Raw genomic sequence first — 115,343 nt, 5'->3', positions numbered from 1 at the left:
TATTAAACTGCGGCTGAGGCATTAAAAGCGCGCCATTTGCGGTTACTAAATACTTTGCGTTGGCGGTTTGATGATCGTCTACCGCATGTGGAAACGGCACAAACACAGCCATTTTACCCGCGGCGGCAATTTCACTAACAGTCAGTGCACCAGCACGGCAAATCACAATATCGGCCCACGCATAGGCGGCGTCCATATCATCTATAAATTCAGCAACTTTTAGGTCTTCATCTGTAATGTTGTTTTTCGCATACGCGCTTTTCACACCCTCAATATGGCCTTTACCTGTTTGGTGCCACACTTTAATTGGCGCTGTTTTAGCAAGTAAATTAAACGCCCCTGGCAGTGTTTGGTTAAGCACTTGTGCGCCTAACGAGCCACCTACCACTAAAATATTAATAGGGCTTGAAACATCACGTTTAGCTACATTAGCAACGCTTGCACGTACTGGGTTACCGACTAATTCGGCTTGCCCTGGTGCAAAGGCGCTTGGAAACGCAGCAAGTACTCTGTTAGCAAATTTTGCCAACCACTTGTTGCTCATTCCTGCTACTGCATTTTGCTCATGAATCACCAGTGGAATGCCTAAACTTTTAGCGGCAATGCCGGTTGGCCCGGTTACATAGCCGCCCATAGCAAGCACTACATCAGGTTGCTGAGATTTCAATACCTTACGCGCCTGTAATATTGCATTAAGTACCATGAATGGGGCTTTAATAAGACGCTTTAAGCCATTACCGCGTACGCCCTTTACATTTATAAAATCAATCTCAATGTTATGCTTTGGTACAACATCTGCTTCCATTCTGTCTGGCGTGCCTATCCAGCTTACTTGCCAGCCTTGCTCTTTTAAATAATCGGCTACAGCAATACCTGGGAATATATGTCCGCCTGTACCACCGGCCACAACTACTAATTTTTTACTCATCGCTTACCTCCGCGTGAGGTGGCTTGTTTGGTTGCCATTTTAGTTTCAAAATCAACACGCAATAAAATACCGGTGGCAATCGTCATTATTAATAAACTTGAACCACCATACGAAATAAACGGCAAGGTTAACCCTTTAGTCGGTAATAACCCTGCACTGGCGCCTACATTAACCATGGTTTGAAACGCAAACCAAATGCCAATAGCAAACGCAAAATAGCCTTCGTATTCTTTGCCACATTTTAAAGCTTGTTGGCCTATTAAAAGCGCCCTAAATACAAACACAGCCAACACACATAAAATACTTGCTACACCTACAAGGCCTAGCTCTTCACCTATAACGGCAAAAATAAAATCGTTATGCGCCTCGGGTAAATACTGTAACTTTTGCACGCTGTTACCTAACCCTTGGCCAAACCAGCCGCCTTGGCTGTAGGCCATAAGCGACTGCACTAACTGATACCCTTTACCAAATGGGTCTTCCCAAGGGTCTAAAAAGCCCACCACTCGCGCCATTCTGTATGGCTCTACAATAATCAGTAATACAACAAGCCCTACGCCCGTTAAAATAAGTACAAAAAACTGCCATAACTTTGCGCCGGCCAAAAATAATAGCCCCACAGTTGTTACAAACATAACCACCACGGTTCCTAAATCGGGCTGCAGTAAAATAAGTAAGGCATATACCGCAAATACAGCGATAGGCTTAGCAAAGCCTTTAATATTTTCTTGTACTTCTTCGCGCTTTCTTACCAAGTAGCCGGCTATATAACTGAAAAAGTATAATTTAGCGGCCTCGGCTACCTGAAAACCAACAGGTCCAATGGGTATCCAACGCTTAGCGCCGTTGACTTCGCGGCCTATTATTAACACGGCAATAAGTAGCACCATACCAAGCAGCAACAAATACGGGTTTGAGCGTTTCCACCAATCCATAGGCACGCTGGCGGCAATCCAAAATAAAACAAATGCCATCGCTAAAAACATGCTGTGGCGAATGGTAATATGGTATGAGTTATCAAACAGCCTTTCGGCTGTGGGCATTGAGGCGCTGGTCACCATTATAAAACCCACCCCTATAAGCATTAACATGCAATAAAGCAGTGGCACATCGTAAAGCTGTGCTGAGGGTTTTGGGGTGAGTGTTTCTTTTAAATCGGCAAAGGCAATCATAATTGCCCTTCCATTACACATTGCACAAAGTCATCACCGCGTTGCATGTAGTTGTTATACATATCAATGCTGGCACAGGCAGGGGCAAGTAGTACAATGTCACCGCGCTTGCTAAGTACTTTAGCGAGCGATACCGCCTCTTGCATTGTGTTTACTAAGTGCGATTTACTCGTTAAAGCAGCAAGCTCTGCTGCATCTTTACCAAAGCATACAAGCGCTTTTACATGACTTTTTATATATGGCTTTAACGCACTTAAATCAGCGCCTTTAGCATCACCACCGGCTATAACAATCAGGTTTTCGTGATCTGAGGCCAAACTATCTATTGCCGCTATAGTGGCGCCAACATTGGTGGCTTTAGAGTCGTTAAAGTATTGAACACCATGTTGCTCATCAACAAACTGGCAACGGTGCGCTAAACCATTGAATTGAGAAAGCGCCGCTGCGTACTGTTCTTTACTAATATCAAACGGGCTTAATAACGCCATAACCGCAAGTGTATTTAAGTAATTGTGCTTACCAACGACCGCAAGCGTGCTAACAGGTAAGTACGCCTCGCCTTTTACTATAAAGTGCAGCTCATTATTGCGCTCAGCTAAGTGGTAATCACCTTGGTCGGTGCCAAAGCTCATTTGCGGCGCTAAAGCGCGACTAATAGGCTTAGTTTGAATATCATCTGCGTTGGTTACTAAAAGCTCAGCATTGTTATAAATACTTAATTTAGAGTCGATATAGGCTTGGTAGCTGTCGTAACGATCTAAATGATCTTCAGATATATTTAATACCGCTGCGCTTATTGGTTTTAAGCTTGAGCAGGTATCCAGCTGAAAACTCGAAAGCTCAAGCACATACACATCAAAATCATCACTTAGTAAATCCAATACCGCAGTGCCAATATTGCCACCTAATGCCACCTTATAACCTGCTGCTTTTAATACCTCGTAGGCTAAGGTAACAACGGTTGATTTACCATTAGATCCTGTAACAGCAACAACCGGTTTTGTATTTATACGAGCAAACAGCTCTACATCACCAATTACTTCAATGCCTGACTCTATTGCTTGAGCAATTGCGGGAATTTTTAAGCTAAGCCCGGGGCTTATGATGATCATGTCGGTTTTACAAAGCGCGGCGCTAGCTAAATCACCAAAATGCGTATTAAGCTCAGGAGCATGCTCGCTTAGCCAATCCATACCTGGTGGCGCAACACGGCTATCAACGACCTTGGGTGCAAAACCATGAGATAATAAAAAACGCACAATGCCCAGACCGGTTACACCGAGTCCGAGCACTGTTATATGTTTGTTTTTTATCTCGTTTAAATACTGCATTTATCGAATCTTTAATGTCGCAAGGCCAGCAAGTACTAGCACAATTGAAATTATCCAAAAGCGCACAATAACACGTGGCTCTGGCCAACCTTTTAGCTCGTAATGATGATGAATCGGCGCCATTCTAAAAATGCGCTGTCCGCGTAATTTGTATGAGCCCACTTGTAAAATTACCGATAAAGCTTCCATCACAAACACGCCACCCATAATAATAAGCAGTAGCTCTTGGCGTACTAAAATAGCAATAATGCCCAGCGCGCCGCCAAGTGCCAGCGACCCTACATCACCCATAAACACTTGTGCTGGGTATGTGTTAAACCATAAAAAGCCTAACCCAGCGCCAACAATAGCGGTACACACAACCACCAGCTCACTAGCAAGCGGTAAATGCGGGATATGTAAGTAAGCCGAAAAGTTAATATTACCGGTTAAATAAGCAATTATCGCCAGTGCAGCAGCCACTAAAATAGTAGGCACTATCGCCAGGCCATCTAAGCCATCAGTCAGATTTACCGCGTTTGAAGTGCCTACTAATGCAAAGTAAGTAATTACAATGTAAAACAAGCCTAGTTGTGGCAATACATCTTTAAAAAATGGCACAACAAGTGAGGTTTCTGACGCTTGTGTACTCGTTGCATACAGTGCAGTTGCCACCACTAGAGCAATAACCGATTGCCAAAAATACTTCCATTTAGCAATTAGCCCTTTAGGGTCTTTACGTATTACTTTGCGGTAGTCATCTATAAAGCCCACTAAACCTAATGAGCCAATTACAAATAAGGTTGCCCATACGTATTTGTTTGATAAATCAGCCCATAATAAGGTGCTGGTAAATATGGCGCCTAAAATAAGTAAGCCTCCCATAGTAGGAGTACCTTTTTTAGATAAGTGAGATTCTGGGCCATCATCTCGCACTACTTGGCCAATTTGCATTTTTTGTAACGAACGAATGAGCTTAGGGCCAAAATAAAGCGACATCATTAACGCTGTTAATATGCCTAAAATGGCACGTAGGGTTAAATACGAAAAAACATTAAAGCCACTGTAATATTGGGTTAAATACTCTGCCAGCCAAACTAACATTATGATACTCCATTGATGGCTTGTTGCTGGCCATTTACTAAATCGGTTACTAATAATTCCATGCGAGAACTGCGCGATCCTTTCACCACAAGCGTGGTTTTGTTGTTTGTGTTATTAAGACTGGTTTGAATTTGCTTGAGCATCTCTTCGCGGTTAGAAAAATGACGGTTTGGCTTATCAAATACATCGCTTGCGTATTTACTTAACACACCCAGCGTATACAGCTCATCAATGCCTTGTTGTTTGGCGTATTCGCCTACTTCTTGATGATAAGTTCTGGCTTGCTCACCAAGCTCTCCCATATCGCCCAGAGCTAAAATACGGTGCCCTTGAATATCACTTAATAAATCAATTGCTGCTTTTACCGACTTAACATTTGCATTGTAGGTATCATCAATAACGGTCAGTGAATCAGTTACTTTTATTAAATTTACCCGCCCCTTAACATCGCCCATGGTGGCAAGTGCGGTGGCTATCTCTTCAAGTGATACATCAAACTCGCTGGTTAAAGCCGCGGCAATAAGGGCATTGCTCACGTTGTGCTTACCAGGAAGAGCAAGCGTTACAGGTACTTTTTGCTCTTGTGTACACAATAAAAAGCTCGCGCGAGCGTTTTCATCTAGGCTGATATTTTCAGCCCAAATATCAAGTTTTTCAGTACTTGAAAAACACTTAACAGTGCGCCCTTTTAATTTATCAAGCCAGTATTGGCTAAATTCGCTATCGCAGTTAACAATGGCAACGCCATCGTCTTTTAGGCCATCAAAAATCTCACCTTTTGCCTTAGCAACCCCCATTAGGCTACCAAAGCCTTCTAAATGCGCAGCGGCCACATTACACACCACAGCTACATCGGGTTTTGCCATGGCGGTAGTGTAAGCAATTTCGCCTAAATGATTAGCGCCAAGCTCTATAACAGCAAAACGGTGCTGCGGCTCTAAACGTAATAGCGTAAGCGGTACGCCAATATCGTTATTAAAATTACCTTTTGTAGCAAGCACATCTCCGTGCACCGATAAAATAGCGGCGCACATTTCTTTTACCGTTGTTTTACCCACGCTGCCCGTAATAGCAATGGTTTTAGGGTTAACCTGCGCCATAACTGCCGCACCTATATTGCCTAATGCAATACGGGTATCGCTAACAACAAACTGCACAATATCTACATCTACTTTATGCTGAACAATAACGCCAATAGCGCCTTTTTGTTTAGCGTCAGCAATAAATTTATGGCCATCAAAATTAGGCCCTTTTAAAGCTAAAAACACCTCACCGTCGCAAATACTGCGGGTATCGGTATTAATATTTACTACATTGAGATTATCACCTAGATAATCGGTTGCTAGCACATTTGCCAGCCAATCAAAGTCCATTGGGATCATTGAGTTATCCCTCTTACTGCTTTTTTTAGTTGTTCTTTTACATAACTGCGATCGCAAAAGTCGATACGTTGATCGCCAATAATTTGGTAATCCTCGTGGCCTTTGCCGGCAATTAAAATTACGTCATCCGCATTTGCATTTTCTATTGCATAGCGAATGGCTTTTGCTCTATCAGCCTCTAAATGGGCTTTTTCAGGCTGCGATAAACCCGCTGCCACATCTGCCAAAATAGCATCTGGGTTTTCTGAACGCGGATTGTCGCTGGTAACAATAACCTTATCTGCATTTTGCTCTGCCGCTTGCGCCATTAAGGCACGCTTACCTTTATCTCTGTCGCCGCCACAACCGAAAACACAACTAACCCCACCAGGCACATGCTTTTGCAATGCTTGTAAAGCCAGAGCAAGCGCATCAGGCGTATGGGCGTAATCAACAACGCACGTAGGTAAATTAACTTCGCTAAACGCTTGCATACGCCCAGCAACGGGGTGCAAATGCGCGCATCCGGCGGCTAACTGCTCAAGCGGATAACCTAGCCCCAACAATGTTGCCAGTGCCGCAGTTAAATTATATAAGTTAAACTCACCAAATAGAGGCGATGTTACGCTAATATCACCCCAACTGGTGCTCAATTGCGCCGAAATACCATTTTTAGAATACTCAACATCAGAAAAATACACATACTGTGCATTTTTCGGCGCTAAATTTTTACGACCATAACAAATAAGGTTATTAAAACTGTATTTTTCAAGCCATTGCTCTGCTTGCCCATCGTCTTGATTAAGCACCACTAGCTGTGGGTCAAAATCGCGAAACAGCATAAGCTTAGCGTCGCCATAACTTGCCATATCGCCGTGATAGTCAAGGTGATCGCGCGATAAATTAGTAAATACCGCCGCTTTAAATTGGCATTGAGCCACACGTTGTTGCACTAACCCGTGCGATGAAACCTCCATCGCCACAAGCTTTTTATGCTGCTGTTTTAAGTCATGCAATATGTGCTGCAAGTCAACAGCCGAAGGCGTGGTATTAATAAGTGGCGTAAGTGTATCGGGATGGCCATAACCTAATGTGCCTATAATGGCCGAAGGGGTACTACAAAACTGCGCTAAATGCGCCATCATGGCCGTTGTTGTAGATTTGCCATTAGTGCCCGTTACACCAATTAAATCGAGAGATTGGCTTGGGTTTTCATAAAATTGACTCGCCAGTTCTGGGAGTTTTTTATCAAGCTCAGTTACTAAATACAGTGGCTCAAAAGTGACATCAAATTCACACAGTCTATCGGCAATAATGGCTGTAGCGCCGTTTTCAATTGCTTTGGCAATAAACTGTCCGCCATCAAGCGCATGGCCTTTTATGGCCACAAATACATCGCCAGGGGTTACATCACGGCTATCAAGGCGTAAATCTTTAACTAGCTGCGAAGGTGCATCTATGTCGATGTATTTTAAAATAGCCTTTAAATCACGCATCGTTATCTTTACCTTTTACGTAAGCCACTTCTTCCTTATCAGGGGCTACGTTTAATATTCTTAATGCGTTAGAGACGATTTCTGCAAATGCAGGGCCTGCGGTGGCACCTCCATAGTACACATCGCCACCGGGCTCATTTATCATCACTACCACAGCCAAGCGTGGATTACTTGCCGGTGCTACACCTGCAAAATAACCTACGTATTCATCACCGTAACCACCAGCAACCGCCTTTTTAGAAGTACCGGTTTTGCCTGCCGCGCGGTAGCCATCTACTTTTATGTTTCGGGCTGTACCGTCTTTTTCAAACACGCTTTCCATCATGTGAACAACGGCTTCTACGTCTTTTTGTTTAAAAATACGCTCGCCTTCTGGCACACCGTCTTGCTTTAAAATCGTTAACGGACGATTAATCCCACCGGCGCCTAACATGGTGTAAAAACGGGCCATTTGCGCCGTACTTACCGAAATAGCATAACCAAACGATAACGTAGCAATTTCAAAGTCAGACCAGCGGCGGTTTGGATAAAATAAACCACTACTTTCGCCGACCATGCCTGTGCCGGTATCGCTACCAAAGCCCACTTTTTGATATAAGCCAACTAAGTAATCTTTAGGTACTTGCTGCGTTACCTTCGCCACGCCCATGTTTGATGAATACTTTAAAATTTCGCGAAGCGTCATTTCACCGTGGTTACGGGTATCTTTTACTAAACTGCCGCCTAAACGCATCCAACCTGGGTAGGTATCAATGGTGTCGTCGGCTTTAATTGCGCCGTAGTCTAGCCCAGCTAAAATGGCTAGTGGCTTAACGGTTGAGCCTGGTTCAAACAAATCGGTAATTGCGCGGTTACGGCGTTTATGTGGTTGTGCATCGTTCAAATTATTTGGATTAAATGATGGGCTATTTACCATGGCCAAAACTTCACCGGTTTTAACATCAACCACCATGGCCGACCCCGATGTCGCTTTATACGTAAGTACAGCGGATTTTACTGCTTTATAAGCAATTGCTTGAATACGTTGATCAATACTCAGCTGAATATTTTCAGGCTCTACACGCTCACGCTCATCTAATACTTCAACTTCGCGGCCTTGAGCATCTTTACGAATAGTGCGGCGGCCTTCTTCGCCTGTTAAGGCATTTTCGTAGAGTTTTTCAATGCCTTCTATGCCTTTTCCATCAATGTTAGTAAAACCAATAATGTGGGCCGTTACCTCTCCCGCGGGGTAATAACGTTTAGACTCATCTAACAAATGAATACCAGGTAAGCGTAATTGGCTAATGTAGTTGGCAACAGCCGGTGTAACTTGGCGCTTTAAATACACAAAACGACGGGTGGGATCATTTAACAAACGCGAATTTATTTTTTTAGGATCGATACGTAATACATCTGCCAGCTCACGCCAACGCAGATCATTTTCATAATAAACAGAGGTACGCTTATCAAGCTCAGCGGCATTTTCTGCAAGCGTTTTATAATCTTCACCGTTTTTACGTGCTTGTTTTATAACTTTAGCAACAAGTGACTTATGCAATGCTTTAGGATCGGCATACACACTGACTACCGGCACACTTACAGCAAGCTCTTTGCCTTGACGATCGAAGATCATACCGCGTTGTACATGTAGTTTTTCTACACGCACGGTGCGTTTATCGCTTTCTGAACGGGCTTTATCTGGCTCAATAACTTGTAAATAGGCAGCACGCGACACCAGTGTTACAAACACTAAAAACACCACAGTGCACACCAACATAAAGCGCCATGTGATTAAGTTATTGACCTGTTTTTTGCCGCGATTTCTCATTGTATTATTATTACCTGTTCATCCTGACTGGTAGGGCGCTTCATTTGAAGCTGCGTGGTAGCAACTTCTTCAATGCGCGCATGCTGCGAATAGAACTCTTCTTCTACAAGTAAATAACGCCATTCAAGGTCGAGCTCATCTCGCTCTTGTAGCAGCGTATCTTGCTTAATTAGCTGCGCGCGAGCCGAGTGCGTAACCTGCACTACTGCAAAGCTTGAAGCGAATATCACAACCAACAAGGCCGAGGTTAGCTTGTTAGCTCCTAGGCCTTTTAATATTTCTAAAAATAAATTGGGTTGGCGATGATTCGCTTTAGTGTTCATCCAAGCCTCTGTGCAATCCTAAGTACTGAGCTGCGAGAACGTGGATTACGCTCTATTTCTTCAGCACTTGGTTTAATAGCTTTACCCACTGCTTTTAACGTCAGGTTTTTATTTATTTGTGCGTCGGTTAAAGGCAGACCTCTGGGTATCGCTTCTCCCTTACTCTGTTTTCTAATAAATTGCTTCACTATTCTGTCTTCAAGTGAATGAAACGAAATAACCACTAAACGCCCACCTGGCTTTAATACTTTTACAGCGGCTTGCAGTGCGGTTTGAATTTCTTCCAGCTCACTGTTTATGTAAATTCTGATTGCCTGAAATGTACGTGTGGCTGGGTGTTTAAATTTATCTTTAACGGGCACCGCTTCATCGACTAAATCGGCAAGTTGCTTAGTTGTGGTAATTGGCATGTGCTCTCTTACCTCAAGTACTTTGTGGGCAATACGCTTACCAAATTTTTCTTCACCGTAGGTTTTAATTACATGGGTAATGTCTTCAAGCTCAGCTTCGGCTAGCCACTGCGCTGCACTGCGCCCACTTGTTGGGTCCATGCGCATATCAAGAGGGCCGTCTTTCATAAAGCTAAAGCCACGCTCTGCGTCATCAAGCTGGGGTGAGGACACGCCAATATCTAATAAAATGCCATCAACTTTACCTAACAGATCGTTTTGCTCTGCAACATCGTATAAGTTAGAAAAGCGGGTGTGAGCTATAGCAAAGCGTGCGTCATCGGCAAATTTTTCAGCCGACTTTATTGCTTGTGGGTCTTGATCAATGGCCTGTAAACGCCCTTGCTCACCAAGTCGAGCAAGTATTTGACCTGAGTGTCCGCCACGTCCAAAAGTACCATCCATGTATATGCCGTCTGGCTTAATTGCAAGAGCATCGATGGTTTCGTCCATTAATACGGATACGTGTTCAAATTGCGCAGTCATTAGCTTGTGTTTGCCTTTTTTAGTGCCGTTAGAGTGTGAAATTATCTAAATCTTGGTTTGCTTCAAAATCGCCGAGCCTTTCCAGCTCAGTGTCTTGGCGCATTTGTTCGTGCCAACGCGCTTCATCCCAAATTTCAAATTTATTCATTAAACCAACTAGCATGATCTTTTTGCCAAGTTCTGCGTGGCTACGCAATGAAGGCGCCAGCAAAATTCGACCATTTTTATCAAGTTGATACTCTGTGGCATTACCTAACAACATACGTTGCATTCGGCGAGCGCGTGGATTCATATTAGAGATTTTAGATAAGCGGCTTTCTATTTCTTGCCACTGTGCAAGAGGATACAACCATAAACACGGTTCGTTTAGCGCAATGGTACATATTACCGTTCCTTGATCTTCAGACAGCAAAGCGTCTCGGTACTTAGTCGGTACCGCAAAACGTCCTTTATCATCCAAGCTCAGTGAACTAGCGCCACGAAACATAAAAAGCCTACTTTTAAATTGTGTAATCGAGTTTCGATTAATTTGATCCAGTTAGATCCACTAAAAACCACTTTTTACCACAGTGCTCCAGTTTAGGGCTTGACAAGCCTTTTTGTCAAGTAAGCTGACCAGCTTTAACGTCTCGCTAAGCTAGAAAAAATAAGGCTTTACGCAAAGCGATTGAATTACGTGGGAAAAAGTGGAGGTAGTAGATAAAATTTTTTTTAAGCGATACTAATAACGTTTGGTTTACATAATTTGCTTACTGAATAATCAATGAATAATTACAAAAAAATGAATCTAGGGCCTGTTGACCTTTAAGGATTATAATTTGTTCAATCTAGGGGGTATTTAATCGCGGCGTGAGGTTTGTAACCTAGTGGGCTAAGTAAAAACCGAGTAACAAAGAGTAAATGCCCCCTAGGCAGAACCCTTCGGGCAGCGCCTGTTTGACATTTATACGTCGTTATCGCCTATTTATGGGGAATAACCACACTACATAGGCTCTACCTTGCCTAAATCCCAAACAGACTGCTGCAAATTAAATCTCGAAAGGTAAACAGGCCCTAGGTTTATAGCCATGTAAAATTTACTTAGCACAGCAGCAATACTTACTTCATGCTGCTTTTTATTTAATCTACCGCACCCTACCTTAAATATATAAAAACAATAAAATCAAGTGGTTAAATTATTTTTAATGGTTGGTTTAATCGTTGCATCTGCTATAGCACCAGTTAAATTTTTTTACTTTATTTATTAAGGATTGATTATGGCTACTGCAACAAATACAAAACCGAATACTGAAACAAACATGAAACCTGATCTTAAACAAAAAGAGAGTGAGGCACCGTTGACTGAAAAAGCAACGTCTGTAGCACACGATGCAGTAGATGCACTTTCAAGCAAGGCATCAGTTGCTGAGTCAAGCGTACGTAAAGGCGCTTCAAGCTCTGCAGAAGCACTAAGCGAAAAACAACTTATTGCTCGTGAAAAACTAACTGAGTGCAGCGCAAAAACGCGTGCTTTTGCCTCAGAAAATCCGCTAGCAACAGCGGGTATTGCTTTTGCGGCGGGTATGCTTGTAACGTCACTATTTCGTCGTAAGTAATAAATAATGAGTAGCTCACAAACAACAGCAACCACGGACGGTAATGCTCAAAATCAAACAACAGATGACCCTAGCCAAAAGGATGATTGGCAGGATCATATAGCAAAGATCATTGAATACTCTAACCAGCTCAAGGAGGATTATAAAACGCAAGGAAAGCTTACCCACCAACTTGCAAAAGCTGAGTGGAAGCTGTCGTTACGATCAATGGCGTTGATCACTATATTTTTAGGATGTTTTGCCAGTGGTTTGATTTTGTTGTGGGCCGGCTTACTAGGTGCAATTGGCTACGGTGTATATGATTTATTTGGCTCGGTTTGGCTTAGCTTTGCTACTGCTGCACTCGCGCAAATAATTTGTTTAATTTGGCTTTGGCGAAATACCGTATACCTAAGCAATAAAATTGGCTTTAGTAAAACGATTAAAAGTGTGAAGCAACTTTTAAATCTATAAGGAAATAACCATGCTCGTTAATTTTCTAATTAAAGAACCCAATGAGAACGTTGACACGTTAAATAAGCAAATGGATTTACAGCATGCATTAAAGCGCCAGCACCATGCAGCAATAAAGTACCGCTTTAAGCGCTTTGCAGCCACCAAGGTAGGATTGGCATCAGCCTTTTTAGCCGGAGCAACGGTTCAAGCTGGCAAAAGCGAAACGAGCTTTGTGCGAAAATACGGCTGGCTGGTAAAGTTATTTGCATAGCAGCAATTGCATTTATAAAAGCTTTTTTAAAAGTGCAATTGCCGCTTACTTTAATGCCTTCTAATACCTCTTAGCCCAACTCGTCTCTATTATGATTTTGGCTAAAGTTTAACGCCGGCCCTTTTGGTATAATTTGCGTTGGGTTGATCATCGTGTGGCTAAAATAGTAATGTCGCTTAATATGCTCAAGGTTAACCGTATTGGCTACTCCCTCTATTTGGTATAACTCACGTACATAGTTACTCAGCGCTGGGTAGCTTTCAATAGTGCGTAAATTACACTTAAAATGCCCTACATACACGCTATCGAACCGAATGAGTGTGGTAAATAAACGCCAATCCGCTTCAGTTAATGTGCTCCCCATCAGGTAACGATTTTTACTTAGTATGCCCTCTACTTTATCAAGTGCTTTAAATAACGCAGTAAATGCATCTTCGTATGCTGTTTGTGTGGTTGCAAAACCCGCCTTATATACCCCATTATTAATATTGGTATAAACAAGGTCGTTAATTTCGTCAATATCAGCTTGTAGTGATTGTGGGTAATAGTCATCCGTATTATTCGTAATTTCATTAAATGCGGTATTAAACATACGAATAATATCTGCAGATTCATTACTAACAATTTTATTTTGCTGCTTATCCCAAAGCACAGGCACAGTTACTCGCCCACTGTAATTTTCATCGTGCTTAGTATAAATTTGATGTAAGTATTCACTATTAAATAAATCATCGCCGCTACTGAGGTTATCTTTATCAAAGCTCCACCCCTTATCTAACATATCTGGGCTGACTACCGATACGCTAATAATATCGCTTAGGCCTTTTAGCTGTCTGAATATAAGTGTGCGATGCGCCCACGGGCACGCTAAGGCAACATATAAGTGATAGCGATTTGCTTGCGCTTTAAATCCGCCGTTTCCTGTAGGTCCAGGGCTGCCATCTTTTGTGATCCAATTACGAAGCTGCGCTGCTTCGCGTTTAAATTTACCATTATTCGAGTCGGTGTCGTACCATTTGTCATGCCATTGACCATCAACTAATAAACCCATAATAACCTCCTCAATTAACTATTAAATGTTGCCAAATTCGCCGTTTTGATAATCACGCACCGCTTGTTTAATTTCCTCTTGCGTGGTCATTACAAATGGGCCCATATGTGCAATAGGTTGCTCAAGTGGGTTACCCGCTAAAATAAGTATCCCCGCCCCCTTTTGTGAAGATATATCAATGTCACTGTTTTCACTTAATATAAGCAACTTGCCAGCATTAAATGTTTGCTCGTCACCTGTAATAAGCTCACCTGTATGAACATAAATCATCACTTTACGTTGTTTAAGCCCTGCTAACTGCATGCGTGTATTAACAGGGAGAGTAACATTGGCCAGTGCAGCATTGGCCGCTAAGCTTTGCAAACTCGACGTTAACGTACAATCTTCAAACTGCCAATTACCCGCAAGTGCGCTAAAGCTCACGCCGTGCTTGTTAGTGACTTCAGGCGCTGGATTTTGTGTAGTATCTTGATAACGTGGCGCACGCATTTTTTCGCCACTGGGCATATTGATCCAAATTTGAAAGCCATGCAGCCCCTCTTTTGCATCTGTCAGTGGCATTTCACTGTGCATTACGCCTCTACCTGTACTCATCCATTGTACATCACCAGATCGGATCGCTTTTTTGTTACCCATTTGATCTTGGTGTTCAAAGCCACCTTTAATAATGTACGTAAAGGTTTCAATGCCGCGATGAGGGTGCGGTGGAAAGCCACCAATATAGTCACTTTCATTGTTAGACTTTAGCTCATCAATCATTAAAAAAGGGTCGAGATATTTGCCATCAAAACCAGGTATTCGACTTATGTTTACACCATCACCATCTTGGGTGGCGTAAGCAGTTAACACTTTTGCTATGTTCATATTTAAAATACTGTAGTAGATTAATTAATGAGCTTATTAAAGCATTCATAAAACAATACGACTATGTCTTTAAATCGAGCAAAACATTCTATTTTTTAGAAAGTTGAGTGCTTATTTTGATAATTCGTTTATTTGGCATAATAAGCTTCATGATTAAAAACACAGACTTAAGCTGATTTCTAATAACTTTTTAGTGCAACCCTATATTTTGTATGGTTATTTTTGGCTTTTATGTCTACAATCACTTTTTAGGGACGCAGAGCTTAAGGAAAACTTATTTTTACTTCATCGCTTAAAAGTCAGCTGTATAGGCTACTCATCCTACTTAGCATTCCCGGCGCCGCTGTGACGGTATTTACGCTATGGTATGAGCGTGATGCTGCCATTGAAAAAAGTGAAGAAAGAATAGTAAATATAGCTAAGCAATTGACACAACATCAAAAAACAATGGTTGATGATGTTAAACGTATTACTATTTATTTAGCCGATAAAACAGCAAAAAATGAAACACTCCCCACAACCTGCCCTAATTACTTTTACGAAATAAAAGCCCTTTATAAGAATATTGCAAATATAGGTATTGTTGATAAAAATGGCGACCTACAGTGCGTGACAAATGGTCGTAGTAAAAATATTAATATTAGCGATCGTACTTATTTTCAAAATGCCATTAGTAATAAAAGTTTTTCGGTGGGGTATTTTCAATACGACCGAAGTATTCAAGCGCAAAGTGTCAATTTTGCCTACCCAATTATAGATAGTAATAACCAACTAAAAGGCACACTGGTTACCGTTATTGCATTGAATTGGTGGAATATCGCCTTAAGCGAAGCAAAATTACCTAACAATGCCAAGGCCGTTATTGCCGACTCTAACGGCTTAATACTGGCCAACTACCCTAATCAACCACGTAATTTAGGCCAAAAAATTACCGACATAGATTTACTTCACGATAAAAGCTCGTTAACCGTGTTTAAAAATGCAGAAGGCGAAAATCAGGTTTTTCATCGCTCAGTTATATACAAAGACGGCCATGATAATAATTTAGATATTTATATAGCCGTTTCGGTTGAAGATTTTATTAATAAAGTGAATGAAAGCTTTGCTAAAACCATTTTTGCGTTTTTATCGGCTATTGCCCTGTTGGTGTTGCTAGCTAGGCGCTTAATTAAACAAAGTATATTTAAGCCTATCGCTAATTTAACCAAAGCCACAGATGAACTGGCAAATGGCACTATGCCCAAACATATTAAAAAGCCTAACAGCCCAGAGCTGCGTGCGCTTTATGACCGTTTTGCTGTTATGGCACAAACCCGGTTATCTGCAGAGGCTAAATTAAAAAATAAGCACAACGAGTTAATGAGCTTATTAAATGCTTTACCCGATACCTACATACGTATAAATGCCCAAGGCAAAATCCTTTATATTGGCGGCTATATTAGCCCTGTGCTAAACGTTGAGACAGGCAAAGTTTTAAAATTAGTTGATGTACTCTCTGAGGCCAACGCAGAGTTACTGCTTTCTCATTTAGGTACTTTAGAGGGTTCACAAACCATTGAGTTTACATTGTTTAAAAAATCTAAAGAGCACTTTTTTGAGGCAAGAATCAATGCACTCACTAATAATGAATACATTATTGTTCTTAGAGATATAAGCCAAAAAAAGGTCAACGAAAAAGCACTTCATTTAGCGTCGCTTGTTTACAGTAATAGTAGTGAAGGGATGATGATTACAGACCCCGACGGCATTATTTATGACGTAAACCCTGCGTTTTGCGAAACAACCCAATACAGCAAAGAAGAAGCGATAGGTAAAACCAGTCGGATTTTAGCATCTGGCAAACACTCAAAAGCATTTTATGAAAAAATGTGGGCAGAGCTCAGAGAAACTGGCCGTTGGCAGGGTGAGATAATTAATCGTAAAAAAAATGGCGACACCTATACCGAATTTCTGATCATAGATACCGTTTACGATGATAAAAACATGCCTACTCGCCGGGTGGCCATTTTTACCGACCTAACAGAAAAAAAACAAGCCGATGAAACCATATGGCGAAAAACTCACTTCGACCACTTAACTGATTTACCAAATAGGCTAGAGCTTAAAGAGCGTTTAAATAAGCGTTTTGATGAAGTAACAGGCGACAAATGCGAACTTGTTGTGATGCTGCTCGATATTGATCACTTTAAAGATATTAACGACACGTTAGGCCATCATTATGGTGATAATCTACTTAAGTTAGTTTCTCAACGGATAATTCAAGCTGCAATAAACGCCAGTTTTGTCGCGCGTATTGGCGGTGATGAGTTTGTGATTGTATATGACCATGTTAAAAGCAGTCGCCATATAAACCAAATTGCCAGCAATATATTGCAAAGCCTTTCATCAAGTATACAACTTGAAGACGAGGAGCTATTTATTAGCGCTAGTATGGGCATTGCATGCGCACCTAGCGATGGCCAAAGTACAGAGCTGCTATTAAAAGCTGCCGACCAAGCCATGTATAAAGCTAAAAATAACGGCCGTAATGGGTTTGAGTTTTTTTCAAAAGATATGCGTATTCATGCGCAAGCGCGTATGCAGCTATTAAAAGATTTACGCACCGCCATAGAGCTTGAACAATTTGAGCTATTTTATCAGCCTATTGTGGCATTAAACGATTTGCACATTCATAAAGCCGAAGGGCTTATTCGCTGGCATCACCCTAAAAAGGGGTTAGTCTCGCCGGCGACGTTTATACCTCTTGCAGAGGAAACTAGGCAAATAAATGCGCTGGGTCAATTTGTATTTACACAAGCAATACACACCCTAAAAGAAATAAACACCACCATGGGGGAGCAATTTCAAATTAGTATAAATGTCTCTCCTGTGCAGTTATCAACAATCGATAGCGGAATTGACGATTGGTGTGAGATTTTAAAAGCAGCCAAGCTACCTGCCTCCTCTATTGTGGCCGAGATCACAGAAGGCCTTATGGTTAACCCAGAGCCACTAACTCAAAGTCGCTTAAAAACATTAGTCCAGTCAGGTGTGCAATTAGCGCTAGATGACTTTGGCACCGGCTATTCATCGCTCGCGTACCTGCAAGAAATGGATACCGATTACCTAAAAATAGATAAACGCTTTATTGATAATATTAAGGCAGGGAGCCAGGAGCTTGCTTTATGTGAAGCCATTATTGTAATGGCCCACCAGCTTGGCCTAAAAGTTATTGCCGAAGGAATTGAAACGCAGCAACAAATGCAGCTACTACTAAAAGCAGGATGCGACTACGGGCAAGGTTATTTGTTTTCAAGGCCAGTCCCTAAAAAAGAGTTTATGACGCTGCTGAGCAGCAAAAAAATGGTTATTGCCAATAATAAATAAGTAGTTACGCAATAAATAGAATGCCTACACGGTCAGGTAGTTTAATCAATAGTAAGTAGTAACAAGGTTTAAAATGGCAAAGGCAACACTCGAGCAATGGAGAATGTTTAAAGCTGTTGTAGAACATGGTGGATTTGCCGGTGCTAGCAGCGCGGTATTTAAAAGCCAATCAACCGTGCACCATGCAGTGCAAAAGTTAGAGTCGGCACTGCAAGTAAAATTGCTTGAAGTAAAAGGCCGTAAAGCGTATTTAACCGAAAACGGTAAGCTTATATTGCGCCGCGCTGAATTTTTAATAGATGAAGCCAGCAAAATAGAATCGGTTGCTAATACGTTAAGCGAAGGTATTGAAAGCACATTAAAAATAGCAGTAGATGAAGTGTTTCCGCAGCATTTATTGTACCAAGCGCTAAGCCATATTAATGAGCAATACCCACTGGTAAAAATAGAACTGATAGAAAGCGTACTTAACGGCGCAAACGAATTACTTACCAATGCAGTGGTCGACTTAGCAATTACCTCTATTGCGCTTTATGGCATTAATTGCCATAGTTTGTGCGATATAGAATTTATTGCCGTTGCGCACACTGATCACCCCTTACACCAGCGCACTGAACCACTGACCTACAGAGAGCTTAAATTACACAGGCAAATAGTTGTTCGCGATTCGGCCACCCACACTAGCCACGACGACGGCTGGCTTGGGGCTGATATGCGCTGGACAGTGAGTCACTTACGTAACTCTATTGATATGGTTAGCCAAAACTTTGGTTATGCATGGCTGCCTAGTGCACAAATTAAACCTTATCTTAAAAACAACACACTTAAGCACCTTAATTTAGAGCAAGGTACAACCCGCTCCTTAAAGCTTTATTTAATGTGCACCGACAATGACCGTTTAGGCCCCGTTGGCCAAGCATTTACTCAGCATCTCATAAGCTTGTGCAATAATGAGCCCGGCTAAGAGTTTGTCGGCTCATCTACATCAAGGTGATCAGCAACATAGGCGCCGCGTTTACCGCGTTCTTTAGCGGGGCCTTTGGTACTATCTTTTGCTGTTTGTTGTTCGGTTGCCGCATTTATTACCGCCCCAAGCGTAATAATATAGGCACTTATATAGAGCCACATTAGCATAATCACTACCCCGCCTAACGAACCATACGTTTCGTTGTAGCTTGCAAAGTGAGACACATAAAACGAAAAACCAATTGAGGCTAAAATCCATAATACAGTCGCAATACACGAGCCAAGTGTGATCCAGCGCCATTTAGCGGGTTTTCGGTGTGGTGCATAGCGATACAAAAGCACCAATGCAAAATTAAACATAAAGGCGAGTAATGGCCACGATATTAACTTTATTAGTAAGTCTATACTTTCTTTTAAGCCCACTAAATTAAGTACTATGGGTAAAATACCTATAATTAGCAAAGCAAAAATAGCCACTAAAATAGCCCCTACCGAAAATAAAAAACGTACTAACTGAGCATGAAAAAATGAGCGTTTTTCGTATTCATGATAACTAATATTACAGGCAGTAATAAGCGCTTGGCTGCCTTTAGAGCTACTCCAAATAGTAAGAATAAGTGTACCAATTGCACTTAAGCTTAAACTGGCGTTAGAGGTTTGAGCCAAGCTCGAGACCTGAGATAAAATTAAATCGCTCGTGCTTTGCGGTAATAAGGTAACTATTTTACTTAAGTGTTCACTAATATCGGTGGGCGATGAAAAGTACGCATACACAGAAACCATTGCCGCAATAGCAGGAAAAATAGCAAGTAAGGCATAAAACGCAACGCCCGCTGCAACCAGCGATAAGTTATCTTGGCTCATTTGCTTAAAAATACGTTTGGCTATGTCCCACCAACCAATAACCGGAATGTGCACTGGCTGCTCGGCATGTTGTCCCCGTTTAGGTTTGCTCATTGTTTGCTCCTTTTTAGCCTATTATCGAGCAAAAAGTTTGCCAAGCTGTGCTTGTGGCATTGGTATTAAACTTGCTGCTTGCTAGATTATTTAAAATACCAAGGTAATACGCCATGAACAGCCTTATAACTATGCTAATTGCAGTGAACACCACGGCTGTGAATGCCTTAAACACCCCAGAAAGCGTGCTCAGTTGGCAGTATTTATACGCCCAAAGTTTGCAATTACTTCACGCAACAGCGCAAATATTACCCACTCTTTTATTAGGTTTTATACTTTTAACTATTAGCTACTTTGTCGCCAGTCCTTTGTCTAAGCTGTTAGTAAAACCGCTCATTTATATGACCGACAGTAAACTTGTGCACTTAGTGGCCAAACGCGGGATTAGCATTTTAATTTTATTGCTGGGCGTGTATTTATTTTTACGTTTAGCAGGACTTACCGAATTTGCTATTGCTATTATGAGCGGAACCGGATTAATAGGCTTAATATTGGGCTTTGCCTTTAGAGACATAGCAGAGAACTTTATTGCTAGTTTGCTGTTGAGCGTTCAACGGCCATTTAAAATAGACGATGTAATAGAAGTCGATGGCCGCTTAGGTGTGGTTAAAAAGGTCACCGCTCGCGCAACCACCTTAGTTGATTACGATGGCAACCATATACAAATACCTAACGCCACGGTTTATAAAAATACCATTAAAAACCTAACTGCAAATCCAAAAATGCGTGCCAAGGTGGTGATTGGCATAGGTTACGATAACGATATTCGTTACTGCCAAACACTCGCCCTTGAAATTGCAAACAAGCAAACGGGTGTGATTACTGAGCCACCAGCACAAGTGCTGATCAATAATTTAGGCAGCTCAACAATTAACTTTAATCTGTTTTTTTGGGTTAACAGCGAGCAACATAGCCCGTTAAAAGTGGCCTCGCAGTTAATGCGTGAGCTAGTAACCGAATTTACAGCGCAAAACATCAGTATGCCAGATGATGCCCGCGAGCGTATTTTACTCAGTGCACCTGATGAGAGTGATACACAAAAGCCCACCAACAAAGCTGAGCAACCTTTAACTGCTCAGCAAAGCTCTAAGCAGCTGCAGCAGCAAAATGAAACGGTTGATGATGTAAGTAGTGATACCGACGAAATTCGTGATCAAGCCGAAAAATCACGAGATCCTGAACAGGGTAAAAATATTATCTAAGTTAAACGTATAAGAAAAAATAAAACCACATACAGCCAATTTACAACTTAATAATGTTTTAAACCCTAAAAAATCAAAAAAATATGATTAATTAATGCATTAAATATAACTTTTGTTATATCAATAATAAAAGTTATACACCTATCAACTCATTGATTTTAAATCAGTTATTTATAAATCATCATTTAAGCCGCCTTTAACCCGCCTTTCATTATTAATAATTATTCAAAAAGTTATATTAACAAACCACCAACCAAAAACAATAAAACCAATAACATTCAATACGTTATTAACAAAACCGTGCTTGGCATTATTAATGCAATAACAATAATCTAACAACTTTAGAGCTTAATTATGCACGTGTACAAACAACCCCTATCTAAAAAGGCTAACGAAAGCTTGTCCATATCATTGCAAGCCCCTTGTGTGGCCTGTGCACGTGCCAGTGCAATATGCGCGTTAACGCCCTAAGCAAAAGTTAAATAGCTCCCACTAAATATTATAAATAATTGGAATAACACTATGACCAGTACAACAAGTATTAATAACAACGAGCCTAAAAAAATGGCGCTCTGGCTAAAAATACTCATAGGTATGATAGCGGGTATTATTGCCGGCATGCTGTTAGGCAATAATGCTGAATATATAAAACCAATTGGCCAGCTATTTATTAGCGCCATAAAAATGTTAATTGTACCGCTTATATTTTGCTCATTAATTGTTGGTGTTACCTCAATGAAAGACACCACTAAAATGGGGCGTATTGGTGTTAAGTCAATCGTATTTTATTTAGCCACCACCGCAGTAGCTATTTCTATTGGTTTGGGTCTTGGGTTGTTGTTTGAACCTGGCGCAGGCTTAAATATGGTTGCAACCACAGTAGCCGATGCTAAACCAAGCCCTACCTTAGTAGACACCATTGTAGGTTTAGTACCAAAAAACCCAGTGGGCTCATTAGCCTCAGGTAATATTTTACAAATTATTGTGTTTGCGTTGAGCTTAGGCATTGCTTTAAACCTAATTGGTGAAAAAGGCGAACCCGCTAGCAAAATGTTTGAAAGCCTAGCCGATGCAATGTACAAGTTAACTGAGCTTGTAATGAAGCTGGCACCATACGGTGTATTTGCATTAATGGCTTGGGTATCTGGCAAGTACGGACTGGATGTTTTACTGCCACTTATAAAAGTAATTGGCTTAGTGTACCTAGGCTGCATTATTCACGTTTTAGTGTTAGGTGGCGGCTTTGTAGGCTTACTAGGCAAGCTTAATCCACAACGTTTTTATAAAGGTATTATTGAAGCGCAAATTATTGCTTTTACCACCACAAGTAGCTCAGGTACTTTACCTGCCAGCATTAAATGCGCCACCCAAAACTTAGGTGTATCGCGTACTGTATCAAGCTTTGTACTGCCTGTAGGCGCCACTATTAACATGGATGGCACCGCTTTATACCAAGGCGTATTAGCACTGTTTATTGCCCAAGCCTTTGGTATTGACCTCACCACAACAGATTACTTAACCATTATAGCTACAGCTACTTTAGCCTCTGTAGGCACCGCTGGTGTACCCGGTGCAGGCCTTATTATGCTTTCGCTAGTACTGACCACCGTTGGCTTACCCCTTGAAGGCATTGCAATAGTTGCCGGTATTGACCGAATTTTAGATATGGCGCGCACTACCATAAATGTAACAGGCGATTTAATGGTTACTTTATTAATTGGTAAAAGCGAAGGCGAGCTTGACGAAACCCTTTACAACCAAGACAACACAGCGGCTCAACCCGCTAAGCAATAACCCTCGATTTAGTAATTTTATAGAGAACAAACCATGACTAGTAAACTTATCTATTTACCCGTTGCATTAGGTGTTATTGCCTTAGCTAAGCCAGCCCACGCAGATATTACAATTAAAGGTTTAAATGGCCTTGAAGCCGTTAAGCTATTTGGCGATATGCGTATGCGCTTTGAGCACACCGAAGGCGATACAATTGACTCAACAAGCCGCGCCCGTTTGCGTGCCCGATTTGGTATTAAATACGCGGCTACCGATAACTGGTCAGCGCAAATGCGCTTTAGAACAACCTCAAGCCAACACGATTCAACCCATCAAACCTTTGGTATCACCGATACCAGCGATAACGATGACTTTGGTTTAGACCGCGCCTTTATGAAGTACACAGGGCTTAGTAACACCCAAGTATATATTGGTAAGGCGGCACCCGTTTATATGCATTCATCAGAGCTGCTTTTTCGTGACGATATAGCGCTAGAAGGTGTACAAGCTAACTGGAGTAACAATACGTTTAGCGTTAATGCGGGGCATATTATTCTTGAAGAAAACGTCGATAATGGCGAAGGCAAGCGCGATGCCAGCTGGCAACAGCTACAAGGTGTATATGCTACAAGTTTTAATAACGTTAACGTTAAAGCCGGTATTGGCGGAATTTTTGTTAGCGCCTCAGATACGGCCTATGCCAGTGCTGAGTCGGGCCTTGATGATGACCAAGCAGGCAACGTAATGACCTACAACCTTGATGTACGTTATGGCGCAGTGCGCTTTGCAGCCGATTACTACACAAGTGAAGCCGACAGCGAAAATACAGCGTTTACTGTACATGCTCGTTATCAAATTAATAAGCAGTTTGGCCTGCGTTTTTACGTGCTACGTACCGAAGCCTATGCATTGCCTATGAACGGCGCGTTTACGCAAACTAATACTCCGGGTTCTTATACCAATATTAAAGGCACACACGTACAGCTAGATTACAAAATTGCAGAGAACCTAAATGCCGATTTAAGGTGGTTTAGCGTGGATAATATTAATAACGATATACCCACTAACAACAATGGCCGCGATCGCATTCAAGTAAACCTAAACATGAAGTTTTAGTACTAAGGCATGTTGACCAATCGTGATTAAAATTACAGTAGTGAGTTTAGTATTTAGCAAAAGCGATTATTAAGCCTACTCGCTTAAAAGCCAGCGCCTTGCTTAAACTGCCCTAGCTTGAAAAACGTTAATCTACACAGGTCAACATTCTCTAAATAGGCCCAACCAATAAAAGCGATTTAATAGCCGATATTAAATCGCTTTTATTTTATTAAACAGCCTTAAAAAGACATAACTGCCTTACAAAAAACCTTAATTAACAATTAATTTATTCTTATTTAGTTTAAAGTATAAATAGATAAGACTTAAAACCATGATAAATTCGTTAGTACCTAATTTATATAAAATTAAAATACAGACTATAGTCCCCTGCTGCCAACTAAAAACAACCTTTTTGCGGCTGTAAAAGGAACTTAAACGCCATTTTATTTGTACTGTTTAGACAATTTACTAACGCACTACCACAACTAAAAAATGCAGAGGTTTACTCACTTGTTTATTAAACAAAACGCTTGGTTTTATGTATTAAAAATAGCGCTACTAAGCCTACTGGGTATTAATAGCCTAAACTGCATTGCACAAGCTAATTTATCGCAGCCTAAACAAATTATAGTGGGCGGAGATTTTAACTACCCCCCTTATGAGTTTATTAACGAAGATGGCGAGCTTACAGGTTACAACGTAGAACTTAGCCAAGAAATAGCCGCTGTAATGGGGCTTAATATAAAAATAAAGCTAATGCCCTGGGCCGAAATAAGAGCCGAGTTTGACCGTGGAAATGTGGATATTTTACAAGGCATGGCCGCCACACCCGAGCGCACCGATCTGTATAACTTTAGCCCGCACACGTTTGTTAACCACTCTATATTTGCGCGCGACAATAGCCCTAAAATAGCGCACTACAGCGAGCTTGAAAACTACCGTGTTATTGTACAAAGCAATGGCTCAGCATTTGATATGCTTAACCACTCAGGCTTAAACATTACCCTTATACCGGTTGAAACCCATGCCGATGCCCTGCGCTTGCTTGCCTCTGGCCGCTATGACTTTGCAGTAGTTTCAAACTTACCCGGCTTGTATTTAAGTAAAAAATTGGGGCTATCAAACATCACTGCTATTTCTAGCCTAGAAAGAAACCGGCTTTATGGCTATGCCACTAAAACCGCAGATGAAGCGCTGTTATCGCAATTTACTCAAGGCTTAGCTATTTTAAAAAATACCGGACGCCAGCAAGAAATTTACGACAAATGGTTTGGCCCGTTAAACGTATCACCTTGGTCAAAAGCTGGCGTAATAGCGGGTATATGTGTAGTGGTGCTGCTACTAATTAGTACCGTGGTGATAATTTGGAACAAAGCCCTGCGCAAAAAAGTAGAAAGCCGCACCAAAGAGCTACAAGCCCAGCAGTTACAGCTACTTCATGCAGATAAAATGGCCTCACTGGGGGTGTTGGTTTCGGGAGTAGCTCACGAAATAAATAACCCATGTAGCATTTTAACGTTAAATTTTCCGTTTATAAAAGAAGCCTTTGAAGATGCAACAGACATACTTGATGAGCATCAAGCACGCCAAGGCGACTTTCTTGTTGCCGGTGTAAGCTATCAGCGCTTTAAACATATGCTGCCAGAAATTTTAGACGATATGCACATCGCCAGTAACAAGGTAAAAGGCATAGTAGAGGATTTAAAAAGCTTTGCCGTAAAAGGTGAAGCATCGCATGAGAAAACTGAGCAGCTAGATTTAAACCTACTAACAAACCGCTCTATTCGCTTAGTCACAAATCAAATTAAAAACTCGACAAACCACTTAGAGGTTAACTTAGCCAACTCACTGCCTGCGTTTAAAGGCAGCGGCAGCCGCATTGAGCAGGTAATCGTAAATTTAATTTTAAATGCCTGCCAAGCGCTTGAAGACAAATCGCAAAAAATTATTATCACCAGCTATTTCCATACTAAACACAATCAGGTTGTGCTGAGCATTGAAGATCAAGGGGTAGGCATTGATCAACAGCACTTAATTAAGCTCACCGACCCCTTTTATACCACCAAACGACAATCTGGCGGCACCGGCTTAGGGCTTTCTGTATCAGCGGGGATCGTGGCAGATCACCAAGGCCAACTCACCTTTAAATCAACCCTCGGTAAAGGCACAAAAGTAAAGCTATCACTACCCTTATTACAACACGAGAGTGAACTATGAATACTAATTTATATCCTAGTTTTGAGGTCCTCATTTGTGATGACGACAACAGCTTTTTACGAAGCATATCGTTTGCAATAGAGCGCTACTGCGGCATTAACAACATTGTACAATGTAATGATAGCCGCGATGTAATTGCCAAACTAAACCAAGGGAATGTTCGCGTTGTATTGCTTGATTTAAACATGCCACATATCAGCGGCGATGAGCTTATAGCGCAAATTACAGAGCTTTTTCCGCACATTTCGGTGGTGATCATCAGCGGCATTAACCAAGTAGAAGCCGCTGTAAAATGCATAAAGTTAGGTGCTTATGGTTATCATGTAAAAACAGAAGATCCCGAACGCCTAAGTAATAGCATAATGCAGGTGGTGCGTTTTCAAGAGCTAAACCTAGAAAACCAAGCCATGCGCGGCTATCTGCTAGAAAACCAAACAAGCCTGCACCCTGCGTTTTCTAAAATTATTAGTGTGGATCATCAAATGCATTCGGTGTTTAATTACATTGAGTCTATATCAAATAGCCAACAACCTATTCTTATTACCGGAGAAAGCGGCGTAGGAAAGGAGCTTATAGCCAGAGCCATTCACGAAACCAGTAGCTGCAGTGGCGAGCTTGTGTGTGTAAACGTAGCCGGCCTTGACGATAACTTATTTTCAGATACCTTATTTGGTCATAAAAAAGGCGCTTTTACAGGCGCTGAGCAAGCCCGCAAAGGCATGATAGAACGCGCATCAGGCGGAATACTATTTCTTGATGAAATTGGCGATTTAAACCTGGCCTCGCAAGTAAAGTTATTAAGGCTTTTGCAAGAAGGCGAATATTACCCAGTAGGCAGCGATACCCCAAAGCGCATCAACGCGCGCATTATTGCAGCCACCCACCAAAATTTACTCACTAAAAAAGAAAATGGCGAATTTAGAAACGATTTATACTACCGTTTAAAAATTCATCATGTGAATATTCCACCACTTAGAGAGCGAAAACAAGACATCCCTTTACTGCTAGAGCACTTTTTAACGCTTGCCGCACAAGAATTTAATAAACCGGTGGCAAGTATTCCAAAAGAATTATTAGTTTTACTCGAAAACTACGCTTTCCCAGGCAATATAAGAGAGCTGCGCGCCATGGCCTTTGATGCAATGAGCACCCACCAAAGTGGCGCCCTGTCTATGAAAGCGTTTGAAAGCGTACGCAGCGCCGTGCCCAAATTAGATATGCAAGCCCAGCTTGCCAAGCCGTTATTTGAGTCAACATCAACGCTACCCACTTTAAAACAAGCCGCAGAATTACTGGTGGCAGAAGCGATGAAACGTAGCAACTCAAATCAATCAATGGCAGCGCAACTACTCGGTATATCGCAGCCAGCACTCAGTAAGCGACTTAAAAAAGGACAGCCTGAGCCTTAAAAAACAACAAAGTACTTAATCAAATTTTAGGCACAAAAAAGCCCGCAGCGTTAACTGCGGGCCTTTTTGTTGAATGAGTGAGTTAGCCTATAAGCCGGGTTCTGTCCTTTCCGAAGAAAGTGATAATCATTCGTCTAGGCCATAAATCGCTCTATGGCTCAAGCAACCTACCCGGTTCCAACGTGGGCCACGCCATAAGGAACCCTATTTGGTCTTGCTCCGAGTGGAGTTTACCTTGCAACCAACTGTTACCAGTGGCCCGGTGCGCTCTTACCGCACCCTTTCACCCTTACCAACCCGAGGGTTGGCGGTCTCCTCTCTGCTGCACTTGTCGTGGGCTCACGCCCCCCAGCCGTTAGCTGGCACTCTGCCCTGTGGAGCCCGGACTTTCCTCCCCCTGATCATTTTCGTCACAGGCAGCGATTATCTTGGCTAACTCGGCGCGCAGTATACATGAGCTGTGCCTTGTACGCAGTAAAGATTTACTCTTTTTCGTCAATAATTGTTTTATACAGGGCGTTTTTCTTCATTCCAAAGTATTCAGCAACAATACCACAGGCTTTTTTCATCGGCATTTCGCTTTCAAGTAGCGCCAGCATTTTACGCGCCTCTGGCGGTATATCATCTACTTGCTTGGGTTTACCTGGCAACATGAGCACTATTTCGCCGCGTTGCTTGGTTGGGTCATCAGTTAAAAACTGCTTTAACTCACTTACGCTACCATTAAAAAAGGTTTCAAAGGTTTTGGTTAGCTCTTTTGCAAATACCACTTGTTGATCACTACCTAGGGCGGCTTCTAAATCATCTAGGCTTGCCATAATACGGTGGGTGCTTTCGTACATTATGCTGGTAATGCTTGAGTTTACAGCTTCTATGAAAAAATCTTGACGGGCTTTACTTTTAGCCGGTGTAAAGCCAATAAACTGAAAGCGATCTGTTGGCAGGCCTGAACAACACACTGCAGTAATAGCAGCACACGCACCGGGCACGGGTGTTACATGCGCGCCTTGCTCGCGGCACAGGTTTACCACGGCATAACCTGGGTCGCTTATAAGCGGCGTGCCGGCATCTGAGACTAGCGCGATATTTTTGCCTTCGTTTAGCCAATCAATAATCTGCTGCGCTTTTTGTTTTTCGTTATGGTCATGTAGTGCAAAGGTTTTAGCCTTTATACCAAAGTGGCTTAGTAGCTTACCGGTGTGGCGCGTGTCTTCAGCAGCGATTAAGTCAACTTGCGATAATGTCGCGATGGCACGCTGGCTTAAGTCGTCAAAATTGCCAATTGGGGTGGCAACAATGTAAAGAGTGCCAATTTTCTGTGAATTCTCCTCATTTAACATTGAGGTCTCCTGCGTCAGTCAGTAATATAAGCAAATCGCGTTAACGTATTGGGAAATCATTGTGCGACTTAAACTTGTTAGTCTATTAATTATATTGTCAGGGTTATCGGCCTGTAGCACAACCGAAAAACCAACTAAAAATAGCGATAGCATTAACACCAGTGCGAATGCGCTGCAAAATCAAGCAACCAGTGCCGATGCTATTTATAAATTAGCGCTTAATCGTACCGGTGCCGACAAAATTCAATTGCTTTATAGTGCGCGTGATGCGGCTATTTCGGAGCAAAGCTGGCCGTTACTTGAAAACATTTGTAATGAGCTTGAGCAAACCCCAAGTGTAGATAAAATTCAAAACCGCTTATACATTGCTTATGCACAAAAGCAGCAAAATAAAAACGACCAAGCGCTCGTTATTTTGCAATCGCTCGATGGCCAACTTAAACAGCCTGAACACTTTGCTTGGCATCAATATTTAACTGCTAGCATATATGCATCGCAAAACTTTCCTAAGCGCGCCGCACCTTATTTTTTTAGAGCCTCAGAAACTGCGAATAAAAATAATATTGAGATCCCTGCTCTGCAAAGTGCGCTGTGGGATAACTTAACAAAGCTGTCTTCTTATGCGCTGGAGCGCTTTAATCGTGGCTCTGTTATACAACAAGGTTGGACTAACTTAGCTTTATACCACCAGGTATATGCAAATAGCGGTGTAGAGCTTGACCAAGCCATTAATAATTGGCGCCGTCGCTACCCTGGGCACCCTGCCGTAGCTATTTTACCCGAGCAAGATGAAGCCCTAGCCGACCTAGCACCAGTTAATATAGAGCGTTTAGCTGTACTTTTACCGCAATCAGGCGCAAATGAGCGTTTAGGTGACGCCCTAAAGGCCGGCATTTTGGCAGGGCTTGATAAGCAAACTATTAGCGACACTGTTTTTATAGATGAAAACCTTGCAACCCAAGTGCTAAGCGAGCAGCTAAGCCAATTTAATCCAGACTTTGTGATTGGGCCATTATTAAAAGCGAATATAGATAAACTTGCGCAAGCTAAAACACTTATTGATACCCCAACATTACACTTAAATACATTTGATGGTGAGCGACTCTCGCTGCAACATTACTTTTTTGCTTTAAACCCTGAGCATGAAGTGCAGCAAGCGCTGGAGCACTTTTTAGCTAAAGGTTATCAAAAGCCTATGTTATTAGCGCCTAATAATGCCAATGGTCAGCGTTTGGTTGATTACTTTAATATTCAGTGGCAGCGCTATAGCGAAACAAAACCGCAAATTGGGTTTTATAACGATAACAAAGACATGCCAAACACAATTACAAGCTTGTTAGAGGTTGATAAATCTAAGCAGCGTATTAAAACGGTGAAGTCTTTATTTAAACAAGAAGTAGAAAGTGAAACCCGCTCTCGTAGCGATATTGATGCGATTTACATTTTAGGCGACGCTATAGAAACACGCCTGATAAAACCTTATTTAGATGTAAATGTAAGTACTTTTGCACAGCGGATCCCGCTTTATGCCAGCTCTAAAAGCCATAGTAAACAAATAGATCGCACCGATAAAGGCGATTTAGAAGGGCTTTACTTTACAGAGCTTCCGTGGATGCTTAATGCGACAGTTAAACAACATAATTTACGCAACCAATACAACACGCTGTGGCCTGAAAATGCCGATATAAGCCAACGCCTATTTGCCATGGCTTACGATGCCGTATCGGTGCTCAGCGACATTAGGCAACTGAGTGTAATGCCCGGTAATAAGTTTACAGGTTTAAGTGGAAAGCTTTCGGTCAATACAAGCGGACACATAGAACGTACGCTTGATTGGGCACAATACACAAATAGACGCATAAAAGCCGTACAGCTAGAAACAAAGCAGCCCGTGCCTTTATTTATGCAATCAGCCAACGAAAGCAATACGCTTACGTTTGATTAACCTGGAGCGGCTATGTCGTGGTTTAAAGAGCTGTGGCAAAATAGCCGAGAAAAAGGCCAGTACTATGAACGCCAAGCAGAGAAATACTTAACCCGTGAAGGGCTTACGCCTATTGAGCGTAATTATTACTGCCCCTTTGGTGAGCTTGATGTAATTATGAAACACGGCGATACGCTTGTATTTGTAGAAGTTAAGTTTCGTAAAAACAATGCGAGAGGCGGTGCAAATTATGCCCTTGGCGCACAAAAACAAGCACGACTAAAACGCACTATTTATCACTACTTGGCAGCAAAAAACTTAACTAATCAGCCTATAAGAGTCGACTACGTTGCCATTACAGGTGAAGGCTCTGGCAATATAAATTGGATCAAAAGCGTACTTTAACACCACGCAAACAGATTAGTAAAACGCCCAGCAACAAACAAAAATGACGAATAAATTATTGGTAGTCTATGCAAGATACAATTAAAGAAATTTTTACAGAAAGCATTCAAGTACAAATAGCAGCAGGCGAAGTACTGCCAAGCGCACTAGAGTCTGCGGCATTTACCATTGCACAAAGTTTAATTAATGGTAACAAACTCCTTTGCTGTGGCACGGCAAACTGCCATATGCTAGCGCAACACATGGCCGGCGTATTAGTTAATCACTACGAAACAGAGCGCCCCTGTTTACCTGCTATTGCGCTATCTCAAGAAAGCATCAATTTAGGGCAAAGTAGCCAAGTAGATGAGCATGATACCTTTGCTCGCCAAGTACGTGCCTTTGCACAACAAGGCGACTTACTGCTTGCGTTAGCAATTAATGGTAACGAAAAACATATTATTTCTGCTGTAGAAGCGGCACTTACTAAAGATATGAAGGTCATAGTGATGGTAGGTGACGATGGTGGAGAACTCGTTGGCTTATTAGGCCCTAATGATGTAGAAATTCGTACGCCATCTAAGCGCCCTAGCCGCATTATTGAATCTCACTTAGTTAACTTACATTGCTTAAGTGAACTGGTTGATTTAACTCTTTTCCCGCAGGATGAAAATTATGTTTAAACGCTCTCTTATTGTTTTAGGTACTGTTGTTTTACTGCAAGGCTGTGCAGCCGCAGTGGTTGCAGGAACAGCTGGTGCAGTAACAGCAGCAAATGATCGCCGCACCATTGGCTCGCAAATAGACGACAATAATATAGAAATTAAAGCCAGTATTGCGCTTAGTGAAGTTGAACGACTAGAAAAGTTCGCTAATGTAGACGCTATAAGCGTTAATGGCATTGTTTTATTGGTAGGTCAGGTTGCCAATCAAGAAATGAAAAACCAAGCTCAGCAGAGCATTGAGGGGCTCTCAGGTATACGTAAAATTCATAACCAAATTAGAATTGGCTCAAATATTGGAATTACCACACAAACGCATGACTCGTGGCTAACCTCTAAAGTAAAAGCGCAGCTTTTAACAGCTAAAGATATACCGAGTAATAATATTAAAGTAGTGACCGAAAACGCTGAAGTATTTTTAATGGGATTAGTATCTGAATCTGAGTCTAACCAAGCGGTTAACATTGCACGCAATGTATCGGGTGTAGAGCGCGTTATTAAAGTGTTTGAATATTTATAAAATACATAAAAAGCCTTTTAAAAGGCACATAAAAAAACCGCTTAATTAGCGGTTTTTTTGTATTTAAGCGTTACTTGATAACGCGTAAATGTGAGCCTTTTTTCTTTTCTGGCTTTTCTGGCGGGGTCTCATCAATAATCTCATCTGATGTTTCCACACTTTCAAGGTCAGGTGCAAAATCGTCTTCGTCCTCTAAAAACTCATCTGCAGTAAAGACTGTTCCTTCGCCATTTTCACGCGCATAAATAGCAAGCACCGCACCTAAAGGCACATATACTTGCATTGGCTGTCCGCCAAAGCGCGCATTAAAGCTTAGTTGTTCCATATCTAACGAAAACCCAGTAACGGCAGAAGGGCTAATATTAAGCACTATTTGGCCATCTTGTACAAACTGCGTAGGCACTTGTACTGCTGGGTACTGCGCATCAACCACTAAATGTGGTGTGCAGTCGTTATCTACGATCCAATCAAAAAAAGCACGTAGTAAATAAGGACGATTAGGCGTCATTATAAACGGATCTCACGCTCTGCTTCAGTTAAAGAAGCTTGGAATGACTCACGCTCAAATAAGCGGATCATGTACTCTTTTAGCTCTTTAGCGCCAGAGCCATTAAGCTCAATACCAAACTCTGGTAAACGCCATAATAGTGGTGCTAAATAACAATCTACTAAGCTAAACTCTTCACTCATAAAGTATGGAGCTTCGTTAAAGATTGGTGCAATTGCAAGTAACGCTTCAGTTAACTCTTTACGAGCTTGTGCAGCATCTGCTGTATTGTTAATGATTTTTTCAGCAAGGCTGTACCAATCAGTATCAATACGGTGCATCATTAAACGGCTACGACCACGCATTACCGGATACACAGGCATTAGTGGAGGATGAGGGAAACGTTCATCAAGGTATTCCATGATGATGTTTGCCTGATATAAGCCAAGCTCACGGTCAATCAGTGTGGGTACTGTACCGTAAGGGTTAATTTCGTGAAGTGCCTCTGGCAAGTTATCCTTTTCAGCCAAATGAATATCTACACTTACACCTTTTTCTGCAAGTACAATACGTACTTGGTGGCTATACATACAGTTAGCACCAGAAAAAAGGGTCATTACAGGGCGCTTATTGGCAGCTACGGCCATGCCTATACCTCCATTAAATAACTAAAACAGCAATAGGGGCTTAAGCCCCTATTGCAAAATTACCTTGTAAAATGCTCAAATTAATGAACATCTCTCCAGTATTCTTTCTTAAGCATAAATGCCAAGATAAACAGGATAACTAAAAATCCAATTACCTTAATACCTAACGCTTCTGACTCAAGGCGTGTAGGTTCACCTACATACTCTAAGAAATTCGTTAAATCACGAACCGCTTGATCGTATTCATCAACGCTTAATTCGCCCTTACCATCTGTTTCAGTACCAACAACTTTAGTCACTGTTTGACCATGTTGTTCAACTTCTTCAATGATAGGTGTTGGTAGCCCTTGTAGTTCTTGAAGAACATGTGGCATACCCACCGATGGGAATAACGTATTATTTACGCCAAACGGGCGAGATTCATCTTTGTAAAACGATTTTAAGTAAGTGTAAATCCAATCACTGCCACGCACACGCGCCACATTGGTTAAATCCGGCGGAGCCGCACCAAACCATTTAGCAGCATCTTCTTTTGCAATAGCGTTAAGAATATGGCCACCTACTTTTGAACCATCAAAAATCAATTGCTCTTTGCCAAGCTCGGTTGGAATACCAATATCACGGAAAGTACGTTCATAACGTTGATACTGCATTTGGTGACAACCAAGACAGTAGTTCATGAACAACTTTGCGCCGCGCTGCAAAGAAGGCTGATCAGATATATCGTTACCCGCTTCCATAAGAGGAACCGAAGGACCCGCAGCCATAACCATGTTAGGCAGCAAGTTTACTGATAAAGCAAATACACCAATAAGTAGCTTTTTCATCATTTCGTTAACCTCTCAGGCAATGGCTTAGTTTTTTCATTCTTACTGTATATAAATAACAGTACGAAGAACATAAAGTAAGTCACAGTACAGATTTGAGAAATTATCGTTTTCATATCAGTTTGTGGCGTTGCACCCACCCAACCTAAAAGAACGAAAGTTACAACAAAACCTGCAATGTTCCATTTGTGGAAACCACAACGGTAACGAACCGATTTAACACGACCACGGTCAATCCACGGTAACAATGCGAGTACCACAATTGACGCACCCATTGCCGCAACACCGATAAGCTTATCAGGGATTGCACGTAAGATTGCATAGAATGGCGTAAAGTACCAAACTGGGAAAATGTGCTCTGGCGTTTTAAGTGGGTTTGCTGCTTCAAAGTTTGGCGCTTCTAGGAAGAAACCATTCATCGCAGGCATAAAGAATACAACCCAACAGAACAAGATTAAGAAACCAACCACGCCCACAATATCTTTTACTGTGTAGTACGGGTGGAACGGTATCGCATCAACAATGTCTTTTTTGTCAGTGTAATACTCATGGAATTTAAATTTAGACTTATCTTCTTCAGCCACAGTGCCTTTTTTGCGTTTTATTTCAACACCGTCAGGGTTGTTAGAGCCCACTTCGTGCAGCGCAACAATGTGTAAGAACACTAAAATTACAATAACCAATGGTAGTGCAATAACGTGTAATGCAAAGAAGCGATTAAGCGTTGCACCCGATATTACGTAGTCACCACGGATCCAAAGTGTTAAGTCATCACCAATTACCGGAATAGCCCCGAATAACGAAATGATTACCTGCGCACCCCAGAACGACATTTGACCCCATGGTAGTAAGTAACCCATGAAGGCTTCAGCCATTAATGCTAAGAAAATAAACATACCGAACAACCACAGTAATTCACGTGGTTTTTGGTAAGAGCCGTAGATCATGCCACGGAACATATGCATATAAACAACGATGAAAAACGCAGATGCACCCGTTGAGTGTAAATAACGTAATAACCAACCGTATTCAACATCACGCATGATGTACTCTACTGATGCGAAAGCGCCTTCAGAAGAGGGAACAAAGTTCATCGTTAACCAAATACCAGTAAGTATTTGGTTTACTAGTACTAACATGGCTAGTGAGCCAAAAAAGTACCAGAAGTTAAAGTTTTTAGGTGCTGGATACTGTGCAATGTGCATGTTCCAAACACGTGTCATTGGGATACGGTCGTCAATCCAACTAACAATTTTACCAAACATTAGGCTACCCCTTTTTCTTCGCCCACTAAAATAGTGGTTTCATCAAGAAAAGTATAAGGTGGTACTTCTAAGTTCAACGGTGCAGGAACTGATTGAAATACTCGCCCAGCCATATCAAATTTAGAACCGTGACATGGACAGTAAAAACCATCATCTGTCCCTTCAACTTTTTCACTAAAGTTACCTTGGAAAAAGCCTGGAGAACACCCTAAATGCGTACAAATACCAACAGCGACAAAAATCTCTGGGCGTAATGAACGGTAATCATTTGTTGATGATTCTAGTTGTTGTGGCTCTTGCGATTGCGGATCACGAAGTTGACCTTCATGTTCTTTCATCTGCTCAAGCATTTTAGGGGTACGTGATACAACCCATACAGGTTTACCACGCCACTCGACACGTATTAATTGTCCTGGCTCAAGTTTGCTGATATCTACTTCTACAGGCGCACCCGCAGATTTAGCTCGCTCACTTGGATTCCAAGACGCAATAAAAGGAACAGCAGCCCCAGCCGCACCAACACCACCTACAACAGAGGTAGCTATGGTTAAAAAGCGACGTCGGCCATTGTCTACAGGCGCATTGCTCATCCACTTATCTCCACTATGATTCTCAACACTTGCTATATTGAGAACATCAGTTACAGCAGGTTAATTTTTCGAAATTTTTAAAATAGAAGCGATCATAATTAAAACCCTTGATTAAAACAAGGTTATTCACAGCCTCACGCTCGAATAACCCGACTTGATCAATAGTTTGATAAAGTAAGCTCGAGAATAAAGCCGAATGACTATAATAGCGCTTCTGTAAAAACAATATACTGACCAAGATCAACCCCACTACGAGGAAACAGATAAACTGTACATGGTGATGTTGAACTTGCTCATACTACTTGCCAGCCAATTGTAGCAAAAAATTCCACCAATTAACTGATGGATTTACACTAATTGCGATAATTATTTAACTTTTTTGCAGCGAAATGGGTATTTTAAAGCTTTCGTACATTAAATACGCAGTATTTATAAAATATGATCAGCGCCTAACCTTAAAAAAGCGAGCTTGAGGTAGGTAAGTACTTAAATTTTAATGCCAAAAACAAAAAACCCAGCATAAGCTGGGTTTTTGAATTCTTGATAACGTAAAAATTAACGTTTTGAGAACTGTGGACGCTTACGCGCTTTCTTAAGACCCACTTTCTTACGTTCAACTTTACGTGCATCACGTGTAACAAAACCTGCTTTACGAAGTTGTGGACGTAATGACTCGTCAAACTCCATAAGTGCACGAGTGATACCGTGACGGATAGCACCAGCTTGACCAGTTGTACCACCACCGGCAACGGTGATGTGAAGGTCAAATTTTTCAGTCATGTCAACAAGCTCAAGAGCTTGACGAACAACCATGCGTGCTGTTTCGCGACCAAAGTACTCTTCTAAAGAGCGCTTGTTGATTACGATGTTACCAGTGCCTGGGCGTAAGAATACGCGAGCACTTGAACTTTTACGACGACCTGTACCGTAGTATTGATTTGCCATGATAGTGCTCCTTAAATGTCTAGAACCTGAGGCTGTTGTGCAGCATGGTTGTGCTCAGTACCTGCGTAAACTTTAAGTTTACGGTACATAGCGCGGCCTAAAGGACCACGTGGCAACATGCCTTTAACAGCTTTTTCGATGATCATTTCAGGCTTTGCAGCTTGAAGTTTATCAAAAGTAGTAGACTTAAGACCACCTGGGAAACCAGTATGAGCGTAGTACACTTTATCTTTGAATTTGTTACCAGTTACAGTAACTTTCTCAGCGTTGATAACGATGATGTAATCACCAGTATCTACGTGTGGAGTGTATTCAGCTTTGTGCTTACCGCGTAGGCGATGAGCGATTTCAGTAGCGATGCGACCTAAAGTTTTACCTTCAGCGTCAACTACGTACCAGTCACGTTTTACTGTTTCTGGTTTAGCAACAAACGTTTTCATTTATAAAAATCCAATGTTTTTCAATTAAAACCACAGGCAGTTATTATTAACTACCGCTCTAAGTATGCTATAACCCCTTCGAGTTTTAGACTTTAGCGCCGCTCACAAGTGGCTAAACTATATGAGGACATAGAACGCAACGTGGCAGACGCGGGAGTATACCAGCACTTAAAACACATTGCTACCGAGCGGTTGTTTTTTCCACAAGAAAATTACAAAAATTTATGCATTTATATAAAAACAACAATAAGGCCACTTTAAAGAGTCGATACAGTCGTATTAGCGCTATGCTAAATGCTCTTTTGCTAAATACTCTAAAGACTGCATTTCTTGCAGGCGGCTAATGCAGCGCTTAAATTCAAAGTTAAGATTGCCTTGGGTATAAAGTTGCGTGATCGGTTTTTCAGCCGAAATAATTAATGTTACATGTCGCTCGTAAAACTCATCCACTAAAGCGATAAAGCGCCTAGCTGCATCATCATTATTTTGTCCAAGCTGTTTAACATTAGAAATAATAACAGTGTTATATAAACGGCTAATTTCCATGTAGTCGACTTGGCTACGTGCGGTTTCGCACAATTCGCTAAATTCAAACATCACTACACACTTAGCCACTTTGCGTGTGTTGATTAAGCGCCCTTCTATTTCTATGGGTTGATCAAGCTCCCCCGCCTCTGGCGAGAGCTTATCAAAATATTCAAATAAGTTTTTATCGGCTTGCTCATCTAACGGGCTGTGAAATATTTCGGCTTGCTCAAGTGTACGCAAGCGATAATCAATACCAGAGTCTACATTTACTATTTCTGTGTTCGCTTTTACCAGTTCAATGGCCGGAACAAAACGCGCACGCTGTAAGCCGTTTTTATATAAATCATCAGGTACTATATTAGAGGTAGCGACTAATACTATATTGCGTGCAAATAATGCCTGCATTAAGCCGCCGAGTAACATGGCATCTGTAATATCTTGAACAAAGAATTCATCAAAACAGATGATATCGGTTTCGGCTTTAAATATGTCGGCAACAATTTCCAGTGGATTGCTTTTATTATTTAGCTTTTTTAGTTCATCGTGAACTCGGTGCATAAAGCGATGAAAATGCACGCGCATTTTACGCTCACCTGGCAGCGCTTCGTAAAAGGTATCTACTAAATAGGTTTTACCACGCCCTACACCACCCCAAAAATAAAGCCCTTTAATTGGCTCAGGTTCGCTTTTATTAAACAACTTTGCAAAAAAGCCTTGTTGCTGTGGTTTTTTACTTGTGAGGTCATCGTATAAACGTTGTAAATGGCGCACTGCATTTTCTTGTGCTTGGTCATGTACAAAGTCATCGCGCTTAAGATCTTGCTGGTAAGTTTGCCAAGGAGTCATATCTAATTACATTTTAAACACAGTTTAATTTGCACAACATATTAACACGCATCTTAACTCGGGGTATATTACCCACAGGATGATTTATATTTGAATCAGGCATTATTAGATATTTTTTCCCAAAGGGGTGAAGTTATGGGCACAGTTACGTGGGTAGGTTTAATTATTATTACTGCTGTAGTGGCATTTTTTGTTGGTGCATTCGTTACTAAAAAGCAATTTAAGCAAGATGAATTAAAAGAGCAAGCCGAGCAAGCACAAAACGCGCTTGAGCAGTATCGCCAAGATGTGGCCGATCATTTAGCAAGCACAGGTAAGCTTGTGAATAAAATGAAAGAAAACTACGACCAACTACTCAGCCATGTTGAAGAAACCAATCAACTCTTACTTGATGATAAAAACAAAGCGCCTAGCGAGCCGTTTTTCTCTAAAGAAACAACAGAGCAATTACAAGCGTCTTTAAAAGAGCGCGAGGTTGACCGTTCATCTGCACAAGCACAACCTGCCGATTACGTCTCGGGTGAGTCTGGTTTATTTGCAGGGCAAAATGGCGATACAAAACCTGCAAAAGCCTCTTAACATACTGAGCACACTAAAATGTTAGTGCTATCTTGAGGAACTTTTTTTTGACCCCATAGTCTTTAAATGTAACAGCTTTATATTTAAATTCGAAAAGGCTGCTTATGCAGTCTTTTTGCTTTTCCTGTGATGTGGAGTACACCCTGACTATGAAAATGAAATTATCACTTATTAGTGCTGCAATCTTATCTACAAGCTTATTACTAAGCCCAATGGCCTCTTATGCAAAACTGCCTATTGCAGTTAACGGCCAACAATTACCCACACTTGCGCCTATGCTTGAGCAAATTACCCCTGGCGTTGTGAGCATTCAGGTTTCTGGCTCAAAAGAAGTGCGCCGCCGTGCAGACCCGCTTGAATACTTTTTTGGAAACCCTCAGCCACGTAGTCAAAAGCGCCAATTTAGTGGTTTAGGCTCAGGGGTTATTATTGATGCCGACGAAGGCTATGTAGTAACAAATAACCACGTAATTCAAGATGCCGAAAAAATGGTGGTAACGCTAGAAGACGGCCGTGAATTTGAAGCCACCAAAATTGGTACCGATAAAGAGTCTGATATTGCACTATTACAAATAGATGCAGATGACTTAACCGAAGTTAAACTAGCAAATTCAGATAAATTGCGTGTCGGCGACTTTGCAGTAGCAATTGGTAATCCATTTGGTTTAAGCCATACAGTAACCTCGGGCATTGTAAGTGCATTAGGGCGTAGTGGTTTAAATATTGAAGGCTACGAAGACTTTATTCAAACCGATGCAGCTATTAACCAAGGTAATTCAGGAGGCGCTTTAGTTAACCTAAATGGTGAGCTCATTGGTATTAATACTGCTATTTTAGGTGCCTCGGGTGGAAATGTTGGTATTGGCTTTGCCATTCCATCAAATATGATGAAAAACTTAGTCGACCAAATTATTGAACATGGCGAAGTACGCCGTGGCTCACTGGGTATTTCTGGCCGTCCACTTGATGCAGGCCTTGCAAAAGCACAGCAACTTGACGTTAAACAAGGTGCTTATGTTATGCAAGTAATGGATGATACCGCAGCAAGCAAAGCAGGTATCAAAGCTGGCGATGTTATTATTAGTATTAATGGCAGCGATATTAGTGGCTTCCACGAGCTGCGTAGTAAAATAGCAACGTTAGGTGAAGGACGCGAAGTTAAATTAGGTATTTACCGCGATGGCAAAGTAAAAACCATTAAAGTAACGCTTGATGGTGCTTCGGGTGTAACCGCCGCAGGCGATGAACTGCATCCTGCATTCCAAGGTGCAACGCTTGAAAACGTGCAAAAAAATGGCACTAAAGGTATTGAAGTCGCCACAGTAGATCCGCGCTCTCCTTCTGCACGTGTTGGTCTTGAAGAAGGTGATGTGATTGTACAAGTTAACCGCCAACGTGTAGAAAACATTCGTCAAATGAATAAAATTATCGAAGATACCCAAGGTAATATTGTACTTGGCGTTAAACGTGGCAGAGAGTCTATCTTTGTACTTATCCAATAACTAACACGTTATAAATAAGCAATAAAAATAACAGCAGCACTTGCCGCTGTTATTTTTTTTGTGCCATCATAAAGAATTGCTCACTAACAATAAGAATCTCGTGCTGAAATTACTAAAATTTGTACTTCCCCCTTTGTTTGTCGGTTTAGGTATCGCTTTTTTAGTGGTTTTTTTCAGCCCTAATATGCGCGCCTCTTTACTCCCTAATGTTCCCTTGCCCAGTGCTATGAGCTCAAATCACCTTAGTTTTGCTGACGCGGTTAAGCGTGCTGCACCATCGGTAGTAACTATTTTTTCAGAAAGCATTTCTAAAGAGCCTCGCTATAAGCAACAAAACACCGTTCAAGAGCTTGGCTCTGGCGTAATTATGGCGCAAGACGGCTACATATTAACTAACTACCACGTTATAAATAATGCAGATCAAATCTTGGTTATTTTAACCGATGGCCGACGCTTTTTTGATGTGCAGTTAATTGGCTTTGACACCATTACCGATTTAGCCTTATTAAAAATTAACGCCGACCACCTGCCGGTGATCCCCGTAAACGATAATTACACCACCAGTGTAGGTGATGTAGTGCTGGCCATTGGTAACCCACTCAATTTAGGGCAAACCATCACCCAGGGTATAATTAGTGCCACCGGTAAACAAAAAATTACCGATAGCCCTTATAACAACTTACTGCAAATGGATGCAGCTATAAATGTAGGTAACTCTGGCGGGGCTTTAGTTAATTCAAATGGGGATTTAGTGGGGATCACGTCTGCGCAGTTTAAAACTCGTGAAAATCTTAATATCCAAGGAATATTTTTTGCTGTTCCCTATTCGCTCGCCAAAGAAGTAATGGCAAAGCTAATACGCCATGGCCGTGTAGTACGTGGCTATTTAGGCTTTGAAGGCACCGCTGTAGATAGCACGGGCAAAGAGGTAAACGACAGCCTTACTGAGGTTGCTGGTATGCGCATCACCAATTTAGACCCATTAGGTCCTGCATGGCAAGCTGGCATTGAAGAGCAAGACATCGTTATTAAAATTGCAGGGTTAAGTGTCGCCAACCCGCAAAAAGTACTCGAAAAAATAGGCAATACACAGCCCGGTAAAGAAATAGAATTTGAGCTGTACCGAAACGGTAAAGTAGAAAAAATAATGGTTAGAGTTGCAGAGCTCGAAACTAAACTCTAACCAAAATGGCAATAAAAAGGTCGGATAGCAATACGCGTATCCGACCTTTTTTTATGTCTAAAGTAAACTGTGTTTAACTCAGCGCGCTTAATTTAGGAGCAAGTGTGCTCTCACCTCAAAGCGAATAAATATTATTGCGAATGGGTATTAGCTACTTCTGCGCTTAATATTGGCACCTAAGCCACTGAGTTTATCTTCAATGCGTTGATAGCCTCGGTCTACGTGGTAAATACGATCGACTACCGTTTCACCTTGCGCCACAATACCGGTCAAAATTAAGCTTGCAGAAGCGCGTAAATCGGTTGCCATTACTTGTGCGCCACTTAAACTTTGCGTTTCACCACAAATAGCGGTGTGCCCTTCTAAACGAATATTAGCGCCCATGCGTTGTAACTCTGGTACGTGCATAAAGCGGTTTTCAAAAATGGTTTCGGTAATTGTTGCACTACCATTAGCCACTACATTTAACGCGGTGAACTGCGCTTGCATGTCGGTTGGAAAGCCAGGGTGTGGCATGGTTTTAATATTAACGGCTTTGAGCTCACGATTACGCATATCTAAATAAATGCTGTCATCGTTTACTTCAACTAATGCATTTGCGGCACGTAATTTTTCAATAACAGGCTCAAGTGAATGAAAATCTGTTTTTTTACAAAGTACTTCGCCTGCAGCCATCGCTGCTGCAACTAAAAAAGTGCCCGTTTCAATGCGATCAGGTAAAATGCTGTGCTCACAGCCGCCTAAACGCTCTACGCCATCAATTTCTATACGGCTTGTACCTGCACCAGTAATTTTTGCACCCATAGCAATTAGGCAATTGGCCAGGTCAATAATTTCCGGCTCGCGTGCTGCATTTTCAAGCACCGTTTTACCATCGGCAAGTGCTGCGGCCATTAGTAAGTTTTCGGTTGCGCCAACACTGACCATTTCCATGAAAATTTCAGCGCCTTTAAGGCGACCTTCTACCTTTGCATTGATATAACCGTTTTCAACGTTTATTTGTGCGCCCATGCGCTCTAAACCTTGAATATGTATATCAACCGGACGTGCGCCTATAGCACAGCCACCAGGTAGCGATACCTGCGCCTCTCCAAAACGCGCTACTAAAGGCCCAAGTGCCAAAACAGAGGCACGCATTTGCTTAACTAAATCATAAGGAGCAAGCGTTTTATTAACGGTTGCGCCATCGATATACAGTGTATCGCCTTGCCAATTTACAGTTGCGCCTAAGGTGCTTAAAAGCGCCTCAGTGGTCACAATATCGCGAAGGCGAGGAACATTCGTAAATGTACTTTTACCATCGGCAAGCAGTGCGGCAAACAAAATTGGTAATGCGGCATTTTTAGCGCCAGAAATAGTTACTTCACCCGCAAGTGAAGTGCCACCTTGAATTACAAACTGATCCATTAAGAGGCCTTAACTATTGAGGTAAAATAAATTTTTGTTCACGCTTCCACTCAGTTGGCGTAAATGCACGAATTGATACAGCGTGAATTGTACCGTCTGAAATAGTATTCATTAATGGGCCATAAACTAGCTGTTGCTTTTTAACGCGGCTTAAACCGTCAAAGCACTCACCTACTGCAATTACTTCATAATGGCTACCATTGGCTTTTACTTTTACTTCAGATAATTGAAGTTCGTCGCGTAATAATGTTTCGACTTGGCTAGTTTCCATAACTCTCACTCAAATAAAGTTGTTACCTGACCCAACTGCATTAAATTTTGCAATTGCTCAGGTGGATTTTGCAATTCAAGGCGTGTGCCCTGTTGCTTAAATTCAGCAAAAGAGTGAATTAACCAAGCTAAGCCCGCTGTGTCAACCCTCATTACCTCACAAAGGTCAAAATAGATGGTTTTATGCTTACTTAATGACTTGGCGTTCAGAAGCTGTTCATTGCCAATTGAGCTGTGGGTAAGTTCACCACTTACCCTATAGTGCTGCTCATCTACTTGGCTAATTGCCAATTTAGTCATTGCTGTTGTTGCCTCTAAATTGCACAGGTAACTGGCTCTTTTGCTCTAGTAATTTGCTTACGTGTGCAATACCTTGCTGGCGTAAAATACCTTGTAGCTCACTTTGTTTTGCATCGAGTAAGCTAATTCCTTCTGCAATCATATCGTATGCGCGCCACTCGCCGCTGCGATCTTCACGCACTTTAAAATCAATTTTTATGTCAGGCTTGCCATCTTCTGTAATTTTAGTTTTTACTACAACTACATCTTTGCCTTTAAATGGTTGCTCTGCGCCAAATTCTACATGTTGGTCAGTGTATTGAGTAAATACCCCCGCGTAAGTAGCAACTAAATAGCCTCTAAACGCGCCAATAAATTCTTGGATGTCTTTAATTGCTTCGGCTTTTTCGGCTTCATCGGTAATTGCACGCACTTTAGACACTTCACTACCCAACACACGAAGTGCTGCATATTTGTAGTCTATGTAAGGCATCAGCTCTTCTTCTACAATAACACGAAGGTGCTCTTTATCTTTAGTGATAAGCAGTTGATCTTTTTTAATGCGCTCAAATGTATGCTCTGCTACCTGACGCACCATTTTGTTAGGATCTGTCAGTTTAACTTCGGCTGCGCTAACACTTTGCACAGCTAGGGTTGCACCAAGTGCAATAACGGCTAAAAACTGTTTCAACATAATAATTACTCACTACCTTGGTTGAATAAAAACTGCCCAATTAACTCTTCTAAAACAAGTGCAGACTTAGTATCTGTGATTGAATCACCATCACCTAACGCTTTGCTCTCTACGCCAAATAACTCATCGATTGCTTGATCTTGTGCGTTTTCGGTTACTGTTTCACCTAAACAGCGCTGCTCTGCTGCATTAGGAGAAATAACAGGGTGAATACCTAAGTACTGCTCCCCTAAAATACCCGATGTTAAAATTGAGATTGAGCTAGTGTCTGAAAAACGACATAAATACTGTGCATCTATCGTCATATTTACCACAGGCAAAAACTCCTGTGGGTGTACATAAATAGATTCAACACGGCCTATCACTACACCGCCTACTTTTACCGGTGCACGCGCTTTAAGTGAGCCGATATTTTCAAACTTTGCATTTAGCGTGTAGGTTTCGCCCGACCCGCTAATACCCGAATTAGCCACTTTAAGTGCTAACATTGCAAACGCTAAAATGCCTAATGCGACAAAAAAGCCAACTAAAATCTCTAATTTCCGTGAATTCATTATCTATACCCTATTAGCTGGTAAACATTACCGCTGTCAAAATAAAGTCAAACCCTAATACTGCCAGTGATGAGTGTACGACTGTTTCTGTTGTTGCTTTACTGATCCCTTCTGAGGTTGGGATACAGTCGTAGCCCTTATAAAGCGCAATCCAGGTCACTACCATGGCAAATACAAAACTTTTGATCATGCCGTTTAATACATCTTCTTGAAACGATACTTGCGATTGCATTATCGACCAAAAGCTGCCGGTATCTACGCCTAACCAATCAACCCCAACTAAATGAGCACCGATAATAGCAACCGCAGAAAAAATAAGTGCAAGCAATGGCATACTAATAAAACCTGCCCAAAAGCGCGGTGCAATAATGCGCTTGAGAGGATCAATGGCCATCATTTCTAGTGAAGAGAGTTGCTCGGTGGCTTTCATTAAACCTATTTCTGCCGTTAGCGCACTTCCAGCGCGCCCAGCAAATAATAGCGCTGTAACCACAGGGCCTAGTTCGCGTAATAAACTAAGCGCAACTAATGGGCCTAGGCTGTCTTCGGCGCCATAGCCAACCAATACAGTGTAACCTTGCAGCGCAAGCACCATACCAATAAACAAACCCGACACCATAATAATTAATAATGATTGCGAACCAACCATATAAAGTTGGCGCACTAACAGCGGTGTGCCTTTTTTAAAGTTAGGTACATTCCACAATGCATTAAAAAGCATGTTGGCAGAGCGCCCTAATGCAGCAAAACGCCCCAGCGTTTTATGACCTAACTTTTGAAATAAATCCAACATTAAGCGTTTTCTCCTAACAGCTCATCAGCATACGTTTGTGCAGGATAATGAAATGGCACAGGTCCATCCGATAACCCTTTTAAAAACTGCTGTACTAATGGAGATTCATGATTACGCATTTCATCCGGTGTCCCAGCCCCTATTACGCCTTGATCGGCAATAATAATAACGTGATCGGCAATACTCATTACCTCCGTCACATCGTGGGTTACAATAAGGGATGATAAACCTAGCACTTCATTTAACGACTTAATAAGCTTTACCAATACGCCCATAGATATTGGGTCTTGGCCGGCAAAAGGCTCATCATACATAATAAGTTCTGGGTCCAGTGCAATAGCACGTGCAAGTGCTGCTCGTCTGGCCATACCGCCAGAAAGCTCAGAAGGCATTAAATCTTTAGCACCGCGTAAACCCACCGCTTGCAGTTTCATTAATACGACTAGTTTAATTAACGCTTCACTTAACTTGGTGTGCTCTCGCAGAGGAAATGCAATGTTGTCAAATACCGACATATCAGTAAATAACGCACCGCTTTGAAACAGCATGCTCATTTTGGTTCGTGCCGCATATAACTCTTTGCGCGACATACTAGGAATACTGCCACCTTCGAATAAAATATCGCCGGCGTCAGGCTTAAGCTGCCCACCAATTAAGCGTAGCATTGTGGTTTTGCCAATTCCGCTTGGCCCCATAATCGCTGTTATCTTACCTTTAGGAACACTAAAACTCATATTTTTATATATGGTTCTATCGCCTCGCGAAAAGCTAACATCCTTGACTTCTACTATTGATTGCGACAAGTCGCTCTCCGTAACAATGTTCACTCGTGCTCCTATTTTAAGGGTTTTTTAGCCAAGATGGAAAAAACAATTCGTAAGATTTTGTAATACGCCTACAAAAAGCGCTCTAAGGCTGAAGTAAATTGCCTTAACCTTTGCTTAAGCGCATAAAATTCACGCACTGCAATAGTAGACCCTGCTCTTTTGCTTATACTTTCATGTTGGCTTTTGTTACTATTCGCGCCATCTGTATTTTGAACATCTGGCTTAACATAATGGTTACCTCGTTTGTTATTTTAATTCTTGGTTTTGCTGCACTTGTGTGGAGCGCCGACCGATTTGTATACGGTGCGGCAGCGCTTGCTAAAAACTTTGGAGTCCCTACTTTAATTGTTGGCTTAACGGTTGTTGCTATGGGTTCTTCGGCCCCTGAAATGATGGTATCGGCCTCGGCTGCTTTGGCAAATAAAACCGACACAGCGGTCGGTAACGCGGTAGGTTCAAATATAACAAACATCTTACTTGTGTTAGGTATTACTGCGCTGCTACGCCCTTTGAGTGTGTCATCAAGCACTTTAAAACGCGAAATGCCGCTTGTTATGCTGGTATCCTTGGCTACGTGGTATGTATTTTCAGACAACTACTTCTCACTCACCGAAGGGGTGGCATTGCTAGTTGCATTTGCTGTGTTTATTGGCGGCTTGATTGTGGTTTCTTTGCGCGCCAAAAATCAAGATGACCCTTTTGTTTCAGAAGCCTGCGATGAGGTTCCTAACGATGTACCAACTAAAAAAGCCGTTTTATGGCTAATTGTCGGCATGGTTTTATTGCCTGTTAGCTCACACTTTTTAGTTGGTTCAGCAGTCGATATTGCTAAATACTTTGGTTTAAGCGACTTAGTTATTGGCTTAACCATTATCGCCATTGGCACAAGTTTACCTGAACTTGCAGCTTCTGTAGCGGGTGTACTTAAAAACGAAGATGATTTAGCCCTAGGTAATATTGTGGGCTCAAATATATTTAATATTTTAGCGGTATTACCACTTGCAGGTATTATTAACCCATCAGTGGTTGACCCGTCACTTGCAAACCGCGACATACTTATTATGTTAGGTGCTACGCTTGCGCTTATTATTATGTCATTGAACTTTAGAGGTTCTCAGCGTATCAATAGAGTAGAAGGTGGCCTATTACTCATCGCATTTTTGGCGTACCAGGGTTATATTTTTAGTCAAGTAGGGTAACAATGGCACAACTAAATTTTATAGAGCAAGGTTTACGCGTATTAAACATTGAACGCCAAGCGCTTGCTGATATTACACAATACGTTGACGAAAACTTTCATAGTGCGTGTCAGCTCATGTTTGATTGCCAAGGCCGCATTATTGTTATTGGCATGGGTAAATCAGGCCATATTGGTAATAAAATTGCAGCTACCCTTGCAAGTACAGGCAGCCCTGCTTTTTTTGTTCACCCAGGCGAAGCAAGCCATGGTGATTTAGGCATGATAACCAAAAATGACGTGGTTATGCTTATATCAAACTCGGGCGAAACCAGCGAAGTACTTAATATTATTCCGGTGCTTAAACGCCTTGGTGCAAAAATAATATCGATGACAGGCAACCCGCTCTCTACTATGGCTACACTTGCCGATGTGCACGTATGCATAAAAGTAGAACAAGAAGCGTGTTTATTAGGTTTAGCGCCTACAGCAAGCACCACTGCCACTTTAGCGATGGGTGATGCAATGGCAGTTGCGCTTTTAGAAGCACGCGGCTTTACCGCCGATGACTTTGCACTCTCTCACCCTGGTGGCAGTTTAGGTAAGCGATTGTTGCTCACTTTAAAAGATGTAATGCACAGCGGCACAAACACCCCTATTATAGGTGTAACGCAAACAATTAAAGACGCGTTAATAGAAATGTCAGCCAAAGGGCTGGGCATGACCGCTATTGTAGATAACAATCAACAGCTTGCAGGCCTTTTTACCGACGGTGACTTACGCCGTATTTTAGAGCAAAGAGTTGATATACATAGCACCACTATTAGCCAGGTTATGACTAAGTCATGCACAACCGCCACGGCCGATATACTTGCAGCTGAGGCCCTAAACATAATGGAAAACAAACGTATTAATGGTTTAATTGTGGTCAATGATAAAAACCAGCCAATAGGCGCCTTAAATATGCAAGACCTCTTAAAAGCAGGAGTATTATAAATGCAATTTGAAGATCTCTATCAACCGCTAAGCGATGATGCCAAAGCACGCGCCAAAAAAGTAAAACTACTCATATGCGACATTGATGGTGTATTTTCTGATGGCCGAATTTACCTCGGTAACCAAGGCGAAGAATTAAAAGCATTTAATACAAAAGATGGTTTTGGCATTAAAGCGCTGATCAATAGTGGTTTTGAAGTTGCGGTCATTACGGGACGTCACTCAGAAATAGTGCAAACTCGCATGAGCAGCTTAACCGTGCAGCACATTTATCAAGGCCAAGAAGACAAGCTTATTGCTTATCAAGAACTCAAAAACATTTTAAAGTTAACTGACGAACAAATAGCCTATATTGGCGACGATGGCCCTGACATGCCAGTAATGGAGCGCGTTGGCTTTGCCGTTGCAGTTAACGATGCGCACCCGCTTATTAAGCGCTTATCGCATTACACTACGCAAATGCCTGGCGGCTTTGGCGCCGTTAGAGAGCTCACAGACTTACTTATGCTAGAGAATGGCATAGCGCTTACAACACAAGGCACCAGTTCATGAATGCAGCACGCGTTATACTCAGTGCGTTATTCATCGGCTGTATGGTTTGGCTTTGGTACCCTTATTTTACCCAAACCAATGTAGCGCCAGAGCAAGAACCTGAAGTAATTGCAAAGCCCGATTACACCGCTATAGAGCTTAAGCAAACAGCCTATGACGAGCAAGGCAAAATAAGCCATAAAGTCACAGCGGCTAAAATGGAGCTGTACCAACAGCTTGGTTTTACGTTTTTTGAAAAACCTATTTTCACCTTGTATAACGAAAAGCAAACATGGCGAATAAATGCAGACGAAGCAACGCTTTACGAAGATAAACAACTTATTTTAGAAGGCAATGTAGTTGCTAAAAATTTAGTTGATAACGCCATGATAGATAACATCGATGCCGATAACATCGAAGTCGACATTAAAGCGCTAACAATGCGCTCTGAGCAGCCAGTGGTTGTCACTGGGCCTAATTTAAAAATTGTCGGTAAAGGCCTTGAAGCCGATTTAAAAACCGAAGTAATAAAACTAATTAACCATACGCGAACAATATATTATGACCAATAAACTCACTAAAATACTTATTATCCCATCGCTAATGCTTGCATTTAGCGCCTCTGCTGCTGAGCCTGCTGCTCAACCGCCAGCAAATCAAATTTCTATTAGTGCAGACCGTCAAGAAGGCCAACTTAAAGAAAACGTAGGTATTTTTGAAAAGAACGTCGAAATTGTGCATGGTAATCGCAAAATTACAGCCGACCGACTTGAAGTACATAAACGTGAAGACTTAGGGGATAACAAACAACTCCTTATTGCCACTGGCAGCCCAGCCTACTTCGAAGAAAAACAAGACGATGGTACCGTAATGAGCGCCAGTGCAAACGAAGTACGTTACGACGTAGCAAAGCGCTTTTTAACGCTTGTTGGCGATGCTGAAGTCGCACAAGCCGGTCAAAAAATTAATGCTAAAAGTATTACCTACGATATGCAGCAGCAGCTTATTAGCGCAGAAAAAGACGAAAACTCTACGGATCGTGTCCACACAATTTTAGTGCCTGTTGAAGCAAAAATTAAAGAAAAAACAGGTAACGAAGGTCAACCATGAGCACCTTAAAAGCAGAACTATTAGCAAAAAGCTATAAAGGCCGCCAAGTTGTAAAAAATGTAGGCCTTGAGGTAGAAGCCGGCAGCATTGTTGGCTTATTGGGCCCTAATGGCGCAGGTAAAACCACCACCTTTTACATGATTGTAGGATTAGTACCTAGCGACAAAGGTAAAATTTCTATTGATGATAACGACATTACGTTATTACCTATGCACAGCCGCGCCCGCTTAGGCATTGGCTATTTGCCGCAAGAGTCATCAATATTTAGAAAGCTGACAGTTTATCAAAACTTAATGGCTATTTTAGAAACGCGTAAAGAGCTCAATAAAGCCGCGCGAGAAGAAACGCTCAACAACTTACTTGATGAATTTAGTATTCAGCATATTCGCGATAGCCAAGGTATGGCACTTTCTGGTGGTGAACGCCGCCGTGTAGAAATTGCCAGAGCACTGGCAGCAAACCCTAAATTTATTTTATTGGATGAGCCTTTTGCTGGTGTTGATCCGATTTCAGTGTTAGATATAAAGAAAATAATAGAACATCTTAAAAACCGTGGCATTGGCGTATTAATTACCGATCACAATGTAAGAGAAACCCTTGATGTTTGTGAAAAAGCCTACATTGTTTCTCATGGGGAGCTAATTGCATCTGGCACCCCAGAACACGTATTAAATGACAAAACTGTACGCGATGTTTATTTAGGCGAGCAATTTAGGCTGTAACATTTAAGCCACACCTACAAGCATCTGCTAATATTAATTATAACAACATAAAAGGATTGTTAGAGATACATGAGGCAATCATTACAGCTGCGCATGGGCCAGCAACTTACAATGACTCCACAATTGCAACAAGCGATTCGCTTGCTGCAGCTCAGTACATTGGATCTCCAGCAAGAAATACAAGAAGCACTTGATAGCAACCCGCTATTAGAAGTAGAAGAGCAAGATTACACGGAAGAGTCGGCTGGAAAAAATGAGCAAAAAGCAGATACGGATGATGTAACCGTAAGCGCATCGGCTGACGATACAACCAGCGAGTACGAGCAAGACAGTGGCGAAGCTTTAAATAAAGACACCGTTAGCGATGATATGGCAATGGATGTAACTTGGGATGAGTACATGAGCGCAGCCCCTGCGGCATCCTCAGGCCCAATGCCGGAAGATGAGTCTATTTATCAAGGTGCCTCTACTGAAACGCTACATGAGTATTTAATGTGGCAGCTTCAGCTTACTCCTTTTAGCCCAACTGACGAAGCCATTGCTATTGCCATTGTAGAAGCTGTAGATGACTCGGGTATTTTAACGCTAAGTTGCGAAGAGATTTTAGAGAGCTTTAACCAAGAAAACGATGACGAAGTTGAAGTTGAACTTGACGAAATAGAAGCCGTTTTAAAGCGTATTCAGTTATTTGACCCTGTAGGTATAGCCGCGCGCAGTTTACAAGAGTGCTTGTGCATTCAGCTAAACCAGTTTGATAAAGACACCCCTTTTATAGAACAAACTAAAATGATCTTAACCGATCACATTGATCTATTAGCGGCACGCGACTATCGTACATTAATGAAAAAGACTAAGCTTAAAGAAGACGAGCTTAAAGAGGTCATGACCCTAATACATACCCTCAACCCAAAACCTGCAGATACCATAGTAAGGGAAGAGTCGGAGTATGTAATACCGGATGTGTCGGTTAAAAAAATAAAAGGCCGCTGGGTGGTAGAGCTAAACCCAGATAGCATGCCAAAAATACGCGTAAATAGTCAGTACGCGGCTATGTCACGTACCGTAAAATCAAGTGGTGATAGCCAATTTATTCGCTCTCACTTACAAGAAGCTAAATGGTTTATAAAAAGCCTTGAAAGCAGAAACGACACGCTGCTCAAAGTAACAAACTGTATTGTAAAACAGCAACAAGCATTTTTTGAACATGGCCCCGAAGCCATGAAGCCAATGGTTTTAAACGATGTTGCTGAAATGGTAGAAATGCATGAATCGACAATTTCGCGTGTTACTACGCAAAAATATATGCATACGCCACGTGGTATTTTTGAGCTTAAGTATTTTTTCTCAAGCCACGTAAGCACTGAAAACGGCGGCGAGTGTTCATCAACCGCAATACGTGCCCTAATTAAAAAGCTAATTGCCGCGGAAAACTCAGCTAAACCATTGAGTGATAGTAAAATTGCGGATATATTGGCAGAGCAAGGAATTAAAGTAGCTAGACGCACAATAGCAAAATACCGTGAATCGCTAGCTATTCCACCGTCAAATCAGAGAAAGAGTTTGATATAAGACGTAAAAAACAAAGAGGAAATGCTTATGCAACTAAACCTAACTGGTCGTCACGTAGAAGTAACTGATTCACTTAGAGACTATGTAAATAATAAATTTGCAAAGCTAGAAAGGCACTCAGATCATATTAGCAATGTGCATGTCATTCTCGATGTAGAAAAACTCAACCAAAAAGCAGAAGCGACTATTCATGTAAGTGGCGCAGATTTATTTGCCTCAACAGAGCACCAAGATATGTATGCCGCTATAGACTCGTTGATTGACAAGCTCGATCGTCAAGTCATAAAACATAAAGAGAAGCTTGCTAGACACTAATATTATGAAATTAAGTACATTAGTATGCCAGGACTGCAGCAAAGCTGCGGTCCTTTTTAGTAGTAAAAAAAGAATTTTAGAGTTTATCAGTGAGCTAGCTCATGAAAAGCTCCCCTACTTACCACAACAAGATATTCTTAATGCGCTGGCAAGCAGAGAAAAGCTAGGCAGTACTGGCATTGGCCGGGGTATCGCCATTCCTCATGGCAGAATGGGTGGCGTAGAAGAGCCGCTGGCTTTAGTACTTGTTAGCGACACCCCTGTTAACTTTGATGCTATTGATAACTGCCCTGTTGATATTTTTGTTGCACTCATCGTACCAGATGGCGATAACCAACAGCACCTAAAGACTCTGGCAACCATAGCTGATAAACTGAGCAACAAAGAATTTTGTAAACAGCTGCGTAGTGCTAAAACCGATGCAGAGCTGTATCAAGTAATTGTTGATCAATCGTAGTAAATACTAAGGGCTATAAATGGAGTTAATTATCATAAGCGGCCGTTCTGGTTCAGGTAAGTCGGTTGCTTTACGCGTGGTTGAAGATTTAGGCTATTATTGCGTAGATAATATTCCGGTCAACTTACTGCCCTCTTTAGTGCGAAGTGTTTCAGATAACTATGACAAAATAGCCGTTAGTATAGATGTTCGTAATATCCCCAAAGAACAAGACGAATTTAACGATATTCTCGAGTACCTTCCTGACTTTGCTAAACCCACACTGTTTTATTTAGATAGTGATGATCAAACACTGATCAAACGTTTTTCAGAAACACGCAGATTACACCCTTTATCCATCGATTCACTGCCGCTTGATTTAGCAATAAAAAAAGAAAAAGAACTGCTTGATGTACTCGTAACACGCGCTGACTTTATGCTTGATACCACCGATTTAAGTGTGCACCAATTAGCAGAGTCAATTCGCGAAAAAATACTGGGTAAAAAAGATAAGCAACTTATTGTAACGTTTGAATCGTTTGGCTTTAAACACGGCATACCTAAAGAAGCTGATTATGTTTTTGATGCTCGCTTTTTGCCAAACCCCCACTGGGAGCCTGAACTTAAACCGCTTACGGGCCTTGATCAACCAGTAAAAGATTTTTTGGCAAATCACAGCATAGTGCAAAAATTCACTTGGCAAATTCAAACCTTTGTACAAACTTGGTTGCCACACTTAGAGCGTAATAACCGTAGTTACCTCACTATTGCAATAGGCTGTACTGGTGGTCAACACCGCTCGGTTTATTTAGCGCAAGCCATTGGTGAGAGCTTTGCTATGACGCATCCGAATGTCAAAATTCGTCATCGTGAGCAAGAAAAGTAACCTTAAAATAATAACCTGTTCAGTTTAGGTATAGTAATTTATGCGCTGTGAAGACACATTTTTAATAAAAAATAAATTAGGCTTACACGCCAGAGCGGCAACGGTCCTTGCGCAATTAGCTGTGCAGTTTGATGCTAAAATCACCTTACACCAAGATGATAAAGAAGCCGCAGGCGACAGCGTATTAGCTTTAATGCTACTTGAAAGCAGTAAAGGTAAAGAAGTTAAAGTAGTCTGTGAAGGCCCTGATTCAGAGCAAGCTTTGCATGCGGTTGGGCAATTAATTGCACAACGATTTAACGAGCAAGAATAATTTAAAGCACCATAGCCTTATAAGTTAAAGACTTATCAGGCCAGACTATAAAGATTTAGTAAATTAGGGTATTCCGACTCGCCTAATTTAGTGCTTTAATTTAGGGTAATAAAGCCATGCCCCTGCTAAATTTGGTTACTTAATTTTAAACACTAATTTAGTCCCAGCATTGGGTTTAGCACAAAAATAAAGAAAATGACAGTGGGCAACTCCACTTACTAAACACCTTTCCATTACACAAAAATATTTAGGATGCCAATGCCAGAAGCGTTTGAACAAGACTATCCACTACAGCAACTAAAACAAGTGACTAAATCACTTAATAGTGGGCAATTTGTTCAAGTAAGACGCATGCTAGCAAAAACAGCACCTTGTGATACAGCACTGCTGCTTGAATCCTCTCCGCATAAAATTAGACGCATGCTTTGGCAACTGGTTGACCCAGATGTGCAAGGGGATGTGCTAGAAGAGCTCTCTGAAGATGTACGTTTAGGTATCATTGCACAAATGGAACCTGAGCATATTGCCGCGGCCACTGAGGATATGGGCCACGATGATTTAGGTGAAGTCCTACGTAGCCTACCTGATACCGTGTACAAAGATGTGGTTAGCGCTATGGATACGCAAGACCGCGAACGCGCTACACAAGCTTTATCTTACCAAGAGCGCTCAGCAGGCGCGCTAATGAACACCGATACGGTGACCATTCGCCCAGACGTTACACTTGATGTTGTGCTGCGTTATATTAGGCTACGCGGTGAGCTGCCAGAGGGCACCGATGATTTATACGTTGTTGATAAACATAACTGTTTTTTAGGTGCATTATCACTTAGTACACTGTTAACTAATCCGCCTGAAAAAATTGTTCAAGATTTAATGGATGAAGACTGTGAGTCTATCCCTATTTCGATGGATGAAAGTGAAGTTGCTCAGTTATTTGAGCGCCATAACTGGATATCGGCCCCTGTAGTCGATGATAACGCCCACTTGCTTGGGCGTGTCACCATTGATGATATTGTTGATGTTATTCGTGAAGATGCAGAGCACAGCTTATTAAGCCTTGCCGGTCTTGATGATGAAGAAGACACCTTTGCACCTGTTTTAAAAAGCTCAAAAAAACGCTCAGTATGGCTTGGCGTTAACTTACTCACAGCCTTAGCTGCCGCCTTCGTGGCCAGCTTTTTTGAAAGCACCTTAGATATATTACCTATTTTAGCTGTACTCAATGGCATTGTGCCCTCAATGGGTGGTGTAGCAGGTAGCCAATCTTTAACTCTAGTTATTCGCGGTATTGCCGTGGGCCACATTAACCAAACTAACCAACGATTTTTAATGGCTAAAGAGCTGGCGATAGGCGCATTAAACGGGGTTATTTGGTCAATACTTATAGCCAGTGTAATTGCGCTTTGGCAATGGGATTTTATGCTTGGCGGCGTGCTCGCATTTGCAATGTTTATGAACCTTGTAGTGGCTGGTGTTGCTGGCGCATGTATTCCTATTTTATTGAAAAAAATGAATATAGACCCTGCACTTGCAGGTAGTGTTGTACTTACGACGGTGACTGATATTGTCGGTATTTTTGCCTTTTTAGGCACCGCAACGTGGCTACTTATTTAGCAACCTGAACTCAGGTAAAGTAGCCACTACACACTAAAACATATAATTAAATTGGTGAGCCCGGTGGCATTGGTAAACCACTAAAGTTTTCAGGCCACTTACCTACTTTTAAAAACTGTTTTATTTGCTCTGCTAAATACTGTTTAAACGCGCTTTCTCCTACACTGGTATTACTTAACATTGAGTTTTGATTGTACTCTTTGCTTAATTTTACCAAGTAGAAACGTAACTGCGCCTGCACCTCTGGGCTTACCTTGTCGCTAGTGACTAAATCAGCCATATTTTTTGCAGTTAAAAATTGCACCCGCTGGGTGATTTTGCCTTTCATTGTATTAGGTGATGACACATTAAACACCTGGCTGTAAAGCTGCTCTAGCAGCTCATCTAAGCTGTAAAAATTAGAATTACGTACTTGTTGTTGAGCTAAACGATTTAAACGCTGTGGGTTTAATAATAACGATAAACTATGCTGCGCAGCTACTTCTGGCAAGGCCATCGCATCAAGAGTTAAACCCGTACGACCTGTTATGCTTTCACGCGATTTAGACTCGCCATATGCTTTTGGCGGAATAAGCGCTAACACCGACTCAGGCAAAATTAAATTAGCCGGTTTTAATGTTGTTAAAATAGCACTAAGCGCCGCTTGCTGCTGCGCTTTTGCAACCACTTGCGCGCCCTTAGCAGGTGAGTTGTTACGTGTTTCGTATTCGTAGTTAACCCCCGCAATTAGCTTAACTGCAGCCTCTACTTGATAGCGATGAAATAAATAAAGCGGCACGAGTTTTTCTTCTAACTGCGAGAGTGCATCGCCCGTTTTAATGTTGTTAATACCAAATTGCGAAAGCGCTTTTTTACGTACATCAAGCACTCTAAGTAACTCTTGCGCTGGGTTAGTACCGTTATCCCATAAGTGCGCTGTAGGGTGTGCACCGCCCTTTGCGCGTGCGTCGCTATCAGATATAAACTCAAGGCCCTTCGTTTTGTTCTCTTTTAATATTGCTGCAAGCTCAGCGCTTTCATCTTGATTAGTAAAGTCGCTGTAACCATACTTAATAACTTGGGTATCCCATACGCCCATACCGCTTGCATAGCCGCGGGTTACATCAAGCTCGCCTTGCTCGTTAAAGCTAAGTAGTGGGTGCGGGTAATCCATAACCGACGCTCTATCCCCCACCGAGGCTGCAAAGTTATGTGCAATGCCCAGCGTATGGCCAATTTCGTGTGCACTTAACTGGCGAATCCTATCAAGTGCCATTGCCTGTAAGTTTTTAGCCACCTCGTTACCTTTTAAATAAGGCGCACCAAGGGCTTCTGCAATTAAAATATCTTGGCGTACACGCAATGAGCCTAGTGTTACATGCCCTTTGAGTATTTCGCCGGTACGAGGGTCTATAACAGAGCTTCCGTAAGACCATCCGCGTGTAGCACGATGCACCCACTGAATAACGTTATAGCGAATATCCATAGGATCAGCATTGCTCGGCAGTACTTTGACTATAAATGCGTTTTTATAGCCTGCTGCGCTAAAGGCATCATTCCACCACTTACCGCCTTCAAGTAACGCGCTTTTAACCGGCTCAGGCACGCCAGGGTCTAGGTAATAAGTAATGGGCTCTACGGGTTCACTAATCGGTAAACTTGGATCTTTTTTAGCTAAGCGATGACGCGGTATATAGCGCACAAACATAGATTCACCAAGGGGGGCTGCATAGTCTTTATGCTCAATGTTCCAATACCCTGATTGCGGGTCAAATTTACGTGGCGTGTATTTATCATCAGGTAATTTAATAAGTGAGTGGTGCATATGTACAGTAAGTGCGTATGCATCGGCGCTTACTTGGCGCACAAATTTACCTGGTTTAGTGCCCTTAAACGTTAATACTGCTTCAAGCTCGGTATTTTTTACAAATGCTTTTGAGCGATTCATATACACAGCGCTGCGTGATTCATCAAGGCTAAAGCTGCCTTGCTTGCGCGCTGCAAGCGTACGGCTTACCCCGTGTACATCGCTTAATAAATAGGGTGTGTAATCAATCAGGAGCGTTTTTTCGCTTTGCGCTACCACTTTAAAGCCCGCTAAAATACTGGATGCAAAGGCCTCTTTAATACTTTGCTGCTCAGCTTTGTTAGTGGTATTAGCGCGATAATATGTATTTAGCGCGCGCAACATTACTTTATCGCCAAAACGCTCAAACTGAACTAAATGCGTGTTACCAAGTTGGCCTCTATCTAAGCCTATATCGTTAGAGCCAACACCATAGGGTAAGCTTTGCTGAAGTAAAAATTGCTGCTCTAATTTATCTACTTTTAAAAACACTTTGCCGTTTTGAGTATCGTAATAAAACGAAAAGTACCCAGGAAAGTGATTCATTTGCGCAGTAAATTCATCTATAGGCTTAATTGCTGCGTGCGCTTGGGTTATCATAGAGCACAGCATAGTAAAGAATATGTAACTTATTAGTGGTATTTTTTTCATAATCTTATCTTTGTTATTGGCGTTTTAAGTACAATTAGGTGGCACCATTATTACAGTGCTATTTAAACAATACAGGTATTTAAGACGAAATTCAGCGCACTAAGTTAATCTCTCTCACATTTAGATTAGCTAGTACACGTTATCAGGAAAATAGAATGCGTAGACTCCCACCAGTATTACTAGAAGACGGTTGTCCTAGAGAACTTTTATCGTTAATTAGAACCATTTTAGCAGCATGTAAAGAAATTTCGTTTCGTGTTGGCCAAGGTGCGCTTTCTGGCGTATTAGGCTCAACGCTTGATGAAAACATTCAAGGCGAAACCCAAAAAAAGCTCGATGTACTATCTAATCAGCTTTTAAAAGATATTTTACTGGAGTCTGGGTCAGTTAAAGCCATCGCCTCAGAAGAAGAAGACTACACAGTAGCTGGCAACCATGACGCTAAATACATTGTGGCGTTTGACCCGCTTGATGGCTCATCAAATACCGATATTAACTCGCTAGTGGGTACTATATTTTCAATTATGGAAGCCCCAGAAGGCTCAGATGCCGCCGATCAAAGTATTTTTATGCAGCCAGGCCACAAACAAGTTGCTGCAGGTTACGTGCTTTACGGCCCATCAACTATGCTTGCACTTACTACAGGTAAAGGCACGCGCATGTTTACGCTAGATAAAACCCAAGGTAGCTTTTTACTAACACAAGACTTTGCCACTATCCCTGCTGATACAAACGAATTTGCCATTAATGCGTCAAACCAGCGTCATTGGCAGCCAGCAATGCAAAACTATATTAATGACTTACTCGCTGGCGATACCGGCCCACGTGCTAAAAACTTTAACATGCGCTGGATTGCCGCTATGGTTGGCGATGTGCACCGTGTACTTAGCCGTGGTGGTTTATTTACCTACCCAACCGACACCAAAGATGCAAATAAACCTAATAAGCTACGTTTACTGTACGAAGCCAACCCCATGGCTATGCTAGTTGAGCAAGCAGGTGGTATCGCCTCTACGGGTACTGAGCGTATTATGGATATTCAACCCGATGCAATCCACCAGCGTGTGGCGGTAATATTAGGCTCTAAAAACGAAGTAGAAACGTGCTTGGGATACCATAAGTAATTCTTTAATTAAAAGGAAATACTTACCAATTTTGCATTTCGACAATGCGCGACTGCGTTCGCGCATATTCAAAGCTTAACTTTTGCCCCTGATACAAATAGTCAACGTGCGCGTGGGCGTTAATAACTAACAACTTATGGCAATCGTAAAACTCATCAACCAATGCAATAAAACGCCGCGCTTCGTCATCTAAATAATGCTCATTTAGAATTTGTTTTTCGCGTTGATAACTGTCTTCAATACCATGCACTATTACTTTACCTGTTGCGCCTACACCCATTTTTGGCACATTTTCTATATATAAAATATCAAACTGCTTGGCTAAAAACATATAATCGTAAGCGCTACGCGCTCCTGAGCAAAGCGCCATAAAATCGATCATTAATGCATTATCTGCGGTTAATAAGCACGGTAAGCTGCGGGAGTGTACCTGTAAAATTTGGTTTTCCTTTGCTTGTGGATACTGAGATAAAAACTGCTTTTTAAACTCGCTTATAGGTAAATTAATAAAATAATGGCGGCTATTTTTACCGTACCTAAAGCGATGGTCATCCTGCCCTTCAACACTAATAACATGGCAATAATTTTTAATTAAATCGATTGTGGGTAAAAACCGCGCGCGCTGTAGGCCATTGCGATAAAGCTGCTCAGGTTTTGCATTAGAAGTTGCCACCAGCACTACCCCACAATCAAACAAGGCGTTAAATAACCTTGCCATAATCATTGCATCGCCAATGTCGCTAACAAAAAACTCATCAAAACACAGCACTTTTATATCTTTCGCCCATTGTTTAGCAATTAACGTGAGGGGGTTTTTATGACCTTGTAGCTGGGCTAGTTGCGTGTGTATTTGCGCCATAAAGTGATGAAAATGCAGCCGCTGCTTACGCTCAGAGGGTAAATTTTTATAAAATAAATCCATTAACATGGATTTACCCCGCCCCACCGGCCCATGCAAATAAACCCCTTTAATCAACGGCGCCTTTTTCCACCAAGGTGTTTTTATGTGTAACTGTATACTTAGGTTATTTAACGCATTTACCGCATTTTGCTGAGCGCTATCAACACACAGTTCACCCGCATCTATTTTTGCTTGGTAAAGCCTCAAAATTTGTGGGTAGTTTACTGACATGGGGTTTCACTATCGGCTATAATCGCCGCCATTGTAGCCGACTAAAAATGTGAACCAAAATGAAATTCCCTTGCCGCTTAGATAAATTTATTAGCCACCTAGCCGAGCTACCACGCTCAAAAGCTCGCGCGGGTATTAAACGCCAAGAAGTGCAAGTAAATGGGGAAGTTGTTAGCGCGTTCGATTTTCAAGTAGCCCAGCAAGATGAAGTAACATTTGCTGGTGAGCCTATGGTATTTTTAGGCAAACGCTACTTTATGCTGCACAAACCTGTAGGCTACGTGTGTGCAAATGTAGATGAACTACACCCCACCGTATTTGATTTACTCGATGAGCCAAATATGGCCGACTTTCATGTAGCAGGTCGCCTTGATATAGACACCACCGGCTTAGTACTTATTACTAACGATGGCGATTGGTCGCACCGTATTACCTCGCCAAAGCACAACAAATTAAAAACCTACTTAGTAGAAACTCAAGAGCCTATAACCGAAGAAGCATTAGAGCAACTACGCAGCGGCGTACAACTTCACAACGAAAAAGATCTCACCCGTCCAGCTAAAGCAGAAGCACTTGCCACCTACAGCTTACGTTTATCAATCAGCGAAGGTAAATACCACCAAGTTAAACGCATGTTAGCCGCGGTAGGTAACAAAGTGGTAGAGCTACACCGCGAGCAAATAGGTAATATTATACTGGACGAAAACTTAGCAAGTGGCGAGTATAGACAATTAACAGAGGGTGAGGTTTAAATAAACTGCTCATTTAAAGTAAATGATTACCTCAAAGCACACTCTTTACAGTTTATATCTTTAATCATTTTAAATTGCTGTTGCTTTAAGCTCAGCGCATCAAAGCTGATAAACACACTACCTTCAACATGCCCTAGCAGCATATTAAGCGTAAGCTGTGCCTGCATAGAGCCTATAATTCCTAACAGTGGGCTTATTACACCGGCATTACTACAATTTACAGCGGGTGCGGCGTCACTTTTTGCAAAAACACAGCCATAACATGGGCTATTGTTTTGCCTAAAATCAAAGCCCATAAGTTGCCCACGACTTGCAATCGCGGCACCTGCAATTAAAGGCAACTTATGAGTAAAGCAATAACGGTTAACACTGTAACGTGTGGCAAAACTATCAGAGCAATCAAGTACTATGTCGGCATTTTTTAAAAGCTCCCCTGCGTTGTTATCATCGAGCTTTTTACAATGCGTCACTATTTCTATTTGATTATTAAGGCTTGTTAATACTTTGCCAGCAGCGGTGACCTTGTTTTGCCCTAAGTGATTAACTTTATAAAGCACTTGGCGCTGCAAGTTAGAAAGCTCAACCGCATCATCATCTATTAAAATAAGTGTACCAATACCTGCCGCAGCTAAATACAAAAGTGCAGGGCTACCTAGCCCGCCAGCTCCCACTACTGCTACTGTGGCTGCTTTAAGTGCTAACTGCCCTTCTAACCCCACTTCTTTTAATAATAAGTGGCGACTATAACGCAGAGTTTCTTTATCGCTAAGCTTATTCATTAGGCTGATTTATAGCACTTTTTAGCGCACTAATTGCAGCAATATAATCATTCGCTTCACTAATCGCTCGTACTACCGCAACACTGCCTACTCCTGTACTTGCAACCTCGCTTGCGCGGGTTAAATCTATGCCACCAATGGCAACTGTTGGGTAGCTTTGCATTAATGGCACACACTTTTTAAGTTTATCGAGACCTTGTATTTGGCCGCTCATATCTTTGGTCGTGGTTTGGTAAATAGCACCAAATGCCATATAACTTGGTCGGTAGTTGTGCGCACGTAACATTTCGTAAAAACCGTGGGTAGAAAGCCCAAGCCTTAAACCCGCGTCTTTAATCGCGGCTAAATTAGCGGTTTCTAAATCTTCTTGGCCTAAGTGTACGCCGTAGGCACCGTGCTTTATTGCCAACTGCCAGTAGTCGTTTATAAATACGTGAGCGTGGTACTTTTTACCCAGCTCTACGGCCTGCTTAATTAATTCATCAAGCTCAAGGTCGGTTTTATTTTTAACGCGAAGCTGCGCAGTAGTAATACCTTGCTGCAAACATTTATCTAGCCAATCTAGGCTATCGACCACAGCATACAAGCCCAGCTTTTTGCTCTCACAAGGTGCAAAATCAGCGGCCATATTAAATTCCAGCGGCACATCAAAATCAAGCTCATCACCAAGCCAGCTGCCAGGCTCTATTACTTGCGGGTAGTCATCTAACTGTGTAGGAAAAGCAGTATGTGCAACAGGGCCTATTCCTTCGCCGTATCTAACCGACTGCTTTAAGCCCTGATTTATATAAGCTTTAGCTAAAATAAAAGCATCTTTTAGAGGGTAGTCTTTTGCTAAACACGCGGCAATAACCGAGGCCATACTACAACCTGTACCATGACTATGAGGGCATTGAATTTTTTTATTCCCAAGCCAATACTCTTCGCCGTTTTGTGTGCAGTAATCAATACAATAACCTGTTGGGTAATCCCAGTGCCCGCCTTTAATAACAACCGCTTTTGCACCCCAACTTAATAGCTTTTTAGCAGCGTCTTTCACGGCGCTTGGGCCAATTAAATACACCCCTGTTAATAATTGAGTTTCGTGCGTGTTAGGTGTTATTACATCCACCAGCGGCATTAAGCATTCTTTAATGGCACTTACGGTATCTTCCTCTGTTAATACATCACCACTTGAAGCAATTGCAACGGGGTCGTATACAATCACAGGCGGTACAGGCCATTTAGCTTTATAATGCGCTATATGCTCACTTATTAATTGAATTTGCTGCACATTAGCCAGCATGCCAATTTTAATTACTTTGGCTTTCATATCGCTTTCGAGTGCGAGTAATTGCGATTCAATAATATCGGTAGATACCGCGTTAATGGCCTCTACACCTAAGCTATTTTGCGCCGTAAGCGCGGTAATTGCAGTACAGCCATGCACGCCAAAACTTTGCATTGCTTTTATATCGGCTTGAATGCCTGCGCCACCACCTGAGTCTGAGCCTGCAATTGTCCACACTAAATTATTCATACTCTTTATTTCCTTACTGCTGATGCCAAAACGGCATACCCATTGTGGGGGTTGAGGGGGCTGCTAAGTCTTTTTCAGGCATTGCTATGGCATTATACGCAAAGCGCCCTGCCTCTACCGCGGCTTTAAATGCACGGCTCATCGTAATTGGGCAGCCAGCCCCCGCTATCGCTGAATTTAATAATACCGCATCATACCCTAATTCAAGCGCTTGACAGGCATGCGAAGGCAAACCAAGCCCCGCATCTACAATTAATGTTGTGTTTGGTAAGCGCTCACGAATTGTTTTTAAATTATAACTATTTAAAAGCCCCTTACCGGTGCCAATAGGCGCGCCCCAAGGCATAAGCACCTCACACCCTAGCTCGTTTAAACGCTGGCAAAGAACTAAATCATCGGTGCAGTAGGGTAATACTTTAAAGCCATCATCAATTAATATTTTTGTGGCTTCTAACAATGCGAATGGGTCAGGTTGTAAGTTGTAGTCATCACCTATTAGTTCAAGCTTAATCCAATCGGTTGCAAAGACTTCACGGCACATTTTAGCAAGTGTTACGGCTTCTTTTACACTGTGGCACCCTGCGGTATTAGGCAGTATTTTAAGGCCGGTGTTTTTTATAAGCTGCCAAAAGTCATCCCCTGCGGCAGCGCTTTGCTGGCGCCTTAATGACACCGTTACTATTTGCGCGCCAGAGGCTTTTATAGACTCTTCCATCACCGCTGGAGAGGGGTAAAGCGCCGAGCCTATTAATAAACGGCTATTTAGTTGCTCGCCATAAATAGTTAAGCAATCGTTACCTTGCATAATGCTACCCACCTTGAATAGGCGATAACAATTCAATGCTATCCCCTTCGTTAATTGTGGTGCTGGCGTGCAGACTTTGTGGAATAAATTCGCCATTTAGTGCCACCGCGAATGGAGGCTTTGCACCAAAATTTTGTAATACATCAACAAGCATTGAGCTTTTAATAGTTAGCAGCTCACCATTAATTGTTATAGTCATTTATTACTCACCCTATTTGAGATAACGCATCAGCCACTAAGGCGGGTCCTAACATATAGCCATGACGATATAAGCCATTAATGCTAATTACGTTACCTGTTTTTAAAACCGCAGGGCGGTTATCGCTAAATGCGGGGCGTAACCCGCTTTGAATATTTAACAGCCGCGCTTCGGCAAACCCGCTGTGCACAGTGTAGGCCGCCGAAAGTAGCTCAAGCGTAGAGCGCACCGTTGCAGGGCCGCTATCATCAGACTCTATTTCAGTTGCACCAATTACATACTCATTATTAGGTTTTGGCGCTATATAAATTGGGTAGCGCGGGTGCATTAAACGCACTGGCCGCGTTAAATTCACCTCAGGTGCATGTAACCTAGCCACTTCACCGCGTACGCCTCTAAGGGGTTTATCGCCTTTAGCCCCTAAGCCACGACAATCAATAATGTAATCAAACGCGCGGTTATTCACCTCGCCGTTTTGAATGCTAACGCGTTGATTAAAAACAAACTTAACCTTACGTTTATTAAGCATGGTAAAGCTTGCTTTATAAAAGGCCTGGTTATCTATTTGCCCTTCGCAGGGTAAAAACACACCTTGGTTAAAACGATTAGCTAATTCGGGTTCTAACTGTGTTATTTGCTGAGCATTTAACGCCTGCGCGCTGTGCCCTGCTATAGGCTTAATACGCTGGCTAAAGCTTTGTAAGTCACCTTTATCTTGCTGGTGCGCCACGACCAGCGTGCCTTTTTGCTGATAAAAAACCTCGCCTTCAAGCTCGCTCACTATCTCTGGCCAGCGCTTGAGTGAATTTAGCCCCATGATTGCTAAATCCGTTTCACATAATACCGACTCAGCAAGCGGAGCAAGCATTGCCGCAGCCACTTTACCGGCACTATTTTGTGTGTGTTCGTCACTGGCTTCAAACACGGTTACATGATGCGACTTACTAAGCTCGAGGGCAGCTAAGCGCCCTGCTAAACCAAACCCCACAACAGCAATGTTGTAAAACATAAAACCTCCTTTTAATAAAAGGCTAGCAGCCATAAGCCGCTAACCTGTTATTGGCTTATATTGCTTTGTGGTAAATTTCTGAGCCCGTTTGTTTAAACTCTTCAGATTTCGCTTTCATTTGCGCTTCTACATCAACCATTTTGATCTCAATTGCATCACCAACATTGTTAGGATCGATCCCGCGTGATTCGAGATCTTTGGCGTAATCGCGTACCTCTTGGGTAATTTTCATTGAGCAAAATTTAGGGCCACACATAGAGCAAAAGTGCGCTACTTTGCCAGACTCTTGCGGTAGGGTTTCGTCGTGATATTCACGGGCACGTTCTGGGTCTAAACCAATGTTAAATTGATCGTGCCATCTAAATTCAAAGCGCGCTTTAGATAACGCATTATCGCGCTCTTGAGCGCCGGGGTGGCCTTTGGCTAAGTCGGCCGCATGCGCTGCAATTTTGTAGGTAATTAGGCCCTCTTTTACATCTTCTTTATTGGGCAAACCTAAATGCTCTTTTGGTGTTACATAACACAGCATGGCACAGCCGTACCACGCTATTTGTGCAGCGCCTATACCCGATGTTATATGGTCGTACCCTGGTGCTATATCAGTCGTTAATGGGCCTAATGTGTAAAAAGGCGCTTCGCCACAATGATCTAACTGCTCATCCATATTGGCTTTAATCATGTGCATTGGCACATGGCCTGGGCCTTCAATAAATACTTGTACATCGTGTTTCCACGCAATTTTTGTAAGCTCCCCTAACGTACGTAGCTCACTAAATTGCGCTTCGTCGTTGGCATCGGCAATCGAGCCTGGACGAAGGCCATCTCCGAGCGAAAAACACACATCGTATTGTTTTAAAATTTCGCAAATATCTTCAAAGTGCGTATATAAAAAGTTTTCTTTATGATGCGCTAAACACCACTTAGCCATAATTGAGCCACCACGCGATACAATGCCGGTTACTCGCTTTGCCGTCATTGGCACGTAACGCAGCAATACACCGGCATGAATAGTAAAGTAATCAACGCCCTGCTCGGCTTGTTCAATCAAGGTATCGCGAAATATCTCCCACGTTAGGTCTTCGGCCACTCCGTTTACTTTTTCAAGCGCTTGATAAATTGGTACAGTGCCAATGGGCACAGGCGAGTTACGTACTACCCATTCACGGGTTTCGTGAATGTAACGCCCGGTTGATAAATCCATTACGGTATCGGCACCCCAGCGGGTAGACCACACCATTTTTTCTACTTCTTCTTCGATTGATGAGCTTACCGATGAATTACCAATATTCGCGTTAACTTTAACTAAAAAGTTACGGCCAACTATCATGGGCTCGGTTTCGGGGTGGTTAATATTATTTGGTAAAATAGCGCGACCGCGGGCTATTTCGTCGCGTACAAATTCAGGGGTAATAAAATCGGGAATACTCGCCCCAAACGATTCGCCTTTATGCTGTGCTGCTAGCAGCTCTTCTCTAATTTGTGCACGGCCCATGTTTTCGCGTATGGCTACGTATTCCATTTCAGGGGTAATAATGCCTTGGCGAGCATAATGCATTTGCGTCACGTTTTTGCCTGCTTTACCACGGCGAATTTTAGGTAAATGATCAAAGCGAATATGATCAAGGCCGTCATCGGCCATACGTTGTTGAGCAAATTGCGAAGTGACTGAGTCGAGCACTTCGGTGTCGTTGCGCTCTTTTATCCACTGCTCACGAAATTTAGGTAACCCTTTACGTACGTCTAGCTCAAAGTTAGGGTCGGTATACGGGCCTGATGTATCGTAAACACGCAGTGGATCGTTTGGCTCATACACAGGGTTTTGCTCATCGCCACCAATAAACGTATCGCTTAATGTAATTTCGCGCATACCCACGCGTACACCGCTTTGGCTGCCCTCAACATACACTTTTTGTGAGCTTGGAAATGGCTGACCCGTTAAATTATAAATGTAATCTGACGCAGCAGCGCGCGTTTCTCGTCGTGTAGACTTATTTGTAGTGTTTGACATGACTTACCTCATTGCTAAAGGGTTGTCTTGTCAGATATTCCATAAGGAATAGAGAAAGATCGTAAAGCAGTGGTTACGCTGCTTTGCGGCCTAAAATGGCTAGTTATTTTGTTGTGCGCATAAAAAAAGACGCACAAGCGTCCCATTTTAGGCAGCTTGTTCCCTACGCAGGTTTTAACCTGATCAGGTTCACGGATCCCGCTTTCGCGATCTCAGCCTTAATTATTTAAGGCACTCCGACAAGTAAAATTATGTTCGTTGATTTGCTATTTTTATCAAATCAGCGTTGAGTGTACGCCAGTTAAAAATTGCCTGCAAGGGGCAGTTTTAAATACTCATGCCACTACTTTGCAATAAATAAAAAAGTTTGATCGCCCTGCATAACTAACTCTGAGCCTTGCATGGTAAGCGTTGCACCTTCTCGTAGCGCTTGTAAAAACTGCTGCTCTAGCTCATCAACGTCTGCTCCGCACGACTTACGCGTCATGCCAAGTTTATTAACGCTAATACTGCTGTCTTTAAGCTCGCCTTCACCAAAAAACTTATTACATCCTGCAAACCCGTTTACTTGCAACGCTTCAATAAAGCTCATTGATGCACTGTAAGAGGCCGGCACAGCTAAACCATCAACCTTTGATAGTTGCCATTGTGTGTACTTTAGCTGCTCAGTGGTCACCGTCCCTGTGGCTGTACAACCAATACATAAACCGATTAAAAGCATCGGTAGTGCTGCTAATTTCATGCTATTTCTAACTAAATATTTAATTACCGTAATAGTAACAATTTTTATGCGGTTTATCCGTTAAAAATGCATGTTTTAAATGTAAATTTTTGTTCTATGATAGTTTAGAGAGTGTTGAACTTTGCAGATTAAAACGTGTTCACAGTAAGGGGGCTTTAATCGCTTTGCTTGGTTTGTAACTTAGTAGGCTCGATAACAGCACCTAGGCTATCCACTATTTACGATAAGCAATCCCACTGCCTAGGCGCTGCTTTAAAACAAACTAGGTTAAATTTAGCCCCAAAGGTCACAGCCCCTAAAAATTATACCCGCTAATCTTGGGTGTAATTTTTAAATAAATTATCTATTTCGGGAGGTAAAAAAGGGCGCCCTTTTTCATTAACCGAAGTGCCTATAACCTTGGCTTGTAGCATTACTTTGTTGTCGTGTTTACGTACTAAGGTTTGCTTAAACGCAAACTTTATACGGCTTATACGCTCAGGTTCAACTGCTATATAAAATTCATCATCTGGTACAAGCGAATGTTTATAATCAACCTCACTGCGTATCACTACTAAGTTAACTTTTTGCTTTGCTAGCAGTGCAAAATCAACCCCATTTGCAAATAAAAACTCATGGCGAGCATGCTCTAAATAATTAAAGTACACACTGTTATTTACAATTCCTTGTAGGTCACATTCGTAATGGCGCACTTTAAAATCAACTTTAAAGGTCATATTAGTAATCCTGATTATTTAACGTATAATCGCTGCGTTATAACACAAGTATTAAAATAATTGCTACCATACGAGTCCCCAAAATGGAGTTAAGTAACCTAATGAACTTACGTTTGTCTTTAATTACTGCGGCGTTATTACCGCTAATTAGTACACCACTTATAGCAAACGCTGATGACAGCGACCTAGAACGAATTGTTGTTACAGGCGACTTTCAACGTGAAAGCATTCAAACATTAAGCGCTAGCGCTAGCCTATTTAGCAAAGATGAAATTAACCAACGTGGTGCAAGTTACTTAGACGAAATGCTAGGTAGTACAGCCAACGTAAACTTTACATCTGGTGCGTCTCGTGGTCGTTATATTCAAATTCGTGGAGTGGGACTTCGTTCACAATTTGTAGATCCAATTAACCCATCGGTTGGCTTAATTATTGACGGAATTAACTACTCGGGTTTAGGTGGCAGCTCATTATTATTTGATATAGACCAGGTAGAAATTTACCGCGGCCCACAAGGCACTCGCTTTGGTGCAGACGGCATGGCCGGTATGATCCAAATGGAATCAGCTCAGGCAACTGCCGATCCTAGCTTAAAATTACAAGTGGGTATGGGTACTTATAACTCGCGCGAAGCAGGCCTTGCAGCAAGTACTGGATTAACCGACGACACAAGTGCCCGCGTAAGCTACTTTCGCAGAAAATCAGATGGCTACGTAGATAACCTATATTTAAACGACGAAACTCAACAACAGGATGAGCAAGTAGCCCGCTTTAAATTAAACAGCCAACTTACTGAGCATTTAAACACAGAGTTAAACCTGCACTACATAGATATAAACAACGGTTACGATGCGTTCACGCTTGATAACAGCCGTAATAGTGTAGCCGACGAGCCAGGCCAAGATAATCAACAAAGCTACGCCATTGGTATTAATAATACCTACACAAGCTTTGATGCCTTTGATGTAAGTTTAAACCTTTCAGCCATTGATACAGAGCTACTTTACAGCTTTGATGAAGACTGGGTATGTAACGATGCAAGCGAGCCACAATTATGTGCAGCTGGCTTACACCCTTGGGGTTATAGCTCAACCGATATATACACGCGTGATCGCGATGATCAATCGGCTAATTTACAATTTAATTCTAAAACAGGTAACTGGGTTGCCGGTGCTTACTATCAAAACCGCGATGTAGATTTAGAGCGCGAATACACTTGGCTTGCAAGTCCATTTGCATCAACCTACGAAACCAGTAACGTAGCTGTTTACGGCCAAGTAGCCACACCTATCGGCCCTAAAACCACGCTCATTACCGGTTTACGTGTAGAGCAATACCAAGGTGATTACACCGACAGCAACGGCTTTATTGAAGAGACTGACGACGTAATGGTAGGCGGTAAAATAGCACTTGAATACCAAGTGATTGATCGCACTATGATCTACACCAGCATTACCCGTGGTTATAAAGCTGGCGGTATTAATTCAGAAGCATTAGCCAAAGCTAAAGATGAAGGCTTAAACCTAGATGCTGATTTTTTCCAGCAGCATACAAGCTTTGACCCAGAATACCTTTGGAGCGGCGAGTTTGGCGTTAAGGGTTCATCGCTTGATGATAAATTTACCCTGCGTTTAGCAGCATTTTATATGCACCGCGACAACATTCAGTTAAAAGCATGGCAAGTAGAAGGTCAGCAATTTACAGGCTACGTTGATAACGCAAGCTCTGGTAGCAACTACGGGCTAGAAGTTGAAGGTAGTTACCAACTTACCGAAGATTTATTCTTAACAGGTAGCGCCGGTTACTTAAACACAGAAATTGACGACTTTGTAACGCAATCCGGCTTAAATCAAGACGGTCGTGAGCAAGCGCAATCACCTAAATACCAATACTCATTTAGCGCACGTTACAACTTTACCAATGAGCTGTACGGTATGATTGGTGTTGAAGGTAAGGACGATTACTACTTCTCAGATAGCCATAATTCAAAAGCACCTAGCAGTAATTTAGTAAACCTAAGTTTAGGCTACGAAGCCGACATGTGGGCAGTGCGCGCATGGGCACGTAACGTATTTGACGAAGAAGTGCCAACCCGCGGCTTTGAGTTTGGTAACGACCCACTTGATGGCTATGCTACACACACCTACGTGCAATTAGGTGAGCCAAGAGTAGCGGGTATAACGTTTACGTTAGAGCTGTAATGACCCTTCTCGACTAAGGGCTTTACTTACGCTGTAATATGCGGCTCTTTTATTAAGTATGTAAAACCCTCATTATCTTCGATTTTGAGGGTTTTACCTTAGCAGAGCTTTTTAAGCACAAGAAAACTTATAACTTTTAGCACATTACTGTCATTTTAGTTAAGCCCTAACCTATACAAATATTCTTAAAAGCCATATATTATCTGTCAAACTTATAAATGTACTTTTAGCTGCGCACCCCGATTACTCACGTTAAACACTGTAATAGCATCGTAAGAAACAAACAGGGTATGTTACGGGTAAATAGACACCCTTGCGGTTTAGCACATGTTATAAAAGTTACAGAACATTATTCAATCCTCCTGTGTAACAGCTTAACTTTTGGTCTCGCACTTCCTTATATACCTAATTAGATAGATTAGAAATTGCACATAGTCTTAGGTAGAAAGTATGCAATACATAATCCACGCTTACCTTAGGCAACACTCTAAAATTAAAGGCCTATACCATTCTTTTCTTGCTCAGCGACAAGACAGGCGACTTTCTTAAGAAATCTGTGTGCGGTAACACATTGCAAGTCCATAGTGTGCAAAGAAGTTAAAAGTAAGCATGCTAAATATTTTATATCGAGTTAGCTTGCCTTTATGCGGGCTAAATATCCTAAGATGCTATCACTTCATTAAGCCATGTTCAGGGGAGGGTTAAAGATAATACAAAACAAGCGGAGCATTAATTACATCAATTCAGTGAGCTATAACGCCTCAAAACTTCGACGCTCGCCTTTTTAAGAACTAGTAAGCCATTAAAAACAAGAATACTTAAATTATATCTGTTGATTTAATAAAATATTTTAGGGGCTGTTTAATATTGAGAAGTGCTAAAAACAAAAAACCCAGCATAAGCTGGGTTTTTACAATTCTGAAAGAAAACTAAATTACTTGATTTTAGCTTCTTTGAAAATCACATGTTTACGAGCCTTAGGATCGAACTTTTTGATTTCCATCTTTTCAGGCATATTACGCTTGTTTTTGTCGGTAGTGTAGAAAAAACCAGTACCAGCAGTTGAAACTAAACGGATTTTATCGCGCATGATTCAGTTCCTTAAACTTTTTCGCCGCGAGCACGGATATCTGTAAGTACCGCGTCGATGCCTTTTTTATCGATAATACGCATACCTTTAGTAGTAGTGCGTAGTGTTACAAAACGTTTTTCACTTTCAACCCAAAAACGGTGTGTTTGTAGGTTAGGTAGGAAACGACGTCTAGTCGCGTTTCTCGCGTGTGAACGGTGATTACCAACCGTTGGACGCTTACCTGTAACTTGACATACTTTAGACATGTCTATATATCTCCAATAACTTCGCTCGAGCTTAATTTAACCTAAGGCCATGTATTTGTGCCCTAGATAAATCGAAGGGCGCTCTTTATACAGCTTTTACAGGCAAAGATCAAATACTGATCTATCCAACCAGCTCATATGTAAATTTGATAGCGGCTAATTATAAAGATCGAATGCCCTTAGGGAAAGTAAAAACTGCATTTAAATTAAACTAATTTGCTAAAACCGTCCAAACCGCTCATTTTTAACACACTTATTCATCAAGCAACCTTAAATCAAGCCTCGCTGTGCAAAAGAAACACACGTTTCTCCTCCTACAATGATGTGATCAAGCACATTTATGTCTACTAATTGCAGTGCTTGTTGTAATTTATTAGTGATAAGTTTGTCTGCTTGGCTTGGTTCGGCAATCCCGCTTGGGTGATTGTGTGCCAAAATAATGGCCGCAGCATTATTTTTTAAGGCCGCTTTTAGAACTTCTCTGGGGTAAACGCTGGCTGAGTTTATCGTGCCATAAAACAAAATTTCGTCTTTTACTAAACGGTTTTGGCTATCGAGATAAAGCACCATAAACACTTCTTGCTGTAGCCCACGCATTTGCAGCGTTAAATATTCATACACCGCATTTGGCGAATTAAACACCGCATCGCGCTGGCAACGCTCCTGCATGTAACGCTGACTCAGCTCGAGCACCGCTTGCAATTGCACATATTTTGCCATCCCTAACCCTTTTTGTGCACAAAACTCATCTTGGCTGGCGTTAAATAAATTATGCAATGTTTTGTTTTCGTTAAGCAGGTGCTGTGCAAGCTCAATCACATTCATACCGGGTAAGCCCGTACGCAAAAATATCGCTAATAACTCAGCATCGGTCAATGCTTTAGGGCCTTTTGCAATGAGTTTTTCGCGTGGGCGAAGTGAGTTAGGTAACGATGTTAATTGCATTATTCATCCTTGATGATTAAAAAACAGTCTTATAACTGTAATGCAATTTTTAAAATTAGCCTGATTATTTAAGTCTAAAAACTTAGCTCAAAGCACAAAGATTTGTTATTTTAGCCTGCATATACACTCAAGCAAAAAACACTCATGACTAACTTAACAAACAAAAAAATCGTACTTGGCATCACCGGCGGCATTGCGGCCTATAAATGTGCCGAGCTCGTTAGGCGCTTAAAAGAGGCAGGTTGCGAAGTAAAAGTAGTTATGAGCGAGTCAGCTAAACATTTTATAACCCCATTAACCATGCAAGCGGTGAGTGGTGAAATGGTGTCTGATTCATTACTTGACCCCTCAGCAGAGGCTGCAATGGGCCACATAGAATTTGCCAAATGGGCTGATTTAATTTTAGTCGCGCCTGCAACGAGTAATACCATTGCCAAAATGGCCTCAGGCATAGCCGATGATTTACTTACCACACTATTACTGGCAACCCCTGCTAAAGTGGCAATAGCCCCAGCAATGAACCAGCAAATGTATGCACACCCTGCAACACAAGCAAATTTAGCCACTTTAAAAGCACGTGACGTACTTATTTGGGGCCCAGGCAAAGGTGAGCAAGCCTGTGGCGATGTAGGTGCTGGGCGCATGCTAGAGCCGCATGAGCTTGTGGCTTTGTGCACTGCCACAGAGCAGCCGCAATTATTAGCAGGTAAAACCATTACAATTACGGCAGGGCCAACCCGCGAGCCGCTTGACCCTGTACGTTTTATTTCTAATCACAGCTCAGGAAAAATGGGCTTTGCCCTGGCTGAGGCCGCTTTAAAGCTTGGCGCTCATGTCAATTTAATTTCAGGGCCTGTCACTATCAAAGCCCCTGTTGGCGTTAATTTAATAAACATTGAAAGCGCTGAACAGCTATTAAATGAGTCATTAACCTATGCCCCACTCTCTGATGCTTTTATTGGCTGTGCAGCCGTAGCCGATTATAGAGCGGCTAATGTAGCAACTCAAAAAATGAAAAAACAAGGCGATGAGCTTACCCTCACCCTTGTTAAAAACCCCGATGTTATAGCCGCCGTGGCAAACTTAACGCAAAACCGCCCTTACACTGTGGGTTTTGCTGCTGAAACGCAAAATGTAGAGAGCTATGCAAAGGGTAAACTTAAAAATAAAAATCTCGATATGATCTGCGCTAACGATGTATCGCAAAGTGGTTTAGGGTTTAATTCAGATCACAATGCTTTAACACTTTACTGGCAAAATGAGCAGTTAGCACTGGCGATAAATAGTAAAAGACGCATTGCTCTTGAGGTAATTAAACAACTTGCCAAGCAACTATAAAGTGCTGGAAACAAACTGAATAAAACATTAACATAAGCCACTCATTTGAACAAAAAATGATTAGCAGCTAAAAATAACAAATAAAAAAGGAAGGTTCATGCCTGCGACAAAAAGAAGTAATCGCAAAGAGCAAATACTGCAAGCCCTCGCGCAAATGTTAGAAACCAGCCCAGGACAACGGATTACAACTGCAAAGCTTGCTGCTGAAGTGGGCGTGTCTGAAGCTGCGCTTTACCGTCACTTTCCAAGTAAAGCACGTATGTTTGAAGGCCTAATAGAGTTTATCGAAGACACGCTTTTATCGCGCATTAACCTTATTTTAGAAAACGAAAAAGAAAGCCAAACACGCGTTTATAATATTTTGTTGTTGCTACTAACGTTTGCAGAAAAAAACCCAGGTATTACACGCATACTTACCGGCGACGCCCTACAAGGCGAGCAAGAGCGTTTACGCGAACGTGTACAAGGGCTATTTGAAAAGCTAGAAACGCAATTTAAACAAGTACTGCGCGAGCGAAAACTTCGTGAAGGTAAAACCTTTCAAAGTGACGAACTCACCCTTGCTAACTTTTTACTAGCCTATGTTGAAGGTAAAATGAACCAGTTTGTGCGCAGCGACTTTAAAGTAAAACCAAGTTCGCAATTTGAAAAACAATGGCCAGAACTACAAAAAATTTGGTTATAACCTTACTTTATTATTTTACCGTTAGCGCTAGTTAATCGCGCTAACGTTTACCCTTTCATCCCTTTTCTTATACCGCTTATCTGATCCGCTCGAAATATAAACCAAACTCGCTACAATACTTATTACATTAAAAGTACTGTGAAAAACGAGAATCAATAATGAAAACAACGCTCACCTTTTTAAGCTCAGCACTGCTTGCAAGCTTAGCGAGCCCGGCTGCTTGGGCTCAAAAGCCGCTAGAATTTAAAGACGTATTCGATTTTAAGTACGCAAAAAACACCCAACTTTCAGATGATGGTAAAATCCTCAGCTTTAGCGCTAAACCCTACCGTGGCAATGCAAACGGGCAAGTTTATGACTTAACAACAAACACCCTTATTAGTACCGTAGAGCGCGGCACCAAGCCCGTTATTAACAAAGCGGCTAATTGGGTGGCATTTACACAAGTACCCAGCCTGCTTGAGCAAGAGACCAGCGAGAAAAAGTCATCACTTAAAAACAACCTCATTTTAGTCAATACCCAAACCGGCGAAAAACAGCAATTTGCCGACGTAAAAGACTATGTTTTAGGTAACAATGGCCAGTGGCTTGCTTATCGAGTTGATAAAAAAGCAGAAAAAGACACACCCACTGAAGATAACAGCGAAGAAAAAAGCGCTATCACACCAGATAAAAAAGATAAAAGCTTTGAGCTAGTAATAATAAACTTAAAAAACAGCACCACCCACAGCTTAAATAATGTATTTAGTTATGCGCTAAGCCCAAGTGGCGCACAGCTACTTGCCAGCCAAAGCTTTAGTGATGGCAACAACAATCAGCTTGTACTGCTTGAACTTAATAATAACTTTGCGCAAAGCGTATTAATTGATGAGCCAGGCGTGGTTGCACAATCAATTAGTTGGCACCCTGATAAAGAAATAGCCGCATTTAACCTCGGTAACTATGTAAACGATGATGAGCGTCGCAGACAATACTCTCTAAAGCTTTGGCAAAATAACACCCTTAGCACCATCGACTCCCCTAATAAAGAATGGGTTATAGGTAAAACAGCATCGATTAGCTGGTCTGAAAATGGCGAGCGCTTATATTTTGAAAACCACCCCAAACTGGCCGCTAAAATAAAAGCAAAAGAGTACACCGACGAAGCATCACTGTATGACTTTGACACGATTCGTGAACATAAAGCGCTAAACGTGTGGCACAACAACGATGCCCAAATAAAACCACGAGAAGAGCAACAGTGGAACAAGGTTAATAAAAACCGCCATTACAGCGCAGTTTTTCATTTAAAAAGCCAAAAAGCAGTACAACTAAGCAATGAAAAAGTCAGCGATTTAGCGCTTAACACTAATCGTAGCCAAAGTGTATTAGGCTACTCTAACCAAGCCCACCTAGAAAAAATTATGTACGGTGGCTTTTTTGCCGACTACTACAGCATAAACATTAATACCGGTGAGCAAACTCCCATTATTAAAAACTCACCGTTTACACCAAGCCTTGCACCTAATGGGCGCTATGCAGCGTACTTTGCACAAAGCCAAGTACAACTTAAAGATTTAAAAACCAACAAAGTTACCGCTCTTAGCAAAGCTATTAATGCCACGTTTGCCGATGACAAACACGACTATCCATCACCGCAACCTGGCTATGGGTTTGCCGGTTGGTTAAATAACAGCAGCCAAGTATTGGTTTATAGCAAATACGATATTTGGGCGTTTGATGTCAACACTCAACGCGCTGAGCGTTTAACTAATGGTAAACCAAGCAATACGCAATATCGCGTTATTAAGCTTGATAAAAACCAAGTAGGCTTTGCCCAAAACGATACATTACTTGTATCAGCCGTTAACTTACAATCAAAGCAACGTGAAGTAGCCAAGCTTGATTTAGCCTCACAAACGGTTACTAATGTACTGAGTGGCAAAAAACGTATTGATGTAGTTAAAAAAGCAAAACATGCCGATAAATACCTCTTTACCGAGCAAACTTATCATCAGTTTCCTGATTACTACCAAAGCGACTTTAGCTTTACAGCACCTAAAAAAGTCACCAACTTAAATCCACAAATGGCGGATTTTGCCTGGGGCGAAAAGCCAGAGCTAATTAGCTACAAAGGCTTTGATGGCGAAGACCTACAAGGGGTATTAATTAAACCTGCAGGCTACAAAAAAGGCGATAAAGTGCCCGTTGTTGTGTATTTTTACCGCTATATGAGCCAGCGCATGTATGACTTTCCTAAAATGGAGCTAAATCATCGTCCTAACTTCCCTATGTTTACCTCAAATGGTTATGCAATCTTTTTACCTGACATTCGCTTTGAAATAGGCCACCCAGGTAAATCGTCAACGCAAACCATGATCAACGCCACGCAAAAGCTTATAGACCTAGGCATAGCCGACCCAGATAAAATAGGCCTACAAGGGCATTCATGGGCAGGTTATCAAAGTGCGTTTATGATCACCCAAACAGATATGTTTAAAGCGGTTGTATCGGGCGCGCCGGTATCAAACATGACCAGTGCATACAGCGGCATACGTTTAAAGTCGGGCCTTGCGCGTCAATTTCAGTACGAAACAGGGCAAAGCCGCATAGGTAAAAATTTATTTGAAGCACCCGAGCTATACATCGAAAACTCACCAGTGTTTTTTGCCGATAAAGTAAATACCCCTATTTTAATTATGTTTGGGGATAAAGACGACGCAGTGCCTTGGCACGAAGGCGTGCAATATTACTTAGCCCTGCGCCGTGCGGGTAAAGACGCCACCTTTTTACAATACGAAGGTGAACCACATCATTTGAAAAAATTTCCTAACCAGGTCGATTTTTCAGTGCGTATGATGCAGTACTTTGACCATTACTTAAAAGGCAAGCCAGCCGCTAAGTGGATGACAGAAGGTGAACCGTTCGTTGAAGAGTAAAACCCATTCGCCATAACACTTAGTTAAGGAGTAGGTTTAAATACTAAAAAAGCCGATATTGTATAAATCAATATCGGCTTTTTGTTTTAACGTTTCTATTATTAAGCTACAAACACAGCTCTCTAAATGGCAAAGTGGCTGCACCAATGGAGACCGGAAAGTTATTAATGTTTGAGACCACCAGCTTAGGCATTGGGCGTTTAGCACCGCGTCTAAATTGTGCGTAAACCTCAGTACGCGCTATTACTTTTTCGGCCAGCTCTTTAGGTATATGGCCGCCAATAATAATGGCTTCTGCATCTAATAGCGCCGAGCAACAAGTTGCTACTAAATCAAACGAGTCTTGAACTTTAAATAGCCACTCCTCTACGCCTGGCCATTCTGGGTCAAAGTTATCGTGCAAGTCGTAAATTGAATCAACCGCTACACCATTTTTTTTCAAAATACGCTTTAGTAACTCTAAATTGGGATGAGCGTATAACTTTGGCGGTAACATATCGCCAAGCTCGCCAGCATTACCGTAAGTACCACGCAATACATCGCCGTTATTTACGATTCCGCCTCCAAATGCCGCCGAGACAAACATATAAACAAAGTTTTTATACTCGCGGCCTATACCTGCAACCCCTTCGCCAGCGGCGGCGCCTGTAGCGTCATTCACCACCCACGTAGGGAGTTGAAAGTGCTTAGAGACAATATCGATAATATCAACCTGCGACCACTCCTCTAGCATATGGTGGGTATTCATTTTCCCGTCCATAGAACTAAAAAAGCCCGATATACCCACGCCCATACCCAGCACTTTTTCGCTTGCAATGTTATGCTCTGCGCTTATATCGTCCACCAGCTTTTGCGCACTTTTAAGTACGTTATTAATACTCATGTCTGACATAAGCTGCATATGGGTGTAAATAACTTTTCCGGTAAAATCCATGACCGCTACAGAAATAGCATCAAGCAAAATAGCTAAACCAAAGGTAAAGCCGTATTCGGGGTTAAGCGCAATACCAAACCCAGGCTTACCCTTTTTATTAGGTATTAGCGTATCGGTTTGCATTATTACGCCATGCTGAGTTAACGATTTAAGTAAACGCGAGACAGTTTGCTGCGGAATTCGGGTGGCGCTCACAATATGGCTTTGTGTTACGCACTGCTCCCAAAACACCACCTTAATAATATCACGTTCAATGTCTTGAAAAAGTTTATCGCCTTTTCCAAGCTCAAATCCTGAGCGTAATAAGTTACTGTTATTTAGCGAAAACATAGCTATTAACCCTAATAAAATTGGAGCACAAGGTTACGTTAAACCACTTTAAAGAACAAGTAGGCGAGCGCGCCTACTCAACCACTATCACTCTAAAATCGTTAACGTTAGTATTGGTTGGCCCAGTAATAATTAAATCATCAATGGCTTTAAAAAACTGATGGCTATTATGGCCTTCTAACTGAGCGTGTAAGTTTTCGCCAGCATCAAGTGCGCGCGCAATCGTGCTGCTATTTATATACGCACCGGCAACGTCTTTACTGCCATCTACACCATCGGTATCACACGCTATGGCATAAATGCCCGCCTCGGCGTTAAGTGCCTCTGCCAATGCCATTAAGTATTCTTGATTAGGGCCACCATCGCCATAAACATCGGCTACCGTTACTGTAAGCTCACCGCCAGAGAACAACATAACGCGCTTACCTCGCGCTTTTTGCTCAAGGGCAATTTTAGCGTGTGCGCGGGCAACCTCTTTTGCCTCACCTTGAATGTCGTACCCAAGTACTTGCGTATCCCAGCCTTGGTGCTGCGCTACATCAATAGCACTGTCAATCGCGTGCTGGGCATTAGCTACAATAAAGTATTTTCCTTGAGTATCAGCCGCGCGTGGTTGCTCAGGCTTTAATAAATGCGCTTCAATTTCGTTAATAACCGGCCAGTTGTACTTTTGTAAAATAGCCAGCGCATCGGCTTTAGTGCTGTTATCGCTAATTGTGGGGCCTGATGCAATATCACTTGGCTTATCCCCTACTACATCCGAAATAATCAGCGTGACATAATCCGATTTAGCCGCTTGCGCTAACTTACCGCCTTTAACAAGCGAGAGCTGTTTGCGCACAACGTTAATTTCATCAACGCTTGCACCACTTTTAAGTAAAAACTGATTAAGCGCCTGCTTTTGCTCAAACGGTACATCATCTACCGGCAGACACATAAGCGACGAGCCGCCGCCTGATATAATAAACAAAATAGGAATATCGGCCGGATTATTTTTTACAAGCGCCAATAACTCTTTACCTGCTGCTAAGCTGTTATCATCTGGCGTTGGGTGATTAGCACTAAGCACTTTAATGCGCCCAGTATCGCCGGCACTTTCGTAACCATAACGTGTCACTACCGCACCAAAGCATTTATCACCATAAAAACGGTTAACCTCTGCAGCCATTTCGGCGGCGGCCTTACCGGCGCCCACCACGCATAAGCCATTACTGGCATCTATATTTTCCAAGTACTTGCTCATACACGCACTGGGTTTACAGGCATTTACCGCCGTGGTAAATAAATCGATTAAAAATGACTTTTTAGAATCCATGGGTTAACGCTCACGAAAAAATTGATGGAATAGCAAGGCAAATTAATACCATCACAACAAACATGCTAAGCAGCATAACGATATCTTTACCGGTTAAAATTGAGTTTGAGATAGTTTCAGCGTTTTGCGCTTTAGCAACCTCGTTTACTTCGCGTGGAATAGCAACGCTTGTCGTAAGCGTAATCACGGCAGCGGCCACAAAGCCAATAAAGTTCCACCAAAACCAAAATACGTCTGGCGCAAATACCGACACCAACAAGTTAATTAACACACCACTAATTAAGCCTATGTTTGCATGCATCGCAGCACTGCGCTTACTAACTACGGCAATTAAAAATACCGCCAGTATTGGGCCATAAAATAACGAGCCTACTTTGTTAATGGCTTCAATAATAGTAGGTGCTATATCACCGGCATAAAGCGATAAAATTAACGTAATTGCACCCCAAATAAGCCCTAAGTATTTAGCCAGTTTTAAGTAGGTTGGTTGGTCTAGCTCTTTATTTGAAATACGGCTGTAGTCTTCAATACTTACCGCCGAAAGCGAGTTAATAGCAGAGCTAAGTGATGACATAGCCGCAGATAAAATGGCCACAACTAATAAACCAATTAAGCCATGTGGTAAGTAATCTAAAATAAAGATTGGCATCATCCAATCTGGGTTATCGGCTGGAATTTTGGCTAAAAATTCAGGATTGCTCATAGCCAGTGTGCCTACAATTAAGCCCGACACACAATATAAAATAGTAATAGGAAAACGTACTACGCCATTGGCTAAAATCATGTAGCGTAAGTTTTTAGGATCTTTTGCACTAAGGGCACGTTGCGCTTGTGTTTGGTCACACCCATAGTAAGAGGCGTAAAGCACCACACCACCAAAAATCATAGGTAAAAAGCCAAAACCATCGCCACTAAATCCAAACGAATCAAATTTTATGGCTTCTAATCGGCTCGAATCAACATTAGCAATAAAGGTATCAACCCCACCTAAGTGATAAAGTCCAAAGCCAATACAAGCAATAGTTCCCAGTACAATGATGATCATTTGAATTGCATCACCATACACCACGGCTTTCATACCGCCTTGCAGTGAATATAACACCGTGATCACGCCGGTAAGCACAATGGCTTGCCATGCTTCTATGCCCATGGTGCCTTGGAGAATAAGCGATACCGCATAAATCATAATGCCGGTGGCAAATGCGCGGCTAAACTGAAACACCACACTAATAAGCACACGGGTAGAACGACCAAAACGCATTTCTAAGTAATCATAAATACTTACAATACCGCTTTTATAAAGCTTAGGTAAAATAGTCGCTAAAATTAAAATCATCGCCAGCGGCACACCTAACTCATACGAGAGCCATTGCATACCACCGCCTTCACGCAAACCAACAAATGCAGGAGCCGAAATAAAGCTAATAGCCGAAAGCTGAGTGGCCATTACCGACAAAGCTAAAGGTTTCCACCCTAAGCTTTTGCCTCCTAAAAAGTAATCACTTTTATTGGTTTGTTCGCGTAGCATAAACCCCATTACCAATAAGGCACCAAGGTAAAGAGCAACTATTGAAAAATCTAATATATTCATAATTATTTCGCGTATTCACATTAAGAAAACACAGCGCCTTCTCAAAAATAAAAAACTAAACAGCTATATGCTTACTTCTAAAACAGTCCCTAAAAACAAGCCTATCGCTAACTTAGCTGAAAAATGCATCACAATGCAAAAAGCCTATTAACCCCAAAACAGGTTAATAGGCGTAAAGCATTTATTTAAAAGTCGTATTTGACTCTAAATGTAACGCGTCGTGGGAGAATTGGACGGCCTACAAAGTAAGGATTGTCTGACGTTTGACTGTTGCCTAAACGCGGCGAGCCTTCGGTAACACCATCAGAGTCAAACAAATTAAATACCCCTACGCTTAAACGTACGGTTTGCTCTGGAGCGATTTGCCAGTTATAACCCGCATCAAATCTAAACAAGTGGAATGAATCAAGCTCTACAGAGTTTGCATCGTTAGCAAAGTTTTTACCTGTAAAGTTATGATACAAAGCAGCATCCCAATTATCTGCGGTGTAGCTTATAGAAGAGTTAAATAATACTTTTGGTTTACGACGTAACTCGTTACCAATAATAGAAGGGTCTGAGTCAAACTCAGTAAATTCGTGGTCAGTGTAGGTCATGTTGGCATCAACCGCCCACTCGTCGGTAATATCGTAGCGACCCGTAAGCTCCACACCCGTTGCTTTGGTTGATTGCATAACAGGCAGCTCTAATACCCCACCGTTGCCATCGTTAACAAAGTCTACGCTGCGTCTGTCTTTTAAGTCGGTTCTAAATAACGCGATGCTACCGCTAAAGTCGTTATCAAAAAACTTAATACCAAGCTCGCCTTGTTCAACAATTTCGGCTTCGTAGCTGGCAGGCTCACCTATATCATTAAACTGAATTCCTCTAATTTCTGGGAAGAAAAACCCGCGAGATGCATTCGCGTATACGTTTAAGTTATCGGTTAAGCGGTATAAGGCTGCACCCGATACCGCAAATTCAGAGGTGTCTACTTCGCCGTAGGTCATTACACCACTGCCCGTGGTGTTTACCTGTAAATTAGGCGCAAGTGATGGATCATCAGAAATTTGTACAACTTGGCTGCCTTCACGGCTAATTTTGCCGTCAATTTCTTCATAACGTACACCAAAGTCGATAATCCAATCATCGCTTTCCATTTGGTCCGCTATATAAAGCGCACGGCGCGTAGCGCTAATAGTTTGGTTAGTGTAAGAAATACCTGGGCCACTAATACCATTTTGTGTGTACTGAACAACATCACCATCGGCATTGGTGTATGTTAAATCAACCAGTTCTGGGTTATTGTTAAATTCCCCCAAGTAGGTCGTAATAACGTTATCGTCATCGGCTTCACTGTGAGAGAAAAACGTACCAACGGTAATATCGTGGCTAAAATCGCCAACAAAAATACTTTTAACAATATTAAATTCGGCAGAGAAATCCTCTGCTGGGCGGTCTCTATCTAAAATACGATTAGCAAATAATAAGTCATCGCTTGCCAGTGCCTGCCCCGATGCAGTGTAAGTAAACGCTGCATCGCTTACATCACCTAAGCCACGGTTAGCTAAAAACTCTTCTTGGCTCTCAGGTACATTAATAATACCGTCGCCATCTAAAAATAGATTAAATTCGTGTTGGTACTTTGCGTATTTACTGCGCATGTTAATAGCAAAATCGTTAGCGAGCTCTTTTTCAAACACCACTGAAATAGAGCCACCTTTAGTTACCACCCCATCGCTAATTGGCGATTCATAACGACCATTGGCAGTATCGTAAGAGAGGTTAGACACATTAGCAGTTTGTAATGACTCCACTTCGCGTCCATCGTTACCAGTTAAGCGTTCGCGGCTGTCGCCATCAAGTGGAATAGGTAGGTAAAACTGTGCTTGGTCATCAATGTATTGGCCATACACAGTAAATGAGCCAGAGCCGTCATCAAATTCTTTACGAATATTACCGCGCAGCTGAGTGCCTTTAGTCTCAAGCCCTGTATCTAACGGGCCTTCATCGTAACGGTAAAAGCCCGACAGCGCATAATAAAGGCCATCTTCGTTTAGCGGCCCGCTTGTAGCAAAATCTAAACGGGTACGGCCCTGATCAGAAAGCTCCATTTGCACAGTACTTTGCGGATCATCGCTGCCCGTTTTAGAAATATAGTTAATAATACCCGCTACAGAGCCTTGGCCAAATAAGTTAGACACACCGCCACGCACAAACTCTACACGCTCAATACCTAAGTCGTTTCGGTAGTACACATCAAACGCCGATGAGTTTAAGCCAAAAACACTCAAACTAGGTGAACCGTCGTACGACAGTGGCGTAAACTGAAACTGACCCGATGAAGGTAAGCCTCTTACTTGTAGGTTTGTTCCAACCTCACCACCGCCCCCTTCTACTTTAATACCTGGGATATAACGTAATACATCTGCTTGGCTGCTTGATGAAAGCTTTATTAACTCATCTTCGCTAATAGAGGTTACTGACTGTGGGGTATCTGAAATAACGCGTCCTTTGCTGGTACCAGAGACGATAATACGTTCAACGTTATTTTCTTTTTTTGCTGTATCTGGCGCAGTCTCTTCTGCGGCAAACGCGCCTTGTGTGAGGCATAAAGATACAATAGAGGCGATCGTAGTTTTATTCACGGGTATTCTCCAATTGTGCTAGTTGTCTGTGTGTAATTACTTAGAGTGTGGCTAAGTAAGTGCGAAATAATCAAGTATACATGTTAGTTTTTTGTTACTTCGAACAGGATTTAAGCACAGAAAAAAAACATTTACAACCCATAATGAGTGCTTTAATATTATCCAAATCGAAAATAACACACAAAGAGCACCCAATATGACTACTACAATCAACGATAAACTTGATGCAGCCACAGCGGCATCGCTTACAGAACTTGCTACTAAAACACTTATAGCAAACGATTTAGGTGGCTATACCGTCCCTACGCATGGCCTTTACCCGTTTCAGTGGAACTGGGATTCAGCGATTACAGCCCTAGGGTGGATGAAGTCTGACGAGAGCCGTGCGTGGCAAGAAATTGATGTGTTATTTTCAGGCCAGTGGGATGATGGCATGGTGCCACATATCTTATTTCATAAAGATTCAACTACCTACTTCCCTGGTCCAGATGTGTGGGGCTCTGATAAAAAAATTAAAAGTACGTCTATTTCGCAGCCACCCGTTGTGGCAACAGTAATGAAAGAAATGCTTGCCAGCGCACAAGATAAAGCCCTTGCAAAGCAAAAAGTTAAAGCATTATTTTCTCAAGTTGTTGATTACCATTTATGGTGGTACAACGACCGCGATCCTGAAAACACAGGCTTAGTGGTCACTTATCACCCGTGGGAATCGGGTATGGATAACAGCCCATCGTGGGATGATGCCCTTGAAGCTGTACCTGGTGTTGATTGGGAATACACCCGCCGCGACACCAGCCATGTTGATTCGTCGCAGCGCCCGCATAAAAGCGAATACGACCGTTTCTTATACCTAGTAGACTTTTTTAAACGTAACAATTTTGATAGCAAAGTAATTTACGAAACCTGCCCGTACAAAATGAACGATCTAGGTATTATTGCTATTTTGCACCGTGCGACAAAAGATTTACTCAAAATGGGTGAACAACTCGATTTAAACGATGCACGTACCGATTATTTAGCACAGCGTCTAGAGCTAACTCAAACAGCAATTAACACGTTATGGTGTGAGCAAAGCGAATACTTTTACTGTAAAAACGTGTTAACCAACAGCCTAGCTAAAGTTAAAACATCGGCGGCACTACTAACCGTTTATGCTGGTTTAACAACTGACGAGCAAACGCGTATTATAAATACCGCAACAGAAGATTTTATTGAGTCGAGTCAATTTAGTGTGGCATCTACCCACCCTAAAGAAGAAAAATACGAACCACAACGTTACTGGCGCGGCCCTATTTGGTTACACATTAACTGGATGATAGCCATCGGCCTTAAAGAAGCAGGGTTTGTAACCACGGCTGATAAAATTCAGGACGACACGCGCGATTTAGCGCTTAAATCGGGTTACTACGAATATTTTAACCCAGAAACAGGCGCTGGCTGTGGTGGTAAAGATTTCTCATGGACAGCCGCTATTGCGCTGCATTGGCTACTTGATTAATAACTAAGGCAGTATTATGAAACACACAATATGTTTTGGTGAAGTATTGGTTGATTTGCTCTCTGATAAATTAAGCCAAAACAACAGCGAGCACGAAGCGTTTACTAAGTTTGCAGGCGGTGCGCCTGCAAACGTAAGCGTAGCTATTGCAAAGCTAGGTGGTAACGCCTACTTTGCTGGCATGCTAAGCACCGACAGCTTTGGTGATTTTTTACATAACGCCTTAAAAGAGCAAGGCGTAAAAACCGACTTTATGCGCTTTACCGACCAAGCAAAAACCGCCCTTGCGTTTGTATCACTTGATAAGGACGGCGACCGTACGTTTGAGTTTTACCGTGATAACACCGCCGATCTGCACTTTACTAATAGTGACTTTAGCAGTGAATGGTTTGAGCAATGCGATATTTTTCATATTTGCTCAAACACCTTAACCGACGAGCGCATACGTAAAACCACCGCGTATGGGGTTGAATTTGCCAAGCAAAATAACTCAATTGTCAGTTTTGATATTAACTTACGCCTCAACTTATGGCCTAATAATGCTAACCCGCGTGAACACATTTTACCCTTACTAAAGCACTGCTCTATTATTAAAGCCTCTAAAGAAGAGCTTGAATACTTAGCGGGTGAGCAAACGGGTGAAGAATTTATAGCCGACACTCTCAATAATGGCTGTGAGTTATTTGTGGTTACCGATGCAGGCAACCCCATGCATTGGTATACCAAAAATGCCAAGCAAACGCTTCACCCTAAAAAGGTAACTATGGTTGATGCCACCGCCGCAGGAGATGCGTTTGTAGGTGGATTGTTGTATCAACTAGGCTTACAAAACCTGACACCTAGCTCTTTTAGTAAGCTTTGCGACAACCCCGAAACACTAACAACTATTTTTGAATTTGCTTCGTTATGTGGTGCTCATGCAGCATCTTACAAAGGGGCATTTACGTCTCTTCCTAACGAAAAATCGCTTAACGATTTTAGGAGCGCACTATGAGCCACACACCTGATAACTTTAAAAGCCGCGAATTTTTAACACAACATATTGCCGATACGCTGGCGTTTTATGAGCCAAACATAGACGACGAACACGGCGGTTTTTACCAAAACTTTTCGGATAATGGTGAGGTATTTGATAAGCAAACTCGCCACCTAGTAAGCTCTACTCGGTTTGTATTTAACTATGCACGTGCGTACCAAACCTTTAATGACGAAAAGTACCTAAACCGTGTTAAATCGGGTATTGAGTTTATTCGTAAGCACCACTTTGTTGAGCAAACAGGCGGTTACAATTGGTTATTAAGTGTTGAGCAAGGTAACGCCACTGTACTTGATGATACCAACCACTGCTATGGCTTTGCGTTCGTGATTTTAGCCTACAGCTGGGCATACCGCGTAGGTGTTACAGAGGCGCGTGAATACCTAAACGATACATTTCAAACAATGGAAACGCATTTTTGGGATGCAAAAGCGGGTTTATATAAAGATCAGCACAACAATGACTTTACTAAGTGCGATCCGTATCGCGGGCAAAACGCCAATATGCATACGTGCGAAGCACTTATTGCCGCTTATGAAGCAACTCAAGATGAGCTATTTTTAAATCGCGCACTCACATTGGCCGATAACATGGTTAACCGCCAAGCTAATTTAATGGGAGGGCTTATTTGGGAGCACTACGATATAAATTGGCAGGTTGATTTAGAGTATAACAAAGACGATCCTAAAAATTTGTTTCGCCCGTGGGGTTTTCAGCCAGGTCACCAAACTGAGTGGTCAAAACTATTAATGTTTTTAAATAAGCATAAGCCACAAACTTGGCTTGTAGAGCGCGCTCAAGCGTTATTTGATAATTCAATAGACGTTGCGTGGGATAAACAACACGGCGGTATTTGTTACGGATTTGCGCCAGATAAAAGCATATGCGATGACGACAAGTACTTTTGGGTGCAAGCCGAAACACTGTGCTGTGCGGCCTACCTTTATGAAACCACAGGAGATGAAAAATACCAGCAGTGGTATGACAAAATTTGGCAGTACTCGTGGCAGCACTTAGTTGATCATCAATACGGTGCGTGGTTTAGAATTTTAACCGTAGATAACAAAAAAATAGATACTATGAAAAGCCCAATTGGTAAAACGGATTACCATACTATGGGTGCCTGCTTTGATGTGTTGGCGTTATTAAAATAACCCAATAAGGTAAAACATTTAATTGTGTTGTGTAGACCTTTAAACCGCCTTTTTGGCGGTTTTTTTTGCCTAAATAGTTACGCCTTTAACACCCTAAAAATAATCATCACAAAATATAATTTTGTGCGCCCCCTACTTTTTAAACCTCATATTTTGAATAAACACCTAATAATAAAAAATTTTGCACGCCAGCGGCGTATAGTAATATAAAAGATAATAAAAAAGAGAAACAGGCAATGCCAAACGGGAACGACCCCCACACTATTAATAGCAACGAGCTTGTTGCTTGGCCACGCATTGCAGCCATAGCCGCTATGCTCAGCTTTTCGCTGCCCACTTTTATCACCGGCCTAGAAATACATCAAAGTTCAAGTGTGAGTAATACACTGTGGGCGTTAATTATTGGCTCACTTATATTAACCCTTATTGGTGGGGCCATGGGCACCATAGGTGTAAAAAGCCGCTTAAGCTCTTATTTATTGGTAAAAATAGCGTTTGGTAATGCTGGCGCGGGCATTGTTAATATTGCCTTTGCTTTATCTTTAATTGGCTGGTTTGGCGTAAATATTGATTTGTTTTCTAATGCCGTGGTGCGCTTACTCAGTGCAGAATTTAATATTATTATGCCCGAATGGCCCATCGATATAGTCGCAGGTTGCGCCATGCTCATAACCACACTGTATGGGTTTAAAGCCATTAATGTGCTGGCCTCTATCATGATCCCTATTTTGGCTGCGGTCACCGCTATGATGCTTTTTGGCGCGCTCGATAGTATGCCACTGGTCGATTTTATTAATTTAGAAAAATCAGCAGCGCTTTCTCTTGAAGATGGTGTAGCTGCTATTGTTGGCGGCGTTATTATTGGCGCAATAATATTGCCCGACATAACCCGTTTTTCTAAGCAAAAACGTGGCGGCGTGTACACCTCGTTTATTGCGTATATGGTTATTGAGCTTTTGGTTATTTTTGTGGCTGTATTTGCCGCAGCCGCCATGCAAAAAACCGAAATATTAAGCTTAATGCTTGCGCTTAATTTGGGGTTTTCGGCGTTTTTTATTGTGATAGCAGGCAGCTGGATTTTAAATTCGTTAAACCTTTACAGTACCGCACTTAGCGTGGAGGCTACCTTCCCGCATTGGCATAAAAAGTGGGTTATTGTGTTATTAGGTTTGGTGGGAATTGGCGCAGCCTTTATAAATATTTTAGATATGTTTATAAGCTTTTTAGCGTTTTTGTCTGATATTTTTGTACCGGTAGCGGGCGTAATTATTGTTGATGCACTGTTTATTAAACCCCATGCTTATAACGCAGCGGCTTTGGCAAATAACGCTAACTTTTCACTTCCCGCATTTAGCGCATGGTTTGTAGGCGCGGCATATGCGGTGTGTAATGGCACTTTATTTAACGTATCAATGAGCGGTATTAGCGTGATTGACGCCATTATATTAACGGCCGTTATTTATACCCTGTTTGCAAAAGCCATTGCGCCCAAACCGGTTATTCAGCAATAACTTTAAACAATAAAAAGGCGCATAAAGCGCCTTTTTATTAATCTAAATTAGGGGCTACTCTTCATCGTCTACTTTCATTTCGTCTCGCCATTTAAGTTTTTCCAGAGGGTAGCCTAAAAAGAACTTAGCGCGCTCAAGCACTATGCGTGTAGTCAGCTTTTTAATTGCATACTGTGAGCTGCCGGTTAGCCTGTCGCACATTGCATTAAGCGCTTGAATATCGGCAAAACAACAAAAAGAAATATAATCAATATCACCACTTAATTGCATGCAATCCATTATTTCGGGAATGTTGTGTATGTCAGCTAAAAACTTACGCCGCGCTGCTAGGTTATTGTCCTCTAGGGTAAATTCCATATAGGCAAACACGTGCTCACAAATTTGCTCTAAATTTATATCAGCATGAAAGGTTCTAAAATATCCCGCCTCTTTTAATGCTTTTACTCGCTGAAAACATGCACTGGGCGACAAGTTAACTTGCTCGGCCAATTCAACGTTTGTTAAATCGGCAGTTAGGTGCAGAATTGCCAGTATTTTTTGATTATACCTGTCTATTTTTATCGTTTTTTTCATAACCGGTTTCACATTTAATAATAATTAATTTTGTAAATTTAAGGTCAACAAATACATAAAATTACGCGCTTAAGCGTTATTTTCAGCAATTTGTGTGTGCTGTATTAAGGGTTTACAAAATATTATTTTGTCTGAAAAAGCGACAATGTTTATCACTAAGTAACATCACCATGATAGTCACATTAGGACATAGAACATGAGCAGATACAACAAAATACGCTTTCGTAAAACACTATTAGCATCGGCAGTTACCCTGTCGTGCATAAACTATGTGCATGCGCAAGAACAACAACAAACAGTAACTGACACTATAGAAAAAATTTCGGTGATATCGCGTGGGCGTGTTGAGTCGATACAAAACGTGCCCGACTCTGTTACCGCATTTAGCGCCGAGACAATCGAAAATTCACGTATTACTAACTTTCGTGATGTTGCTAATTTAACTCCCAACTTATCGCAGCTCGATAATTTTAGACCCGGCCTTGCCCGTATTACTATTCGTGGCTTAATTACACCGCAGGTGGGCGATCCGCCATTAGCGTTTGTAGTTGATGGTGTTACCGCCCCCGATTTAGAGTTTATAAACCAAGACCTAGTTGATATTGAACGTATTGAAGTTATGCGTGGCGCACAAGGGGCACTGTATGGCCGCGGCGCCATTGGTGGTGCGGTTATTGTAACAACTAAAAAACCTATTGAAGACTTTGAAGGTAAAATTAAAGGCTCAATAGGTAATGGCAACACGTATAATTTGAATGCGGTTGTATCGGGTTCGCTTAACGATGAAAACACCGCTTATTTTAGAGCCGGTGGTTACATTAAAGATACCGATGGGCTGATTAAAAATACCTACACAGGCGATTACGCCGACCCGTTAAAAGAGCAATCGGTTTTTTCACAGTTAGAGTTTGAGCTAAGCGAAGACACCTCAATAAATCTTAAAGGTAAATACACCTCAAGCGAAGCTGGGTTTGCTTACTACCAAGGGGTGAGCGATGACACCATTGAAGACTTTTCAATTAATACCTCACAAAATATTATTAACCAAGATGAGCGTGATGTGTATGAGCTAAGCGCCAAGCTAACCCAATATTACGATTTAGGTAAATTTGAGTTTGTAACCGCGTACAGCAATTCAGAAAACGAGCACTTTTACGATGGCGACTACTCTGCCGATGCCACCTTTATTGACGAAGATGGCTTTTTTAGAGCCCCATTTGGTACTGAAGGGTTATACGATATTGAATCGTTAACGCTAGAGTCGCGGTTTATATCCCAGTCGGATCAGGCTTTTAGATGGTCGGTGTCGGCGTTTTATCAACAGCGCGACCGCGATACTGCGGTATTATTTTACGATGATTTTACCGATGCCGAAATTTTAACGCGTGCAGATTTTGCTAATGACGAGCCCTACCTTTCAATTATCGATAACAACAGCAGCGATGCATGGGCTCTTGCTGGGCAATTTAACTACGATATAAACGAGCAGTTAGAGCTCACCGGTGCGATGCGTTACGATCACGATACTCGCGAGTCGTTCAACCCAACCAATAAAGACGCCACTTACGCTAAAAAATCGTTTAGCCAATTACAGCCTAAAGTTACCTTAGCGTACCAAATGAATGACGACCTACTGCTTTACACCGGCTACTCGCGTGGTTTTAGAAGTGGGGGCTTTAACGAGCCAGCCGACGGTATTAGCCGCACCTTTGATAAAGAAATTTCTGACAGCTACGAAATGGGCTTTAAAACCGCTTTGTTTAATAACAAAGTTACCCTTAATGGCGCCGCGTTTATTATTGAGCAAGACGATGCGCAATTTACCCAATTTAATATAGATACCTTCACCCTTGAAAACCTCTCTATTGACGAAGTACAAACCAAAGGTTTAGAGCTAGAAGCCGCCTTTGCTGCCACCAGCAATTTAAGTATTAACCTCAGTACAGGTATTGTTGATTCAGAAATTAAACGCTTTGCACTGCGCCCAGAACTGGCTGGCAGGCCACAATTTTGGGTGCCTGAGTATAACTACGGACTGTCGGCAAATCCTAACTTAGCACTAAACGGTGAGTGGTCATTGTTCTCGCGCGCTGAGCTATTAATTGAAGGCCCTAAAACATTTAGTATTGATATTCCTGATGTTGAGTCGTCGCGTTATACCTACCTAAATGCCGGTGTAGGGCTTAAATCAGAGCAGTGGAGCGTTCAAGTTTACGTAGACAACCTTACGGATGAGCGCGCTATTGAAGATATTTTTCTACTGGCCGATGGGGTTACAGACTTAGTGCGCCAACCTAATAAGCCTCGTAGTTACGGTATAGAGCTCAGTTACCAATTTTAATTTTTTCACCTTTACAGCAGGTATTTTTTTAATACCTGCTGTTTTTATACCAATCCGCTTAATTAAGTGATCTATTTTGGGGATGGGTATGAGTTAACCAATAGCGATACACACATGCAAATTCTTAATCGTGACCAACTTATTGATATTTTATACGGCTGCGCCATTTTAGGCACTGGCGGCGGCGGTGAGTTAAGTGAAGGCATTGCCTATATTGACGAAGCACTCGCACAGGGTAAAACCTTTAAACTAATTAGTGCCGATGAAGTCCCCGCGGGTGAGCTTGTTTGTACGCCTTACATGTTAGGCGCTATTTCTGCTTTAAGTGAACAAGAAGAACGCGCGTATGCAAACCTGCCCCGCAGCACTAAGCACGCTATTTTAGCTGCTTACCAGCGCACCCTTGAATACACAGGTAACGATGCTATTTATGGCACTATTTGTTGTGAGCTTGGCGGCTCAAACACCGCAGTATCGTTTTACTTAGCTGCAATGTTTGACGGCTACATTATTGATGCCGACCCCGCTGGGCGCGCAGTACCGGAGATCACCCATTCAACCTATTATTTAAATAACTTACCCGCAGCGCCCATTATTACCGCGAATGAATTTGGTGAGTGCTTTATTTGTGAAAATGTAATGGACGACTTACGCGCCGAAACAGTCGTGCGAGCACTGGCTAAAATTAGCCGTAACGACATAGCAGCCATTGATCATATTTTACCTATTGAGCAAATGAAAAACGCAGTTATTCACGGCACCATTAGTAAAGCCCTTAAACTCGGTAAAGCAATGCGTGACGCCAACGCACAACACGCTAACACCGCGCACATAATTGCCAAGCACGGCGACGGCTTTATTGCCTTTGAAGGCGAGGTAAGCACATTTGAATTTAACACCGTAGAAGGCTTTACCTTGGGCGAAGTAACACTTAAAGGGTTAAGCGAGTTTGTAAATAACAGTTACAAAATAACGGTTAAAAACGAAAACATGGCCGCGTTTTTAAATGACGAAGTACACGTAACCATTCCTGATTTAATATGCTGTATTAACAGCCAAACAGGCACACCAATTACTAATCCTAATTACGAGGTAGGCATGAAAGTAGCCGTTGTAATTTTACCAGCGCCAAAGGAGTTTACAGGCCCTAAAGGTTTAGAAATATTTGGCCCGCGTTACGCAGGCGTTAACACCCCATATAAAGCAGCGATTGCAAATTAATTATTGCTAAGGGCGTGCTGCAGCTTACTATACAATGCAGCATGGCCTTTACCAAACTCGGTGGCGTTTCTATCAATGCGACTAAGCCATTCTTTAGCCTGTGCCTTTTTACCTATTTGTAAATATACCTGCGCTAAACGTAAGCTATAAATAGCATGGTAAATGCTTGAGGGCTCAGTAAATTTGAATGCGGTTTTATAATAATTTATAGCTTCTAAATACTCTTTATTTTGCTGATAACTATACGCTAAGTTACCGCTAGCAAGCACTATTTTAGCAGCGTGGTTGGTGTTTTTTATGGCGTTATAGGCCATTAAATTACTTTTTACTGCGTGCTCGTATTGCTGCCACTTTAAGTAAATATGCGCTTTGTTAATGTGCAGCTCCAAATGAAAAATAGGATCGTTATTTTTTGCAAAGCGCTGCTCGGCATCTCTTAGTAATCGCATCGCTGCTTTTTTACTACCAAACACATAGTGTAGGTTAGCCAACTCCACTAATCTTAAAGGGTCACCAAAAGCATTATATATCCCGTCTAACTGGGTAAACGCTTTAGCGGCATACGTTTTAGCTTCTGCTTTTTTGCCAATATAGTTAAGTGCTTTCGCGTAATAAAAATACATTTGTAGCTTAAATACATCGGGCAGCTTATCTTGCTCTAAAAAAGGAGTAATAGCGTTGAGTAAGTTTTCGAACTGTTGGTAGTCGTAGTAGTAATCAAATTGGTAGGTTTTTATTTTGTACCACTGTGCAGGGTTATCTTTGACTTCATTAAGACGCGTTTCAATATAAGTTAAACAGTGCGTTTTGGGCTGTTGCAAGCAAAACGCTTCATGATCGCTGTAGTTTTCTGATGCTAATGCATTAAAACTTGTAGCGACAATACTTAACAGCAAAAATATTCGCACCAATATTACACTCTTTAAAATCACCTTAATTAAGAGTGTAATATTTTTATCTCATCTATCACAATACGCTGAAATACTTATGCATATTGCCCACATGCAAACCCACAGCTCCACGCATACTGGAAGTTGTAGCCCCCAAGCCAGCCCGTTACATCGGTTACTTCGCCTATAAAATATAAGCCTTTGGCTTTTTTAGCTTCAAAGGTTTTAGAGCTCAGCTCATCGGTATCAACGCCGCCCAAAGTTACCTCGGCGGTACGATAGCCCTCTGTGCCATTAGGTTTTATTTGCCATGCGTGAATATAGCTTGCTAACTCATCTATTTGAGCATGGGTAAGCTGATTAATATTACAATCTGGAATAGCTTTGCTGTCGTGCAGTATGTCTATAAAGCGTTTGGGTAAAATAGTCGCAAGGCTGTTTTTTAATGATTTTTGGGCTTGTGTTTCTCGCCAATCAGCCAGTTGCTGTTTTAAATCGAGATCAGGGAGCAAGTTTATGCTTACTGCCTGCCCTGCTCGCCAAAATGAGCTTATTTGCAATATGGCAGGCCCCGATAAGCCTCGGTGAGTAAACAAAATATTCTCTTTAAATACAGTGCCGTCTTCGCTAGACACTTCGCACGGTATACTAATTCCTGAAAGCCCTTCAAAGCGTTCTTTATCGTGTTGATGCAAAGTAAATGGCACAAGCGCCGCCATGGTAGGTAGTACGTTTAAGCCAAACTGCTCTGCAATTTTATAGCCTATAGGAGTGGCGCCAAGCTTGGGCATTGTTAAACCGCCCGATGCGATAACTAGCGATTCACAAGTAAGTGTTTCTTGCTCAGTGGTAACACGGTAGCCAATATCGGTTTTAGCCACATTTAACACTTCGCTGCGCAATTTAATATTAACACCAGCCCACTCGCATTCGGTAAGTAGTATATCAACTATATCTTGCGCGCTGTTATCGCAAAACAATTGGCCTAAGGTTTTATGATGGTATGCCAAGCCGTGGCGATCCACCAGCTCAATAAAATCGTGTTGTGTATAGCGGCTTAAGCACGATTTAACAAAGTGAGGGTTACTGCATAAGTAGTTTTCTGGACTGGCATTTTCATTGGTAAAATTACAACGCCCACCACCACTTATTAAAATTTTTCGACCAGGCTTTTTGCCCATATCAAGCACTGTAACGCTACGCCCGCGATAACCTGCTTGTGCTGCACTCATTAATCCGGCTGCACCTGCGCCAATCACAATTACATCTACTTGATTCATTACTTCGCCCTACTCAAAAATTTGCCCGATTATAGCAAAGTTTGTTTAAACACTCTGAATAGAATTTATTATTAAATTTATAGCAACAAATGTAACCGAGACTAGTTATGGCTTTTCTAAACAGCTTAAAAATAACAATCCTTTATACTTATTTTTGTTTTATATGATAAATACTAAACAACGACAAAGGCACCGTACACCTAGGTTATAACTAAAAGAAATAGGTACATAAGCAATTATTATTTTAAAGAAATTAACAGATCATTTACCTTTGTTTCTGTTTCGTAATTTAATATTACGAACTAACTAATAACAACTAGGGATAATTATGACAACAAGTAAATCATTTAAGCGTTGCGCTATCGCGCTCACTATTAGTACGGTATTTGCAGCATCTGCAAGTGTTGCCCAAGATGTGTCTACCTCTATGGCAGAAACCACAGCCAAACTACAAAGCCAATCGGGTTTTGAAACTCAGTTTATTATTAAGTACAAAAATAGCGCGAACGATATGCTAAGCATTTCGTCTGCTGACGCAAGCCCTGCAAATATGAAAAAGCGTGCTCAACGCTTTGTAAAAAATTTCGCTTCTAAAAAAGGTAAAGTAAAAGCGAAGTACATCCGAGCAATGGCGCTTAATAACCACCACGTTATGCGCGCAGATAAAAAACTAAGCGCTGTAGAAGCACAAGAATTTATGCAAGAAATGGTTGATTCTGGCAATGTTGAATACATTGAAGTGGATCAAATGTTAAAACCATTTGCAACGCCTAATGACCCTCGTTACGGCGACCAATGGCACTACTATGAGCAAGCGGGCGGCCTAAACTTACCAACCGCATGGGATACTGCAACAGGCAGTGGCGTAGTGGTTGCGGTACTTGATACTGGCTACCGCCCTCATGTTGATTTAAATGCTAACATTTTACCGGGTTACGATATGATCTCTAACCTATCGGTAGCTAATGATGGCGGCGGTCGCGACAGTGACGCACGCGATCCGGGCGATGCTGTAGCCGCTGGCGAATGTGGAAATAACGGCGCACAAGGCTCAAGCTGGCACGGTACGCACGTAGCAGGTACGGTTGCGGCTGTTACTAATAACGGTGAAGGTGTTGCCGGTGTGGCTTATGGCGCTAAAGTTGTGCCTGTACGTGTACTTGGTAAGTGTGGTGGTTTAACGTCAGACATTGCTGATGGCATTATTTGGGCATCTGGCGGAAATGTATCGGGCATTCCTGCCAACTCAAACCCTGCTGATGTAATTAACATGAGCTTAGGTGGCAGCGGCTCGTGTAGCTCTACCACACAAAACGCAATTAACACAGCACGCAGCAACGGTGCAGTCGTGGTTATTGCTGCCGGTAATGATAACGATAACTCAGCAAACTATAATCCAGGTAACTGTAGTGGCGTTGTTAATGTTGCCTCTGTTGGTCGTAACGGCGGACGAGCATATTATTCAAACTACGGTAGCAATATTGATGTTGCAGCGCCGGGCGGCGCACAAAGCTTTGCAAACGACTCTGAAGGCGTTTTATCAACCTATAACTCAGGCTCGTCTACACCTTCAAGCGATAGCTATGCGTTCTCTCAAGGTACATCAATGGCGGCGCCTCATGTTGCCGGTGTTGCAGCCCTGATAAAGCAAGCTAAACCAAATGCTACCCCAGATGAAATAGAAAGCATTTTAAAATCGACCACCCGCTCATTCCCAGCAACGTGTACAAGTTGTGGTACAGGTATTGTTGATGCAGCAGCCGCTGTAGCCGCAGCAAGTGGCGGTACAACACCTCCTACCGGTGGCGATAGCGAACTGACAGATGGCGAAGCTAAAACAGGCTTAAGCGGCGCTGCAAGTTCACAAGCGTATTACACGATGACTGTGCCAAGTGGTGCAACGAATGTTACATTCACAATGAGTGGCGGTAGCGGCGATGCAGATTTATACGTACGCGCAGGCAGCCAACCAACTACCTCAAGCTACGATTGTCGTCCGTACAAAGGCGGTAATAGCGAGGAGTGTTCTATTGATAATCCAACAGCTGGTACATACCATGTAATGCTTCGTGGCTACTCGGCTTATTCTGGCGTTAGTTTAGTGGGTAATATTACAGGTGGTTCTACAGGTGGCGGTTCAACTACACCAGAAGCCGGTGGCGGCACGGTGAGCGATGTAACGGCTACAACAGGTAACTGGAAGCACTATACCTTAGATGTGCCAGCAGGAATGAGTACATTTACAGTCACCACCTCAGGTGGTACAGGTGATGCTGACTTATTTGTTAAGTTTGGCAGCCAACCTACCGCATCTAGCTACGATTGTCGTCCTTATAAAAACGGCAACGCAGAAACATGTACGTTTAGCAATCCGCAAGCGGGTACGTGGCATTTAAGCGTTAACGCTTACAGAACCTTTTCGGGTTTAACATTAAGTGGCCAATACCAGCCATAATTAAAAGGCCCTAAGTGCATGCACTTAGGGCTTTAATAATGCGATTATAGTTTTTCTAACACAGACTCAGCACGACTTACTGAAAACTCTTTGTCTTTTTCAACAAACAGTCCTGTTACTACATTATCGTCGACTATCATTGCATAGCGCGTAGAGCGTGTTCCACCGAAACTGCCGGTGTCTTTATCAAGCCCTAATGCTTTAGTAAAACTGCCATCGCCATCTGCTAACATGTCGATTTGTTGGGCATTTTGAGATTCTCCCCACGCTTTCATTACAAAAGCATCGTTAACCGATACACAGTAAATTGCCGCAATACCTTTTGCTTTAATTTTATCACTAAGGGTTATAAATTCAGGTAAATGCGCATTTGAACAGGTAGGCGTAAATGCACCCGGTACAGCAAAAAGCACAACCTTTTTACCATTAAAAAGCTCAGCGTTAGTGTGAGTTTGCATGCCTTCGTCTGTTAGCTGCGTTAATGTAACTGCGGGTAACGTTTGACCTTGTTCAATCATGATAAATCCTTAAAGCATTTGATTAATGAGCCTACAGTATAACGCTAATTACCTTTGTGTTAGCAGGTATTTACAAGCCAAGGTTTACTTTTATGGTTTGCATTTGCTGTTGTAACTGGCTATGAATATCGTCAACAAGTAAGCTTGATTCGCTTACTTGGCCTTTCATACTTTGCATTGACTGGCTAAAGTTATCTAGCAAATTACTTTGCTGTTTAGCCAGCTCCATGGCCTCAAAGGCCACTTTGTTGGCTTGCTGAGCGTTATCGGCCACGCCCTCTGAGTTTACTTTTAGCTCTTGCGCGTTTTGTGTTTGCGACTGCGCGCCATCTGCTAGGGCCGCGATTTGTGTAGATACTGTGCCCGACTTTTCGCTCAGTAGTGTGAGCTGCTCATTAATATCGCTCAATGAGCCTTGAGTTTGGCGGGCAAGCTGGCGTACTTCATCAGCTACAACAGCAAAGCCTCGGCCATGCTCGCCAGCACGTGCTGATTCAATTGCTGCATTTAACGCTAGTAGGTTTGTTTGATCGGCAATATTGCGGATCACTTCAATAATTTGCCCAACGCCTTCAACCCCCGCGAGCAGCTCTTGTAGGTTTTGCATACTTTGCTCAACCCGTGTTTGCGTATCTGAACTGGCACTTAGCATGCTTTGTGCAAAGCCTAAACTTTGCTCCATTGCACTAAAAGTGTGTTGGGCGTTATCAGCCACTTGGGCATTAATATTATTTACCTGCTCGCCAATTTGTTGAATATCAGCAAGCAAATGTTGGTTTTGCTCCACTTGCCCATGACTTGTAGACGCTTTTTGACTAATAGTTTGCAAATGCTCACTCATTTGCTGCATAAAATCATTTACCACTTTTAGCATTTGGGCACGCTCTTGTGCCTCTTTGCGCTGTCGCTCAATTAATAAATTAAAGTAACTGGCTATTTCGCCAACCTCTGTTTTTGGGTTCTTACTTTCAATGTTTTTAAGCTCGTTACTTTCAATTAAAAAGGCAAACCCGTCTCTGAGTTGCCTTAATGGGTTGAGCACTTGGTTACGCTGCACAATATAAACACCCGCGGCTAGCATCACCAAAGCGCCAATAGCAAAGCAAAATACCCAAAATACGTTTTCTTTAAGCGCCCCTTGTGCGTGTTTTAGTTGCTGCTCTGCATTAATAACGGTTTTAGAGAGCAAGCTAATTTGCTCACGTAATTCATTGGTGCCCGCTTCACGTTGCTGGGCTTGCGCTAATGTACTGGCTAAATCGCGGGGGTAGCGGTTAGGCCAGCTGGTAATTTCAGATTTTATTTCATCGGCCAAATCTTCAGCTTCTTCGTCAAAAAACAAAGCATCTTCGTCAACTTCGCTCATAACACCTAGATTAGGGAGTTGCTCTATTTTGGCTGCTAACGCATTTAAATTAGCAATACTTTGCTGCAAACTTTGTTCAGTATTGCTGTCGTAACTTACGATTAGTTGATAAGTAAATAAGGCAAGGTTGGTCACCTCGTTATAGTAATCAGCGCCAAGTGTGTAATAAGCTTGCGCATCGCTATTTTGATTAGGGGATTTTTTTGCATAACCAATCAGTGACGAGGCTGAGCCCGCCATTTGGCGAATTGCATTATCAAGTAACGCCGTTTCGTTGCCCGATAATTTACCCAGCGCTCTGTACTTACCTTTAATATCGGTATCTAACGTACTTAGCTGATCATTTAATTGCTCGGCAAGTACCGAGGGGAGTACTGCGAGTTGCTGTGTTTTTACTTGTTCAATTAGGGCTGATGATTGATTTAAGTATTGGCTATCACCTTGTTCTAGATAACTGCCTAAGTCACCGGCTAAATCCACTAAAATCGTGTTTTTTAATTTACTGTATGCGCTGTCTTGTTGCTCAAGCTTAAGTAAAGTTTGGCTTGCCCAAAATAGTGTGATGGCTAATAAAATACTTGCCAATGTTAACAGTATGGCTAACAGCCGAGTAAAAGATGATACGCGCATAAATAACAACCCCTATTGTTTAAGCGCGTAGACTATTAACTATTTATGACAATTTTATGTAACTCAGGGAAAACACGTATATTTGCCCCAAATATACGAGTAAAGGCTTAGCGAATACAGCGCCTTTATTAAACCAACCGACTTAATTTATATGCTATTAAAGATAAGAAACGCGGGTTAATTACAAGGTGAGAGTTTCATCACTTGGGTGTGCAAATTAAAATAGGCTTAATACAGCTATCACCATTACTAAAGCGCTGCGTATTAGCTAATGCTAGGCACAAAAAAACCGCGACCAGCGCGGTTTTTATTTTAGTGTGTTAATTAAAGGCCAGCACGGTCTTTAATTACAGCAATTAACGGTGAGCCACCGTGGCCATTGCCTTCAGCCCATGCTATATCAGCGCCATCAGACAGTGCGCTTTTTGATAAGTTTTTAACTATGTACTCGCCCGAGTCAACAGCGTTACTAACTACAGCATGGCGAAGTAAATTATTACCATTACATTGAATAGCATCGTAAATATTGCGAATTTTTACACGTGAGCTTTTTAGTTTACTACGTAAACGGTTTTTATCATCAGCTGCGATATATTCACAAATAGATACTGCTAATTGATCATTTGCTTTAGCAGGCACGGTATACATTAACGAACCAGCAGCAACGGCTGTAATAACAATTAGCTTTGACAATTTAAACATGAAACACCCTTTATGGTACTTTTTACCTATGTTGATTGTCTAATATTGTACCAACCTGCTGTAAGTTTCGCAATAATGTTAATCTTTTTTATATAAAGTTACGAATTTATAACTATATTGATTCTTTTCGTCGGGTTTATTTGCCTGTTCGTCGACGTTTTTCCACGTTGCTACCGCTTGGTAATCGGGAAACTGCGTATCCCCTTCAACCTCTAAATCTATAAAGGTTAAATATAAACGATCGGCACTTGGTAAAAACTGCTGATAAATATTACCACCGCCAATTATCATCACCTCTTCTTCGGCTTTAACCAGCTCTAGCGCAGCCTCTGGGGTGGTGACCGTCTCAATACCTTGAGCGCTATACTGGCTATTACGGGTAATAATTATGTTGCGACGCCCAGGTAAAGGACGACCTATCGATTCAAATGTTTTACGCCCCATAACGACAGGTTTGCCTGTTGTTACCTTTTTGAAATGCTGTAGATCGGCGGGTAAATGCCACGGCATTTTATTATCAAGACCAATTACACGGTTGTTTGCCATTGCGGCGATCATTGAAATTATCACATCAAATACCTAGTACTTTATTCTTAAAAAATAAAAAAGGAGCTTATGCTCCTTTTTAAAATATGTTTTTTATTAACGCTCGTAGACCACTTCTACATCGTAGTCGTCTTCATCCCAGTCGTCCCAATCATCATCATCGCCTTTGGTTGCTTTTTGATGGTAGGTATCCCACTTGAACTCAACTTCTTCGTCTTCAATCTCAACGAACTTCTCTTTAGGCATGCTATCAAGTAATGCCATAATATCGTGAATTAATGGCTGAGTATTAAGCTTATTGACTGCTGAAATACGGTAAACGTTTTCTTCTTCACCTAGCTCTTGCGCAATTTGCTCACACAAAGCTTGCGCTTCATCTTCTGGCAATAGGTCTATTTTATTAAACACTAACCAGCGTGGCTTTTCAGCAAGCTTAGGGCTGTATTGGTGTAACTCGTTAATAATGGCAAACGCATTATCAACAGGGTTTGAACCATCGACAGGCATAACATCAATCACGTGTAACAATACACGACAACGCTCTAAATGCTTCAAAAAGCGAATACCTAGGCCAGCACCGTCTGAGGCGCCTTCAATTAAGCCCGGAATATCGGCTATTACAAACGATTTGTTAGCCTCTGGGCGCACCACCCCTAAATTAGGAATTAGCGTGGTAAACGGGTAATCAGCTACTTTTGGCTTTGCTGCCGATACACTGCGAATAAACGTTGATTTACCTGCATTTGGCAACCCTAATAGGCCTACATCGGCAAGTAGCATAAGCTCTAATTTAAGGTTACGAACTTCACCTGGAGTACCTAACGTTTTTTGACGTGGAGCACGGTTAGTACTTGATTTAAAACGTGCATTCCCCAAGCCATGGAAACCACCTTTTGCAACCACAATTTTTTGACCATGCTGCGTTAAATCGCCTAACGCCTCTTGAGTGTCAACGTCGGTAATACGTGTACCCACAGGTACTTTTACTACCAAGTCTTCGCCCTTTTTACCTGTACAGTTACGGCTTTGACCATTAGTACCACGCTCGGCACGGTGAAAACGCTCAAACTGGTAATCAATTAGGGTATTTAAGTTTTCATCAGCTTGTAGATAAACACTACCACCGTCTCCACCGTCACCGCCGTCCGGGCCACCGTCTGGTACATATTTTTCTCGACGGAAAGACACGACACCGCTGCCGCCGTCACCAGCTTCTGCGCGAATTTCTACTTCATCTACAAACTTCATGATTACTCACTTTAGGGATTGGCTTTAATTTAACTATTATATACCCAAGCCAACGTAAATGCAGGCTTGGGTATATATTTGACGTTTCTGAAAACAAAAAACCCCGCAAAGGCGGGGTTTTTTACTACCTTACTGATTACTCAGCTACGATAGTTACGTATTTACGGTTTAAAGGACCTTTTTGTTCAAATTGAACTTTACCATCTGCTTTTGCGAAGATAGTGTGGTCTTTACCGATACCTACGTTTGCGCCAGCGTGGAAACGAGTACCACGTTGACGAACAATGATGCTACCCGCTAGAACTGATTCGCCACCAAAACGCTTAACACCTAGGCGTTTGCTTTCTGAATCGCGACCGTTACGAGTACTACCAGCTGCTTTTTTATGTGCCATTTCTAAGTACCTCTAATTAAGCGCTAATGCCAGTGATTTTAACTTCAGTGAACCATTGACGATGGCCCATTTGCTTACGAGAATGCTTACGGCGTCTAAATTTAACAACCTTAATCTTCTCACCGCGACCATGTGAAACAACCTCAGCTGTTACTTTACCACCGTTTACGAACGGTACACCGATCTCGATTTTCTCACCATCAGCAACTAAAAGTACTGAATCAAATTCAACTGCTGCACCAGTTTCAACGTCTAATTTTTCAAGACGAATCGTTTGACCTTCAGTCACACGATGCTGTTTACCACCACTTTGGAAAACCGCGTACATAATTAACTCCGTCTGTGCGCCCTCAAATCGACGCAACTAAAATATTCTTCGATAGGGCGCGAAGTTTACGCTAATGCATAAAAACTAGCAAGCCTATTTTGTAATTAAAATGAATAAAAAGTAGCTGCATTGAGAGCAATTCAATATTTCCCCCATTTTATATTAAATTGCCCTGTTGCCAAGCGCTTTTTAGTGCAAAGACAAAATAAATTTACGTGTCGTTATGCCTACTCCAGAACCCATTGACTGCGCAATAAATAGTCGCCATTTGAGTGTGAAATATACAATTAAATACCCTAATTAAGCGCTAATTAAGGTTTTTAACTCGGTTTTTTTAATGAATCGTCACAAAATATCGAGCTAGTGCTTTTTTTGTTGTACAATCGGCGCCGTTCACACATAAAAATTGGCTCGGAGATCAATGGATATAAAAGCTATCCAGGCGTTAATCGAAAGCGATATGAATGACGTCAATCAACTTATACACGCGCAAATGCGCTCAGATGTGGCGTTAGTCAATCAACTTGGTTTGTACATCGTTAACAGCGGCGGCAAACGCGTACGCCCGATGCTGGCAATATTGGCAGCAAGAGCTTTGGGTTACCAAGGTAAAGATCACATTACTTTGGCAACGATTGTTGAATTTATTCATACTGCAACACTATTACATGATGATGTTGTTGATGAATCTAACCTGCGCCGTGGTACACCGACTGCAAATGCCGAGTTTGGTAATGCTGCCAGCGTGCTGGTTGGGGATTTTATTTACACCCGCTCGTTTCAACTTATGGTGGGGCTGGGCAAAATGCAAATTATGCAAGTGCTTGCTGATGCCACCAACGTGATTGCTGAGGGCGAAGTATTGCAACTTATGAATTGCAACGACCCTAATACCACCGAAGCAAGTTACATGCAGGTTATTTACTCTAAAACGGCTAAATTATTTGAAGCCGCTACAGGGCTTGCAGCTATTATTACCGAGCAAGATAACAGTGTGTTAGATGCGCTTAATTTATATGGTATGCATTTAGGTACTGCTTTTCAGTTAGTTGATGACGTGCTTGATTACAACGCAGACGCTGACCAATTAGGTAAAAATATTGGTGATGATTTAGCAGAAGGTAAGCCAACCTTACCGCTAATATATGCGATGAAGCACGGCAGTGATCAGCAAAGAGCCCTTATTCGTGATGCCATTGAGCATTGCAATGGTATGGATAACCTTGAGGCTATTTTAACGGCACTTAAACAAACCAACGCACTTGAATTTACAATGCAAAAGGCGCAGCAAGAAGCAGACAAGGCCATTGCCTGTTTAGACTTTTTAGCAGAGTCGCAGTACAAGCAAGCGTTAATCAGCTTAGCGCGTATAGCTGTAGAGCGAGATCACTAACTTTGCAGCCTCCCTTAATTAGTATTTAAGGGCCATAATTTTCGAGCAATAAAAAAGCCTGCATAAGCAGGCTTTTTTGTGCATAACTTGGCTATTACGCCATGAAATCAACACCTTCTTTGATGTCTTTTTTCAGAGTTTCAAGCATGTCGTTTTTAGCTTTTCCTTCAAATGCGCTTAGCTCGCCGTAAGAAAGGATTTCTTCTACGCCGTTTGTGCCTAAACGTACTGGGTGAGCAAAGTACTCTGCATCGCCATTTTCAACAGCAACGTATGCGTAATCTACTACGTCTTCACCTTGTAGGCCTTTAACTAAAGACATACAAAAACGTGCTGCAGCAGCACCCATAGATAATGTAGCTGAACCACCGCCCGCTTTAGCATTTACTACTTCAGTACCTGCATTTTGGATACGTGGAGTAAGTGTAGCTACTTCTTCTTCAGTGAAGCTTACGCCTTCAACTTGAGAAAGTAGAGGTAGAATGGTTGTGCCAGAGTGACCACCAATTACTGGTACTTTAACGGTTGCTACGTCTACGCCTTTAAGCTCAGCAACAAATGCTTCTGAACGAATTACGTCAAGCGTAGTGATACCAAATACGCGCTTAGCGTCGTAAGTACCTGCTTTTTTGAATACTTCAGCAACAATTGGTACAGTGCCGTTTACTGGGTTAGTGATAACACCCACTAACGCTTTAGGACAGCTAGCTACAATGCCTTCTGCTAATGTTTTGATGATACCTGCGTTTACGTTAAATAAATCCGCACGATCCATACCTGGTTTACGTGGCATACCCGCTGGGATAAGTACGATATCACACCCTTCAAGCGCTTTATTTAAATCGTCTGCGCCAAAACCTGCTACTTTAACATCTGTAGGGATGTGAGATAGGTCAACCGCAACACCTGGTACAACTGGTGCAACATCGTAAAGTGATAATTCAGAACCAGCTGGTAAGCCTGTTTTTAATAATAAAGACAACGCTTGACCGATACCGCCTGCAGCACCTAATACAGCAACTTTCATTGGAATTCTCCGTAATTTGAGGTAGGAAATATTTGTGGCTCTTAAGATAATGAAATTAGCGACTAAAAACAAATTTATCCTGCTTATTTCAGGTATATTTTCGACCATAGTTGTAAACTTTGTTGGTTTATCGCAGCAAACTGGCAAGTTAACTAAACAACTGCTGCATAATTATTCATTTTTGTGTAGAATTTGCATTATAAATAACAAAAATGAATAAAGACTATGCAACCACAAGACAAACAAGAAGCGCTGGTAAAAGCGTTTAAAGCACTTTTAAAAGAAGAGAACTTTGGCTCGCAAGGCGAAATAGTCGAAGCATTAAAAGAGCAAGGCTTTGACAATATAAGCCAAAGTAAGGTGTCGCGCATGCTTAGCAAGTTTGGCGCTGTGCGTACCCGTAATGCTAAACAAGAAATGGTTTATTGCCTACCCGCAGAAATGGGCGTACCGACTGCTAAAAGCCCACTACGTCAGCTTGTTATTGATATTATGCATAACGAAATGATGATTATTATAACCACCAGCCCAGGCGCTGCGCAGCTAATTGCCCGCTTATTAGACTCACTAGGCAAAGCTGATGGTGTATTGGGCACAATTGCCGGAGATGACACTATTTTTATTGCGCCAGCAAAAATATCTGAAATAGACATTACACTAGAGCGCGTACGTATTTTATTTGATACGGTTTAAAGCTGTTTTAAAAAACTAACTGACGGCGCAAAAAACGCTGAGCCCATATCGGCTTGAGTAAAATCAAGCCAGTGGTCGTAACACTCCCCTTTTCCTATGCGGCTGTTAAGTACCTTTTCAAACGCACTTCCCGATGCAGAGCATGTAATACTTAGCATGCCTTGCTCGTAAACATCGCCATACGGCATGCTTTGGTTAAGCAGTATTGCTTGGCCGCTCTCATCTTTTAGCTCACTTCTAGTCGCGTGGCTAGTATCTACCTTAGGCTCAATTAAAGTGTTATCTAAACGCGTGCGCCCCATAATATGCTCTTGCTCGCTTAGTGATAAATGCTGCCATACACTCAGGTCATGCTTATAACGCTGTACATGAATATAGCTGCCTTGGTGTTCAAAGCTGTCGGGGTTATTAACCAGTGCCGTGATTCGTTTTTGGCGTCCATGTGGGGTGTCGCCTGCATAAATAAAGCCGTTAAAGTCTCGCCCATCTAAAAACCTAAAATTGCGAATTTGTTCAACTAGCTCTACATCGGGCGAAAACAACTTTAATATTTGCAATGCAAAAAGGTGATTAACATCTTCTCTGTCTGAGCGGATTTGTATGAATAAATCACATGGCTGTACGCGCATAACAAAATCACTGTGATTTATATTAGGAAAGCTTTGCAGCTCGCTTGGGATATATTCAGGTAGTATATGCGGCCAATATTGCGCGCCTATAGCCACCATGCACGAAAGCATGGCTTCGGAGAACTGATCACTAAACTCTTCTTCAATTGCGCTTACGCGCTTAAGCTTTGCACGCAATGACTCGTCTTGACCATCAAATACATTAAAAAATAAATGCAAACCGTGTAAGTTTGCTTCAGCACAAATCCCAGATTGCGCTTGCGCCATTGTTATTCCTTAGCTTTATAAAACACAGCGAATAACACATTTGTTATGATTCGAAAAAATTCACCGTGTGAGGTTTTATTTTTATTATAACCTGCTCATTTATTTCAAATGACTGGCCATATTGTGCGGCAACTTCAATCTCTTGCTCTGCAATTACAACAGTGAAAACATAAGCCGAGCCTATAAACCGACGGCTTAAAATGCTCACACCTTGAGGGTTATCGGCCTGCGTATTTTGCGCAAGCTCAATATGGTGTGGACGAATATACACCTGCCCTTTTATTGCACTGTGCGTATGCTCATGCTGCGATTGCACGACACCAAAAGGCGTTGCGTATTCAGTTGCCGTTAACACTTCTGCGACTAAGTATATGCCCTGACCCAGAAACTCTGCAACCTCCTTTGTCTTTGGCACGGCAAAAAGCTGCTCTGGTGTACCTTGTTGGGCTATTTTTCCTTGGTGCATAATGGCTAGCGTGTCTGAAAACGCAAAGGCTTCTTCTTTTGAGTGGCTAACAAATACCGCAGAAACCTGCTGCGCTTTAATAATGCGCCTAATATCAGCAATTAACTCAAAACGTACTTGTGTATCTATGTTCGAAAAAGGCTCATCAAGAAGCAATAAACTAGGCTTATAAGCCAAAGCCCGCGCAATAGCCACGCGTTGCTGCTGGCCGCCCGAGAGCTGATGAGGGTAGCGTTTTGCACACCCTGTTAAATGCACTAGCTCTAGCATTTCCTCTACCCGTTGCTGTTTTTGAACTTTGCTTATTTTACCCAGCCCAAACGCAATATTATCGGCCACACTGAGGTGCGGAAACAAGGCATAATCTTGAAACATCATCCCTATATTACGATGCTCTGGTGATACAAATGTATGCTTATCGCTTACACATTTGCCATCTATAAATACGCTACCTTCATTTATTTCAATAAGGCCAGCAATTGCTTTTAAGGTGGTTGTTTTACCGCAGCCGCTGGCCCCGAGCAAACACACAATTTCGTCTTGACCCACCGTTAAATCTAAATTGTGTAGCACGTGCGTGCCACTGTAGTGATAACCCACACCTTGTAAATTTAAACGGCTCATTTAACTGCGTTGCTCCATAGAACGATTAATAAAATACAAGGGGATCAACCCAACCAAAACAATAAATAAAGCGGAAATAGAAGCAAGCTCAAGCTGCTCATCGCTCACATATTGAAATACATGTGTGGCTAAACTTTCAAAGTCAAAAGGCCTTAATAGTAATGCGGCTGGCAGCTCTTTCATACACTCAATAAATACAAGCAATGCAGCTGTTAAAAGACCTCTACGTAATAAAGGAAGGTGCACTAAGCGCAGTGTTTGCCCTTGGCTTTTACCCATAGATTGGCTAGCCATATCCAGTGATGGACTAATACGTACAAAGCTCGATTCTATAGCACCGTGCGCAATGGCATAAAAGCGCACTAAGTAAGCCAGTATAATAGTGACAATGCTGCCGGTTAGTAATAAACCTATATCTAGGTTGTAGCCCTCAAGGACTGTATTTATTGAGTTTTCTAATGCGCTAAGCGGTAATAACACAGCAATAGCCAGAACCGTACCTGGCAGTGCATAGCCGGTGCTCGCTAAACGACCAGGTATTAAAGAATAGCCTTGCTTTGCCACACGCTGATAAAAAACGATTAGTGTAGCGAGTACTATGCTGATTACGCTTACAGTAATAGCTACTTTTAAACTTTGCCACGCGTAACTAAAAAATGCCGTGTTCCAGGCTTTATCAAAGTAAGTTATTGCATAATTTAGCAATACCAACATAGGTATAATAAAAGCAATGAGTAAAATAACACTGCAAAATGACGTAGCCAGCCATGCATGTTTACCTTTAAGTTTATACAACGACTCGCTATTAACACCTGATTGACGCTCAAACACGGCTTGGTTACGCCGACTAAAGCGCTCCGCCATTAAAGCTAAAAACAGCAGTAACAGCATAACGCCCGATATTTTCGCTGCAGCCGTGAGTGAGTAATAACCAAACCATGTATCGTACACTGCGGTGGTTAAAGTGCTCACTGCAAAGTAACTTACCGTTGCATAGTCGGCCATGGTTTCCATGCTTATGAGCGCAAGGGCTGCCACAATTGAGCCACGAGAAAGCACTATACTTACCTTAAAAAAGCTTTGCCAAGGCGATAAACCCATTAATTGACTAGCTTGCACTAACTTAAATGACTGCTCTCGCAATGCGGTTTTAAAAATTAAAAATAAATACGGATACAGCACAAGTGCAATCATTACAATAGCGCCGAGCAAAGTGCGAATATCAAAAAACCAATAATCCGTTGGCGAGTGCCAATCAAACCAGTCTCTTAGGGCTATTTGCACAGGGCCAGCGTAATCTAGCAAATCGGTATACACATAAGCTATTAAATAGGTAGGCATTGCAAGGGGCAGCATAAGCGCCCATTCAAATTGCTTTTTTCCGGGGAAGGAGCAATACGCACTGAGCCAGCCAAGCGGTAGCGCAATTGCACAGCTAAGCAGGCACACGCCAAAAATAAGCAGTACGGTGTTAGTAATATAATCCCACAGCACGGTATCCCACAGATGAGAAAATACCTTTGAGTCGCCTTGTAAAGATTCATATATCAGAAAAAACAGCGGGGCCGACAATAAAAGCCCTGTCGACCAAGCAAAGAGCTGCCATTTAGACAGCTTAAATATAAAATTCATTAAAGGTCGAACTTCACCTCATCTATTAGCTTAAGGGCTAACGGACGATATTTACTGATCTCATCAAGTGCTAGGCCGTCTTCTTTAAAGCTTCCCCAAGAGGCCACTAAACTTGATAGCTCAACGCCTTGCTTAACCGGGTACTCCATATTTACTGAGGCATACATATTTTGTGCTTGGGTTTCGCTCATAAACTCAATAAGCTTAAGGGCATTATCAGGATTTTTTGCATATTTAGTAATGACAGCACCCGAAACATTTATGTGTGAGCCGCGATTTTGCTGATTAGGAAAATTAATATAAACAGACTCAGCCCACGCTTTTTGCTCGTCGTCTTGAAGCATTTTGCCAAGGTAGTAACTATTACCTAAAGCAAGATTACACAAACCTTCTTTTACCGCTTTTACCTGCGCGCGATCGTTCCCTTGTGGCTTACGTGCTAAATTAGCTTTAACACCTTCTAACCATGTTTTAGTTTTTTCCTCACCGTGATGAGCAATCATCGAAGCAACTAAGCCAAGGTTATAAGGATGCTTGCCAGAGCGTGTACAAATTTGTCCTTTGTACTGTGGGTTAGCCAAATCTTCGTAGGTGAGTTCAGGTAATGCACCTAGGCGCTCTTTTGATGAATACACATTGCGAACCCGCTTAGTTAATGCCACCCACTGCCCGTCGCTATCTCTATACGACGCAGGAATATTGTTTTTAATGCGATCACTTTTAATACTTTGCGTTAAATTTAGATCTTCTAGCTGAATAAGTGCACTAAAATTAGATGTTAATACTAAATCGGCTTTACTGTGTTTTCCTTCACGCTTAACACGCTCTATTAACCCTTTTTTTGCAAAAACCACATTCGTTTTAATGCCTGTTTGCTTAGTGAAGTCGGTTAAAATAGGTTGAATTAAAAACGGTTGACGAAAAGAGTAAATATTAACAACATCGCTCGCAAACGCAGGCGAAGCGCTAATAATACAAGTAAGTATAGCCAGTGCAGTTCTCATATCAATTTACCTAAATAGTAATTATTTACAGGGGATTTTATCGTGATAAGTGAAAATATACACTCTTTACATAAATGTAAATAAGTAATTAATGACCAAAAAGGAAATACCGCGTAAGACATCTCTTACAGAGGTGACAGCTAATGAGTAAAAAAACCTATAACAACCCAGTAAAACCAAAATAAACCATTGTTTTTATTCGATTTATTATAAACGCTCATTTTTTATAAGTAAATCTATAGCCGTTTTAACCTATTTTAGTTGTACCAGCACGCTACAATTACTACATCAACCAAGCAGTGATGCTTATCGAGTAAAAGGAAATGGACTGCTTACTCGAACAACCAATGATTAGGTTACTACGGACAACACGGAAATTAGGACAGGCTCAGGATGAGTATCGCAATGGATTGTTGCACAAAGGAACGTATCAGGACGATACAGCAAGGATAACAACAGCGGATAGTTGTTTAACAGGATGTGATAGGAATTGAATGGACAGGCCCTTGAGGCAACACAATGGAATTGTAAATTAATGGACTGCACTAGGATGTGCCAAAAGGAATAGGTAATAGTTTTTACCACTACAGGATGTACAGGGATTTAAAGGAGATAGGCCCGGATAGCCTAAATTACATAGAACTAAAAAGTAATATCGTAATCACATGGATAAGTAAAAATTGGAGTTGATTAAGTTCAATTGCAGGATGCAAAATTAGAAGATTCCGCAAGCGCGCCTAGAGATAGAGCGCGCTTTTCTTTGCCTAAAATTAAGTTACTGTGGCCTGCCCTTATTTCGCTTACCAAGTAAGTACGCATCACGAAATTTTATAAAGTGCTGTTCAAGTTTTAAGGCGGCATCTTGCTCACCTGCGAGCGCTAACACCATAATGCCTACCTCAGCAGTGCCTAACTGGTATGCGTGAGGTGCAACGCGTAAACGGTAATCTGATAGTTTATCAGCGGTGATCGACAACACCGGTAGATTATCTAGGTACGGGCTTTTGCGGATCATTTTTTTAGCTTCGCGCCAGGTGCCATCTAAAAATATAAATAATGGCTTTTTGCCAGGTTCAATGTTTACTTCGTTGGTTGCCCTGCCCGGCTCTACATCTTCAGCTGGAAATATCACCATAGGTTGATAATCAGCGTTGTTTAATAAGGCTAATAGCTCAGCGCTTGGTTCTGTTCTGTCCCATCTAAATGCATAGTTGTCAGGGACTATTTCAGCAATTAAACGCCCTGTGTTTGACGGTTTAAAGCTTTCATTATGATACATTAATAAACACACGCCAGCATCGCACTGCGCTTGTTCTACACCCTCACATATACAGTAATGCTTAGCAATTAAACACTGCTCACAGCGATCCATTTTGCCGCCACGGGCATTAAATTCGCGGCGTGATTCGCTAATTTGCTGAGCACGTAAAACTAATACTGAGTTATGTTGGGGATTTTTCAAGAGGGCTATTACCTAAAATTTGTTCGGCGCGTATTGTAGCTAAAATAAAAGGGAATAGATATCAGCTATCAGCTATCAGCTATCAGCTATCAGCTATCAGCTAT

Annotated in this window: 106 protein-coding genes, 1 other RNA gene, 1 pseudogene and 1 riboswitch (1 of these 109 cut by a window edge); of the genes and pseudogenes, 44 read left to right on the top strand and 64 right to left on the bottom strand. The window is 41.9% G+C overall.

The window, feature by feature from the left end:
* The 10 genes in view from murG to mraZ are tightly spaced (at most 28 nt apart) and all read right to left on the bottom strand, a layout consistent with a single transcriptional unit that may run on beyond the window.
* Positions 1–928, bottom strand: the 5' portion of a protein-coding gene (murG, locus tag AN390_RS01210) for an undecaprenyldiphospho-muramoylpentapeptide beta-N-acetylglucosaminyltransferase (protein ID WP_055252742.1). It extends 149 nt beyond the left edge of the window; the window shows 928 of its 1,077 coding nt (coding positions 1–928); the start codon lies at positions 926–928; the stop codon falls past the left edge of the window.
* On the bottom strand, positions 925–2,100 hold the full coding sequence (gene ftsW / locus AN390_RS01205) for a cell division protein FtsW (protein WP_004589415.1): 1,176 nt from the start codon (positions 2,098–2,100) through the stop codon (positions 925–927). Before ftsW ends, murG begins: the two co-directional genes overlap by 4 nt.
* Complete coding sequence (gene murD / locus AN390_RS01200; protein WP_055252741.1) at positions 2,097–3,431, bottom strand: UDP-N-acetylmuramoyl-L-alanine--D-glutamate ligase; 1,335 nt, start codon at positions 3,429–3,431, stop codon at positions 2,097–2,099. Before murD ends, ftsW begins: the two co-directional genes overlap by 4 nt.
* Positions 3,432–4,514 (bottom strand): phospho-N-acetylmuramoyl-pentapeptide-transferase, encoded by a 1,083-nt coding sequence (gene mraY / locus AN390_RS01195; protein ID WP_004589413.1) that lies wholly within the window; start codon positions 4,512–4,514, stop codon positions 3,432–3,434. It abuts the gene before it with no gap.
* A complete protein-coding gene (gene murF / locus AN390_RS01190) occupies positions 4,514–5,896 on the bottom strand; it encodes a UDP-N-acetylmuramoyl-tripeptide--D-alanyl-D-alanine ligase (RefSeq protein WP_055252740.1) in 1,383 nt (460 codons plus the stop codon). The genes mraY and murF overlap by 1 nt, the downstream gene beginning before the upstream one ends.
* Positions 5,893–7,371, bottom strand: coding sequence for a UDP-N-acetylmuramoyl-L-alanyl-D-glutamate--2,6-diaminopimelate ligase (murE, locus tag AN390_RS01185; RefSeq protein ID WP_054982316.1), 1,479 nt, complete (start codon positions 7,369–7,371; stop codon positions 5,893–5,895). The genes murF and murE overlap by 4 nt, the downstream gene beginning before the upstream one ends.
* The gene (locus AN390_RS01180) at positions 7,364–9,181 is read right to left on the bottom strand and encodes a penicillin-binding transpeptidase domain-containing protein (RefSeq protein ID WP_055252739.1); all 1,818 of its coding nucleotides are present in this window, start codon (positions 9,179–9,181) and stop codon (positions 7,364–7,366) included. The genes murE and AN390_RS01180 overlap by 8 nt, the downstream gene beginning before the upstream one ends.
* On the bottom strand, positions 9,178–9,504 hold the full coding sequence (gene ftsL / locus AN390_RS01175) for a cell division protein FtsL (protein ID WP_024033306.1): 327 nt from the start codon (positions 9,502–9,504) through the stop codon (positions 9,178–9,180). The genes AN390_RS01180 and ftsL overlap by 4 nt, the downstream gene beginning before the upstream one ends.
* The gene (gene rsmH, locus AN390_RS01170) at positions 9,501–10,439 is read right to left on the bottom strand and encodes a 16S rRNA (cytosine(1402)-N(4))-methyltransferase RsmH (protein WP_055252738.1); all 939 of its coding nucleotides are present in this window, start codon (positions 10,437–10,439) and stop codon (positions 9,501–9,503) included. Before rsmH ends, ftsL begins: the two co-directional genes overlap by 4 nt.
* Before the next feature lie 28 nt (positions 10,440–10,467).
* Complete coding sequence (gene mraZ, locus AN390_RS01165; RefSeq protein ID WP_004589407.1) at positions 10,468–10,926, bottom strand: division/cell wall cluster transcriptional repressor MraZ; 459 nt, start codon at positions 10,924–10,926, stop codon at positions 10,468–10,470.
* A gap of 769 nt (positions 10,927–11,695) precedes the next feature.
* On the opposite strand from mraZ, the gene AN390_RS01160 reads away from it, so the two are divergent.
* Genes AN390_RS01160 through AN390_RS01150 form a run of 3 tightly spaced genes read left to right on the top strand, consistent with a single transcriptional unit; the run spans position 11,696 to position 12,740 of the window.
* Positions 11,696–12,034 (top strand): hypothetical protein, encoded by a 339-nt coding sequence (locus AN390_RS01160; RefSeq protein ID WP_004589131.1) that lies wholly within the window; start codon positions 11,696–11,698, stop codon positions 12,032–12,034.
* 6 nt (positions 12,035–12,040) lie between these two features.
* Positions 12,041–12,487, top strand: coding sequence for a hypothetical protein (locus AN390_RS01155; RefSeq protein WP_055252737.1), 447 nt, complete (start codon positions 12,041–12,043; stop codon positions 12,485–12,487).
* Positions 12,488–12,497: 10 nt separating this feature from the next.
* On the top strand, positions 12,498–12,740 hold the full coding sequence (locus AN390_RS01150; protein ID WP_004589129.1) for a hypothetical protein: 243 nt from the start codon (positions 12,498–12,500) through the stop codon (positions 12,738–12,740).
* 70 nt (positions 12,741–12,810) lie between these two features.
* Here AN390_RS01150 and AN390_RS01145 read toward each other — a convergent pair whose 3' ends face one another.
* Both AN390_RS01145 and AN390_RS01140 read right to left on the bottom strand, forming a co-directional pair.
* A complete protein-coding gene (locus AN390_RS01145; protein WP_055252736.1) occupies positions 12,811–13,791 on the bottom strand; it encodes a glutathione S-transferase family protein in 981 nt (326 codons plus the stop codon).
* A 21-nt stretch (positions 13,792–13,812) separates the two neighbouring features.
* Entirely contained in the window at positions 13,813–14,655 is an 843-nt protein-coding gene (locus AN390_RS01140; protein ID WP_054982314.1) for a pirin family protein, read from the bottom strand.
* Positions 14,656–15,000: 345 nt separating this feature from the next.
* Here AN390_RS01140 and AN390_RS01135 point away from each other — a divergent pair, with 345 nt between their 5' ends.
* Together AN390_RS01135 and AN390_RS01130 are read left to right on the top strand one after the other, a co-directional pair.
* Positions 15,001–18,021, top strand: coding sequence for an EAL domain-containing protein (locus tag AN390_RS01135; protein ID WP_095206711.1), 3,021 nt, complete (start codon positions 15,001–15,003; stop codon positions 18,019–18,021).
* 73 nt (positions 18,022–18,094) lie between these two features.
* A complete protein-coding gene (locus tag AN390_RS01130; RefSeq protein ID WP_055252734.1) occupies positions 18,095–18,985 on the top strand; it encodes a LysR family transcriptional regulator in 891 nt (296 codons plus the stop codon).
* Here AN390_RS01130 and AN390_RS01125 read toward each other — a convergent pair.
* Positions 18,982–19,944: a YihY/virulence factor BrkB family protein gene (locus AN390_RS01125; protein WP_004589124.1), complete on the bottom strand. Its 963-nt coding sequence runs from the start codon at positions 19,942–19,944 to the stop codon at positions 18,982–18,984. The genes AN390_RS01130 and AN390_RS01125 overlap by 4 nt on opposite strands.
* 131 nt (positions 19,945–20,075) lie before the next feature.
* Here AN390_RS01125 and AN390_RS01120 point away from each other — a divergent pair, with 131 nt between their 5' ends.
* The 5 genes from AN390_RS01120 to AN390_RS01100 all read left to right on the top strand — a co-directional run bounded on the left by AN390_RS01120 (position 20,076) and on the right by AN390_RS01100 (position 27,643).
* Positions 20,076–21,146 (top strand): mechanosensitive ion channel family protein, encoded by a 1,071-nt coding sequence (locus AN390_RS01120; RefSeq protein ID WP_052026279.1) that lies wholly within the window; start codon positions 20,076–20,078, stop codon positions 21,144–21,146.
* 522 nt (positions 21,147–21,668) lie between these two features.
* Positions 21,669–22,940 carry a dicarboxylate/amino acid:cation symporter gene (locus tag AN390_RS01115; RefSeq protein ID WP_004589122.1) on the top strand — a complete coding sequence of 424 codons (1,272 nt, stop codon included), beginning with the start codon at positions 21,669–21,671 and terminating at the stop codon, positions 22,938–22,940.
* A gap of 33 nt (positions 22,941–22,973) precedes the next feature.
* Entirely contained in the window at positions 22,974–24,035 is a 1,062-nt protein-coding gene (locus AN390_RS01110) for a putative porin (RefSeq protein WP_055252733.1), read from the top strand.
* 492 nt (positions 24,036–24,527) lie between these two features.
* A complete protein-coding gene (locus AN390_RS01105; RefSeq protein WP_055252732.1) occupies positions 24,528–26,234 on the top strand; it encodes a transporter substrate-binding domain-containing protein in 1,707 nt (568 codons plus the stop codon).
* On the top strand, positions 26,231–27,643 hold the full coding sequence (locus tag AN390_RS01100; RefSeq protein ID WP_055252731.1) for a sigma-54 dependent transcriptional regulator: 1,413 nt from the start codon (positions 26,231–26,233) through the stop codon (positions 27,641–27,643). The genes AN390_RS01105 and AN390_RS01100 overlap by 4 nt, the downstream gene beginning before the upstream one ends.
* Before the next feature lie 74 nt (positions 27,644–27,717).
* Here AN390_RS01100 and rnpB read toward each other — a convergent pair.
* Together rnpB and rsmI are read right to left on the bottom strand one after the other, a co-directional pair.
* Positions 27,718–28,083: RNase P RNA component class A (gene rnpB / locus AN390_RS02690), an RNA gene on the bottom strand.
* 42 nt (positions 28,084–28,125) lie between these two features.
* Positions 28,126–28,983, bottom strand: a complete 858-nt coding sequence (rsmI, locus tag AN390_RS01095) for a 16S rRNA (cytidine(1402)-2'-O)-methyltransferase (protein WP_055252730.1) — start codon at positions 28,981–28,983, stop codon at positions 28,126–28,128.
* A gap of 61 nt (positions 28,984–29,044) precedes the next feature.
* Here rsmI and AN390_RS01090 point away from each other — a divergent pair, with 61 nt between their 5' ends.
* The 4 genes from AN390_RS01090 to dolP all read left to right on the top strand — a co-directional run bounded on the left by AN390_RS01090 (position 29,045) and on the right by dolP (position 32,533).
* On the top strand, positions 29,045–30,928 hold the full coding sequence (locus AN390_RS01090; protein WP_055252729.1) for a penicillin-binding protein activator: 1,884 nt from the start codon (positions 29,045–29,047) through the stop codon (positions 30,926–30,928).
* 12 nt (positions 30,929–30,940) lie between these two features.
* Positions 30,941–31,312: a YraN family protein gene (locus AN390_RS01085; protein WP_004589112.1), complete on the top strand. Its 372-nt coding sequence runs from the start codon at positions 30,941–30,943 to the stop codon at positions 31,310–31,312.
* A gap of 68 nt (positions 31,313–31,380) precedes the next feature.
* Complete coding sequence (locus AN390_RS01080; RefSeq protein ID WP_055252728.1) at positions 31,381–31,974, top strand: SIS domain-containing protein; 594 nt, start codon at positions 31,381–31,383, stop codon at positions 31,972–31,974.
* Positions 31,967–32,533, top strand: a complete 567-nt coding sequence (gene dolP, locus AN390_RS01075; RefSeq protein WP_004589110.1) for a division/outer membrane stress-associated lipid-binding lipoprotein — start codon at positions 31,967–31,969, stop codon at positions 32,531–32,533. Before AN390_RS01080 ends, dolP begins: the two co-directional genes overlap by 8 nt.
* 70 nt (positions 32,534–32,603) lie before the next feature.
* Here the strand turns inward: dolP and AN390_RS01070 are convergent, their stop codons facing one another.
* The 9 genes and pseudogenes from AN390_RS01070 to AN390_RS19975 all read right to left on the bottom strand — a co-directional run.
* Positions 32,604–33,041 (bottom strand): ClpXP protease specificity-enhancing factor, encoded by a 438-nt coding sequence (locus AN390_RS01070; protein WP_004589109.1) that lies wholly within the window; start codon positions 33,039–33,041, stop codon positions 32,604–32,606.
* Positions 33,041–33,667, bottom strand: a complete 627-nt coding sequence (gene sspA / locus AN390_RS01065; protein WP_004589108.1) for a stringent starvation protein SspA — start codon at positions 33,665–33,667, stop codon at positions 33,041–33,043. Before sspA ends, AN390_RS01070 begins: the two co-directional genes overlap by 1 nt.
* An 80-nt stretch (positions 33,668–33,747) precedes the next feature.
* The gene (locus tag AN390_RS01060; RefSeq protein ID WP_024033324.1) at positions 33,748–34,497 is read right to left on the bottom strand and encodes a cytochrome c1; all 750 of its coding nucleotides are present in this window, start codon (positions 34,495–34,497) and stop codon (positions 33,748–33,750) included.
* A complete protein-coding gene (locus tag AN390_RS01055) occupies positions 34,494–35,759 on the bottom strand; it encodes a cytochrome b N-terminal domain-containing protein (protein WP_004589106.1) in 1,266 nt (421 codons plus the stop codon). The genes AN390_RS01060 and AN390_RS01055 overlap by 4 nt, the downstream gene beginning before the upstream one ends.
* The gene (gene petA / locus AN390_RS01050; protein ID WP_004589105.1) at positions 35,759–36,349 is read right to left on the bottom strand and encodes a ubiquinol-cytochrome c reductase iron-sulfur subunit; all 591 of its coding nucleotides are present in this window, start codon (positions 36,347–36,349) and stop codon (positions 35,759–35,761) included. Before petA ends, AN390_RS01055 begins: the two co-directional genes overlap by 1 nt.
* Before the next feature lie 555 nt (positions 36,350–36,904).
* Complete coding sequence (rpsI, locus tag AN390_RS01045; RefSeq protein WP_024600778.1) at positions 36,905–37,297, bottom strand: 30S ribosomal protein S9; 393 nt, start codon at positions 37,295–37,297, stop codon at positions 36,905–36,907.
* An 8-nt stretch (positions 37,298–37,305) separates the two neighbouring features.
* Complete coding sequence (gene rplM / locus AN390_RS01040; protein WP_004589103.1) at positions 37,306–37,734, bottom strand: 50S ribosomal protein L13; 429 nt, start codon at positions 37,732–37,734, stop codon at positions 37,306–37,308.
* A gap of 285 nt (positions 37,735–38,019) precedes the next feature.
* Positions 38,020–39,108: a cell division protein ZapE gene (zapE, locus tag AN390_RS01035; RefSeq protein ID WP_055252727.1), complete on the bottom strand. Its 1,089-nt coding sequence runs from the start codon at positions 39,106–39,108 to the stop codon at positions 38,020–38,022.
* 95 nt (positions 39,109–39,203) lie between these two features.
* Positions 39,204–39,332: pseudogene (locus AN390_RS19975) on the bottom strand (hypothetical protein); the annotation flags it as partial.
* Between AN390_RS19975 and AN390_RS01030 the strand changes: the two are divergent.
* From AN390_RS01030 to AN390_RS01020, 3 genes are all read left to right on the top strand, one after another.
* A complete protein-coding gene (locus tag AN390_RS01030) occupies positions 39,271–39,687 on the top strand; it encodes a YhcB family protein (RefSeq protein WP_353683220.1) in 417 nt (138 codons plus the stop codon). The pseudogene AN390_RS19975 and the gene AN390_RS01030 overlap by 62 nt on opposite strands.
* 149 nt (positions 39,688–39,836) lie before the next feature.
* Positions 39,837–41,189 (top strand): Do family serine endopeptidase, encoded by a 1,353-nt coding sequence (locus AN390_RS01025; protein WP_004589100.1) that lies wholly within the window; start codon positions 39,837–39,839, stop codon positions 41,187–41,189.
* A gap of 100 nt (positions 41,190–41,289) precedes the next feature.
* Positions 41,290–42,372 (top strand): trypsin-like peptidase domain-containing protein, encoded by a 1,083-nt coding sequence (locus AN390_RS01020; protein ID WP_024033328.1) that lies wholly within the window; start codon positions 41,290–41,292, stop codon positions 42,370–42,372.
* 147 nt (positions 42,373–42,519) lie between these two features.
* Here the strand turns inward: AN390_RS01020 and murA are convergent, their stop codons facing one another.
* From murA to AN390_RS00985, 7 genes are read right to left on the bottom strand one after another with little or no spacing between them, the layout of a single operon-like run.
* Positions 42,520–43,779, bottom strand: a complete 1,260-nt coding sequence (murA, locus tag AN390_RS01015) for a UDP-N-acetylglucosamine 1-carboxyvinyltransferase (RefSeq protein ID WP_004589098.1) — start codon at positions 43,777–43,779, stop codon at positions 42,520–42,522.
* Between the two features lie 13 nt (positions 43,780–43,792).
* On the bottom strand, positions 43,793–44,050 hold the full coding sequence (locus tag AN390_RS01010; protein WP_004589097.1) for a BolA family protein: 258 nt from the start codon (positions 44,048–44,050) through the stop codon (positions 43,793–43,795).
* 5 nt (positions 44,051–44,055) lie between these two features.
* The gene (locus tag AN390_RS01005; RefSeq protein WP_055252726.1) at positions 44,056–44,349 is read right to left on the bottom strand and encodes a lipid asymmetry maintenance protein MlaB; all 294 of its coding nucleotides are present in this window, start codon (positions 44,347–44,349) and stop codon (positions 44,056–44,058) included.
* Positions 44,342–45,022 carry a phospholipid-binding protein MlaC gene (locus tag AN390_RS01000; RefSeq protein WP_029774075.1) on the bottom strand — a complete coding sequence of 227 codons (681 nt, stop codon included), beginning with the start codon at positions 45,020–45,022 and terminating at the stop codon, positions 44,342–44,344. The genes AN390_RS01005 and AN390_RS01000 overlap by 8 nt, the downstream gene beginning before the upstream one ends.
* Positions 45,023–45,027: 5 nt before the next feature.
* Positions 45,028–45,576, bottom strand: coding sequence for an outer membrane lipid asymmetry maintenance protein MlaD (mlaD, locus tag AN390_RS00995; RefSeq protein WP_004589094.1), 549 nt, complete (start codon positions 45,574–45,576; stop codon positions 45,028–45,030).
* A 13-nt stretch (positions 45,577–45,589) separates the two neighbouring features.
* Positions 45,590–46,369: a lipid asymmetry maintenance ABC transporter permease subunit MlaE gene (gene mlaE / locus AN390_RS00990; protein WP_024033330.1), complete on the bottom strand. Its 780-nt coding sequence runs from the start codon at positions 46,367–46,369 to the stop codon at positions 45,590–45,592.
* On the bottom strand, positions 46,369–47,172 hold the full coding sequence (locus AN390_RS00985) for an ATP-binding cassette domain-containing protein (RefSeq protein ID WP_004589092.1): 804 nt from the start codon (positions 47,170–47,172) through the stop codon (positions 46,369–46,371). Before AN390_RS00985 ends, mlaE begins: the two co-directional genes overlap by 1 nt.
* A 254-nt stretch (positions 47,173–47,426) precedes the next feature.
* On the opposite strand from AN390_RS00985, the gene AN390_RS00980 reads away from it, so the two are divergent.
* The 12 genes from AN390_RS00980 (at position 47,427) to mgtE (ending at position 56,868) form a co-directional block, all read left to right on the top strand.
* Complete coding sequence (locus AN390_RS00980; protein WP_004589091.1) at positions 47,427–48,395, top strand: calcium/sodium antiporter; 969 nt, start codon at positions 47,427–47,429, stop codon at positions 48,393–48,395.
* Between the two features lie 2 nt (positions 48,396–48,397).
* Positions 48,398–49,369 carry a KpsF/GutQ family sugar-phosphate isomerase gene (locus tag AN390_RS00975; RefSeq protein ID WP_055252725.1) on the top strand — a complete coding sequence of 324 codons (972 nt, stop codon included), beginning with the start codon at positions 48,398–48,400 and terminating at the stop codon, positions 49,367–49,369.
* Positions 49,370–49,921 carry a 3-deoxy-manno-octulosonate-8-phosphatase KdsC gene (kdsC, locus tag AN390_RS00970; protein WP_055252724.1) on the top strand — a complete coding sequence of 184 codons (552 nt, stop codon included), beginning with the start codon at positions 49,370–49,372 and terminating at the stop codon, positions 49,919–49,921. It begins immediately after the preceding gene.
* Positions 49,918–50,472, top strand: a complete 555-nt coding sequence (gene lptC / locus AN390_RS00965) for an LPS export ABC transporter periplasmic protein LptC (RefSeq protein ID WP_054982305.1) — start codon at positions 49,918–49,920, stop codon at positions 50,470–50,472. Before kdsC ends, lptC begins: the two co-directional genes overlap by 4 nt.
* Positions 50,462–51,010, top strand: a complete 549-nt coding sequence (lptA, locus tag AN390_RS00960; RefSeq protein WP_004589087.1) for a lipopolysaccharide transport periplasmic protein LptA — start codon at positions 50,462–50,464, stop codon at positions 51,008–51,010. The genes lptC and lptA overlap by 11 nt, the downstream gene beginning before the upstream one ends.
* The gene (lptB, locus tag AN390_RS00955; protein WP_004589086.1) at positions 51,007–51,732 is read left to right on the top strand and encodes an LPS export ABC transporter ATP-binding protein; all 726 of its coding nucleotides are present in this window, start codon (positions 51,007–51,009) and stop codon (positions 51,730–51,732) included. Before lptA ends, lptB begins: the two co-directional genes overlap by 4 nt.
* A 69-nt stretch (positions 51,733–51,801) precedes the next feature.
* Entirely contained in the window at positions 51,802–53,301 is a 1,500-nt protein-coding gene (locus tag AN390_RS00950) for an RNA polymerase factor sigma-54 (protein WP_004589085.1), read from the top strand.
* 27 nt (positions 53,302–53,328) lie between these two features.
* Positions 53,329–53,616 carry a ribosome hibernation promoting factor gene (gene hpf, locus AN390_RS00945; protein WP_004589084.1) on the top strand — a complete coding sequence of 96 codons (288 nt, stop codon included), beginning with the start codon at positions 53,329–53,331 and terminating at the stop codon, positions 53,614–53,616.
* Positions 53,617–53,620: 4 nt separating this feature from the next.
* Entirely contained in the window at positions 53,621–54,073 is a 453-nt protein-coding gene (locus AN390_RS00940; RefSeq protein WP_004589083.1) for a PTS sugar transporter subunit IIA, read from the top strand.
* A 19-nt stretch (positions 54,074–54,092) separates the two neighbouring features.
* Entirely contained in the window at positions 54,093–54,938 is an 846-nt protein-coding gene (gene rapZ, locus AN390_RS00935; RefSeq protein ID WP_004589082.1) for an RNase adapter RapZ, read from the top strand.
* Positions 54,939–54,978: 40 nt separating this feature from the next.
* Positions 54,979–55,251 (top strand): HPr family phosphocarrier protein, encoded by a 273-nt coding sequence (locus tag AN390_RS00930; RefSeq protein WP_004589081.1) that lies wholly within the window; start codon positions 54,979–54,981, stop codon positions 55,249–55,251.
* A gap of 258 nt (positions 55,252–55,509) precedes the next feature.
* The gene (mgtE, locus tag AN390_RS00925) at positions 55,510–56,868 is read left to right on the top strand and encodes a magnesium transporter (RefSeq protein ID WP_004589080.1); all 1,359 of its coding nucleotides are present in this window, start codon (positions 55,510–55,512) and stop codon (positions 56,866–56,868) included.
* Between the two features lie 46 nt (positions 56,869–56,914).
* Here the strand turns inward: mgtE and AN390_RS00920 are convergent, their stop codons facing one another.
* Positions 56,915–59,344 carry a zinc-dependent metalloprotease gene (locus tag AN390_RS00920; RefSeq protein WP_055252723.1) on the bottom strand — a complete coding sequence of 810 codons (2,430 nt, stop codon included), beginning with the start codon at positions 59,342–59,344 and terminating at the stop codon, positions 56,915–56,917.
* A 155-nt stretch (positions 59,345–59,499) separates the two neighbouring features.
* Between AN390_RS00920 and AN390_RS00915 the strand changes: the two genes are divergently transcribed.
* On the top strand, positions 59,500–60,468 hold the full coding sequence (locus AN390_RS00915; protein ID WP_055252722.1) for a class 1 fructose-bisphosphatase: 969 nt from the start codon (positions 59,500–59,502) through the stop codon (positions 60,466–60,468).
* A gap of 22 nt (positions 60,469–60,490) precedes the next feature.
* Here AN390_RS00915 and zapE (AN390_RS00910) read toward each other — a convergent pair whose 3' ends face one another.
* The gene (gene zapE / locus AN390_RS00910) at positions 60,491–61,600 is read right to left on the bottom strand and encodes a cell division protein ZapE (protein WP_055252721.1); all 1,110 of its coding nucleotides are present in this window, start codon (positions 61,598–61,600) and stop codon (positions 60,491–60,493) included.
* 59 nt (positions 61,601–61,659) lie between these two features.
* Between zapE (AN390_RS00910) and rsuA the strand changes: the two genes are divergently transcribed.
* Positions 61,660–62,352 carry a 16S rRNA pseudouridine(516) synthase RsuA gene (gene rsuA, locus AN390_RS00905; protein ID WP_055252720.1) on the top strand — a complete coding sequence of 231 codons (693 nt, stop codon included), beginning with the start codon at positions 61,660–61,662 and terminating at the stop codon, positions 62,350–62,352.
* Between the two features lie 26 nt (positions 62,353–62,378).
* Here the strand turns inward: rsuA and AN390_RS00900 are convergent, their stop codons facing one another.
* The 8 genes from AN390_RS00900 to AN390_RS00865 all read right to left on the bottom strand — a co-directional run bounded on the left by AN390_RS00900 (position 62,379) and on the right by AN390_RS00865 (position 70,129).
* A complete protein-coding gene (locus AN390_RS00900) occupies positions 62,379–63,131 on the bottom strand; it encodes a HesA/MoeB/ThiF family protein (RefSeq protein WP_055252719.1) in 753 nt (250 codons plus the stop codon).
* Positions 63,124–64,650, bottom strand: coding sequence for a thiamine phosphate synthase (thiE, locus tag AN390_RS00895; protein ID WP_055252718.1), 1,527 nt, complete (start codon positions 64,648–64,650; stop codon positions 63,124–63,126). Before thiE ends, AN390_RS00900 begins: the two co-directional genes overlap by 8 nt.
* Before the next feature lie 13 nt (positions 64,651–64,663).
* On the bottom strand, positions 64,664–65,455 hold the full coding sequence (locus AN390_RS00890) for a thiazole synthase (RefSeq protein WP_055252717.1): 792 nt from the start codon (positions 65,453–65,455) through the stop codon (positions 64,664–64,666).
* A 4-nt stretch (positions 65,456–65,459) separates the two neighbouring features.
* Positions 65,460–65,654: a sulfur carrier protein ThiS gene (gene thiS / locus AN390_RS00885; RefSeq protein ID WP_029774084.1), complete on the bottom strand. Its 195-nt coding sequence runs from the start codon at positions 65,652–65,654 to the stop codon at positions 65,460–65,462.
* 7 nt (positions 65,655–65,661) lie between these two features.
* Complete coding sequence (locus tag AN390_RS00880; RefSeq protein WP_055252896.1) at positions 65,662–66,663, bottom strand: FAD-dependent oxidoreductase; 1,002 nt, start codon at positions 66,661–66,663, stop codon at positions 65,662–65,664.
* Between the two features lie 55 nt (positions 66,664–66,718).
* On the bottom strand, positions 66,719–68,671 hold the full coding sequence (gene thiC, locus AN390_RS00875) for a phosphomethylpyrimidine synthase ThiC (RefSeq protein ID WP_055252716.1): 1,953 nt from the start codon (positions 68,669–68,671) through the stop codon (positions 66,719–66,721).
* A gap of 143 nt (positions 68,672–68,814) precedes the next feature.
* Positions 68,815–68,920, bottom strand: a riboswitch (TPP riboswitch).
* 94 nt (positions 68,921–69,014) lie between these two features.
* Entirely contained in the window at positions 69,015–69,413 is a 399-nt protein-coding gene (locus AN390_RS00870; RefSeq protein ID WP_236695061.1) for an META domain-containing protein, read from the bottom strand.
* A 311-nt stretch (positions 69,414–69,724) separates the two neighbouring features.
* Complete coding sequence (locus AN390_RS00865) at positions 69,725–70,129, bottom strand: thioesterase family protein (RefSeq protein WP_004589047.1); 405 nt, start codon at positions 70,127–70,129, stop codon at positions 69,725–69,727.
* Positions 70,130–70,212: 83 nt separating this feature from the next.
* Here AN390_RS00865 and AN390_RS00860 point away from each other — a divergent pair, with 83 nt between their 5' ends.
* Entirely contained in the window at positions 70,213–72,330 is a 2,118-nt protein-coding gene (locus tag AN390_RS00860; RefSeq protein WP_173644018.1) for a TonB-dependent receptor, read from the top strand.
* A 934-nt stretch (positions 72,331–73,264) separates the two neighbouring features.
* Here AN390_RS00860 and rpmG read toward each other — a convergent pair.
* The 3 genes from rpmG to radC all read right to left on the bottom strand — a co-directional run bounded on the left by rpmG (position 73,265) and on the right by radC (position 74,613).
* Positions 73,265–73,420: a 50S ribosomal protein L33 gene (gene rpmG / locus AN390_RS00855; protein WP_004587947.1), complete on the bottom strand. Its 156-nt coding sequence runs from the start codon at positions 73,418–73,420 to the stop codon at positions 73,265–73,267.
* Between the two features lie 11 nt (positions 73,421–73,431).
* The gene (gene rpmB, locus AN390_RS00850; RefSeq protein WP_004587946.1) at positions 73,432–73,668 is read right to left on the bottom strand and encodes a 50S ribosomal protein L28; all 237 of its coding nucleotides are present in this window, start codon (positions 73,666–73,668) and stop codon (positions 73,432–73,434) included.
* A gap of 270 nt (positions 73,669–73,938) precedes the next feature.
* A complete protein-coding gene (gene radC / locus AN390_RS00845) occupies positions 73,939–74,613 on the bottom strand; it encodes a DNA repair protein RadC (RefSeq protein ID WP_024033348.1) in 675 nt (224 codons plus the stop codon).
* A gap of 144 nt (positions 74,614–74,757) precedes the next feature.
* Here radC and coaBC point away from each other — a divergent pair, with 144 nt between their 5' ends.
* From coaBC to AN390_RS00830, 3 genes are all read left to right on the top strand, one after another.
* Entirely contained in the window at positions 74,758–75,951 is a 1,194-nt protein-coding gene (gene coaBC, locus AN390_RS00840; RefSeq protein WP_055252714.1) for a bifunctional phosphopantothenoylcysteine decarboxylase/phosphopantothenate--cysteine ligase CoaBC, read from the top strand.
* Between the two features lie 97 nt (positions 75,952–76,048).
* Positions 76,049–76,636, top strand: coding sequence for a nucleoid occlusion factor SlmA (gene slmA / locus AN390_RS00835; protein WP_004587943.1), 588 nt, complete (start codon positions 76,049–76,051; stop codon positions 76,634–76,636).
* A gap of 158 nt (positions 76,637–76,794) precedes the next feature.
* On the top strand, positions 76,795–79,554 hold the full coding sequence (locus AN390_RS00830; RefSeq protein WP_055252713.1) for a prolyl oligopeptidase family serine peptidase: 2,760 nt from the start codon (positions 76,795–76,797) through the stop codon (positions 79,552–79,554).
* Between the two features lie 106 nt (positions 79,555–79,660).
* On the opposite strand, the gene AN390_RS00825 is transcribed toward AN390_RS00830, so the two are convergent.
* From AN390_RS00825 to AN390_RS00810, 4 genes are all read right to left on the bottom strand, one after another.
* Complete coding sequence (locus tag AN390_RS00825; protein WP_024031368.1) at positions 79,661–80,818, bottom strand: ROK family transcriptional regulator; 1,158 nt, start codon at positions 80,816–80,818, stop codon at positions 79,661–79,663.
* A 73-nt stretch (positions 80,819–80,891) separates the two neighbouring features.
* The gene (locus AN390_RS00820) at positions 80,892–82,133 is read right to left on the bottom strand and encodes a glycerate kinase (protein WP_055252712.1); all 1,242 of its coding nucleotides are present in this window, start codon (positions 82,131–82,133) and stop codon (positions 80,892–80,894) included.
* Between the two features lie 10 nt (positions 82,134–82,143).
* Positions 82,144–83,724, bottom strand: coding sequence for a sodium:solute symporter (locus AN390_RS00815; RefSeq protein WP_055252711.1), 1,581 nt, complete (start codon positions 83,722–83,724; stop codon positions 82,144–82,146).
* Between the two features lie 185 nt (positions 83,725–83,909).
* On the bottom strand, positions 83,910–86,351 hold the full coding sequence (locus tag AN390_RS00810; RefSeq protein ID WP_055252710.1) for a TonB-dependent siderophore receptor: 2,442 nt from the start codon (positions 86,349–86,351) through the stop codon (positions 83,910–83,912).
* Positions 86,352–86,547: 196 nt separating this feature from the next.
* Here AN390_RS00810 and AN390_RS00805 point away from each other — a divergent pair, with 196 nt between their 5' ends.
* The 4 genes from AN390_RS00805 (at position 86,548) to AN390_RS00790 (ending at position 91,550) form a co-directional block, all read left to right on the top strand.
* A complete protein-coding gene (locus AN390_RS00805) occupies positions 86,548–87,849 on the top strand; it encodes an MGH1-like glycoside hydrolase domain-containing protein (protein WP_055252709.1) in 1,302 nt (433 codons plus the stop codon).
* A gap of 16 nt (positions 87,850–87,865) precedes the next feature.
* Positions 87,866–88,843 (top strand): carbohydrate kinase, encoded by a 978-nt coding sequence (locus tag AN390_RS00800; RefSeq protein ID WP_055252708.1) that lies wholly within the window; start codon positions 87,866–87,868, stop codon positions 88,841–88,843.
* The gene (locus tag AN390_RS00795; protein WP_055252707.1) at positions 88,840–90,039 is read left to right on the top strand and encodes an AGE family epimerase/isomerase; all 1,200 of its coding nucleotides are present in this window, start codon (positions 88,840–88,842) and stop codon (positions 90,037–90,039) included. Before AN390_RS00800 ends, AN390_RS00795 begins: the two co-directional genes overlap by 4 nt.
* Before the next feature lie 236 nt (positions 90,040–90,275).
* On the top strand, positions 90,276–91,550 hold the full coding sequence (locus AN390_RS00790) for a cytosine permease (protein WP_055252706.1): 1,275 nt from the start codon (positions 90,276–90,278) through the stop codon (positions 91,548–91,550).
* Positions 91,551–91,604: 54 nt separating this feature from the next.
* Here AN390_RS00790 and AN390_RS00785 read toward each other — a convergent pair whose 3' ends face one another.
* On the bottom strand, positions 91,605–92,123 hold the full coding sequence (locus AN390_RS00785; RefSeq protein WP_024031376.1) for an Lrp/AsnC family transcriptional regulator: 519 nt from the start codon (positions 92,121–92,123) through the stop codon (positions 91,605–91,607).
* Positions 92,124–92,319: 196 nt separating this feature from the next.
* On the opposite strand from AN390_RS00785, the gene AN390_RS00780 reads away from it, so the two are divergent.
* Complete coding sequence (locus tag AN390_RS00780) at positions 92,320–94,464, top strand: TonB-dependent receptor (RefSeq protein ID WP_055252704.1); 2,145 nt, start codon at positions 92,320–92,322, stop codon at positions 94,462–94,464.
* A 114-nt stretch (positions 94,465–94,578) separates the two neighbouring features.
* Positions 94,579–95,685, top strand: coding sequence for a DUF917 domain-containing protein (locus tag AN390_RS00775; protein WP_055252702.1), 1,107 nt, complete (start codon positions 94,579–94,581; stop codon positions 95,683–95,685).
* On the opposite strand, the gene AN390_RS00770 is transcribed toward AN390_RS00775, so the two are convergent.
* Together AN390_RS00770 and AN390_RS00765 are read right to left on the bottom strand one after the other, a co-directional pair.
* Positions 95,682–96,593 (bottom strand): lipopolysaccharide assembly protein LapB, encoded by a 912-nt coding sequence (locus AN390_RS00770; RefSeq protein WP_232510941.1) that lies wholly within the window; start codon positions 96,591–96,593, stop codon positions 95,682–95,684. The genes AN390_RS00775 and AN390_RS00770 overlap by 4 nt on opposite strands.
* 77 nt (positions 96,594–96,670) lie before the next feature.
* Positions 96,671–97,855, bottom strand: coding sequence for an NAD(P)/FAD-dependent oxidoreductase (locus AN390_RS00765; protein WP_029774315.1), 1,185 nt, complete (start codon positions 97,853–97,855; stop codon positions 96,671–96,673).
* Positions 97,856–98,183: 328 nt separating this feature from the next.
* Between AN390_RS00765 and AN390_RS00760 the strand changes: the two genes are divergently transcribed.
* Complete coding sequence (locus AN390_RS00760) at positions 98,184–100,310, top strand: S8 family peptidase (RefSeq protein WP_055252700.1); 2,127 nt, start codon at positions 98,184–98,186, stop codon at positions 100,308–100,310.
* Between the two features lie 44 nt (positions 100,311–100,354).
* Here the strand turns inward: AN390_RS00760 and AN390_RS00755 are convergent, their stop codons facing one another.
* From AN390_RS00755 to rplU, 7 genes are all read right to left on the bottom strand, one after another.
* A complete protein-coding gene (locus AN390_RS00755) occupies positions 100,355–100,828 on the bottom strand; it encodes a peroxiredoxin (RefSeq protein WP_055252698.1) in 474 nt (157 codons plus the stop codon).
* 70 nt (positions 100,829–100,898) lie between these two features.
* Positions 100,899–102,824 carry a methyl-accepting chemotaxis protein gene (locus AN390_RS00750; protein WP_055252696.1) on the bottom strand — a complete coding sequence of 642 codons (1,926 nt, stop codon included), beginning with the start codon at positions 102,822–102,824 and terminating at the stop codon, positions 100,899–100,901.
* Positions 102,825–103,148: 324 nt separating this feature from the next.
* Positions 103,149–103,526 (bottom strand): DUF3718 domain-containing protein, encoded by a 378-nt coding sequence (locus AN390_RS00745; RefSeq protein ID WP_004587925.1) that lies wholly within the window; start codon positions 103,524–103,526, stop codon positions 103,149–103,151.
* A gap of 78 nt (positions 103,527–103,604) precedes the next feature.
* Positions 103,605–104,096 carry a type 3 dihydrofolate reductase gene (gene folA / locus AN390_RS00740; protein ID WP_055252694.1) on the bottom strand — a complete coding sequence of 164 codons (492 nt, stop codon included), beginning with the start codon at positions 104,094–104,096 and terminating at the stop codon, positions 103,605–103,607.
* A 72-nt stretch (positions 104,097–104,168) separates the two neighbouring features.
* Positions 104,169–105,320 (bottom strand): Obg family GTPase CgtA, encoded by a 1,152-nt coding sequence (cgtA, locus tag AN390_RS00735; RefSeq protein ID WP_004587923.1) that lies wholly within the window; start codon positions 105,318–105,320, stop codon positions 104,169–104,171.
* A gap of 136 nt (positions 105,321–105,456) precedes the next feature.
* The gene (gene rpmA / locus AN390_RS00730; RefSeq protein WP_004587922.1) at positions 105,457–105,714 is read right to left on the bottom strand and encodes a 50S ribosomal protein L27; all 258 of its coding nucleotides are present in this window, start codon (positions 105,712–105,714) and stop codon (positions 105,457–105,459) included.
* A 16-nt stretch (positions 105,715–105,730) separates the two neighbouring features.
* Positions 105,731–106,042: a 50S ribosomal protein L21 gene (gene rplU / locus AN390_RS00725; RefSeq protein ID WP_004587921.1), complete on the bottom strand. Its 312-nt coding sequence runs from the start codon at positions 106,040–106,042 to the stop codon at positions 105,731–105,733.
* Positions 106,043–106,463: 421 nt separating this feature from the next.
* Here rplU and ispB point away from each other — a divergent pair, with 421 nt between their 5' ends.
* Positions 106,464–107,435 (top strand): octaprenyl diphosphate synthase, encoded by a 972-nt coding sequence (gene ispB, locus AN390_RS00720; protein ID WP_054982281.1) that lies wholly within the window; start codon positions 106,464–106,466, stop codon positions 107,433–107,435.
* 94 nt (positions 107,436–107,529) lie between these two features.
* Here ispB and mdh read toward each other — a convergent pair whose 3' ends face one another.
* Positions 107,530–108,462 (bottom strand): malate dehydrogenase, encoded by a 933-nt coding sequence (mdh, locus tag AN390_RS00715; RefSeq protein WP_055252692.1) that lies wholly within the window; start codon positions 108,460–108,462, stop codon positions 107,530–107,532.
* Positions 108,463–108,687: 225 nt separating this feature from the next.
* Here mdh and argR point away from each other — a divergent pair, with 225 nt between their 5' ends.
* Complete coding sequence (gene argR, locus AN390_RS00710; protein ID WP_004587918.1) at positions 108,688–109,155, top strand: transcriptional regulator ArgR; 468 nt, start codon at positions 108,688–108,690, stop codon at positions 109,153–109,155.
* On the opposite strand, the gene AN390_RS00705 is transcribed toward argR, so the two are convergent.
* The 5 genes from AN390_RS00705 to AN390_RS00685 all read right to left on the bottom strand — a co-directional run bounded on the left by AN390_RS00705 (position 109,152) and on the right by AN390_RS00685 (position 115,239).
* Positions 109,152–110,051: a Dyp-type peroxidase gene (locus AN390_RS00705; RefSeq protein WP_004587917.1), complete on the bottom strand. Its 900-nt coding sequence runs from the start codon at positions 110,049–110,051 to the stop codon at positions 109,152–109,154. The genes argR and AN390_RS00705 overlap by 4 nt on opposite strands.
* 43 nt (positions 110,052–110,094) lie before the next feature.
* Positions 110,095–111,141, bottom strand: coding sequence for an ABC transporter ATP-binding protein (locus AN390_RS00700; protein WP_055252690.1), 1,047 nt, complete (start codon positions 111,139–111,141; stop codon positions 110,095–110,097).
* Positions 111,142–112,773: an iron ABC transporter permease gene (locus AN390_RS00695; RefSeq protein WP_055252688.1), complete on the bottom strand. Its 1,632-nt coding sequence runs from the start codon at positions 112,771–112,773 to the stop codon at positions 111,142–111,144.
* Positions 112,773–113,777, bottom strand: coding sequence for an extracellular solute-binding protein (locus AN390_RS00690; RefSeq protein ID WP_055252686.1), 1,005 nt, complete (start codon positions 113,775–113,777; stop codon positions 112,773–112,775). The genes AN390_RS00695 and AN390_RS00690 overlap by 1 nt, the downstream gene beginning before the upstream one ends.
* Positions 113,778–114,552: 775 nt before the next feature.
* Positions 114,553–115,239, bottom strand: a complete 687-nt coding sequence (locus tag AN390_RS00685) for a tRNA-uridine aminocarboxypropyltransferase (RefSeq protein ID WP_055252683.1) — start codon at positions 115,237–115,239, stop codon at positions 114,553–114,555.
* Between the last annotated feature and the right edge of the window lie 104 nt (positions 115,240–115,343).

It is taken from the genome of Pseudoalteromonas sp. P1-11, from assembly GCF_001399995.1.
Taxonomy (GTDB): domain Bacteria; phylum Pseudomonadota; class Gammaproteobacteria; order Enterobacterales; family Alteromonadaceae; genus Pseudoalteromonas; species Pseudoalteromonas atlantica.
This window is presented reverse-complemented; position numbering and strand designations above follow the sequence as displayed.

What these genes read in the sequence shown, in the direction of transcription:
- ftsW (WP_004589415.1), bottom strand. Translation starts at nt 2,100, where the DNA reads ATGATTGCCTTTGCCGATTTAAAAGAAACACTCACCCCAAAACCCTCA.
- murD (WP_055252741.1), bottom strand. Translation starts at nt 3,431, where the DNA reads ATGCAGTATTTAAACGAGATAAAAAACAAACATATAACAGTGCTCGGA.
- mraY (WP_004589413.1), bottom strand. Translation starts at nt 4,514, where the DNA reads ATGTTAGTTTGGCTGGCAGAGTATTTAACCCAATATTACAGTGGCTTT.
- murF (WP_055252740.1), bottom strand. Translation starts at nt 5,896, where the DNA reads ATGATCCCAATGGACTTTGATTGGCTGGCAAATGTGCTAGCAACCGAT.
- murE (WP_054982316.1), bottom strand. Translation starts at nt 7,371, where the DNA reads ATGCGTGATTTAAAGGCTATTTTAAAATACATCGACATAGATGCACCT.
- AN390_RS01180 (WP_055252739.1), bottom strand. Translation starts at nt 9,181, where the DNA reads ATGAGAAATCGCGGCAAAAAACAGGTCAATAACTTAATCACATGGCGC.
- ftsL (WP_024033306.1), bottom strand. Translation starts at nt 9,504, where the DNA reads ATGAACACTAAAGCGAATCATCGCCAACCCAATTTATTTTTAGAAATA.
- rsmH (WP_055252738.1), bottom strand. Translation starts at nt 10,439, where the DNA reads ATGACTGCGCAATTTGAACACGTATCCGTATTAATGGACGAAACCATC.
- mraZ (WP_004589407.1), bottom strand. Translation starts at nt 10,926, where the DNA reads ATGTTTCGTGGCGCTAGTTCACTGAGCTTGGATGATAAAGGACGTTTT.
- AN390_RS01160 (WP_004589131.1), top strand. Translation starts at nt 11,696, where the DNA reads ATGGCTACTGCAACAAATACAAAACCGAATACTGAAACAAACATGAAA.
- AN390_RS01155 (WP_055252737.1), top strand. Translation starts at nt 12,041, where the DNA reads ATGAGTAGCTCACAAACAACAGCAACCACGGACGGTAATGCTCAAAAT.
- AN390_RS01150 (WP_004589129.1), top strand. Translation starts at nt 12,498, where the DNA reads ATGCTCGTTAATTTTCTAATTAAAGAACCCAATGAGAACGTTGACACG.
- AN390_RS01145 (WP_055252736.1), bottom strand. Translation starts at nt 13,791, where the DNA reads ATGGGTTTATTAGTTGATGGTCAATGGCATGACAAATGGTACGACACC.
- AN390_RS01140 (WP_054982314.1), bottom strand. Translation starts at nt 14,655, where the DNA reads ATGAACATAGCAAAAGTGTTAACTGCTTACGCCACCCAAGATGGTGAT.
- AN390_RS01130 (WP_055252734.1), top strand. Translation starts at nt 18,095, where the DNA reads ATGGCAAAGGCAACACTCGAGCAATGGAGAATGTTTAAAGCTGTTGTA.
- AN390_RS01125 (WP_004589124.1), bottom strand. Translation starts at nt 19,944, where the DNA reads ATGAGCAAACCTAAACGGGGACAACATGCCGAGCAGCCAGTGCACATT.
- AN390_RS01120 (WP_052026279.1), top strand. Translation starts at nt 20,076, where the DNA reads ATGCTAATTGCAGTGAACACCACGGCTGTGAATGCCTTAAACACCCCA.
- AN390_RS01115 (WP_004589122.1), top strand. Translation starts at nt 21,669, where the DNA reads ATGACCAGTACAACAAGTATTAATAACAACGAGCCTAAAAAAATGGCG.
- AN390_RS01110 (WP_055252733.1), top strand. Translation starts at nt 22,974, where the DNA reads ATGACTAGTAAACTTATCTATTTACCCGTTGCATTAGGTGTTATTGCC.
- AN390_RS01100 (WP_055252731.1), top strand. Translation starts at nt 26,231, where the DNA reads ATGAATACTAATTTATATCCTAGTTTTGAGGTCCTCATTTGTGATGAC.
- rsmI (WP_055252730.1), bottom strand. Translation starts at nt 28,983, where the DNA reads ATGTTAAATGAGGAGAATTCACAGAAAATTGGCACTCTTTACATTGTT.
- AN390_RS01085 (WP_004589112.1), top strand. Translation starts at nt 30,941, where the DNA reads ATGTCGTGGTTTAAAGAGCTGTGGCAAAATAGCCGAGAAAAAGGCCAG.
- AN390_RS01080 (WP_055252728.1), top strand. Translation starts at nt 31,381, where the DNA reads ATGCAAGATACAATTAAAGAAATTTTTACAGAAAGCATTCAAGTACAA.
- dolP (WP_004589110.1), top strand. Translation starts at nt 31,967, where the DNA reads ATGTTTAAACGCTCTCTTATTGTTTTAGGTACTGTTGTTTTACTGCAA.
- AN390_RS01070 (WP_004589109.1), bottom strand. Translation starts at nt 33,041, where the DNA reads ATGACGCCTAATCGTCCTTATTTACTACGTGCTTTTTTTGATTGGATC.
- sspA (WP_004589108.1), bottom strand. Translation starts at nt 33,667, where the DNA reads ATGGCCGTAGCTGCCAATAAGCGCCCTGTAATGACCCTTTTTTCTGGT.
- AN390_RS01060 (WP_024033324.1), bottom strand. Translation starts at nt 34,497, where the DNA reads ATGATGAAAAAGCTACTTATTGGTGTATTTGCTTTATCAGTAAACTTG.
- AN390_RS01055 (WP_004589106.1), bottom strand. Translation starts at nt 35,759, where the DNA reads ATGTTTGGTAAAATTGTTAGTTGGATTGACGACCGTATCCCAATGACA.
- petA (WP_004589105.1), bottom strand. Translation starts at nt 36,349, where the DNA reads ATGAGCAATGCGCCTGTAGACAATGGCCGACGTCGCTTTTTAACCATA.
- rplM (WP_004589103.1), bottom strand. Translation starts at nt 37,734, where the DNA reads ATGAAAACGTTTGTTGCTAAACCAGAAACAGTAAAACGTGACTGGTAC.
- zapE (WP_055252727.1), bottom strand. Translation starts at nt 39,108, where the DNA reads ATGACTCCTTGGCAAACTTACCAGCAAGATCTTAAGCGCGATGACTTT.
- AN390_RS01025 (WP_004589100.1), top strand. Translation starts at nt 39,837, where the DNA reads ATGAAAATGAAATTATCACTTATTAGTGCTGCAATCTTATCTACAAGC.
- murA (WP_004589098.1), bottom strand. Translation starts at nt 43,779, where the DNA reads ATGGATCAGTTTGTAATTCAAGGTGGCACTTCACTTGCGGGTGAAGTA.
- AN390_RS01010 (WP_004589097.1), bottom strand. Translation starts at nt 44,050, where the DNA reads ATGGAAACTAGCCAAGTCGAAACATTATTACGCGACGAACTTCAATTA.
- AN390_RS01005 (WP_055252726.1), bottom strand. Translation starts at nt 44,349, where the DNA reads ATGACTAAATTGGCAATTAGCCAAGTAGATGAGCAGCACTATAGGGTA.
- AN390_RS01000 (WP_029774075.1), bottom strand. Translation starts at nt 45,022, where the DNA reads ATGTTGAAACAGTTTTTAGCCGTTATTGCACTTGGTGCAACCCTAGCT.
- mlaD (WP_004589094.1), bottom strand. Translation starts at nt 45,576, where the DNA reads ATGAATTCACGGAAATTAGAGATTTTAGTTGGCTTTTTTGTCGCATTA.
- mlaE (WP_024033330.1), bottom strand. Translation starts at nt 46,369, where the DNA reads ATGTTGGATTTATTTCAAAAGTTAGGTCATAAAACGCTGGGGCGTTTT.
- AN390_RS00980 (WP_004589091.1), top strand. Translation starts at nt 47,427, where the DNA reads ATGGTTACCTCGTTTGTTATTTTAATTCTTGGTTTTGCTGCACTTGTG.
- AN390_RS00975 (WP_055252725.1), top strand. Translation starts at nt 48,398, where the DNA reads ATGGCACAACTAAATTTTATAGAGCAAGGTTTACGCGTATTAAACATT.
- kdsC (WP_055252724.1), top strand. Translation starts at nt 49,370, where the DNA reads ATGCAATTTGAAGATCTCTATCAACCGCTAAGCGATGATGCCAAAGCA.
- lptC (WP_054982305.1), top strand. Translation starts at nt 49,918, where the DNA reads ATGAATGCAGCACGCGTTATACTCAGTGCGTTATTCATCGGCTGTATG.
- lptA (WP_004589087.1), top strand. Translation starts at nt 50,462, where the DNA reads ATGACCAATAAACTCACTAAAATACTTATTATCCCATCGCTAATGCTT.
- lptB (WP_004589086.1), top strand. Translation starts at nt 51,007, where the DNA reads ATGAGCACCTTAAAAGCAGAACTATTAGCAAAAAGCTATAAAGGCCGC.
- AN390_RS00950 (WP_004589085.1), top strand. Translation starts at nt 51,802, where the DNA reads ATGAGGCAATCATTACAGCTGCGCATGGGCCAGCAACTTACAATGACT.
- hpf (WP_004589084.1), top strand. Translation starts at nt 53,329, where the DNA reads ATGCAACTAAACCTAACTGGTCGTCACGTAGAAGTAACTGATTCACTT.
- AN390_RS00940 (WP_004589083.1), top strand. Translation starts at nt 53,621, where the DNA reads ATGAAATTAAGTACATTAGTATGCCAGGACTGCAGCAAAGCTGCGGTC.
- rapZ (WP_004589082.1), top strand. Translation starts at nt 54,093, where the DNA reads ATGGAGTTAATTATCATAAGCGGCCGTTCTGGTTCAGGTAAGTCGGTT.
- AN390_RS00930 (WP_004589081.1), top strand. Translation starts at nt 54,979, where the DNA reads ATGCGCTGTGAAGACACATTTTTAATAAAAAATAAATTAGGCTTACAC.
- mgtE (WP_004589080.1), top strand. Translation starts at nt 55,510, where the DNA reads ATGCCAGAAGCGTTTGAACAAGACTATCCACTACAGCAACTAAAACAA.
- AN390_RS00920 (WP_055252723.1), bottom strand. Translation starts at nt 59,344, where the DNA reads ATGAAAAAAATACCACTAATAAGTTACATATTCTTTACTATGCTGTGC.
- AN390_RS00915 (WP_055252722.1), top strand. Translation starts at nt 59,500, where the DNA reads ATGCGTAGACTCCCACCAGTATTACTAGAAGACGGTTGTCCTAGAGAA.
- zapE (WP_055252721.1), bottom strand. Translation starts at nt 61,600, where the DNA reads ATGTCAGTAAACTACCCACAAATTTTGAGGCTTTACCAAGCAAAAATA.
- rsuA (WP_055252720.1), top strand. Translation starts at nt 61,660, where the DNA reads ATGAAATTCCCTTGCCGCTTAGATAAATTTATTAGCCACCTAGCCGAG.
- AN390_RS00900 (WP_055252719.1), bottom strand. Translation starts at nt 63,131, where the DNA reads ATGAATAAGCTTAGCGATAAAGAAACTCTGCGTTATAGTCGCCACTTA.
- thiE (WP_055252718.1), bottom strand. Translation starts at nt 64,650, where the DNA reads ATGAATAATTTAGTGTGGACAATTGCAGGCTCAGACTCAGGTGGTGGC.
- AN390_RS00890 (WP_055252717.1), bottom strand. Translation starts at nt 65,455, where the DNA reads ATGCAAGGTAACGATTGCTTAACTATTTATGGCGAGCAACTAAATAGC.
- thiS (WP_029774084.1), bottom strand. Translation starts at nt 65,654, where the DNA reads ATGACTATAACAATTAATGGTGAGCTGCTAACTATTAAAAGCTCAATG.
- AN390_RS00880 (WP_055252896.1), bottom strand. Translation starts at nt 66,663, where the DNA reads ATGTTTTACAACATTGCTGTTGTGGGGTTTGGTTTAGCAGGGCGCTTA.
- thiC (WP_055252716.1), bottom strand. Translation starts at nt 68,671, where the DNA reads ATGTCAAACACTACAAATAAGTCTACACGACGAGAAACGCGCGCTGCT.
- AN390_RS00870 (WP_236695061.1), bottom strand. Translation starts at nt 69,413, where the DNA reads ATGAAATTAGCAGCACTACCGATGCTTTTAATCGGTTTATGTATTGGT.
- AN390_RS00865 (WP_004589047.1), bottom strand. Translation starts at nt 70,129, where the DNA reads ATGACCTTTAAAGTTGATTTTAAAGTGCGCCATTACGAATGTGACCTA.
- AN390_RS00860 (WP_173644018.1), top strand. Translation starts at nt 70,213, where the DNA reads ATGGAGTTAAGTAACCTAATGAACTTACGTTTGTCTTTAATTACTGCG.
- rpmG (WP_004587947.1), bottom strand. Translation starts at nt 73,420, where the DNA reads ATGCGCGATAAAATCCGTTTAGTTTCAACTGCTGGTACTGGTTTTTTC.
- rpmB (WP_004587946.1), bottom strand. Translation starts at nt 73,668, where the DNA reads ATGTCTAAAGTATGTCAAGTTACAGGTAAGCGTCCAACGGTTGGTAAT.
- radC (WP_024033348.1), bottom strand. Translation starts at nt 74,613, where the DNA reads ATGCAATTAACATCGTTACCTAACTCACTTCGCCCACGCGAAAAACTC.
- coaBC (WP_055252714.1), top strand. Translation starts at nt 74,758, where the DNA reads ATGACTAACTTAACAAACAAAAAAATCGTACTTGGCATCACCGGCGGC.
- slmA (WP_004587943.1), top strand. Translation starts at nt 76,049, where the DNA reads ATGCCTGCGACAAAAAGAAGTAATCGCAAAGAGCAAATACTGCAAGCC.
- AN390_RS00830 (WP_055252713.1), top strand. Translation starts at nt 76,795, where the DNA reads ATGAAAACAACGCTCACCTTTTTAAGCTCAGCACTGCTTGCAAGCTTA.
- AN390_RS00825 (WP_024031368.1), bottom strand. Translation starts at nt 80,818, where the DNA reads ATGTTTTCGCTAAATAACAGTAACTTATTACGCTCAGGATTTGAGCTT.
- AN390_RS00820 (WP_055252712.1), bottom strand. Translation starts at nt 82,133, where the DNA reads ATGGATTCTAAAAAGTCATTTTTAATCGATTTATTTACCACGGCGGTA.
- AN390_RS00815 (WP_055252711.1), bottom strand. Translation starts at nt 83,724, where the DNA reads ATGAATATATTAGATTTTTCAATAGTTGCTCTTTACCTTGGTGCCTTA.
- AN390_RS00805 (WP_055252709.1), top strand. Translation starts at nt 86,548, where the DNA reads ATGACTACTACAATCAACGATAAACTTGATGCAGCCACAGCGGCATCG.
- AN390_RS00800 (WP_055252708.1), top strand. Translation starts at nt 87,866, where the DNA reads ATGAAACACACAATATGTTTTGGTGAAGTATTGGTTGATTTGCTCTCT.
- AN390_RS00795 (WP_055252707.1), top strand. Translation starts at nt 88,840, where the DNA reads ATGAGCCACACACCTGATAACTTTAAAAGCCGCGAATTTTTAACACAA.
- AN390_RS00790 (WP_055252706.1), top strand. Translation starts at nt 90,276, where the DNA reads ATGCCAAACGGGAACGACCCCCACACTATTAATAGCAACGAGCTTGTT.
- AN390_RS00785 (WP_024031376.1), bottom strand. Translation starts at nt 92,123, where the DNA reads ATGAAAAAAACGATAAAAATAGACAGGTATAATCAAAAAATACTGGCA.
- AN390_RS00780 (WP_055252704.1), top strand. Translation starts at nt 92,320, where the DNA reads ATGAGCAGATACAACAAAATACGCTTTCGTAAAACACTATTAGCATCG.
- AN390_RS00775 (WP_055252702.1), top strand. Translation starts at nt 94,579, where the DNA reads ATGCAAATTCTTAATCGTGACCAACTTATTGATATTTTATACGGCTGC.
- AN390_RS00765 (WP_029774315.1), bottom strand. Translation starts at nt 97,855, where the DNA reads ATGAATCAAGTAGATGTAATTGTGATTGGCGCAGGTGCAGCCGGATTA.
- AN390_RS00760 (WP_055252700.1), top strand. Translation starts at nt 98,184, where the DNA reads ATGACAACAAGTAAATCATTTAAGCGTTGCGCTATCGCGCTCACTATT.
- AN390_RS00755 (WP_055252698.1), bottom strand. Translation starts at nt 100,828, where the DNA reads ATGATTGAACAAGGTCAAACGTTACCCGCAGTTACATTAACGCAGCTA.
- AN390_RS00750 (WP_055252696.1), bottom strand. Translation starts at nt 102,824, where the DNA reads ATGCGCGTATCATCTTTTACTCGGCTGTTAGCCATACTGTTAACATTG.
- AN390_RS00745 (WP_004587925.1), bottom strand. Translation starts at nt 103,526, where the DNA reads ATGTTTAAATTGTCAAAGCTAATTGTTATTACAGCCGTTGCTGCTGGT.
- cgtA (WP_004587923.1), bottom strand. Translation starts at nt 105,320, where the DNA reads ATGAAGTTTGTAGATGAAGTAGAAATTCGCGCAGAAGCTGGTGACGGC.
- rpmA (WP_004587922.1), bottom strand. Translation starts at nt 105,714, where the DNA reads ATGGCACATAAAAAAGCAGCTGGTAGTACTCGTAACGGTCGCGATTCA.
- rplU (WP_004587921.1), bottom strand. Translation starts at nt 106,042, where the DNA reads ATGTACGCGGTTTTCCAAAGTGGTGGTAAACAGCATCGTGTGACTGAA.
- ispB (WP_054982281.1), top strand. Translation starts at nt 106,464, where the DNA reads ATGGATATAAAAGCTATCCAGGCGTTAATCGAAAGCGATATGAATGAC.
- mdh (WP_055252692.1), bottom strand. Translation starts at nt 108,462, where the DNA reads ATGAAAGTTGCTGTATTAGGTGCTGCAGGCGGTATCGGTCAAGCGTTG.
- argR (WP_004587918.1), top strand. Translation starts at nt 108,688, where the DNA reads ATGCAACCACAAGACAAACAAGAAGCGCTGGTAAAAGCGTTTAAAGCA.
- AN390_RS00705 (WP_004587917.1), bottom strand. Translation starts at nt 110,051, where the DNA reads ATGGCGCAAGCGCAATCTGGGATTTGTGCTGAAGCAAACTTACACGGT.
- AN390_RS00700 (WP_055252690.1), bottom strand. Translation starts at nt 111,141, where the DNA reads ATGAGCCGTTTAAATTTACAAGGTGTGGGTTATCACTACAGTGGCACG.
- AN390_RS00695 (WP_055252688.1), bottom strand. Translation starts at nt 112,773, where the DNA reads ATGAATTTTATATTTAAGCTGTCTAAATGGCAGCTCTTTGCTTGGTCG.
- AN390_RS00690 (WP_055252686.1), bottom strand. Translation starts at nt 113,777, where the DNA reads ATGAGAACTGCACTGGCTATACTTACTTGTATTATTAGCGCTTCGCCT.